The 112,530-nt window shown below is 72.4% G+C and carries 96 protein-coding genes (2 of these 96 running past the window's edge); 33 read left to right on the top strand and 63 right to left on the bottom strand.

Going from position 1 to position 112,530, the window contains the following annotated elements; translation table 11 throughout:
• Nucleotides 1-1,141 carry the 5' portion of a bifunctional phosphopantothenoylcysteine decarboxylase/phosphopantothenate--cysteine ligase CoaBC gene (gene coaBC / locus PSEJ31_RS0100980; RefSeq protein ID WP_051403594.1) on the bottom strand. 104 nt of this gene lie to the left of the window's left edge, so 1,141 of the gene's 1,245 nt are visible here — the first part of the coding sequence; its start codon is at nucleotides 1,139-1,141; its stop codon lies off the left edge, out of view.
• A gap of 95 nt (nucleotides 1,142-1,236) precedes the next feature.
• Here coaBC and radC point away from each other — a divergent pair, with 95 nt between their 5' ends.
• The 4 genes from radC (at nucleotide 1,237) to PSEJ31_RS0100960 (ending at nucleotide 5,452) form a co-directional block, all read left to right on the top strand.
• Entirely contained in the window at nucleotides 1,237-1,911 is a 675-nt protein-coding gene (gene radC / locus PSEJ31_RS0100975; RefSeq protein WP_028914381.1) for a DNA repair protein RadC, read from the top strand.
• A gap of 76 nt (nucleotides 1,912-1,987) precedes the next feature.
• Nucleotides 1,988-3,676, top strand: coding sequence for an arginine--tRNA ligase (gene argS / locus PSEJ31_RS0100970; RefSeq protein WP_028914380.1), 1,689 nt, complete (start codon nucleotides 1,988-1,990; stop codon nucleotides 3,674-3,676).
• A 28-nt stretch (nucleotides 3,677-3,704) separates the two neighbouring features.
• On the top strand, nucleotides 3,705-4,478 hold the full coding sequence (locus PSEJ31_RS0100965) for an SPOR domain-containing protein (protein WP_028914379.1): 774 nt from the start codon (nucleotides 3,705-3,707) through the stop codon (nucleotides 4,476-4,478).
• 224 nt (nucleotides 4,479-4,702) lie between these two features.
• The gene (locus tag PSEJ31_RS0100960; RefSeq protein ID WP_028914378.1) at nucleotides 4,703-5,452 is read left to right on the top strand and encodes an SDR family NAD(P)-dependent oxidoreductase; all 750 of its coding nucleotides are present in this window, start codon (nucleotides 4,703-4,705) and stop codon (nucleotides 5,450-5,452) included.
• Between the two features lie 37 nt (nucleotides 5,453-5,489).
• Here the strand turns inward: PSEJ31_RS0100960 and speA are convergent, their stop codons facing one another.
• On the bottom strand, nucleotides 5,490-7,379 hold the full coding sequence (speA, locus tag PSEJ31_RS0100955; RefSeq protein WP_019397622.1) for an arginine decarboxylase: 1,890 nt from the start codon (nucleotides 7,377-7,379) through the stop codon (nucleotides 5,490-5,492).
• Between the two features lie 153 nt (nucleotides 7,380-7,532).
• Between speA and speE the strand changes: the two genes are divergently transcribed.
• Both speE and PSEJ31_RS0100945 read left to right on the top strand, forming a co-directional pair.
• Entirely contained in the window at nucleotides 7,533-8,384 is an 852-nt protein-coding gene (gene speE / locus PSEJ31_RS0100950) for a polyamine aminopropyltransferase (protein WP_019397621.1), read from the top strand.
• A gap of 231 nt (nucleotides 8,385-8,615) precedes the next feature.
• Entirely contained in the window at nucleotides 8,616-9,284 is a 669-nt protein-coding gene (locus PSEJ31_RS0100945) for an RIO1 family regulatory kinase/ATPase (RefSeq protein ID WP_051403593.1), read from the top strand.
• 26 nt (nucleotides 9,285-9,310) lie between these two features.
• Here the strand turns inward: PSEJ31_RS0100945 and PSEJ31_RS0100940 are convergent, their stop codons facing one another.
• Nucleotides 9,311-9,649, bottom strand: a complete 339-nt coding sequence (locus PSEJ31_RS0100940; protein WP_019397619.1) for a P-II family nitrogen regulator — start codon at nucleotides 9,647-9,649, stop codon at nucleotides 9,311-9,313.
• Nucleotides 9,650-9,840: 191 nt separating this feature from the next.
• On the opposite strand from PSEJ31_RS0100940, the gene PSEJ31_RS0100935 reads away from it, so the two are divergent.
• Both PSEJ31_RS0100935 and PSEJ31_RS0100930 read left to right on the top strand, forming a co-directional pair.
• Complete coding sequence (locus tag PSEJ31_RS0100935) at nucleotides 9,841-10,116, top strand: accessory factor UbiK family protein (RefSeq protein ID WP_019397618.1); 276 nt, start codon at nucleotides 9,841-9,843, stop codon at nucleotides 10,114-10,116.
• 6 nt (nucleotides 10,117-10,122) lie between these two features.
• Nucleotides 10,123-11,643 carry a YifB family Mg chelatase-like AAA ATPase gene (locus PSEJ31_RS0100930; RefSeq protein ID WP_028914376.1) on the top strand — a complete coding sequence of 507 codons (1,521 nt, stop codon included), beginning with the start codon at nucleotides 10,123-10,125 and terminating at the stop codon, nucleotides 11,641-11,643.
• Nucleotides 11,644-11,859: 216 nt separating this feature from the next.
• Here the strand turns inward: PSEJ31_RS0100930 and aceA are convergent, their stop codons facing one another.
• Nucleotides 11,860-13,152 (bottom strand): isocitrate lyase, encoded by a 1,293-nt coding sequence (gene aceA / locus PSEJ31_RS0100925; RefSeq protein ID WP_028914375.1) that lies wholly within the window; start codon nucleotides 13,150-13,152, stop codon nucleotides 11,860-11,862.
• A 135-nt stretch (nucleotides 13,153-13,287) separates the two neighbouring features.
• Nucleotides 13,288-14,973 carry a malate synthase A gene (gene aceB, locus PSEJ31_RS0100920; protein WP_028914374.1) on the bottom strand — a complete coding sequence of 562 codons (1,686 nt, stop codon included), beginning with the start codon at nucleotides 14,971-14,973 and terminating at the stop codon, nucleotides 13,288-13,290.
• Nucleotides 14,974-15,087: 114 nt separating this feature from the next.
• Here aceB and PSEJ31_RS0100915 point away from each other — a divergent pair, with 114 nt between their 5' ends.
• Complete coding sequence (locus tag PSEJ31_RS0100915) at nucleotides 15,088-16,050, top strand: LysR family transcriptional regulator (protein WP_026010694.1); 963 nt, start codon at nucleotides 15,088-15,090, stop codon at nucleotides 16,048-16,050.
• 45 nt (nucleotides 16,051-16,095) lie between these two features.
• On the opposite strand, the gene PSEJ31_RS0100910 is transcribed toward PSEJ31_RS0100915, so the two are convergent.
• The 6 genes from PSEJ31_RS0100910 to PSEJ31_RS0100885 all read right to left on the bottom strand — a co-directional run bounded on the left by PSEJ31_RS0100910 (nucleotide 16,096) and on the right by PSEJ31_RS0100885 (nucleotide 19,978).
• Nucleotides 16,096-16,329: a hypothetical protein gene (locus PSEJ31_RS0100910; RefSeq protein WP_019399432.1), complete on the bottom strand. Its 234-nt coding sequence runs from the start codon at nucleotides 16,327-16,329 to the stop codon at nucleotides 16,096-16,098.
• A 21-nt stretch (nucleotides 16,330-16,350) separates the two neighbouring features.
• Nucleotides 16,351-16,614 (bottom strand): hypothetical protein, encoded by a 264-nt coding sequence (locus tag PSEJ31_RS0100905; RefSeq protein WP_019399431.1) that lies wholly within the window; start codon nucleotides 16,612-16,614, stop codon nucleotides 16,351-16,353.
• A 113-nt stretch (nucleotides 16,615-16,727) separates the two neighbouring features.
• On the bottom strand, nucleotides 16,728-18,158 hold the full coding sequence (locus tag PSEJ31_RS0100900; RefSeq protein ID WP_028914373.1) for a deoxyribodipyrimidine photo-lyase: 1,431 nt from the start codon (nucleotides 18,156-18,158) through the stop codon (nucleotides 16,728-16,730).
• A gap of 9 nt (nucleotides 18,159-18,167) precedes the next feature.
• Nucleotides 18,168-18,779 carry a lysophospholipid acyltransferase family protein gene (locus PSEJ31_RS0100895; RefSeq protein ID WP_019399429.1) on the bottom strand — a complete coding sequence of 204 codons (612 nt, stop codon included), beginning with the start codon at nucleotides 18,777-18,779 and terminating at the stop codon, nucleotides 18,168-18,170.
• 2 nt (nucleotides 18,780-18,781) lie between these two features.
• Nucleotides 18,782-19,213 carry an alternative ribosome rescue aminoacyl-tRNA hydrolase ArfB gene (gene arfB, locus PSEJ31_RS0100890; protein WP_019399428.1) on the bottom strand — a complete coding sequence of 144 codons (432 nt, stop codon included), beginning with the start codon at nucleotides 19,211-19,213 and terminating at the stop codon, nucleotides 18,782-18,784.
• A gap of 36 nt (nucleotides 19,214-19,249) precedes the next feature.
• Complete coding sequence (locus PSEJ31_RS0100885) at nucleotides 19,250-19,978, bottom strand: pseudouridine synthase (protein WP_051403592.1); 729 nt, start codon at nucleotides 19,976-19,978, stop codon at nucleotides 19,250-19,252.
• Nucleotides 19,979-20,155: 177 nt separating this feature from the next.
• Here PSEJ31_RS0100885 and PSEJ31_RS0100880 point away from each other — a divergent pair, with 177 nt between their 5' ends.
• A complete protein-coding gene (locus tag PSEJ31_RS0100880) occupies nucleotides 20,156-22,960 on the top strand; it encodes a pitrilysin family protein (protein ID WP_028914371.1) in 2,805 nt (934 codons plus the stop codon).
• A gap of 91 nt (nucleotides 22,961-23,051) precedes the next feature.
• On the opposite strand, the gene ubiB is transcribed toward PSEJ31_RS0100880, so the two are convergent.
• From ubiB to oleC, 5 genes are all read right to left on the bottom strand, one after another.
• Entirely contained in the window at nucleotides 23,052-24,710 is a 1,659-nt protein-coding gene (ubiB, locus tag PSEJ31_RS0100875) for a ubiquinone biosynthesis regulatory protein kinase UbiB (protein ID WP_028914370.1), read from the bottom strand.
• Nucleotides 24,707-25,339 (bottom strand): SCP2 sterol-binding domain-containing protein, encoded by a 633-nt coding sequence (locus PSEJ31_RS0100870; RefSeq protein WP_028914369.1) that lies wholly within the window; start codon nucleotides 25,337-25,339, stop codon nucleotides 24,707-24,709. Before PSEJ31_RS0100870 ends, ubiB begins: the two co-directional genes overlap by 4 nt.
• 123 nt (nucleotides 25,340-25,462) lie before the next feature.
• The gene (locus PSEJ31_RS16405) at nucleotides 25,463-25,621 is read right to left on the bottom strand and encodes a DUF1328 domain-containing protein (protein WP_019399423.1); all 159 of its coding nucleotides are present in this window, start codon (nucleotides 25,619-25,621) and stop codon (nucleotides 25,463-25,465) included.
• Nucleotides 25,622-25,689: 68 nt separating this feature from the next.
• Nucleotides 25,690-26,697, bottom strand: coding sequence for a 2-alkyl-3-oxoalkanoate reductase (gene oleD / locus PSEJ31_RS0100860; protein WP_028914368.1), 1,008 nt, complete (start codon nucleotides 26,695-26,697; stop codon nucleotides 25,690-25,692).
• Nucleotides 26,694-28,361 carry an olefin beta-lactone synthetase gene (oleC, locus tag PSEJ31_RS0100855; RefSeq protein WP_028914367.1) on the bottom strand — a complete coding sequence of 556 codons (1,668 nt, stop codon included), beginning with the start codon at nucleotides 28,359-28,361 and terminating at the stop codon, nucleotides 26,694-26,696. The genes oleD and oleC overlap by 4 nt, the downstream gene beginning before the upstream one ends.
• Nucleotides 28,362-28,476: 115 nt before the next feature.
• Here oleC and PSEJ31_RS0100850 point away from each other — a divergent pair, with 115 nt between their 5' ends.
• Entirely contained in the window at nucleotides 28,477-28,905 is a 429-nt protein-coding gene (locus PSEJ31_RS0100850; RefSeq protein ID WP_028914366.1) for a YkgJ family cysteine cluster protein, read from the top strand.
• Nucleotides 28,906-29,018: 113 nt separating this feature from the next.
• On the opposite strand, the gene PSEJ31_RS0100845 is transcribed toward PSEJ31_RS0100850, so the two are convergent.
• On the bottom strand, nucleotides 29,019-29,933 hold the full coding sequence (locus PSEJ31_RS0100845; RefSeq protein ID WP_028914365.1) for an alpha/beta fold hydrolase: 915 nt from the start codon (nucleotides 29,931-29,933) through the stop codon (nucleotides 29,019-29,021).
• Nucleotides 29,934-30,051: 118 nt separating this feature from the next.
• On the opposite strand from PSEJ31_RS0100845, the gene PSEJ31_RS0100840 reads away from it, so the two are divergent.
• Nucleotides 30,052-30,771: a UPF0149 family protein gene (locus PSEJ31_RS0100840; RefSeq protein ID WP_232210957.1), complete on the top strand. Its 720-nt coding sequence runs from the start codon at nucleotides 30,052-30,054 to the stop codon at nucleotides 30,769-30,771.
• A 96-nt stretch (nucleotides 30,772-30,867) separates the two neighbouring features.
• On the opposite strand, the gene PSEJ31_RS0100835 is transcribed toward PSEJ31_RS0100840, so the two are convergent.
• The 3 genes from PSEJ31_RS0100835 to PSEJ31_RS0100825 all read right to left on the bottom strand — a co-directional run bounded on the left by PSEJ31_RS0100835 (nucleotide 30,868) and on the right by PSEJ31_RS0100825 (nucleotide 35,251).
• Nucleotides 30,868-31,884 carry a 3-oxoacyl-ACP synthase III gene (locus PSEJ31_RS0100835; protein WP_019399417.1) on the bottom strand — a complete coding sequence of 339 codons (1,017 nt, stop codon included), beginning with the start codon at nucleotides 31,882-31,884 and terminating at the stop codon, nucleotides 30,868-30,870.
• A 93-nt stretch (nucleotides 31,885-31,977) separates the two neighbouring features.
• Nucleotides 31,978-32,292, bottom strand: a complete 315-nt coding sequence (locus PSEJ31_RS0100830) for a DUF4156 domain-containing protein (RefSeq protein ID WP_019399416.1) — start codon at nucleotides 32,290-32,292, stop codon at nucleotides 31,978-31,980.
• Between the two features lie 106 nt (nucleotides 32,293-32,398).
• Complete coding sequence (locus PSEJ31_RS0100825) at nucleotides 32,399-35,251, bottom strand: pitrilysin family protein (RefSeq protein ID WP_028914363.1); 2,853 nt, start codon at nucleotides 35,249-35,251, stop codon at nucleotides 32,399-32,401.
• Nucleotides 35,252-35,350: 99 nt separating this feature from the next.
• Here PSEJ31_RS0100825 and PSEJ31_RS0100820 point away from each other — a divergent pair, with 99 nt between their 5' ends.
• The 8 genes from PSEJ31_RS0100820 to PSEJ31_RS0100785 all read left to right on the top strand — a co-directional run bounded on the left by PSEJ31_RS0100820 (nucleotide 35,351) and on the right by PSEJ31_RS0100785 (nucleotide 45,815).
• A complete protein-coding gene (locus PSEJ31_RS0100820) occupies nucleotides 35,351-36,049 on the top strand; it encodes an SDR family oxidoreductase (RefSeq protein WP_028914362.1) in 699 nt (232 codons plus the stop codon).
• A gap of 590 nt (nucleotides 36,050-36,639) precedes the next feature.
• On the top strand, nucleotides 36,640-37,047 hold the full coding sequence (locus PSEJ31_RS0100815) for a hypothetical protein (RefSeq protein ID WP_028914361.1): 408 nt from the start codon (nucleotides 36,640-36,642) through the stop codon (nucleotides 37,045-37,047).
• Between the two features lie 87 nt (nucleotides 37,048-37,134).
• Nucleotides 37,135-37,611, top strand: a complete 477-nt coding sequence (locus PSEJ31_RS0100810) for a tRNA (cytidine(34)-2'-O)-methyltransferase (protein ID WP_028914360.1) — start codon at nucleotides 37,135-37,137, stop codon at nucleotides 37,609-37,611.
• A gap of 428 nt (nucleotides 37,612-38,039) precedes the next feature.
• Entirely contained in the window at nucleotides 38,040-41,057 is a 3,018-nt protein-coding gene (locus PSEJ31_RS0100805; RefSeq protein WP_028914359.1) for a TonB-dependent receptor, read from the top strand.
• A 215-nt stretch (nucleotides 41,058-41,272) separates the two neighbouring features.
• Nucleotides 41,273-42,253, top strand: coding sequence for a cupin-like domain-containing protein (locus tag PSEJ31_RS0100800; protein WP_051403628.1), 981 nt, complete (start codon nucleotides 41,273-41,275; stop codon nucleotides 42,251-42,253).
• The gene (locus tag PSEJ31_RS0100795; protein ID WP_028914357.1) at nucleotides 42,253-43,791 is read left to right on the top strand and encodes a tryptophan halogenase family protein; all 1,539 of its coding nucleotides are present in this window, start codon (nucleotides 42,253-42,255) and stop codon (nucleotides 43,789-43,791) included. The genes PSEJ31_RS0100800 and PSEJ31_RS0100795 overlap by 1 nt, the downstream gene beginning before the upstream one ends.
• A 244-nt stretch (nucleotides 43,792-44,035) precedes the next feature.
• Nucleotides 44,036-44,593: an Ax21 family protein gene (locus PSEJ31_RS0100790; protein ID WP_019399408.1), complete on the top strand. Its 558-nt coding sequence runs from the start codon at nucleotides 44,036-44,038 to the stop codon at nucleotides 44,591-44,593.
• Nucleotides 44,594-44,828: 235 nt separating this feature from the next.
• A complete protein-coding gene (locus tag PSEJ31_RS0100785; RefSeq protein ID WP_028914356.1) occupies nucleotides 44,829-45,815 on the top strand; it encodes a LysR substrate-binding domain-containing protein in 987 nt (328 codons plus the stop codon).
• Nucleotides 45,816-46,023: 208 nt separating this feature from the next.
• Here the strand turns inward: PSEJ31_RS0100785 and PSEJ31_RS0100780 are convergent, their stop codons facing one another.
• From PSEJ31_RS0100780 to PSEJ31_RS15465, 11 genes are all read right to left on the bottom strand, one after another.
• Nucleotides 46,024-46,602, bottom strand: a complete 579-nt coding sequence (locus tag PSEJ31_RS0100780) for a YceI family protein (RefSeq protein WP_028914355.1) — start codon at nucleotides 46,600-46,602, stop codon at nucleotides 46,024-46,026.
• A 41-nt stretch (nucleotides 46,603-46,643) separates the two neighbouring features.
• On the bottom strand, nucleotides 46,644-47,120 hold the full coding sequence (locus PSEJ31_RS0100775; RefSeq protein ID WP_019399405.1) for a TlpA disulfide reductase family protein: 477 nt from the start codon (nucleotides 47,118-47,120) through the stop codon (nucleotides 46,644-46,646).
• A complete protein-coding gene (locus PSEJ31_RS0100770) occupies nucleotides 47,117-48,913 on the bottom strand; it encodes a protein-disulfide reductase DsbD domain-containing protein (protein ID WP_028914354.1) in 1,797 nt (598 codons plus the stop codon). Before PSEJ31_RS0100770 ends, PSEJ31_RS0100775 begins: the two co-directional genes overlap by 4 nt.
• Nucleotides 48,910-49,947: a cytochrome c peroxidase gene (locus PSEJ31_RS0100765; protein ID WP_028914353.1), complete on the bottom strand. Its 1,038-nt coding sequence runs from the start codon at nucleotides 49,945-49,947 to the stop codon at nucleotides 48,910-48,912. The genes PSEJ31_RS0100770 and PSEJ31_RS0100765 overlap by 4 nt, the downstream gene beginning before the upstream one ends.
• Nucleotides 49,948-49,955: 8 nt before the next feature.
• On the bottom strand, nucleotides 49,956-50,432 hold the full coding sequence (locus PSEJ31_RS0100760; protein WP_028914352.1) for a protein-disulfide reductase DsbD family protein: 477 nt from the start codon (nucleotides 50,430-50,432) through the stop codon (nucleotides 49,956-49,958).
• 51 nt (nucleotides 50,433-50,483) lie between these two features.
• Entirely contained in the window at nucleotides 50,484-51,836 is a 1,353-nt protein-coding gene (locus PSEJ31_RS15470) for a TlpA disulfide reductase family protein (RefSeq protein WP_037034204.1), read from the bottom strand.
• 230 nt (nucleotides 51,837-52,066) lie between these two features.
• Nucleotides 52,067-53,098, bottom strand: a complete 1,032-nt coding sequence (locus tag PSEJ31_RS0100750) for an NAD(P)H-dependent glycerol-3-phosphate dehydrogenase (RefSeq protein WP_028914351.1) — start codon at nucleotides 53,096-53,098, stop codon at nucleotides 52,067-52,069.
• Nucleotides 53,099-53,120: 22 nt separating this feature from the next.
• Nucleotides 53,121-53,657, bottom strand: a complete 537-nt coding sequence (secB, locus tag PSEJ31_RS0100745) for a protein-export chaperone SecB (RefSeq protein WP_028914350.1) — start codon at nucleotides 53,655-53,657, stop codon at nucleotides 53,121-53,123.
• 108 nt (nucleotides 53,658-53,765) lie between these two features.
• Entirely contained in the window at nucleotides 53,766-54,200 is a 435-nt protein-coding gene (locus PSEJ31_RS0100740) for a rhodanese-like domain-containing protein (RefSeq protein ID WP_026010665.1), read from the bottom strand.
• A 67-nt stretch (nucleotides 54,201-54,267) separates the two neighbouring features.
• On the bottom strand, nucleotides 54,268-54,687 hold the full coding sequence (locus tag PSEJ31_RS0100735) for a hypothetical protein (RefSeq protein WP_019399304.1): 420 nt from the start codon (nucleotides 54,685-54,687) through the stop codon (nucleotides 54,268-54,270).
• A gap of 31 nt (nucleotides 54,688-54,718) precedes the next feature.
• Nucleotides 54,719-55,207 (bottom strand): YiiD C-terminal domain-containing protein, encoded by a 489-nt coding sequence (locus PSEJ31_RS15465; protein ID WP_037034202.1) that lies wholly within the window; start codon nucleotides 55,205-55,207, stop codon nucleotides 54,719-54,721.
• Nucleotides 55,208-55,264: 57 nt separating this feature from the next.
• Between PSEJ31_RS15465 and PSEJ31_RS0100725 the strand changes: the two genes are divergently transcribed.
• From PSEJ31_RS0100725 to PSEJ31_RS0100715, 3 genes are all read left to right on the top strand, one after another.
• Nucleotides 55,265-56,017 carry a uroporphyrinogen-III synthase gene (locus PSEJ31_RS0100725; protein ID WP_028914349.1) on the top strand — a complete coding sequence of 251 codons (753 nt, stop codon included), beginning with the start codon at nucleotides 55,265-55,267 and terminating at the stop codon, nucleotides 56,015-56,017.
• Nucleotides 56,018-56,114: 97 nt separating this feature from the next.
• Nucleotides 56,115-57,092, top strand: a complete 978-nt coding sequence (locus PSEJ31_RS0100720) for a uroporphyrinogen-III C-methyltransferase (protein WP_028914348.1) — start codon at nucleotides 56,115-56,117, stop codon at nucleotides 57,090-57,092.
• Nucleotides 57,089-58,345, top strand: a complete 1,257-nt coding sequence (locus PSEJ31_RS0100715; RefSeq protein ID WP_028914347.1) for a heme biosynthesis HemY N-terminal domain-containing protein — start codon at nucleotides 57,089-57,091, stop codon at nucleotides 58,343-58,345. Before PSEJ31_RS0100720 ends, PSEJ31_RS0100715 begins: the two co-directional genes overlap by 4 nt.
• An 82-nt stretch (nucleotides 58,346-58,427) precedes the next feature.
• Here PSEJ31_RS0100715 and PSEJ31_RS0100710 read toward each other — a convergent pair whose 3' ends face one another.
• Complete coding sequence (locus PSEJ31_RS0100710) at nucleotides 58,428-59,705, bottom strand: acetyl-CoA C-acetyltransferase (RefSeq protein WP_019399314.1); 1,278 nt, start codon at nucleotides 59,703-59,705, stop codon at nucleotides 58,428-58,430.
• 168 nt (nucleotides 59,706-59,873) lie between these two features.
• Between PSEJ31_RS0100710 and PSEJ31_RS0100705 the strand changes: the two genes are divergently transcribed.
• Nucleotides 59,874-60,761, top strand: coding sequence for a hypothetical protein (locus PSEJ31_RS0100705; protein ID WP_028914346.1), 888 nt, complete (start codon nucleotides 59,874-59,876; stop codon nucleotides 60,759-60,761).
• Between the two features lie 189 nt (nucleotides 60,762-60,950).
• Here the strand turns inward: PSEJ31_RS0100705 and PSEJ31_RS0100700 are convergent, their stop codons facing one another.
• The 7 genes from PSEJ31_RS0100700 to glnA all read right to left on the bottom strand — a co-directional run bounded on the left by PSEJ31_RS0100700 (nucleotide 60,951) and on the right by glnA (nucleotide 68,668).
• A complete protein-coding gene (locus tag PSEJ31_RS0100700) occupies nucleotides 60,951-61,538 on the bottom strand; it encodes a superoxide dismutase family protein (protein ID WP_028914345.1) in 588 nt (195 codons plus the stop codon).
• A gap of 120 nt (nucleotides 61,539-61,658) precedes the next feature.
• The gene (gene ntrC / locus PSEJ31_RS0100695) at nucleotides 61,659-63,089 is read right to left on the bottom strand and encodes a nitrogen regulation protein NR(I) (RefSeq protein ID WP_028914344.1); all 1,431 of its coding nucleotides are present in this window, start codon (nucleotides 63,087-63,089) and stop codon (nucleotides 61,659-61,661) included.
• A complete protein-coding gene (locus tag PSEJ31_RS0100690) occupies nucleotides 63,086-64,144 on the bottom strand; it encodes an ATP-binding protein (protein ID WP_125076368.1) in 1,059 nt (352 codons plus the stop codon). Before PSEJ31_RS0100690 ends, ntrC begins: the two co-directional genes overlap by 4 nt.
• Nucleotides 64,145-64,198: 54 nt before the next feature.
• Complete coding sequence (locus PSEJ31_RS0100685; RefSeq protein WP_028914343.1) at nucleotides 64,199-64,945, bottom strand: N-acetylmuramoyl-L-alanine amidase; 747 nt, start codon at nucleotides 64,943-64,945, stop codon at nucleotides 64,199-64,201.
• 205 nt (nucleotides 64,946-65,150) lie between these two features.
• Nucleotides 65,151-66,608 carry an ammonium transporter gene (amt, locus tag PSEJ31_RS0100680; RefSeq protein ID WP_026010669.1) on the bottom strand — a complete coding sequence of 486 codons (1,458 nt, stop codon included), beginning with the start codon at nucleotides 66,606-66,608 and terminating at the stop codon, nucleotides 65,151-65,153.
• Between the two features lie 18 nt (nucleotides 66,609-66,626).
• A complete protein-coding gene (locus PSEJ31_RS0100675; protein WP_019399321.1) occupies nucleotides 66,627-66,965 on the bottom strand; it encodes a P-II family nitrogen regulator in 339 nt (112 codons plus the stop codon).
• Between the two features lie 293 nt (nucleotides 66,966-67,258).
• On the bottom strand, nucleotides 67,259-68,668 hold the full coding sequence (gene glnA / locus PSEJ31_RS0100670) for a type I glutamate--ammonia ligase (RefSeq protein ID WP_028914342.1): 1,410 nt from the start codon (nucleotides 68,666-68,668) through the stop codon (nucleotides 67,259-67,261).
• A gap of 228 nt (nucleotides 68,669-68,896) precedes the next feature.
• Between glnA and PSEJ31_RS0100665 the strand changes: the two genes are divergently transcribed.
• On the top strand, nucleotides 68,897-69,688 hold the full coding sequence (locus tag PSEJ31_RS0100665) for an undecaprenyl-diphosphate phosphatase (protein ID WP_028914341.1): 792 nt from the start codon (nucleotides 68,897-68,899) through the stop codon (nucleotides 69,686-69,688).
• Between the two features lie 57 nt (nucleotides 69,689-69,745).
• On the opposite strand, the gene PSEJ31_RS0100660 is transcribed toward PSEJ31_RS0100665, so the two are convergent.
• From PSEJ31_RS0100660 to PSEJ31_RS0100620, 9 genes are all read right to left on the bottom strand, one after another.
• Nucleotides 69,746-70,348 carry a GyrI-like domain-containing protein gene (locus PSEJ31_RS0100660; protein WP_028914340.1) on the bottom strand — a complete coding sequence of 201 codons (603 nt, stop codon included), beginning with the start codon at nucleotides 70,346-70,348 and terminating at the stop codon, nucleotides 69,746-69,748.
• A 19-nt stretch (nucleotides 70,349-70,367) separates the two neighbouring features.
• Entirely contained in the window at nucleotides 70,368-70,979 is a 612-nt protein-coding gene (locus tag PSEJ31_RS0100655) for a YbhB/YbcL family Raf kinase inhibitor-like protein (RefSeq protein ID WP_028914339.1), read from the bottom strand.
• Nucleotides 70,980-71,052: 73 nt separating this feature from the next.
• Complete coding sequence (locus tag PSEJ31_RS0100650; protein ID WP_028914338.1) at nucleotides 71,053-72,045, bottom strand: alpha/beta fold hydrolase; 993 nt, start codon at nucleotides 72,043-72,045, stop codon at nucleotides 71,053-71,055.
• Between the two features lie 81 nt (nucleotides 72,046-72,126).
• Complete coding sequence (locus PSEJ31_RS0100645) at nucleotides 72,127-72,936, bottom strand: lysophospholipid acyltransferase family protein (protein WP_019399327.1); 810 nt, start codon at nucleotides 72,934-72,936, stop codon at nucleotides 72,127-72,129.
• 73 nt (nucleotides 72,937-73,009) lie between these two features.
• On the bottom strand, nucleotides 73,010-73,453 hold the full coding sequence (locus tag PSEJ31_RS0100640; protein ID WP_019399328.1) for a hotdog fold thioesterase: 444 nt from the start codon (nucleotides 73,451-73,453) through the stop codon (nucleotides 73,010-73,012).
• A 45-nt stretch (nucleotides 73,454-73,498) separates the two neighbouring features.
• Entirely contained in the window at nucleotides 73,499-75,463 is a 1,965-nt protein-coding gene (locus PSEJ31_RS0100635; RefSeq protein ID WP_019399329.1) for a phospholipase D family protein, read from the bottom strand.
• The gene (locus PSEJ31_RS0100630; protein ID WP_019399330.1) at nucleotides 75,460-76,059 is read right to left on the bottom strand and encodes a YceI family protein; all 600 of its coding nucleotides are present in this window, start codon (nucleotides 76,057-76,059) and stop codon (nucleotides 75,460-75,462) included. The genes PSEJ31_RS0100635 and PSEJ31_RS0100630 overlap by 4 nt, the downstream gene beginning before the upstream one ends.
• Before the next feature lie 4 nt (nucleotides 76,060-76,063).
• Nucleotides 76,064-76,540: a histidine phosphatase family protein gene (locus tag PSEJ31_RS0100625; protein ID WP_019399331.1), complete on the bottom strand. Its 477-nt coding sequence runs from the start codon at nucleotides 76,538-76,540 to the stop codon at nucleotides 76,064-76,066.
• 25 nt (nucleotides 76,541-76,565) lie between these two features.
• Nucleotides 76,566-77,195, bottom strand: a complete 630-nt coding sequence (locus PSEJ31_RS0100620) for a ParA family protein (RefSeq protein WP_019399332.1) — start codon at nucleotides 77,193-77,195, stop codon at nucleotides 76,566-76,568.
• A gap of 109 nt (nucleotides 77,196-77,304) precedes the next feature.
• Between PSEJ31_RS0100620 and PSEJ31_RS0100615 the strand changes: the two genes are divergently transcribed.
• Together PSEJ31_RS0100615 and PSEJ31_RS0100610 are read left to right on the top strand one after the other, a co-directional pair.
• Nucleotides 77,305-78,789: an AAA family ATPase gene (locus PSEJ31_RS0100615; RefSeq protein ID WP_028914337.1), complete on the top strand. Its 1,485-nt coding sequence runs from the start codon at nucleotides 77,305-77,307 to the stop codon at nucleotides 78,787-78,789.
• Nucleotides 78,790-78,960: 171 nt separating this feature from the next.
• Nucleotides 78,961-81,096: a M48 family metallopeptidase gene (locus tag PSEJ31_RS0100610; protein ID WP_028914336.1), complete on the top strand. Its 2,136-nt coding sequence runs from the start codon at nucleotides 78,961-78,963 to the stop codon at nucleotides 81,094-81,096.
• A 43-nt stretch (nucleotides 81,097-81,139) separates the two neighbouring features.
• On the opposite strand, the gene PSEJ31_RS0100605 is transcribed toward PSEJ31_RS0100610, so the two are convergent.
• A complete protein-coding gene (locus PSEJ31_RS0100605; RefSeq protein WP_026010672.1) occupies nucleotides 81,140-82,057 on the bottom strand; it encodes an AEC family transporter in 918 nt (305 codons plus the stop codon).
• A gap of 232 nt (nucleotides 82,058-82,289) precedes the next feature.
• On the opposite strand from PSEJ31_RS0100605, the gene PSEJ31_RS0100600 reads away from it, so the two are divergent.
• The gene (locus tag PSEJ31_RS0100600) at nucleotides 82,290-86,036 is read left to right on the top strand and encodes an indolepyruvate ferredoxin oxidoreductase family protein (RefSeq protein WP_019399336.1); all 3,747 of its coding nucleotides are present in this window, start codon (nucleotides 82,290-82,292) and stop codon (nucleotides 86,034-86,036) included.
• 16 nt (nucleotides 86,037-86,052) lie between these two features.
• Here PSEJ31_RS0100600 and PSEJ31_RS0100595 read toward each other — a convergent pair whose 3' ends face one another.
• From PSEJ31_RS0100595 to PSEJ31_RS0100585, 3 genes are all read right to left on the bottom strand, one after another.
• Nucleotides 86,053-87,120, bottom strand: a complete 1,068-nt coding sequence (locus tag PSEJ31_RS0100595; protein WP_028914335.1) for a LacI family DNA-binding transcriptional regulator — start codon at nucleotides 87,118-87,120, stop codon at nucleotides 86,053-86,055.
• Nucleotides 87,117-88,682 carry a sodium/sugar symporter gene (locus PSEJ31_RS0100590; RefSeq protein ID WP_028914334.1) on the bottom strand — a complete coding sequence of 522 codons (1,566 nt, stop codon included), beginning with the start codon at nucleotides 88,680-88,682 and terminating at the stop codon, nucleotides 87,117-87,119. The genes PSEJ31_RS0100595 and PSEJ31_RS0100590 overlap by 4 nt, the downstream gene beginning before the upstream one ends.
• Before the next feature lie 383 nt (nucleotides 88,683-89,065).
• Entirely contained in the window at nucleotides 89,066-91,654 is a 2,589-nt protein-coding gene (locus tag PSEJ31_RS0100585; RefSeq protein WP_019399339.1) for a glycoside hydrolase family 3 protein, read from the bottom strand.
• Nucleotides 91,655-92,058: 404 nt separating this feature from the next.
• Between PSEJ31_RS0100585 and PSEJ31_RS0100580 the strand changes: the two genes are divergently transcribed.
• From PSEJ31_RS0100580 to PSEJ31_RS0100570, 3 genes are all read left to right on the top strand, one after another.
• Entirely contained in the window at nucleotides 92,059-92,574 is a 516-nt protein-coding gene (locus PSEJ31_RS0100580) for a c-type cytochrome (protein ID WP_019399340.1), read from the top strand.
• A 76-nt stretch (nucleotides 92,575-92,650) separates the two neighbouring features.
• Nucleotides 92,651-94,381: an ExeM/NucH family extracellular endonuclease gene (locus PSEJ31_RS0100575; protein WP_051403590.1), complete on the top strand. Its 1,731-nt coding sequence runs from the start codon at nucleotides 92,651-92,653 to the stop codon at nucleotides 94,379-94,381.
• A gap of 79 nt (nucleotides 94,382-94,460) precedes the next feature.
• Nucleotides 94,461-95,246, top strand: coding sequence for a TSUP family transporter (locus PSEJ31_RS0100570; RefSeq protein WP_028914332.1), 786 nt, complete (start codon nucleotides 94,461-94,463; stop codon nucleotides 95,244-95,246).
• A 151-nt stretch (nucleotides 95,247-95,397) separates the two neighbouring features.
• On the opposite strand, the gene bktB is transcribed toward PSEJ31_RS0100570, so the two are convergent.
• The 10 genes from bktB to PSEJ31_RS0100520 all read right to left on the bottom strand — a co-directional run bounded on the left by bktB (nucleotide 95,398) and on the right by PSEJ31_RS0100520 (nucleotide 108,447).
• Entirely contained in the window at nucleotides 95,398-96,576 is a 1,179-nt protein-coding gene (gene bktB, locus PSEJ31_RS0100565) for a beta-ketothiolase BktB (protein ID WP_028914331.1), read from the bottom strand.
• 16 nt (nucleotides 96,577-96,592) lie between these two features.
• Nucleotides 96,593-97,480, bottom strand: a complete 888-nt coding sequence (locus tag PSEJ31_RS0100560; protein WP_028914330.1) for an SDR family NAD(P)-dependent oxidoreductase — start codon at nucleotides 97,478-97,480, stop codon at nucleotides 96,593-96,595.
• A 49-nt stretch (nucleotides 97,481-97,529) separates the two neighbouring features.
• Nucleotides 97,530-98,171 carry a TetR/AcrR family transcriptional regulator gene (locus PSEJ31_RS0100555; RefSeq protein WP_037034191.1) on the bottom strand — a complete coding sequence of 214 codons (642 nt, stop codon included), beginning with the start codon at nucleotides 98,169-98,171 and terminating at the stop codon, nucleotides 97,530-97,532.
• A gap of 144 nt (nucleotides 98,172-98,315) precedes the next feature.
• A complete protein-coding gene (locus PSEJ31_RS0100550; protein ID WP_028914328.1) occupies nucleotides 98,316-99,935 on the bottom strand; it encodes an AMP-binding protein in 1,620 nt (539 codons plus the stop codon).
• Nucleotides 99,926-101,578: a carboxylesterase family protein gene (locus PSEJ31_RS0100545; RefSeq protein ID WP_232210956.1), complete on the bottom strand. Its 1,653-nt coding sequence runs from the start codon at nucleotides 101,576-101,578 to the stop codon at nucleotides 99,926-99,928. Before PSEJ31_RS0100545 ends, PSEJ31_RS0100550 begins: the two co-directional genes overlap by 10 nt.
• Nucleotides 101,575-102,897: an MFS transporter gene (locus PSEJ31_RS0100540; protein ID WP_028914326.1), complete on the bottom strand. Its 1,323-nt coding sequence runs from the start codon at nucleotides 102,895-102,897 to the stop codon at nucleotides 101,575-101,577. Before PSEJ31_RS0100540 ends, PSEJ31_RS0100545 begins: the two co-directional genes overlap by 4 nt.
• Nucleotides 102,897-105,185: a TonB-dependent receptor gene (locus tag PSEJ31_RS0100535; RefSeq protein WP_026010675.1), complete on the bottom strand. Its 2,289-nt coding sequence runs from the start codon at nucleotides 105,183-105,185 to the stop codon at nucleotides 102,897-102,899. Before PSEJ31_RS0100535 ends, PSEJ31_RS0100540 begins: the two co-directional genes overlap by 1 nt.
• A gap of 298 nt (nucleotides 105,186-105,483) precedes the next feature.
• Nucleotides 105,484-106,335: a formyltetrahydrofolate deformylase gene (gene purU, locus PSEJ31_RS0100530; protein ID WP_028914325.1), complete on the bottom strand. Its 852-nt coding sequence runs from the start codon at nucleotides 106,333-106,335 to the stop codon at nucleotides 105,484-105,486.
• A 63-nt stretch (nucleotides 106,336-106,398) separates the two neighbouring features.
• Nucleotides 106,399-107,493, bottom strand: coding sequence for an NADH:flavin oxidoreductase/NADH oxidase (locus PSEJ31_RS0100525; RefSeq protein WP_028914324.1), 1,095 nt, complete (start codon nucleotides 107,491-107,493; stop codon nucleotides 106,399-106,401).
• Between the two features lie 99 nt (nucleotides 107,494-107,592).
• Entirely contained in the window at nucleotides 107,593-108,447 is an 855-nt protein-coding gene (locus PSEJ31_RS0100520) for an NAD-dependent protein deacetylase (RefSeq protein ID WP_019399352.1), read from the bottom strand.
• Between the two features lie 174 nt (nucleotides 108,448-108,621).
• Between PSEJ31_RS0100520 and PSEJ31_RS0100515 the strand changes: the two genes are divergently transcribed.
• Both PSEJ31_RS0100515 and pncA read left to right on the top strand, forming a co-directional pair.
• On the top strand, nucleotides 108,622-109,509 hold the full coding sequence (locus PSEJ31_RS0100515) for a fructose bisphosphate aldolase (protein WP_037034327.1): 888 nt from the start codon (nucleotides 108,622-108,624) through the stop codon (nucleotides 109,507-109,509).
• A gap of 87 nt (nucleotides 109,510-109,596) precedes the next feature.
• Nucleotides 109,597-110,217 carry a bifunctional nicotinamidase/pyrazinamidase gene (gene pncA, locus PSEJ31_RS0100510; RefSeq protein ID WP_026010678.1) on the top strand — a complete coding sequence of 207 codons (621 nt, stop codon included), beginning with the start codon at nucleotides 109,597-109,599 and terminating at the stop codon, nucleotides 110,215-110,217.
• Between the two features lie 88 nt (nucleotides 110,218-110,305).
• On the opposite strand, the gene PSEJ31_RS0100505 is transcribed toward pncA, so the two are convergent.
• Nucleotides 110,306-112,530, bottom strand: the 3' portion of a protein-coding gene (locus tag PSEJ31_RS0100505) for a methyl-accepting chemotaxis protein (RefSeq protein ID WP_028914322.1). The gene runs 19 nt beyond the window's last position; the window shows 2,225 of its 2,244 coding nt (coding positions 20-2,244); the start codon falls outside the window, past its right edge — the gene reads right to left on this strand; its stop codon occupies nucleotides 110,306-110,308.

Genomic DNA, 112,530 nt, shown 5'->3' with positions numbered 1-112,530 from the left:
TCGCGTTGGTGTCGCTCTCGAACCCGGCGCCGGGCACGCCCACGCGGTTGGCGATGATCAGGTCCAGGCGCTTGGACGTCAGTTTCTGCCGCGCATAGTCGGCCACGTTGTCGGTTTCGGCAGCGAAACCCACCACCAGCTTGAGCCCGGCGTCCTCGCGCGCGGCCACCTCGGCCAGGATGTCCGGGGTGCGCACCAGGTCCAGGGCCAGCACCTGGCCGGTGCCGGTCTTCTTGATCTTGCTCGGCGAGAACGCGCGCGGGGTGTAGTCGGCCACCGCGGCGGCGCCGATGTAGATGTCCGCCGGCAACGCGGCGAACACCGCCTGGCGCATCTGCTCGGCCGAGCGCACGTCCACCCGCTGCACCCCCGGCGGGGTCGGCAGCTGCACCGGACCGGCGACCAGCACCACCTCCGCGCCGGCGCGGGCGGCGCTGGCGGCCACGGCGAAGCCCATCTTGCCGCTGCTGCGGTTGCCCAGGTAGCGCACCGGATCCAGGTCCTCGTAGGTCGGGCCGGCGGTGACCACCACCTTCAGGCCCTGCAGCAGGCCCGGCGTGGCGGCCGCGGCCGGGGCCGCGGCGGCGCCGCCGGCCAGGGCGGCGACGATCGCCTCCGGCTCGGCCAGGCGGCCGGGGCCGGATTCGCCCTCGGCCAGCGGGCCGTCGTCCGGGCCGATCACCTGCACCCCGCGCGAGCGCAGCAGCTCGACGTTGGCCACGGTGGCCGGGTGCTTCCACATGCGGTGGTTCATCGCCGGGGCCACCGCCAGCGGGGCCTCGGTGGCCAGGCACAGGGTGGTGACCAGGTCGTCGGCCAGGCCGTGGGCCAGGCGCGCCAGCAGGTCGGCGGTGGCCGGGGCCACGACCACACGGTCGGCCCAGCGTGCCAGCTCCAGGTGGCCCATGGCCTGTTCGGCGGCGGTATCCCACAGGGTGGTGCGCGCCGGATGCCCGGACAGGGCCTGGAAGCTCAGCGGGGTGACGAACTGCTGGGCGCCGGCGGTCATCGCCACCTGCACCTGGGCGCCGGCGTCGCGCAGGCGGCGCACCAGTTCCAGCGCCTTGTAGGCGGCGATCCCGCCACCGACGCACAACAGGATCCGCTGTCCCGCCAGGGCGGCGGTGGCCGTTGCAATCACTTGGAAATTCCTACCCGGGAAAGGGCTACAAGCTTACTCCAGGCGGCGCTTCCGCCTGATTCCCGCGAGCCTGCGCGGACGGCACCCTTGGGCATATGCGGATCCGTGACTGGCCAGCCGGTGAACGTCCACGGGAGAAGCTGCTGGCGCACGGCGCGGCGGCGCTCTCCGACGCCGAACTGCTGGCCCTGTTCCTCGGCTCCGGCCTGCGCGGCCGCGACGCGGTGCAGACCGCGCGCGAGCTGCTGGCCGCGCACGGCCCGTTGCGCGCCCTGCTGGACCGGCCGCCGCGGGCGCTGGCGCGCCTGCCAGGGGTGGGTCCGGCCCGCGCCTGCGCCCTGGCCGCGGCCCTGGAACTGGGCAACCGCCACCTGGCCGCCGCCCTGGAGCGCGGCGAGGCCCTGACCGACCCGGCCAGCGCCGGCCGCTACTTCGCCCGCCGCCTGCGGCCGCGCCTGCACGAGGTCTTCGCCGCCCTGTTCCTGGACAACCGCCACCGGGCGCTGGCGTTCGAGGAGCTGTTCACCGGCACCATCGACGGCGCCGAGGTGCACCCGCGCGAGGTTGTGCGCCGGGCCCTGGCGCACAACGCCGCGGCGGTGATCGTCGGCCACAACCATCCCTCCGGCTGCCCCGATCCCTCGGCCGCCGACCGCGCCATCACCGCCCGGCTGCGCCAGGCCCTGTCCCTGGTGGAGGTGCGGCTGCTGGACCACTTCGTGGTCGGCGACGGCGAGCCGGTGTCGATGGCCGCGCGCGGCCTGCTCTAGGCCCCGCCGGCGCGGGCATCGGCCCGGGCCCGCGGACCGGGTAAAATAGGCGGCCAAACCGCAGAACCGGTCCCCCGTGAAGATCCTCCTGAAGGCCCTGGTCAGCCAGGGTATCGAAGCCCTGCGCGTCGCCGGCAAGCTGCCCGCCGACGCCCCCACGCCCGACTTCGTGATCGAGCGCCCCAAGACCCGCGAGCATGGCGACTTCGCCACCAACGCGGCGATGCTGCTGGCCAAGGCCGCGCGCACCAACCCGCGCGCGCTGGCCCAGGCGCTGGTCGAGGCCTTCCCCGCCAGCGACGACATCGCCCGGGTGGAGATCGCCGGGCCGGGCTTCATCAACTTCCACCTGGCCCCGGGCGCGTGGCAGCGCGAGGTCGCCGGCGTGCTGCGCCACGGCGCCGAGTACGGCCGCAACACCTCCGGCCAGGGCCGCACCGCCGGCGTGGAATACGTCTCGGCCAACCCGACCGGCCCGCTGCACGTGGGCCACGGCCGCGCCGCGGCGATCGGCGACTGCATCGCCCGCGTGCTCGACGCCAACGGCTGGAAGGTCAAGCGCGAGTTCTACTACAACGACGCCGGCGTGCAGATCGAGAACCTGGCGCGCTCGGTGCAGGCGCGCCTGCGCGGGCTCAAGCCGGGCGACGCGCAGTGGCCGGCGGAGGCCTACAACGGCGACTACATCCAGGACGTGGCCGACGCCTACCGCCGCGGCGAAACCGTGCAGATCGAGGGCCACGCGGTCACCGGCAGCGGCGACGCCGAGGACATCGAGGCCATCCGCCGCTTCGCCGTGGCCTACCTGCGCAACGAGCAGAACCAGGACCTGGCCGCGTTCGGGGTGGAGTTCGACATCTACTTCCTGGAAAGCTCGCTGTACCGCGACGGCAAGGTCGAGGAGACCGTGCGCGAGCTCACCGCCAAGGGCCACACCTACGAGGAAGGCGGCGCCCTGTGGCTGCGCACCACCACCTTCGGCGACGACAAGGACCGGGTGATGCGCAAGTCCGACGGCACCTACACGTACTTCGTGCCCGACGTGGCCTACCACCTGAGCAAGTGGCAGCGCGGCTACGAACGCGCGATCACCGAGCTGGGCGCCGACCACCACGGCTCGCTGGCGCGCGTGCGCGCCGGCCTGCAGGCGCTGGACGTGGGCATCCCGCAGGGCTGGCCGGAGTACGTGCTGCACCAGATGGTCACGGTGATGCGCGGCGGCGAGGAAGTGAAGCTGTCCAAGCGCGCCGGCTCCTACCTGACCCTGCGCGACCTGATCGACGAGGTCGGCCGCGACGCCACCCGCTGGTTCCTGGTCGCGCGCAAGCCCGACTCGCAGCTGGTGTTCGACATCGACCTGGCGCGCCAGCAGAGCAACGACAACCCGGTGTTCTACGTGCAGTACGCCCACGCCCGCGTGGCCGCGCTGTTCCGCCAGGCCGGGGAGAAGGGCTACGCCTTCGACCAGGACAACGGCCTGGCCAACCTCGCCCGCCTGGACGACGACGGCTCGCTGACGCTGGTCGTGGAACTGTCGCGCTACCCGGAGGTGGTGGAGGCGGCCGGCCAGTCGCTGGAACCGCACCTGGTGGCGCAGTACCTGCGCGACCTGGCCTATGCTTTCCACACTTGGTACGCGAACACGCCGGTGCTGGTGGACGAGGCCCCGCTGCGCGACGCGCGCCTGGCGCTGGCCCGCGCCGTGCAGCAGGTACTGGCCAACGGCCTGGGCCTGCTCGGCGTGGGCGCGCCGGAGCGCATGTAAGGCACCAGGCTACGGAGACCGGAAGACGATGGCGGCAAGACGCGGCAAGAGCCAGGCACGACGCAACGGCAGCAGTGGCCGGCCGGCGTGGGTGTGGCTGGTGGCCGGCCTGGCGCTCGGCGCCCTGGTGGTGCTGGGCGCGCCAGTCCTGCTGAAGCAGGACGGCGACGGCTTCGTCCGCTTCGGCCCGCGCGCCGATCCCGACGCGCAGCCGCCGCCGGTGGCCGACCCGGAGGCCATCGCCGAGACCGCGCCGGCCGAGCCGGCGCGCCCCGCCGCGCCGCCACCGCCGCAGTACGACTTCTACACCGTGCTGCCGGGCAACGAGGTGCGCATGTCCGACGCCGAGCTGGCCGCCAGCGCGCGCGAGGAACAGGCCCGCCGCGAACGCGAGGAGGCGCGCCGCGCCCGCGATGCGCTGGAAGGCCGCGCCCCGGACCCGGTGCCGTTGCGCGAGCCGGACCCGGCCATGGCCGGCGCCTCCACCGCCATGCCGGCCGCCGGCAGCGATGCCGGTGCGCCCACGCCCGCCCCGCCGGCGCCGGCCCAGGCCGCTACCGGCACGGGCGAGGCACGCTACATCCTGCAGGCCGGCGCCTTCGGCGCGCCCGGCGATGCGGAGGAAGTGAAGGCCAAGATCGCCATGCTCGGGCTCAGCGCCCGGGTGGAATCCGGCGAGGCCGGCGGGCGCACCGTGTACCGCGTGCGCATGGGGCCGTATGGCAGCGCCAGCGAGCTGGCCGCGGCCAAGCAGGCGCTGGCCGAAGGCGGCCTGCCGGCGGTGGCGATCAGGGCGCAGTGATTCCGCCCCGGGCGGAATCACCCCAAGGTTTGCCCGGCACAATCCCGGGCCCCGTGCCCGCTGCATCCATACCCCCTGCGCCCGCCGGCGCGCACCCCCTGGCCCAGGGGGTGCTGCCCATGCCCACAGCGCCCAGGGAGGCCGAAGCCCGGCCTCGCATGCGGTGGGCCACCGTCGCGTGATGGTGCGAGAATCGGCGGGTTTCTCCCGCGAGGAAATCCACGATGTCCAAGACCGTGTTCATCACCGGCGCCACCTCCGGCTTCGGCCTGGCGGCGGCGCGCCGTTTCGTCTCCGCCGGCTGGAAGGTCGTGGCCACCGGCCGCCGCGCAGACCGCCTGCAGTCCCTGGTCGCCGAGCTCGGCGCGGACAACGTGCACCCGGCGGTCTTCGACGTGCGCGACGCGGCCGCCATGGATGCCGCCCTGGCCGCGCTGCCGGAGGCCTTCGCCGGGATCGACGTGCTGGTCAACAACGCCGGGCTGGCGCTGGGCACCGCGCCGGCGACCCACGCCTCGCTGGACGACTGGAAGGTGATGATCGACACCAACATCACCGCCCTGGTCACGCTCACCCACCGCCTGCTGCCGAAGCTGGTCGAGCGCCGCGGCGCGGTCATCAACATCAGCTCGGTCGCCGGCGTGTACCCGTACCCGGGCGGCAACGTCTACGGCGGCACCAAGGCCTTCGTCAGCCAGTTCTCGCTGAACCTGCGCAGCGACCTGCACGGCACCGGCGTGCGCGTGACCACGATCGAGCCGGGCATGGCCGAGACCGAGTTCACCCTGGTCCGCACCCACGGCAACCAGGCCGCCTCCGACGCGCTGTACAAGGACGCGCACCCGATGAGCGCCGAGGACATCGCCGAGCAGATCTACTACGTGGCGACCCTCCCGCCGCACCTCAACATCAACCGGCTGGAGATCATGCCGGTGACGCAGAGCTTCGCCGGCTTCCAGGTGCACCGCGGCTGACGGCCGGCGGCGGCCGCGCCGCCGCGCGCCGGCACCGTCACTCGAACGGCGAGTCGGTCAGGTAGGTGTAGCCGGTCAGCCCCGCCTCCAGCGCCGCGGCCATGGCCAGCGCCTCTTCCTGCGGCAGCCCGGCGTCGTGCACCCGCTGCGCGTAAGCCGCGCGCAGGTCGTCCAGGCGGTAGCCCACGTAGTCCAGCATCACGTCGGTGGTGTCGCCGCGGCGCTGTTGCGCCAGCTCGTAGCCGCCGCCCTCGGCCAGTCGCACCTCGACCGCGTCGGTATCGCCGAACAGGTTGTGGATGTCGCCGAGGATCTCCTGGTAGGCACCGACCAGGAAGAAGCCGAGGCGGTAGCGCTCGCCGCGGCGCACCGGGTGCAGCGGCAGCGAGGTGTCCAGGCCGCCGTTCTCGACGTAGGTCTTGACCGTGCCGTCGGAGTCACAGGTCATGTCGGCGACCACGCCGCGGCGGGTCGGCGCCTCGTCCAGGCGCTCGATCGGCACGATCGGGAATACCTGGTCGATCGCCCACACGTCCGGGATCGACTCGAACACGCTGAAGTTGACGAAGTACTTGTCGACCAGGCGGTCGTTGAGCTCGTCCAGCACCGGGCGGTGGCTGCGCTCGTTGCCGTCCAGGCGCGCGCGCACGCCGTTGAGCACGGCGTAGAACAGGTCGTCCACGCGCGCGCGCTGCGGCAGGTCGATCTGGCCCAGGGCGTAGGCAGCCAGGCCTTCGGCATGGAAGTGCTGGGCCTCGTGGAACAGCTCCAGCGGCGGGCGGCGGTCGAGGTCGGCATGCAGCTCGCGCAGGTGGCGGATCGCCGCCGGCTCGTCGTCGTGCGGGTCCGGCACGCGCCCTTCCGGCGCCTGCTCGACCTCGATGGTGTCGGCCACCAGCACCGCGTGGTGCGCGGTCATGGCGCGGCCGCACTCGGTGACGATCCGCGGCGGGGCCAGGCCCTGCGCCGCGCAGGCCTCGGCCAGCGGCTGCACGATGTTGGCCGCGTACTGGTGCAGGCCGTAGTTGATCGAGCACTCGCTGCGCGAGCGGGTGCCTTCGTAGTCGATGCCCAGGCCGCCGCCCACGTCCATGTAGCGGATGCCGGCGCCCAGCCGCGACAGCTCGCTGAAGTAGCGCACCGCCTCGCGCATGCCGTTGGCGATGTCGCGCACGTTGGAGATCTGCGAGCCCATGTGGAAGTGCAGCAGCTGCAGGCAATCGGTCATGCCGCTGTCGCGCAGGTTCTTCCACAGGTCCAGCAGCTGGCGCGGGGACAGGCCGAACTTGGCCTTGTCGCCGCCGCTGTTCTGCCACTTGCCGGCGCCCAGCGAGGCCAGGCGCATGCGCACGCCCAGGCCCGGCTGCACGCCCAGCGCGCGCGCCTCCTCCATCGCCAGCCGCAGCTCGGATGGCTTCTCGATGACGATGAAGGTCTCCAGGCCCAGCTTGCGCCCGATCAGGGCCAGGCGGATGTACTCGCGGTCCTTGTAGCCGTTGCACACCACCAGCCCGCCGGGCCGCGACAGCGCCAGCACCGCCATCAGCTCCGGCTTGCTGCCGGCCTCCAGGCCGAAGCCCTCGCCGTGGTGCGAGGCCAGGGTGCCGGCCACGCCGCGGTGCTGGTTGACCTTGATCGGGTACACCGCGGTGTAGCCGCCGGCGTAGCCGGCGTCGTCCATCGCCAGGGCGAAGGCCGACTGCAGCTGCGCCAGGCGGTCGCCGAGGATGTCCGGGAAGCGCAGCAGCAGCGGCAGCTGCATGCCGCGCGCGCGCGCCGCCTCCACCAGCTCCGGCAGCGGCAGCGCCGGGCCGCCCTCGCCGCGCGGCCGCACCTGGATCGCGCCGTCGGCCACGTCGAAATAGCCCCCGGACCAGTGCGGGATGGACCAGGTGGCGCGGGCGCGGTCGGCGGACCAGTCGCTCATCGGGCAGGACTCGGATGGTGAAAAGGACGCGCATTCTAGCGCCGACGTGCGCCGCGCTCCGTTACAATGCGCGCCCTTCGCCGCCGCCCCCCGGCGGCGCCCCGCCCTCCCGGCCGCCGCCGCGGCACCCCCTGCTCCCCACGAGGACTGCCCATGAGCACCCAGGACAACTGGTACATCGAGCGTTTCGAGCCGACCGGATCGGCCATCGGCTACCGGGTCGAGGCCAAGCTGGACGAGGTGCAGTCCCGCTTCCAGAAGATCGAGGTCTACCGCACGACCGACTGGGGCAACCTGATGCTGATCGACGGCGCGGTGATGCTCACCAGCCGCGACAACTTCCTGTACCACGAGATGATCACGCACCCGGCGCTGTTCACCCACGCCGCGCCGAAGCGCGTGGTGATCATCGGCGGCGGCGACTGCGGCACCCTGCGCGAGGTGCTCAAGCACCCGGGCGTGGAGAGCGCGACCCAGTGCGACATCGACGAGCAGGTCACGCGCATGGCCGAGAAGCACTTCCCGGAGCTGTGCGAATCCAACGCCGACCCGCGCGCCGAGCTGCTGTTCGACGACGGCGTGGCCTACATGGCCAACTGCCCGGCCGGCAGCGTGGACGTGGTGATCGTCGACTCCACCGACCCGGTCGGCCCGGCCGAGGGCCTGTTCAACAAGGACTTCTACGCCAGCTGCTTCCGCGCCCTGAAGGAGGACGGCATCCTGGTGCAGCAGTCCGAATCGCCGCTGGCGCAGCTGGAGCTGATCAAGGCGATGCGCGCGGAGATGGGCAAGGCCGGCTTCTCGACCTTCAAGACCCTGCCGTTCCCGCAGCCGTGCTACCCGACCGGCTGGTGGAGCGTGACCCTGGCGCGCAAGGGCCAGGGCTTCGGCTTCCGCGAGGCCGACGCCGAAGCCAAGGGCTTCGGCACCCGCTACTACACCGCGCACCTGCACCGCGGCGTGCTGGTGGCCCCGCCGTTCGTGGCCCAGGCCCTGGGCGAGTAAGCCGGACCCGGCCCGGCGGCCATGTCCCCGCCGGCGCCGCCACGCGCTGACCCGTTCAGCTGGCGGCAGGGAAACCTGAACTTTTTAAGGCTCCGTTCTGCGAACGGAACATAGCCTTTTCTTAACATTCATAGTTACCAGACGCGCCGGTTTTATATTTGCGCCTGGTGTTACCCCCCACCCCGCGGCTCCCCCTTCCCCTTCCCGCGGGCACGAAGAAGAAGAAGAGCCATGAACACCTTTGCCGATGCCGCAGGCATCGCCGGGCGGCAGTTCGAGACGCCCGTGCTGCTCAAGGAAGGCACCCGCCTGCTGGAGCCAGACGTCTACCGCACCCTGGTCAAGGGCCGCGTGGCCGTGGTCAAGGATTACAGCCGCTACCGCCGCACCCCGCTGGCGCCGCTGGCGCGGCTGCTGGTGCGGCGCGAGGCGCGCGCGCTGGGCCGCCTGCGCGACTGGGCGCACGCGCCGATGCTGCTGGGCATCGTCGGCGGCTTGGCGCTGGCGATGGAGTTCGTGCCGGGCGAACCGCTGGGCGCGCAGCGCCGGGTCAGCGAGGACACCTTCCGCCAGCTGCGCGGCGCGTTGGCGCACCTGCACGCCAACGGCATCACCCACAACGACCTGCACCCGGCCAACGTGATGGTCAGCGGCGACCGCGTGGTCCTGCTGGACTTCGCCTCGGCCCTGCGCGTGCCGCGCTGGATGCGCAACGCCCCGGTGGTGCGCGAGCTGCGCCGCAGCGACCTGGCCAACGCGCTGAAGATCGAGCAGCGCCTGACCGGCCGCGCGCCGGGCGAGTTCGTGTCGCAGGTGCTGGCCGATCCGCGCTGGGTCACCGCCGTGCGCGATGGCTGGAAGCGCTTCTACCGCGGGTTCAAGGCCACCTTCGGCGGCTGAGCCGCCGACCGGATCGCCGGCGCGCCTCAGAGCGCGTCGGCGTCCAGCTCGCCGGTGCGGATGCGCACCACCCGGCCCAGGTCGTACACGAACACCTTGCCGTCGCCGATCTTGCCGGTGGCCGCGGCCTTGACGATCGCCTCCACCACCGCGTCGACGCGGTCGTCGGTCACCGCCACCTCGACCTTCACCTTGGGCAGGAAGTCGACCACGTACTCGGCGCCGCGGTAGAGCTCGGTGTGGCCCTTCTGCCGGCCAAAGCCCTTGACCTCGGTGACGGTGATGCCCGCGATGCCCTGGCTGGCGAGTGCCTCGCGCACGTCGTCCAGCTTGAACGGCTTGATCACGGCCATGATCATCTTCATGCGTTGGTCTCCGGGTCGCCACATGGGATAACGGGGCGCACAGGATACCGCGCCGCGCTGCTTGCCCAGCAGCACCCGCCTCCTGTCCAATGCGCCAGGCTCGGAGTTTTCCCACGCCGCGCCGCGAACCCCGCCGACTGCCGTGCCCCCCGTCGCCGGCGCACACTGCCCATCCCGCCGGAGGAGCACCCATGATCGACCTGAACCACATCGACGACCTTGCCCGCCGCCTGAGCGAGCTGGTCCCGCCGGGCCTGCGCGAATCGCGCGAGGAGCTGCAGGCCAGCTTCCGCGCCGCGCTGCAGGCCGGGCTGTCGCGCCTGGACCTGGTGACCCGCGAGGAGTTCGACGTCCAGCGCGCGGTGCTGCTGCGCACCCGCGAGAAGCTGCACGAGCTGGAGCGGGCGGTGGAGCAGCTGGAAGCCCGGCTGGCCGCCGGCGACGGCGGAAGCGGCACCGCCCACTGATCCACCATGGGCCTGGCCCTGGTGCACAGCCGCGCCCGTGCGGGCGTGGCGGCTCCGGCCGTGCAGGTCGAGGTACACCTCTCCGGCGGCCTGCCCTCCACCCAGATCGTGGGCCTGCCGGCGGCGGCGGTGCGCGAATCCCGCGACCGGGTGCGCGCGGCCATCCTCTGCGCGCAGTTCGAGTACCCGCAGCGGCGCATCACCATCAACCTGGCCCCCGCCGACCTGCCCAAGGACGGCGGCCGCTTCGACCTGCCGATCGCGCTGGGCATCCTCGCCGCCAGCGGCCAGATCGACCGCGACGCGCTGGCTGGCTGCGAGTTCCTCGGCGAGCTGGGCCTGACCGGCGAGCTGCGCGCGGTGGACGGCGTGCTGCCGGCGGTGCTGGCCGCCGCGCGCGACGGCCGCCGCCTGGTGGTGCCGGCCGCCAGCGCGGCCGAAGCGGCGCTGGCACGCCAGGCCGAGGCCTATGTCGCGCGCACCCTGCTGGAAACCTGCGCCGGGCTGGGCGGCCAGGCGCGGCTGCCGCGCGCGACCGAGGCCGGCGCCGCGGCCACGCCCGTTGCGGCAGCTCCCGCCCTGCCCGACCTGGCCGCGGTGCGCGGCCAACTGCAGGCGCGGCGGGCGCTGGAGATCGCCGCCGCCGGCGGCCACCACCTGCTGATGAGCGGCCCGCCTGGCTGCGGCAAGACCCTGCTGGCCTCCTGCCTGCCCGGACTGCTGCCGGAAGCCAGCGAGGCCGAGGCCCTGGAAACCGCCGCGGTGCATTCGATCAGCGGCCATGGCCTGGACCCGGCGCGCTGGCGCCAGCGCCCGCTGCGCGCCCCGCACCACGGCGCCAGCGCGGTTGCCCTGGCCGGCGGCGGCAGTCCGCCGCGCCCGGGCGAGATCTCGCTGGCGCACAACGGCGTGCTGTTCCTGGACGAGCTGCCGGAATGGAGCCGCGCCGCGCTGGAGGTGCTGCGCGAGCCGCTGGAATCCGGCCGCATCACCGTCTCCCGCGCCGGCCGCAGCGCCGAGTTCCCCGCACGCTTCCAGCTGGTGGCGGCGATGAATCCCTGTCCCTGCGGCTATGCCGGCGACCCGTCGGCGCGCTGCCGCTGCACCCCGGACATGGTCGCGCGCTACTGGGGCCGGCTGTCCGGTCCGCTGCTGGATCGCATCGACCTGCACCTGGCCATGGCCCGGCTGCCGCCGGCGCAGCTGCGCGCCGATGCGCCGCCGGGCGAATCCAGCGCCGCGGTGCGGGCGCGGGTGGAAGCGGCGCGCGAACGCCAGCAGGCCCGCGGCACCGGGCCCAACGCGCGCCTGGATCCGGCCGGGCTGGCCGCGTGCTGCCGCCTCGGTGCAGGCGAGCAGGCCCTGCTCGAACAGGCCGCCGAGCGCCTGCAGCTGACCGCGCGCAGCCTGCACCGGGTGCTGCGGGTGGCGCGCACCATCGCCGACCTCGACGCCAGCGAGGGCATCGGCCGCGACCACCTGGCCGAGGCCCTCGGCTTCCGCGCACCGCTGCTGCTGCGCGACTGAGGCCCGATCCGCAGCATTCCTCCAGGCACGCAGTGGCGCTGCGCGGGAGCCGGGGCGTCCGCATCGACCTGCCTGGTGAATTCGTCTTCCGTGGGAACGGGAACTTGCGCGGTACGCACGCATCGCGGGAACAAGAGAAACCCCCGGCTGCACGACCCACCAAACCCGTGCAGCCGGGGGCGGTGCCGGAGCGCCGCCACTCCGGCATCCTGGACGTCAGGCCGCGTTGCGGTCCTGGAACTGCTCTTCCTCGGTCGAACCCTTCAGGGCGGTGGTCGAGGACTGGCCCTGCTGGATCGCCTGGGTGACCGCGTCGAAGTAGCCGGTGCCGACCTCGCGCTGGTGCTTGACCGCGGTGAAGCCCTTGTCCGCGGCGGCGAACTCGGCTTCCTGCAGCTCGACGAAGGCGCTCATCTGGTTGCGGGCGTAGCCGTAGGCCAGGTTGAACATCGAGTAGTTCAGGGCGTGGAAGCCGGCCAGGGTGATGAACTGGAACTTGTAGCCGTAGCTGGCGATTTCCTTCTGGAACTTCGCGATCGTGGCGTCGTCCAGGTTCTTCTTCCAGTTGAAGCTCGGCGAGCAGTTGTAGGCCAGCAGCTTGCCCGGGAACCTGGCGTGGATGGCCTCGGCGAACTTGCGCGCGAACTCCAGGTCCGGCTTGCCGGTCTCGCACCAGATCAGGTCGGCGTACGGGGCGTAGGCCAGGCCGCGGGCGATGGCCTGGTCCAGGCCGTTGCGGGTGCGGAAGAAGCCCTCGACGGTGCGCTCGCCGGTGCAGAACGGCCTGTCGTTCTCGTCGATGTCCGAGGTCAGCAGGTCGGCGGCCTCGGCGTCGGTGCGCGCGATCAGGATGGTCGGCACCCCCATCACGTCGGCGGCCAGGCGCGCGGCGTTGAGCTTCTCCACCGCCTCGCGGGTCGGCACCAGCACCTTGCCGCCCATGTGCCCGCACTTCTTCACCGAGGCCAGCTGGTCCTCGAAGTGCACGCCGGCGGCGCCGGCCTCGATCATCGCCTTCATCAGCTCGAAGGCGTTGAGCACGCCGCCGAAGCCGGCCTCGGCGTCGGCCACGATCGGCTGCAGGAAGTCGATGCTGTCGTTGCCCTCGGCGTGGTGCAGCTGGTCGGCGCGCAGCAGGGTGTTGTTGATGCGCTTGACCACCGCCGGCACCGAGTCGGCCGGGTACAGCGACTGGTCGGGATACATCTGCCCGGCGAGGTTGGCGTCCGCCGCCACCTGCCAGCCGCTCAGGTAGATCGCCTTGAGCCCCGCCTTGACCTGCTGCATGGCCTGGTTGCCGGTCAGCGCGCCCAGCGCGTTGACGAAGTCCATCTCGTGCAGGTAGCGCCACAGCTTCTCGGAAGTGATGCGGGCGATGGAGTGCTCCACCGGGATGGTGCCGCGCAGGCGCACCACGTCCTCGGCGGTGTAGTTGCGGGTGATGCCGGCCCAGCGCGGGTCGGTGTTCCATTCGTGCTGGATCTGCTCGGCGGTCTTCAGCGTGCTCATGGTGCTTCTCCGTGGCGGTGGGCTTCTTGCGCTCGAGGGGTCCTGCCGTCGTTCCGGCGGGCCGGACGCGGTGGCCTCGATGGGTCCGTGGTGGAAGGTCCCGGGTCCCGGCCTGGGCCGGGACGCGGGCGTGGGTCAGTCGATGCGGGCGTAGGCCGGCAGGGTCAGGAACTCGACCAGCTGGCAGGCGCGGGTCAGCTCGTCGAGCAGGGCGGTGGCCTCGGCGATGCGGCGGCCACCCGGCAGGTTGGCGGTGTCCCCCAGGCGCCCGGGCAGCGCGGCCAGGGTGCGTTCGAACAGGGCGAAGTCGATGACGGTGCCGTCGGCCAGGTGCACCGGGCTGCCGTCGGCGTGGCGGCCGCGCGGGTCGGAGTGGTGCAGCCACTGCCACAGCTGGGCGCGGGCGATCTCGGCGGTGGCCGCGTCCTCCATCATCCCGTGGATCGGCACGCAGCCGTTGCCGTCCAGCCAGGCGGCCAGGTAGCGCACGCAGACCTCGATGTTGTTCTCGAAGCCCTCGCGGGTGATCGTGCCCTCGCACGGGCGGATCAGGTCGTCGCGGGTGACCTGCACGTCCTCGCGCAGCACGTGGTGCTGGTTGGGCGTGGGCATGTGCGCGTCGAACACCTCGCGCGCCACCGGGATCAGCGCCGGATGCGCCACCCAGGTGCCGTCGTGGCCGGCGGTGACCTCGCGCAGCTTGTCCGCGCGCACCCGCGCCAGGGCCTGCTCGTTGGCCACCGGGTCGGAGGCGTTGGGGATCTGCGCGGCCATGCCGCCCATGGCGTGCGCGCCGCGGCGGTGGCAGGTGCGGATCAGCAGCTCCGAATACGCCTTGAGGAACGGCTGGGTCATGGTCACCTGGCCGCGCTCGGGCAGGACCTTGTCCGGGTGGGCGCGGAACGTCTTCAGGTAGGAGAAGATGTAGTCCCAGCGCCCGCAGTTCAGGCCGACGATGCGGTCGCGCAGCGCGTGCAGGATCTCGTCCATCTCGAACACCGCCGGCAGGGTCTCGATCAGGACGGTGGCCTTCATCTGCCCGTGCGGCAGGCCCAGGAAGGCCTCCACGTGCGACAGCGCGGCTTCCCACAGCGCCGCCTCCTCCATCGACTGCAGCTTGGGCAGGTAGAAGTACGGGCCGCGGTCGTTGGCCATCAGCGTGCGCGCGTTGTGGAAGGCGAACACGGCCATGTCGAACAGGCCGCCGGCGATCGGCTCGCCGTCCACGCGCACGTGCTTCTCGTCCAGGTGCCAGCCGCGCGGGCGCACGATCAGCACCGCGCGCTCCTCGTACGGGCGCAGGCGGTACTGCTTGCCGTTGCCGGCCTGGAAGCTCAGCGAGCCATCCACCGCCGCGGCCAGGGCGCGCTGGCCAGCCAGCAGGTTGCGCCAGGTCGGCGAGGTGGAGTCCTCGAAGTCGGCCATGTAGCAGTGGGCGCCGGAGTTCAGCGCGTTGATCACCATCTTCGGGTCCACCGGGCCGGTGATCTCCACGCGGCGGTCCTGCAGCGCGGCCGGGATCGGCGCGACCTTCCAGTCGCCCTCGCGGATGTGGCGGGTGTCGGCGCGGAAATCGGGCAGGCCGCCGGCGTCGAAGAACGCCTGGCGCTCGCGGCGGGCGGCCAGCAGGGCGCGGCGTTCCGGCTCGATCGTGCGGTGCAGCGACACCAGCAGCCCCAGCAGCGGCGCCGGCAGCAGCTGTTCCTGCCCGGCGACCCGCTCGGTCAGCGAAAGCCCGGCCGCGCCCTTGGGAACGGTGGCCGGACCCGGGCGCCGGCCCGGATTCGAAGCGGGAATGGCGGATTCAGCGGTCGCGGACATGACGGTGCTCCTGCATCGGTCGGGCGTCCACGCTGCTTGCTTGGCCAGGTATTTGACAAAGCAGTTTTGTCAATGTAGTTCATTAGCCAGGCTTATAGCCACCGTGAGGCTGCCGTGAGTGCCGCTGCAAGTCCTCGTTTTTCCTACAAATCCGACCGTCTCAAGCCGCTGCGCGCGTTCTGCCAGACGGTGCGGCTGGGCTCGGTATCGAGGGCGGCGGAGGCGCTTTTCGTGTCCCAGCCGGCCATCACCCTGCAGCTGCAGGCGCTGGAGCGCGACCTGGGGATGCCGCTGCTGGAGCGTTCCGGGCGCCGCTTGGTGCCCACCCGCGAGGGCGAGCTGCTGTACGAGATGGCCCAGCCCCTGGTCGAGCAGCTGGACGGCCTGGAGAACGCCTTCCGCGAGCGGGTGCGCGGGTTGGATGCCGGCGAGCTGCGGATCGCGGCCAACAGCTCGACCATCCTCTACCTGCTGCCGAAGATCGTCGCCGCCTTCCGCCAGCAGCACCCGGACGTGCACCTGGTGCTGCACAACGTGGTCACCAGCGAGGGCACCGAGCTGCTGCGCGAGGACGCGGTGGACCTGGTGGTCGGCACTTTGCTCGACGTGCCGGCCGACCTCAGCTACGAGGCCGCGCACCGCTTCGAGCAGCGGCTGATCGCGCCGCCCGGGCACCCGCTGCTGCGCAAGCCGCGGCTGGAACTGGCCGACCTGGCCGAATACCCGCTGATCCTGCCGCCGCAGCGCCAGGTCACCTGGCGCCTGGTCGACCTGGTGCTGCAGCAGAACCGGGTGCCGTACACGGTGGCGCTTGAGGTCAGCGGCTGGGACGTGATCAAGCAGTACGTGGCCATGGGCCTGGGCGTGTCGATCATCCCCTCGGTATGCCTGGCCGAGGGCGACGAGGCCCGCCTGGGCTCGCGCTCGCTGGCGGCGTTCTTCCCGGCACGCAGCTATGGGGTGGTGGTGCGCAAGGGCCGGGTGCTGTCGCCGCAGGCGCGTGCGTTCGTGGCCCTGATCCGCCCGGACCTGCTTGCGCCGCGCGAGTACGACCAGAGCGGACATTCCGAACGCTGAGCATCCGCCTACGGGCCGGCAGCCTGGCCAGGAGGAGGGGATGGATCAGGCCGGGTGCGTATGCCGCCAGATGGCCACGGCCGCGGCCATGCACAGGAACCAGAACGCCAGGCCCACCACCGCGCACCACGCACTTTCCGGGTGGGTGCGCACGCCGAGGCCGCGCAGCAGCGCATAGCCCAGGCCCTTCACCAGGATTTCCAGCACCACGTCGACCAGGACGTAGCCGACGACGCGGACGGTCCAGCCCAGCAGGCCCCCGATGGCTTCCTCCGGCATCGTCGCCCCTCCGGACTTGGCTCAGCGGACCTGGGCGGCTTCCACCTGCCGGTCGCGCATCGCCAGGTCCTTGCCGATGCCGTAGCCGGCAACGAACAGCAGGAAGGCCGCCGTGCAGGCCAGCCCGGCGCCGCCGAGGAGGCGGTTGTGCCGCGCCAGGACCAACCCATAGGTCGCCCATGCCCCGGCAAGCAGCAGCGGGGACCAGGCCAGGCCGGCGACCACGAACGCGCATGCGGCGAACGTCTCGGCGGCGGTGATGCGGATGCGGCGGATCGAGTGCATGGATGGCTTCCTGTCCGTTGCATGTGGGTTGTCGCGCCATGGCCGGTCCCGGCCATGTTCCCCCCCCCCCCCCGGCGCGATGCCGATCCTATCGCGCCGGCAAGCGCCGCACATCAGCCTTCCCGGCCGGCCCGCAACGCCACGAACGCCTCCAGCGCCGCCGCCCTGCCCGCGGCCAGGTCCACCTGTGGCCGCCGCGGATAGCGCGGCGCGACCCTGCGCAGCAGCTCCGGGTGCTGCCACGGTGCGAACCGCGCCGGCAGCGGCAGCGGCGCCAGCTCCGGCACCCAGCGCGCGATGTATTCGCCCTGCGGATCGAACTTCTGCGCCTGGCTGACCGGGTTGAACACACGGAAGTACGGCGCTGCGTCGGCGCCGGTGCCGGCCACCCACTGCCAGCCCTGGGTGTTGTTGGCCAGGTCGGCGTCGACCAGGGTGTCCCAGAACCAGCGCGCGCCGTGCCGCCAGTGGATGCGCAGGTGCTTGGCCAGCCAGCTGGCCACGACCATGCGCACCCGGTTGTGCATCCAGCCGGTGTGCCACAGCTGGCGCATGCCGGCATCGACGATGGGCACGCCGGTGCGGCCGCGCTCCCAGGCATCGAGGGTGGCGCGCAACGGCCGCGCCCAGCGGAACCCGGCCATGCGCGGGTCGAGGTCCTGGTCGACCACGTGCGGGTAGTGGTGCATGACGTGGTGGGCGAACTCGCGCCAGCCCAGCTCGGCCAGGAAGCGTTCGCGGTCGGCCTCGGCCACCTCCGCCGCCTGCACCGCCGCGGCCACGCGCTGGACCGAGATCTCGCCGAAGTGCAGGTGCGCCGACAGGCGCGAAGTGCCGTCGGCCGCGACCTGGTCGCGGGCCTGCGCGTAACCGGCCAGGCCCGCGGCCAGGAACCGCTGCAGCCGCGCCTGCGCCCCGGCCTCGCCGGGGGTGGCCTGCTCCCAGAAACCGGCGTCCCAGTCCGGGCGGGTCTCGGGGATGATCGCGTCCAGGTGCCGGCCTTCCGGCGCGCCGGCCAGGTCCGGCGAGGGCAAGCGCTCCGGCGCCTGCCACAACGGGCGCAGGCGCCAGTGCGCACGCGCCGCTTTCCAGAACGGGGTGAACACCCGGTACGGGTCGCCCTGCCTGGTCTCGATCTCCCACGGTTCGAACAGCAGCGAGCCGTTGAAGCTTTCCGCATGCAGCCCGGCCTGGCGCAGCTGCCGCTTGATCCGGGTGTCGCGGGCCTCGATCCGCGGCTCGTAGCGGCGGCACCACAGCACCGCCTCGGCCCCGGTCAGCGCCGCCAGCGCCTGCAGCGTGCCCAGGCTGGGCCCGTGCAGCATCAGCAGGCGCGAGCCGCGGCGCCGCAGTTCGGCCGCCAGCGCCGCCAGCGAGCGCCGGCGCCAGGCGTTGGAAGCGGCGCCCGGCGCCCAGTCGCCCTCCTCGTCCGGGGCGTGGATGTACACCGGCACCGGCACCAGGCCGCGCTCCAGCGCGGCGCGCAGGGCGGGGTGGTCGTCCAGCCTGAGATCGTCACGGAACCAGACCAGCGCCACGCCCATGGGCGACCCTCAGGCAGTGCCGCGGTTGCGGCCCATCCACGGCCGGTACCACTGGCGCACCGCGGCCATGTCGGCCTCCATGTCGCCGGTGGTGTGGAACAGCGGGCCGAAGCCGATGATCCGCTCCGGGTAGTGGAAGTAGGTCATCAGCACCGGCACGCCGGCACCGTGGGCGATCTTCCAGAAGCCGCGCTTCCACTCCTTAACCGGCTTGCGCGTGCCTTCCGGGGCGACCACGAACCACATCCGCTCGCTGGCGCGCACCAGGTCGATGGCCTGGTCGACGATGCCATGCGGGTTGCTGCGGTCCACCGGGATCACGCCCAGCCGGCGCAGCACGATCGACAGCGGCCACCAGAACAGCTGGGCCTTCGCCAGCACCCGGATGTCCACGCCCAGGGCCAGCTTGGCGGCCATGCCCCAGATCCCGTCCCAGTTGGACGAGTGCGGCGCGGCGATCACCACCAGCCGGCCGACCGGCGGGATCTGCCCGACCACGCGCCAGCCGCCCAGGCGCAGCACGCTGCGGCCCAGCCAGCGGGTGAAGCGGCCCATGCCGCGCTCGGGGGTCTGCGGAACCTGCGCCGGCATCGCCGGCAGCAGGGGTGCAGCCTCGGACATTCTCACTCCCAGTCGCGGCGCGAGCGCCCGCGCTTGATCTGGCTGCGCTCGCGCTTGCCCTCCAGGCGCCGCTGCTGCGAGGCGCGGGTGGGGCGGGTCGCGATGCGCCGCTTTGGCACCGCCAGGCCGGCGGCAATGAACGCCGCCAGGCGCTCGCGCGCATCCTGGCGGTTGCGCTCCTGGGTGCGGAAGCGCTGCGCGTCGATCACCAGCACGCCGTCGTCGGTCAGCCGCCGGTCGCGCCGCGCCAGCAGGCGCGCACGCAGCGCCTCGGGCAGCGACGGCGAGCCGGCGACGTCGAACCGCAGCTCGACGGCGCTGGAAACCTTGTTGACGTTCTGCCCGCCGGCGCCGCTGGCGCGCACGAAGCGCTCGACGATCTCCGACTCCGGGATCGCCAGGCCGGGGCTGATGCTGAGCGCGTCGACGGGCATGGCCGGATTGTAAGCGGGCGGCGCACCGCGGCGTGCTCAGCCGGCCGCGCCGGTGTGTTCCGGCAGGCTCCAGCCGAACAGCGCCATCGCCCTGATGAACTCGCCCGAGGGCGGCGCCACCACCTCCACCCGGGCGCCGCCGCGCGGGTGCGGGAAGCCCAGCTTCCACGCATGCAGCAGCATGCGGTGCACCCCGCGCATGCGGAAGATGCGGTTGTGGCGGCCGTCGCCGTGGCTGGTGTCGCCGATGAGGTGGTGCGAGGCGTGCTTGAGGTGGCGCCGGATCTGGCGGAAGCGGCCGGTCACCGGCGCGCATTCCAGCAGGGCGTAGCGCGAGGTCGGGAAGCCGGCCGAGGGCTCGTCCAGCTCGCCGCAGGCCAGCCGCCGGAAGCGGGTCAGCGCCGGTTTCTTCTGCGGCTTGCCGGGCCCGCCGTCCAGCGGATGGTCGATCTCGAACGCCTCCTCCGGCCAGCCGCGGCACACCGCCAGGTAGCGCTTGTCCAGCTGCTGGGCCATCACCGACCGGCCCAGGGCCGAGGCGGTGTCGCGGTCGAAGGCCAGCAGCAGGCAGCCGCTGGTGGCGCGGTCCAGGCGGTGGACCAGGTACACGGGCCGGCCGAACTGGGCGCGCAGGCGGTCGGCGGCGAAGTCGGTCTCGTCCGCCGCCAGCGGGCTGTCGTGCACCATCAGCCCGGCGGGCTTGTCCACCACCGCCAGGCAGTCGTCGGCGTGGAGGACGGCGAGGGATCCGGGAATGTCGTTCACCCGCGCATTATCCGCGGGCGCGGCGGCGATTACGAAGGCGGGCGCGGCAAGGGCGCGCCGGGCCCTGGCGGCCCATGCGGCCGTGCCGGCGCGGCTTCAGGGACGCTTCAAGCCCGCGCCGCCGCATTCTGGGAAACTCGGCGCCGGCCATGAGGCCGCAGCAACTGGAGACCAAGGATGATCCCCGGAAGACATGCACTCGCCCTGACCCTCGCCGTCGCCCTGCTGGCGCCCGCCTGGGGCGCCGGCGCCGCCGCGCCCGCCCTGCCGCGCGGCGTCAGCGCCGGTCCCTCCATCGAGGGCATCAGCGAATACACCCTGGGCAACGGCCTGCGCGTGCTGCTGTTCCCCGACCCGACCAAACCCACGGTCACTGTCAACCTGACCTACGGGGTCGGCTCGGTGCACGAGACCTACGGCCAGACCGGCGCCGCGCACCTGCTCGAGCACCTGCTGTTCAAGGGCACGCCCGCGCACCGCGACATCAGCGGCCAGATGAAGCGCCGCGGCATCCGCTACAACGCCACCACCGGGCAGGACCGCACCAACTACTTCGCCTCCTTCCCCGCCGGCGGCGACAACCTCGACTGGGTGCTGGCGATGGAAGCCGACCGCATGGTCAACGCGCGCCTGGAACGCGCCGACCTGGACAGCGAGATGACGGTGGTGCGCAACGAGCTGGAGGCCGGCGAGAACAACCCCAGCGGCGTGCTGGTGCAGCGCGTGCGCGCGGCCGCCTACCAGTGGCATGGCTATGGCCAGGCCACCGTGGGCGCGCGCTCGGACGTGGAGGCGGCCGACATCGGCCAGCTGCGCGCCTTCTACCGGACCTGGTACCGCCCGGACAACGCCACCCTGGTGGTCGCCGGCCGGATCGACCCGGCGGAAGTGCTGCGCAAGGTGCAGGCCACGTTCGGCAAGCTGCGCGCGCCGGCCACGCCGCTGCCGCGGCGGGCCACGGTGGAGCCGCCGCAGGACGGCGAGCGCGAGGTCACCGTGCGCCGCACCGGCGACTTGCGCATCGCCATGGCCAGCTACCACATCCCGGCCCGCACCCATGCCGACAACGCCGCGCTGGTGGTGCTGGCGCAGGTCCTGGGCCACACCCCCGGCGGGCGCCTGCACAAGGCCCTGGTCGAGCCGCGGATCGCCGCCGGCGTCGGTGCCGGTGCCGACGGCCTGGCCGAGCCGGGCCTGTTCAGCGCGGTGGTGGTACAGCCGCGCGACGGCGACGGCGAGCGCGCCGAGCAGGTGCTGCTGGCGCAGCTGGAGGAACTGGCGCGCAACCCGGTGACCGAGGCCGAGGTCGAGCAGGCCCGGCAGCGGGTGGCCAATGCCTACGACCTGTACTTCACCGACGTCAACGCGGTGGGCATGGGCTTGTCGGAGTTCGTCGCCGCCGGCGACTGGCGCCTGCTGTTCACCAGCCGCGACGCGATCGCCGCGGTGACCGCCGCCGACGTCAACCGCGTCGCCGCCGCCTACCTGCGCCGCGACAACCGCACCCTGGGCCGCTTCGTGCCCACCGACGAACCGCAGCGGGTACAGGTGCCGGCGGCCCCGGCCGCGGCCGAGGTGGTGGCCGGTTACACCGGGCGCCAGGCGCTGGACGCCGGCGAGCACTTCGATCCCACGCCGCAGAACATCGAGGCCCGCACCCAGCGCTTCACCCTCGGCGACGGGCTCCGGGTGGCCCTGCTGCCCAAGCGCACCCGCGGCGGCACCGTGGTGGTCGACGGCTACTTCCGCTTCGGCGACGCGCAGTCGCTGGCCGGGCGCCAGCATGCCGCCGGCCTGGCCGGGGCGATGCTGATGCGTGGCGCACGCGGCCTGGACCGCGAGGCCATCGACCGCAGGCTGGAGGAGCTGCAGGCCCGGGCCCAGGTCGCCGGCGGGCTGCAGGGTGCACAGCTGTCGCTGATCGGCCGCCGCGAGCGGCTCGGCGAGACCCTGGAACTGCTGGCCACCCTGCTGCGCGAGCCGACCTTCCCCGAGGACGAGTTCGAGCAGCTGCGGCTGCAGGCCATCACCGGGCTGGAGGCCTCGCGCGGCGAGCCGGGCGCGGTGGCGCAGCGGGCGCTGGCGCTGCACTTCGATCCGTGGCCGGAAGGGCATCCACTGCACGCGCAGAGCCTGGATGAAACCCTGGCCGCGGTGCGTGCGCTCCGGCGCGAGGAGGTGGTGGCGTTCCACCGCGACTTCTACGGCACCGCGCAGGGCGAGATCGCGATCGTCGGCGACTTCGACCCGGAGGCGGTGCGCGCGCAGCTGGAACGCCTGTTCGCCGGCTGGCGCAGTCCGCATCCGTACCAGCCGATCGCCACCCGGCATGCCGAGGTCGCGCCGCTGCAGCGGCAGCTGCCGACCCCGGACAAGGCCAACGCGGTGCTGCTGGCGCGGCAGAACGTGGCCCTGCGGGTCACCGACCCGGACTACCCGGCGCTGGTGGTGGCCAACCGCATCCTCGGCGGCGGCGCGCTCAAGTCGCGCCTGGGCGACCGCATCCGCCAGAGGGACGGCCTCAGCTACGGGGTCAGCAGCTCGTTGCATGCCGACGACAGCGCCGACGGCGTGGACGATGCCGGCAACCTGCTGATCCAGGCCATCGCCGCGCCGCAGAACCTGGCCCGGGTCGAGGTGGCCATGCGCGAGGAACTGCAGCGGCTGGTGGCCGAGGGCATCACCGAGGCGGAACTGCAGGATGCGGTGTCCGGCCTGCTCACCGAGCGCGCGCAGGCGCGCGCGGACGACCAGAACGTGGCGGGCATGCTCCAGGACCAGCTGTACTTCGGCCGCACCATGGCCTTCACCGCGGAACTGGACGAGGCCTACCGCAGGCTGACCACGGCCCAGGTCAACGCCGCCATCGCCCGCCACCTGGCCCCGGGCAAGCTGAGCGTGGTCGCCGCCGGCGACTTCGACGCGGTGGCCCGCGCCGGCTCCGGCGCCGCCGCCCCGGCCGCGCCGGCCATGGCCGACTAGCCCCGGCAAGCCCGCCGCCAGGCGCGGCGGGCGCAGCGGCGAACGGGCCCGCGCGAGGCGGGCCCGTTCGTTGCTTGCGGCTGCGCGGGGGTCAGCGTCGCGGCAAGGCCGCCAGCACCGCCCACAACCCGCCGATTCCGGCGACCCAGGCCGACAGCGGCACCCCGGCCAGGCGCGGACCGCCGGCCTCCAGCGCGTACAGCACCGCCGCCACCAGCAGCAGGCCCACGCCCAGGATCGCCGCCACCGCCCGCCGCTGCATCACCCGCAGGGTGTGCTCGATCCCGGCCAGGTCGGGCGAGTGGATGCCCGTCCGGTGCCGGCCCTGCACCTGCTGCTCCAGCCACTCGTGCAACAGGCGCGGCATATCCGGCGCGCGGGTCATCAGCTCCGGGGCGCGCTGGCGGAACTCGCGCAGCAACCGGCGCGGGCTGTAGCGCTCGCGCAGGATCTTCCCAAGCACCGGGCTGGCCACCGCCCAGATGTCCAGCTGCGGATCCAGCTGCCGGCCCACGCCCTCGATGTTGAGCAGGGTCTTCTGCAGCAGGATCAACTGCGGCTGCAAGGTCAGTTCGTAGCGCTGCGCGGTGCGGAACAGCTTGGCCAGCACCTCGGCCAGCGAGACCTCGCTCAGTGGCCGGGTGAAGTACGGCTCGCACACCGCGCGCGCCGCCGCCTCCAGTTCCTCGATCCGCACCGTGGCCGGCATCCAGCCCGCCTCCACGTGCAACTCGGCGATGCGGCGGTAGTCCTGGCGGAAGATCGCCATGAAGTTCTCGGCCAGGTAGTACTGGTCGCGCGGCGACAGCTGGCCGACGATGCCGAAGTCCAGGGCGATGAAGCGTGGGTCGTGGCGCCGCGCCGGGTCGGCATCGACCCAGATGTTCCCCGAGTGCGCGTCGGCGTGGAAGAAGTTGTCGCGGAACACCTGGGTGTAGAACACCCGCACGCCCTTGGCCGCCAGCACCTTGCGGTCGATGCCTGCGGCATCCAGCGCGGCGATGTCGTCGGAGGGGATGCCGTGCACCCGCTCCATGGTCAGCGCCCGCTGCGCGCTGTGCGACCAGATCACCTCCGGCACGTACAGGTCCGGCGAGTCCTTCCAGAAGCGGCGCATCACCGAGGCGTTGGCGCCCTCGCGCTGCAGGTCCAGCTCGGCGGCCAGGGTGGACTCGATCTCGGCCACCACCGCCTGCGGGCGGATGCGGTCGGCCCGCGGATGGGCGCGGTCGACCAGCGCCGCCAGCGAGCGCAGCAGGGCGAGGTCGGCGTCGATCTGGCGCTCGATGCCCGGGCGCAGCACCTTGACCACCACCTCGCGGCCGTCGTGCAGGCGCGCAGCGTGCACCTGGGCGATCGAGGCCGAGGCCAGCGGGCGGGTGTCGAAGCCGGCGAACGCGGCCTCCACCGGCCGCCCCAGCGCCTGCTCGACGATGGCCCGCGCCGCCTGGCCGTCGAACGGCGCCACCTGGTCCTGCAGCAGGGACAGCTCCGCCGCGATGTCCGCCGGCAGCAGGTCGCGGCGGGTGGACAGGATCTGCCCGAACTTGACGAAGATCGGTCCCAGTTCCTGCAGCGCCAGGCGCAGGCGCATGCCGCGCGGCTGCGAGGCCACGTCGGCCGCCGCTCGCGGCACGAACGGCTTGGCCAGGCGCAGCCAGCGCTCGGCCGGGGTGCCTTCCAGCAACGCGTCCAGCCGGTAGCGCAGCACCACCCGGGCGATGCGCCAGGCGCGCAGCGCGGCCCTCATGGCGCACCTCCGGGCACGCGCAGGCGGGCGATGCGCGCGGCCAGGCGCTCGACGTCGTCGCGGACCGCATCGACCTCGTCGTTGAACGCGGCCAGCTCGGCGCGGCCGACCACGTCGCGCGATTCCTCCACCAGGTATTCGGCACCGGAACGCGCCAGGCCGCCGGCCAGCCCACGCGCGCCGCGCAGGGCCGCGGCCGCGGCATTGGCCAGCTGCACGCCCAGCACCGGGCCGAACAGCTCCACGAACGGCTGCTGCCAGTCCGGCTCGAAGCCGGAGGCCAGCTTCTGCAGGCGCCGTGCCAGGTCGGCGTCGCCGGACACGTGCAGGCGCCCGGCGGGCTTGCCGCGCGCGGCGGCGGCCAGGAACGGCAGCTGGCCGAGCAGGCCGCCGATGGTGCCGCGCACGGCCAGGTCGGCCTCGCGCAGCGGCGGGCCGACCTGCAGGTAGCGGTCATGCACGCGGATTTCCAGCGCCAGCGCCGGGCGCTCCAGGGTCAGGGAAACGCTGCGACCGTCCAGCTGCGCCAGCGCGGCGAGGGTATCCGGGTCCAGCGCCGCGGCACGGTTGAGCGCCGCTTCCAGGGCGCGTCCGGCCAGCGGCTTGAGGGCATCGAGGGGGCTTGGCATGCGGCCATTCTAGCGGTCGCGGCGGCGCCGCACCGGAAAACCCGGGGTCCGGATACGACACGGGCGCAGCCAGTGGCCACGCCCGTGCTGGGGTTCCGGCGGCGCCAGGGGCGCCGGCGCGGACTAGACCCGCCTGCCGCGCAGCAGCGAGATCGCACCCAGGATCAGGAACACGACGAACAGGATCCAGGCGATGTTGGTGGCGGCGCCGGCGATGCCGCTGAAACCCAGCAGGGCGGCGATCACGGCGATGACGAAAAACACGACGGCGTAATGGAGCATCTGGGCATTCCTCGGGGTGGCGCCGCGGGGGGCGGTCGAGGGGCATGCTGCCCAAGCGCCGGTCGTGATCAGGTGACGGATGCGCCCTGTTGCCAGCTGGCCTTCAGCCTGATGATTCCCTCGTCAAAACCGACCCTTGGCACGTAGCCGAAGTCGCGCCGCGCCGGCTCCATGCTGTACCAGTGCGCGGTGGCCAGCTGCTCGGCGAGGAAGCGTGTCATCGGCGGCTCGCTGCGCAGGCGCAGCAGCGGCCACAGCCGCTCGCACACCGCACCGATGCGGTACGCCGTCTTGAACGAAATGCTGCGCGTGACCGGCGGCGCACCGGCGGCCTGCAGCAGGCGGTTGAGCACCTCGCGGATCGGCAGCGGTTCGCCGTTGGAGATGAAGTACGCCTTGCCGGCGCAGGCCGCATCCGGTGCCAGGCGGTCCAGCGCGTCCAGGTGCGCCTGGGCGGCGTTGTCGATGTAGGTGGTGTCGACCAGGTTGGAGCCGTCGCCGACCAGGCGCAGGCGCCCGGCATGCGCGCGTTCGACCAGGCGCGGCAGGATCTGCGGATCGCCCGGGCCCCAGATCAGGCGCGGGCGCAGCGCGACCACCGCCAGCTCCGGTCCGTTGGCCGCCAGCGCCTCCTGCTCGGCGATGGCCTTGGTCGCCGCGTACGGCGCCTGGAAATCCTCGCCGTAGGGCACTTCGTCCGCGCCCAGGCCTTCCACCGGATGGGTGGCGCGATGGGTGACGCTGGGCGTGGAGGTGTAGACCAGCCGCTGCACGCCATTGGCGCGGCAGGCGGCAATCACGTTGCGGGTGCCGACCACGTTGGCCTGGTAGTAGCTGTCGTAGCTGCCCCAGGCGCCGGCCTTGGCGGCGTTGTGCAGCACCGCGTCCATGCCCGCCACCGCCCGCGCGACCGCGGCCGCGTCGGCCAGGTCGCCAAGGTGCTGGACCACGCCCATCGCCTGCAGCGCGGGCGAATGGCTGCGCTGGAAGCTGTGCACCGCATGGCCGCGCGCCAGCAGCGCGCGGCACAGGGCCTGGCCGAGGAAGCCTCCGCCACCGGTCACCAGCACCTTCATCGGGCCTTCTCCAGTTGCCGGGCCGCCCATGCGGCGAGCTTCTCGCGTCCGATCTTGGCGTTGTGGCGGATGTCGACCGGGAACGCGGGATGGCGCAGGAAGCGGCCGATGCGCGCGGTCTGCGGGGTACGGCTGCCAAGCATGCGCAGTTCCTCGGCGATGCGCTCGAACTCGGTGGCGCGCACGCCCCGGGCCAGTTCCACGCACAGCACCGGAACCTGCGCCCCGGGCGCGCCCACGCCTACCAGCGCGGTGCGGCGCACGCGCGGATGCACGTTGAACACCGGCTCGACCTGCTCGGTGTACAGCGGGCCCTGCTCGGTCTCCACGCGCTGGGTCTTGCGCCCGCAGAACCACAGCCGGCCGTGTTCGTCGAAATAGCCCACGTCGCCCATGCGGTGCACGACGCGGGTGCTGCCGTCGGCCAGGGCCTCGCGGATCTTGGCCGCGCGGGTGGCGGCCTCGCGGTTGAAATAGCTGTCGGTGGCGGTCGGGCCGGCGACGGTGATCTCGCCCACTTCGCCCACGCCCAGCACGCGCGCCTGGCTCCAGCTTTTGATCGGGCCGTCGTCCACGGCGATGATGCGCACCTCGTTGGGCGCCACCGGGCGGCCCACGCAGGTGCCGGCGCCGGCCTCGGTGGCGGCGCGGGTTTCCTGCAGCTCGCGGCCCTCGATCACCGCCACCGGCAGGCACTCGGTGGCGCCGTAGGGCGTCCAGAACTGCGCATCGGCCGGCAGCAGCGCGCGGATCTTCTCCACCACCTCCGGCGGCACCGGCGCGCCGGCGGAAGTGGCGCGGCGCACGGTGGGCAACGGCGCACCATGGTCGGCCAGCACCCGCATCAGCGCCGGCGAACCGAACAGCTGGGTCACGCCGAAGCGCGCGATCGCATCGTGCAGGCGGCGCGGGTCGGCCTCGGCCGGGCGGGTCGGATCCATGTCCGGGATCACCGAGGTCAGGCCCAGGGCCGGATCGAACAGGGCGAACGGCGGGAAGGTCGGCAGGTCCACGCCACCGGGCTCGATGCCGAAGGCCTCGCGCATCAGCGCGATCTGGGCGACGAAGTGGCGGTGGCGGTAGACCACGCCCTTGGGCACGCCGGTGGAGCCGCTGGTGAACAGGATCGCGGCGACCTCGTCCGGAGCGGTGTCGGCCAGCTGCGGGCCGGCACCCTGGCCGGCGCGCTCGACTGCGGCCAGGGTGGTCCCGCCCCAGCCCATGCGGGTGCCCACCGTGACCAGCTTCCTCGCCGACGGCGCCCAGCCCAGCAGGCGCCGGGCCACGTGCGCCAGCGGGATGCCGATGAAGGCCTCGGCGCGGGCCTCGTCCAGGCACTGCTTCAGCGCGCGGCGGTCGATGCCCGGGTCCACCAGCACCGGCACCGCCCCGGCCTTGAACAGGGCGAACATCACCAGGAAGAACTCCGGCGAGGGCCGCACCATCACCACCGTGCGCACGCCGCGGCCGATGCCGTGCGCGGCCAGGCCGGCGGCGAGCGCATCGCTGCGGGTGTCCAGGGTGCGGTAGTCGAGGACCACGTCGTAGCGGGCCAGGCCGCGGCCGGAGGCGCGCTTGCCGGGGCAGCGGATCGCGGGCTGGTCGGGACGCTCGGCGGCCAGCCGCGGCAGCGCCGCGGCGATGTTGCAGGGGCTGGAAGTCATGCGGGGATTATCCCACGCGCGTGCCCACCGCCCGGCGCCACTTCGCCGCCGCCACCGGATGCGGCAGAATCGCGCCTCCCGCAACTGCAGCCGCGCAAGGCCCGGCCCGCCCCCCATGCATCCCTGCCTCACCTGTGGCGCCTGCTGCACCCAGTACCGGGTCGCCTTCCACTGGATGGAATCGGATGAAGTGACCGAAGGGGGCGTACCCGCCGCACTGACCCAGCGCCTGGACGCGCACCGCCTGTGCATGCGCGGCACCTACGGCCCGCCGGTGCGCTGCGTGGCGCTGGACGCGGACATCGGGGTGTACTCGCGCTGCACCATCCACCCCAACCGGCCCTCGGTATGCCGCGAGGTGGATGCGTCCTGGGAATTCGGCGCCGCCAGCTCGCAATGCGACCGCGCCCGCATCGCCCACGGCCTGCCACCGCTGACCCCGGCCGACTGGACCTGGCGCGAAGCCGCCAGCAACGACGACGGCGAACCGGACGACAGCGGCAACAGCCCGTCCTCGCCGCCGGTCACGCCAATCGCGGCCTAGGCGGCTGCATCGCAACGGGCGCCATCCCGCATTGCGGGAAGGCAGGGATTCGCCGCATGGATTTTCCTGCGGCGCGGGCTAGCCCGCGCAGGGAAAGCCGGCCCGTGGTCCGCTCAGGCCAGCGGATTGGCGTCGAGGAAGGCGCGGATCGCCGGCACCAGCACTTCGTGCCTGTCTTCCAGCACGTAGTGGCCGGCGTCCTCGAACGCATGCACCTGCGCGCGCGGCAGGTCGGCGCGGAAGCGCTCGAGGAAGTGGTGGTCGAACACGAAATCCTTCAGGCCCCAGCCGATGAAGGCCGGGCGGTCGGCGAAGGACGGCAGCGCCTTGCCGGCCGCTTCCAGCAGCGGCCAGGCCTTGTCGCCGGGGCGCAGCGGGATGTCCTGCATGAAGCGGATGGTGGAGATGCGGTTCTTCCACGAGTCGTAGGGAGCCACGTAGGCACGGCGCACGTCGGCCGGCATCTTCCGCTCCACGCCGAAGTACGAGGCGCCGGCGGAGAAGGCGTTGAACGCGCGGATGATGACTTCGCCGACGAAGTAGTCGCGGCCCAGCGCGATCTGCCAGGGCATCTGCTTGGCCGCCGGCATCGGGAACGCGGCGGTATTGAGGACCACCAGGCGCTTGACCTGGGCCGCATGCGACAGCGCCCAGCCGAAGCCGATCATCCCGCCCCAGTCGTGCACGGCCAGGGTCACCGGGGTGGCGTCGTCGACCCCGGCATGGCGCAGCAGCGCCTCCAGGTCGTCCACCCGCGACTGCAGGGTGTAGTCGTAGCGCGGCGAGGCGGTGGGGCGGTCGTCCGGCTTGTCCGACAGGCCCATGCCGACGTGGTCGGGGACGATGCAGCGGTAGCGGCCGACCAGCGCGGCCACCAGGGTGCGCCAGTAGTAGCTCCACGACGGGTTGCCATGCAGCATCACCACGACTTCGCCGTCGCGCGGGCCCTCGTCCAGGTAGGACATGTGGATGCCGGGCCGGACTTCGAAGCGGCGGGGGTGCTCGGGGTAGCCGGGGAACTGGGACACGGGCAGCAGGTTCGCGCGGAAACCGCGCATTGTAGGCCAGCGCGGACCCGCCACGGCCCCGCCGCGGCCCGCCAGGGACTACCATGCACGCCCCTCCACCGTTCCAGCCGCCATGGCCATGCCCCCGCCCTATCTCGACGACGCGCAGATCGAACGCCTCTCCACCCTGCTTGAACAGCGCGCCGTGCCCTTCCGCGGCTTCAACCTGGAGGCGCTGGACGGCTTCCTGTCGGCCCTGGCGGTGGCACCTGCGCCGGTGCCGCCGGAGGAATGGCAGCCGGTGGTCTGGGGCGGCAAGCTGCCCAGCTGGGGCAGCCCGGAGGAGGCCGAAGAGGTCCAGGCCCTGCTGCAGGGCCACTGGAACATGTGCGTGGCCCGCGCCCGCCAGGGCGAGGACCTGCCGGAACACCTGCTGCCGCTGATGTGGCTGCCCGAGGACCCGGAAAGCGCGGACGAGGCCCTGGCCGAGGACGAACTGGACGTGGGCCGGGAATGGGCGCTGGGCTTCTTCGAGGGCGCGGCCCTGCGCGAGGAGGCCTGGGACCGCTGGCTGGACGAGCACGAGTGGATCGAGGAGATCTTCGACCTGCTCGAGCGCCTGGCCTCCGGCGAGGTGGTCGATCCGGAACACCCGGAGAAGGAGCCGGTGCCGCTGGCCTACCGCGAGCGCCTGGACATCGTCATGGACCTGCCGGGCATGCTGGCCGACCTCAACCACCAGCACATCGCCGAACAGACTCCGCGCACCCCGATCCGCCGCGAGGACGGCCCCGGCCGCAACGATCCCTGCCCCTGCGGCAGCGGCAAGAAGCACAAGAAGTGCTGCGGCGCCGGCTGAGGCCGCGCCGCCACCCCGGCCCCGGCAGCGATGCCGGACGCCGGAAAAGCAAAGGGCCGGCAGAGCCGGCCCTTTGTCATGCGGGGCAGGAGTGGGTTACCACACCACCTCGGCCATCGAGCAGTTCAGGCCCGAGCCGATGCCCAGCAGGGCGATCCGGTCGCCCTTCTTCAGGCGCCCCAGTTCCTTGAGCTTGCTCAGCACGATCGGCACCGAGGCCGGGCCGATGTTGCCGTGTTCGCCGAAGATGGTCATGACCTTCTTCGGATCCACGCCCAGCGACTTGATGAAGGCCTTGGTGTGCGGGCGGCTGACCTGGTGGATCACGAACTGGTCCAGCTCGTCCACCGCCCAGCCCAGCGCCTGCTTGGCCGCGGCGAAGGTCTTGGTGGCCAGTTTGATGCCCTCGATCAGCAGCAGGCGGGTGTCGGTGACCATGCGGTCGAGGTTGCCGCGGCACAGCTGGTTGAACTCGGTGGCCGAACGGGTCACGCCGCCCTTGTAGCGCGGGGCATCCGGGGCCAGTTCGCGGCGGCACAGGACCATGGCCGCGGCGCCGCAGCCCAGGGTCAGGGCCGCCATCTCGTCGCGGAATTCCTGCTCGGTCACGTCCGGGGCGCTCATGCGCTCCAGGGTCTTCTCGTACACCAGGTTGGCGGTCTCGCCGTCCACCACCAGGGCGTAGTCGATCTCGCCGCGCTCGAGCATGCGCGCGGCGATGTCCATGCCGTTGATGAAGGCCAGGCAGGCGTTGGCGACGTCGAAGGTCATGCACTCCTCGGACACGCCCAGGTTGCCGGAGACGATGGAGGCAGTGGACGGCTCCAGGTAGTCGCGGCTGACCGAGGTGTTGACCAGCAAGCCGATCTTCTCCACGCCGATGCCGGCGTCCTCGAGCGCCTTGCGCGCAGCCATGGTCGCCACGTCGGAGGCCGTCATGCCGTCATCCCACAGGCGGCGGGCATGGATGCCGGCGATGTCGCCCAGCACGTCCACCCGGATGCCGAGGCGGTCCAGGGTCGGCTTCAGGCGCGCGTTGATTTCCTCCGAGGTCAGGGTATGCGGCGCATCGATATGCGCCAGCCCCGCGATCGAGACGTTCTTGAAAAGCATGGCTAGACCACGCCGGTAAGGCGAAAGGGGCGTCGATTCTACCGGTTGCCCGCCTTCACCGCACCTTTACGTACGGGGCGGGGCGTGCCCCGTTCAGGGACACTGCCAGGCGGCGAAGCGCTGGGTCCCGCCGGCCGGCTCGCCCAGCGGCTGGACCACGTTGGCCCCGACCCCCGGGGCCTCGTTGCGGGCCAGGCTCTCCAGCTCGTCGCGGACCTTGACCTGGTCGCGCTGGTAGAAGCCCACGCTGTGCTTGACCGAGACCTCGACCTCGCCCTGGCGGGTGCAGCCGGCCGGGGCCGCCCCGGCGGCGATCACGCGCACGGCCTTGCCCTGGGGCTGCAAGGGCACCCAGGTGCAGGCGGCCAGCGGGAGGACGAGCAGGAGGGAGGCGGCGGCAAGGCGCATGCGGGTCTTCCGGGAAGGTGAAGGCAGGCCGGAAAGCCTGCCATGGTTCGGTGCAACAGGGGGACAACCGCCGGCGCCGCCCGTCGGGACGGCGCCGGCGCACGGGTCAGCGCGCGACCGGGCGACCGTCGGCGTCGATCACGTGGACCGGGCCGAGCTTGAGCGCGCGCACCGGCTGCTCGACCTGCTTGAGGTCGCCCACCACAACCCAGACCAGCTTGTCCGGATCCAGGGTGGCGGCCGCCTGCTGCACCTGCTCCACGGTCAGCGCCTCGATCCGGGCCTTGCGCCGGAACACCCAGTCGTCCGGGCGGTCGTAGCGGACGATGCCACCGATGGTGCCCAGCACCGCGCGCGCGGTTTCGTAGGCACCGGGCAGGCTGCGGATCTCGGTGGCCTGGATCTTGGCCACCTCGGCCGGGGTCGGCGGCTTGCGCCCGCCGACGTACTCGCGCACCTCGCGGTCCAGCTCGGCCAGGGCCTCGGCGGTCTTGTCGATCTGCACCGGGGCAAAGGCCATCCACGGCCGCTGGCCCAGGGCCTGGGTGGTGAAGCTGTAGGCGCCGTAGGCCCAGTGCTTGTCCTCGCGCAGGTTCATGTTCAGGCGCGAGGAGAACTCGCCGCCCAGCACCGAGTTGGCGAAGTCGAACACGATGGTCGACGGGTCCTTGGTCGAGGGCACGACCTGGCCCGCGAGGATGGTGGCCTGCACCGCGCCGGGCTGGTCGATCAGGTACACCGCCGCCGCCTGCGGACGCTCCACCTCCGGGATGGCCTCGACCGCGGCCGGGGCCGGGGCGGCCGCCTTCCAGTCGCCGAAGTGGCGCTCCAGCAGCGGCACGATCTCCTCCAGGGTGGTATCGCCGACCACGATCAGGGTGGCGCCGTCCGGGCGCACCCACTGCGCGTGGAAGGACTGCAGGTCCTCGCGGGTCAGCGAGGCGATGGATTCCTCGGTGCCGGTGCCGCTGAACGGGATCGCGTAGGGGTGGCCCTGGCCGTACAACAGCGGCGGCAGCACGCGCATGGCCGCGCCGTTGGGGCGCGCCTTCTCCTGGGCGATGCCGGCCAGCCAGGTGGCGCGCACGCGTTCGATCTCCTTCTGCTCGAAGCGCGGGCGGCGGACCATGTCGGCGAACAGCTGCAACGACGCGTCCAGGTTTTCCTTCAGCGCCGACAGGTAGGCGTTGCCGCCGTCCAGGGTGGCGCCGGCGCCGAGCACCGCGCCCAGCGACTCGGCGCGGTTGGCGAAGCCCAGCGCGTCCAGCTCGCCGGCGCCCTCGTCGAGCATGGCCATGGTGAAGCTGGAGGTGCCCAGCTTGCGGCCCAGGTCGGCGGCGAAGCCGCCCTTGAACTCGTAGCTCAGCTGCACCACCGGCACCGCGTCGCGGCGGGCCAGGATCACCTGGGTGCCGTTGCTGAGCGTGGCCCGCTCCAGCGCCGGGAATTTCAGGTCCGGGAAGCGGTCGGGCATGGGCACGCCCTTGCTGCGGTCCACCTGCGGCTTCAGCGCGCGGTACTTGCGGTCCGGCGGCGGCAGCTTGAACGGTTCCGGGGTCGGCGACGGTTCCTCGGCCAGCGCCTGGCGCTCGCCCGGCAGCACCACCAGGGTGTGCGAACCCTCGCCCAGCCAGGTGCGGCCGGCCTCGCGCACTTCCTCGACGGTGGCGTTGGCGACCACCTCCAGGGCGTCGCGGAAGCAGCCGGGGTTGCCGGTGTACACCGCGCACTCGGCCAGGGCGTCGGCCTTGCCGCCGAAGCCGCCGATGCGCTCGATCCCGCGCACCACCGAGGCCTTGGTCATGATCTTGGCCTGGCCCAGCTCCTCGGCGGTCGGCCCCTCGGCCAGCAGGCGCGCGATTTCCTCGTCCAGCGCCTTCTCCACCTGCGCCGGGTCCACGCCCTGGCGCACGTCGGCGGTGACGTAGAAGGTGGAGGCCAGCTCGAACGGCAGCACGTAGGCGCTGACCTTGTCGGCCAGCTTGTCCTCGAATACCAGGCGGCGGTCCAGGCGCGAGCCGCGGCTGCCGCCCAGCACCTGGGCCAGCAGCTGCAGCCGCTCCAGGTCCGGCTTGCCGTATTGTTCCACGCTCCAGGCGCGGTAGATGCGCGCCTGCGGGACCTTGTCCTCCATCGTCTCGCGCGTGGTCGCGCGCTTCACCGGGCCGGCCTGGATCCGCTCCAGGGTCGGGCCGGCGGGGATGTGGCCGAAGTAGCGGGTGACCTTCTCGCGCGCGGTCTTCACGTCGATGTCGCCGGCCAGCACCAGCACCGCGTTGTTCGGGCCGTACCAGGCACGGAACCACTGCTTCACGTCCTCCAGCGAGGCCGCGTTGAGGTCGTTCATCGAGCCGATCGTGCTGTGGTGGTACGGGTGGTCCTTGGGGTACAGCGCGCGGTAGATCAGGTCGTCGGCCTGGCCGTAGGGCTGGTTCTCGCCCTGGCGCTTCTCGTTCTGGACCACGCCGCGCTGCTCGTCCAGCACCTTCTGGTCGATCGCGCCGAGCAGGTGGCCCATGCGGTCGGACTCCATCCACAGCGCCAGGTCCAGCGCGGTGGTGGGCACGTTCTGGAAGTAGTTGGTGCGGTCCAGCCAGGTGGTGCCGTTCATGTCGGTGGCGCCGACCAGCTCGAACGGCTCGAAGTACTCGCCGCGGTGGTTCTCCGAGCCGTTGAACATCAGGTGCTCGAACAGGTGGGCGAAGCCGCTGCGGCCGGCCGGTTCGTCCTTGCTGCCGACGTGGTACCAGATGTTCACCGCCACGATCGGCGCCTTGCGGTCGGTGTGCACCACCACGCGCAGGCCATTGGGCAGGGTGAACTCCTCGTACGGGATCAGCACCTCGCTGCCGGCCGCGGGACGGGTGGCGGCATCCGCCGGGGCCAGTCCGGCGACCCCGAAGGTGGCGGTGATGGCCATGGCCAGGGCCGCGGCGAGCGGCCTGCGCGTGATCCTCATCGTGACGCTCCCTGTGCTGTGATTGGTGCGCCGATGCTAGTCGCCACGGGCGGCCTTTACACTAGGCCACAAGCCATCCCGGCCGGAGCGGACACGGACATGCGCCACTGCCTGGTCACCGGGGCCAACCGCGGCCTCGGCCTGGAGTTCACCCGCCAGCTGCTGGCGCGCGGCGCGCGCGTGGTCGCCACCGCCCGCCATCCCGGCCGCGCCGCCGCGCTCAATGCCCTGGCCGGGGATTACCCCGGGCGCCTGCACGTGCTGCCGCTGGACGTGGCCGCTGCGCGCAGCCGCGGGGAACTGGCGCGCGAACTGGCGCTGGTGCTGGACGGCCAACCGCTGGACCTGCTGCTCAACAACGCCGGCGTGCTGCACGGCGGCGAGCGCTTCGGCCAGGTGGCCGAGGCCGACCTGGAAACCAGCCTGCGCACCAACGCCATCGGCCCGTTCCTGCTGGTGCAGGCGCTGGCGGACCTGCTGGCCGACGGCGGCATCGTCGCCAACCTGTCCTCGGAGATCGGCTCGCTGGCGCTGCGCCGCGAGTTCCGCACCCCCAGCTACGCCGTCGGCAAGGCCGCGCAGAACATGGGCACGGTGCTGCTGTCCCGGGCGCTGCAGCCGCGCGGCATCCGTGTGGTGGCCCTGCATCCGGGCTGGGTGCGCACCGACATGGGCGGCGAGCGCGCCCCGGCCCTGCCGGCGGAGGCCGCCGCCGCGCTGCTGGCGGTGCTGGACCGCCTGGGCCCGGACGACAGCGGCCTGTTCCTCGGCCCCGACGGCGCGGTCTTGCCCTGGTGAGAACGGTTGCCCGGGCCCGGCCGGCCGCTACGAAGGCGGCGGCCGCAACCGGAAGCACGCATCCGGCCTGAGGCTGCAATCCGCTCCGGCGCCCGACCCCGGCCCTCCCGGTTCCTGCCGTGCCTCCGCTTTCCCCGGCCAGGCCGCGCGGCCTGGCGACGGGCGCACGACCACCCCGTCGGCTGGCGCTCCACGCCCTGCGCCGGCAGCTGCACGGGGCCAGCGCTGCGGCCGGCCCTGGCGGCGACACGCCACCGGCTTCCAGGCCGTTCCGGTCCCGGATTTCGGCCCTGCTGCGGCCTGCGGACCGGTGACCACGACCCTCGTCCGCATCCCTGTCCGGCGCGGTGTCCGCCCCGTGCGGACGTCCGCGCCGTCCCGCGGACACCGGGTCAGAAATCCAACCAATTGATCTGGAAGAAGAAATTCTTGGCACGCGACGTGCTTTGTACAGCTTTCCCCGGAAGCACTCCGAGGGTTACTGAATAAATGCTGAAGCAGCGTGCCGGAACCCCACCTTCTCCTTGCACCCTCTGCTTAGGTGTACTACATTACTACAACACCACTGATCAACGACACCGGAGCACACGATGAACGCCAAGACCCTTGCCGCCTCGTTGGCCCTTGCCCTCGCCGCGACGCCTGCCTTTGCCGCCGAGACCCCGCGCGTCGACCACATCGTCGACCTGCCGGCGGTCGAGGTCCGCCCGGATCCGGCCCTGCGCGCCGAGCTGGCCGCCAACCGCATCGTCGACCTGCCCGCCGTCGTGGTCCGCCCGACCACCGCGCAGAAGGCCGAATACCTGGCGGTGCAGGCCATGCAGGGCCGCATCGTCGACCTGGCCACGGTCTACGTCCGCCCCACCGCCGAGCAGCTGGCCGAGCGCGCCGCGATCGTCGCCCGCGAGCAGGCCGAGGCCCTGGCCGTGCAGGTCGGCAACACCCTGGCCGGGCAGGCCCAGGCCCACGTCGGCGGCCTGGCCGCGATGGGTAACTGAGTGCGGGCCGCGGAAGACACCGGCGGACGCGGCGCAGGCCGCAAGGCGCTCCAGCGCCCCGTCCGCCGGCACGTCTAGAATCCGCGGATGCCAGCCCCCGTTTTCGACGTCCTGCTCTACCAGCCCGAGATCCCGCCCAACACGGGCAACGTGATCCGCCTCTGCGCCAACACCGGCGCCCGCCTGCACCTGATCGAGCCGCTCGGCTTCAGCATGGAAGACCGGCAGCTGCGCCGCGCAGGCCTGGACTACCACGAATACGCCAGCGTGCAGGTCCATCCCGACCTCGCCACCGCGCTGGAACGCATCTCCCCCCGACGCCTCTTCGCCCTGAGCACCCGCGGCCAGGTCCGCCACGACCAGCCGGCCTATGCCGACGGCGACGCCTTCCTGTTCGGCTGCGAGACCCGCGGCCTGCCCGACGCGGTCCTGGAAGCGGTGCCGGAAGCACAGCGCCTGCGCCTGCCGATGCGCCCGGGCAACCGCAGCCTCAACCTGTCCAACGCCGTGGCCGTGCTCGTGTTCGAGGCCTGGCGCCAGCACGGGTTCGCCGGCGGCAACTGATTCCGCCGCAGCCCCGGGTCCAGCGCGATCCGCCCCGCGATCCCCCCGCGCCGGAGCCGGCATCGCATCCGCTGGCGGTGACAACCATGTCAACGTTGTCAGCATATCGCCAAGGCCAGGACAGAAGCTGTCCTGGCCGATGCCTCGCCGGGACATCCACCGGCCATTCCCGGTCCACCCGGGAAACGCCCGGACAACCCCCCGGACATATCGCGAATCCTGCTGATTTTCCAGCAGTTGTGGCGCGCATGCGGAAATCCATGTTGCACGGCAACAGCCAGGAAGGGTGTTAGCGCTACATCCTTTCTGGATTGACCGATTTTGCGTTTTTCGCTTGACAACGCTGTCACCTGACATCCAAATCCGGCCCCGTCGGGCGCATGGCGCCTGTCCACCCAACACAACGCCGAGAGAGAGGGGAAGGATCCATGAAGCGTTCCCGTGTAGCCGCGCCGCCGCGCCGCCGCCTGCTGAGCACCGCCCTGCTGGTGGCGCTGGCGCCGCCCGCCACCCAGGCCCTGGCCCAGGAGGCCCCCGCCACCGACCAGGTGAGCGAACTGGATACGGTCGTGGTGACCGGCATCCGCGCCAGCCTGGCGTCCTCGATGAACCTCAAGCGCGACGCCCAGGGCGTGGTCGACGGCATCGTCGCCGAGGACATCGGCAAGTTCCCCGACACCAACCTGGCCGAGGCCCTGCAGCGCATCAGCGGCGTGTCCATCGACCGCACCAGCAGCGGCGAGGGCTCCAAGGTCACCGTGCGCGGCATCAGCCCGGACTACAACCTGGTGTTGCTCAACGGCCGGCAGATGCCGGCGTCCAACCTCGGCCCGGGCGGCGGCGGCACCTCCAACTCGCGCTCGTTCGACTTCGCCAACCTGGCGGCCGAGGCGATCTCGGCGATCGAGGTCCACAAGACCGGGCGGGCCGAACTCCCCACCGGCGGCATTGGCGCCACCCTCAACGTGAAGACCGCCCGCCCGCTGGACATCGGCCAGTTCCTCGGCAGCGTGGGGCTCAAGGCGGTGCACGACACCTCGGTCGACAACCTGCCGCGCAGCTTCGCCGGCAGCAAGTTCACCGGCGAGCTGTCCGGCATCTTCAGCCAGACCTTCGCCGACAACACCTTCGGCGTCATGGTCAGCGGCAGCTACCAGGAACGCGACTCCGGCTTCTCGCAGGCCTCGGTGGCCGACGGCTGGCTGACCTTCCCCGGCGACGATGCCACCAGCGGCACCCGCCTGCCGCTGCCGGGCGAGCCCGGCTACGAACGCATCCAGAACCGTCCCGGCCCCGACGACATCTATGCGCGGCCGCAGAACACCGGCTACAGCGTCAACGGCGTCCAGCGCCAGCGCACCAACGGCAACATCACCCTGCAGTGGGCGCCCAGCGACGCGGTCACCGCGACGCTGGACTACAACTACATGGAGAACAAGGTCCAGCAGCAGCGCAGCGAGCTGTCGGTGTGGTTCAACTACCAGCCCGGCGACAGCTCCTGGACCGACGGCCCGGTGGCCGCGCCGACCTGGTACTCGGAGGACATCCCGGCCGGCAACAGCGACCTCTCCATGGGCGGCATGCGCCTGGCCACGAAGAACAGCGGCGATTCGCTGGGCTTCAACGTGGAATGGGAAGTCAACGACGCCCTGGGCCTGGAGTTCGACTACCACAAGGCCAAGGCCGAATCGCGCCCCGACGGTCCGTATGGCTCGGCCGGCGTGCTCGGCGTGGCCGCGTTCGTGCGCGGCACCACCTCGGTGGACTACACCGGCGAGATCCCGATCGTGAACGTGGTCCTGCCGCCGGGCATGGACGAAGTCGGTCCGGCCGACGCGGTGGTCACCGGCTCGGTGTTCCAGAACAGCTACAACCGCTCGGAGGTCGAGCAGTTCCAGGTACGCGGACGGTTCGAGTTCGGCGACTACTCCGGGCTGGATTTCGGCGTGTCCGCCACCGAGGTCGACAACCGCACCGCGGCCTCGGTGATGCAGGCCGACAACTGGGGCGGCCTCGGCAGCCCGGGCGACTACGACGATGGCATCTGGTACCTGGACCACATGTCGCGCTACTTCGACGCCTTCGGCAACTCCGGCGACCCGCGCTGGAGCGACGGCTTCCTGGTGTTCGACTTCGAACGCCTGCGCCAGCGCGCGGCGCAGATCCCGCAGCCGGACGGCCAGCCCTGCCCGTCCTGCTACCAGATGCGCCCGGACTACACCGACGACCTGCGCACCACCGAGAAGACCCGCAGCGCCTACCTGCAATGGACCAACACCTTCGACTGGTCCATGCCCCTGGACGTGGCGGTGGGGGTGCGCTACGAGAAGACCGAGGTGGAGTCGTCGGCGCTGGTGCGCATCCCCACCGGCATCAGCTGGGTGGCGGCCAACGAGATGTACGTGCAGTACGCCGACGAGCAGGGCTTCACCACGCTGGACGGCGAGTACGACTACTTCCTGCCCAACCTCGACCTGGCCCTGCACATCCGCGACGACCTGGTGCTGCGCGGCAGCTTCAGCGAGACCATCGGCCGCCCGGGCTGGCAGGACATCCAGGGCGGCCAGCGCCTGGACAACATCGTGCGTACCATCGGCGGCAACGGCAGCCGCGGCAACCCCGCGCTGGAACCGCTGGAATCGCGCAACTTCGACCTGTCGCTGGAGTGGTACTACGGCGAGGCCAGCTACGTGTCCGCCGGCTATTTCCGCAAGAACGTGCGCAACTTCATCAGCAGCACGGTGCTGCGCGAGTCGCCGTTCGAGCTGCACACGCCGGTGGGCGGCGCCTACTGGAACGAGGCCACCTCCACCGGCGGTTGCGGCCAGACCGACCTGCCCTGCATCCGCGACTACATCTTCGCCAACTTCGACGGCCAGCCCGGCGTGGCCTACACCGGCCTCAACTCGGCCGGGCAGATGACCGGCAGCATCGAAGGCCTGCCCGGCGATCCGGTGGCGCAGTTCGACATCACCGTGCCGGTGAACCAGCGCCGCGACCACGTCGACGGCTTCGAGCTGAGCATCCAGCACGTGTTCGGCGAAACCGGCTTCGGCCTGGCCGCCAACTACACCAAGGTGGATTCGGGGCTGACCTTCGACAACGCCAGCCTGGAGACCCAGTACCCGATGGTGGGCCTGAGCGATACCGCCAACCTGGTCGCGTTCTACGACAAGGACCGGTGGCAGGTGCGCGCGGCGTACAACTGGCGCGACAAGTTCTTCAACGGCATCGGCGGCCAGGGCCCGAATCCGAACTGGACCGAGGAATACGGCCAGCTGGATGCGATCGTCAGTTATTCGGTCACCGACAACCTGGTGCTGAGCCTGGAGGGCATCAACCTGACCGACGAAACCCAGCGCATCCACGCCCGCCACCGCAACATGGTGCGCTACGCCACCCAGACCGGCCCGCGCTACATGTTCGGCCTGCGCTACCGCTTCTGACCGTGCAGCAACCCGCCGCGCCCTCCCTCCCGGGCGCGGCGGTTTCCGGGTCGCCGGAAGGACCTGGCGACCTTTCTTTCCACCCCCGCGCTGCGGCACGATGCCGCCACGCCCTTCCTGGACCTGGCGCCGTGGACGAACAGGCCATCCATCGCCGACACCCCGCCGGCCCGGCGGGCGGGACGATCCCGGAACTGGAGGTCGCCGCGCCCGGCATGGTGCCCGAGGCGGTGCTGCAGGGATCGCGCCCGCTGGTCCTGCGCGGCCTGGTCGCGCACTGGCCGGCGGTGGCCGCGGCGCGGGAATCGCCCGAAGCCGCCATCGCCTACCTGCGCGGGTGCGAACGCGCGGATGCGCCGCCGGCGGTCGCGACCGTCGGGCCGCCCGATATCGAGGGCCGCTTCTTCTACGACGAGGACCTGGCCGGATTCAATTTCCGCCGCGAGGAGGTGCCGCTGGGCGTGGTCCTGGCCACCCTGCGCAAGTACCTGGCGCACGAGCGGCCCCCGGCAATCTACGTCGCCTCCACCACGCTCGACACCTGGCTGCCGCGGTTCCGCGCGGCCAACGACCTGGCCCTGCCCGGCGCCGAACCGCTGGCCAGCATCTGGATCGGCAACCGCAGCCGCATCGCCGCGCACCAGGACCTGCCGGAGAACATCGCCTGCGTGGTCGCCGGGCGCAGGCGCGTGACCCTGTTCCCGCCGCAGCAGCTGCGCAACCTCTACGTCGGTCCGCTGGAATTCACCCCGGCCGGGCAGCCGGTGAGCCTGGTCGATCCGGCCGCCCCGGACCTGCAGCGCTTCCCGCGCTTCGCCGAGGCGCTGCGCCACGCCATGTCCGCCGAACTGGGCCCGGGCGACGCGGTGTTCATCCCTTCGATGTGGTGGCACCACATGGAAGGCCTGGAGGGCTTCAACGTCCTGGTGAACTACTGGTGGCGGCGCGCGCCGGCGTGGATGGACAACCCGGTGGACGCCCTGATGCTGGCCATCGCCAGCCTGCGCGGCCTGCCGCCGGAGCAGCGCGCGCTGTGGCGCGACGCCTTCGAGCACTACGTGTTCGGCTACGACGAGGGGCAGGTGGCCGGCCACCTGCCGCCGGCCGCGCGTGGGGTGCTTGGTCCGCTGGACGAGGCGCGTGCGCGGCGCATCCGGGCCAAGCTGGTGCAACGGCTGCAGCAACGGGGGACCTGATGGACGACGCACGCCTGCCTTCCACCCCCATCCGCCGCGTGGTCATCGCCGGCGGCGGCACCGCCGGGTGGATGGCCGCCGCCGCGCTGGCGCGCACGCTGGGCCGGGTGCTGGACATCACCCTGGTCGAGTCGGAGCAGATCGGCACGGTCGGCGTGGGCGAGGCCACCATCCCGCCGCTACGCACCTTCCACCGCCTGCTGGGCATCGGCGAGCAGGACTACCTGGCCGCGACCCAGGGCACGATCAAGCTGGGCATCTCTTTCGAGAACTGGAGGGCGCAGGGCCACCGCTACATCCACTCCTTCGGCAGCAGCGGCCGCGACCACTGGTCGGCCGGCTTCCAGCACTTCTGGCTGCGCGGCAGGCAGGAGGGCCTGGCCGGCGATTACGCCGACTACTGCATCGAGCTGCAGGCCGCGCACCAGGACCGCTTCTCCCACCTGCCCGACTACCACGTCAACTACGCCTACCACATGGATGCGGCGCTGTACGCGCGCTTCCTGCGCGCACTGGCGCAGCGCCATGGCTGCCGGCGCGTGGAGGGAAAGATCGCCGAGGTGGAAACCGACCCGGGCAGCGGCTGCATCGGCGCGCTGAAGCTGGAAAGCGGGGACGTGCTCGAAGGCGACTTCTTCATCGACTGCACCGGCTTCCGCGCGCTGCTGATCGGGCAGGCCCTGGGCGTGGGCTTCAGCGACTGGTCGCAGTGGCTGTTGAACGACCGCGCCCTCGCCGCCCAGACCACCGCGGTGCGCGACGCGGTGCCGTATACCCGCGCCATCGCCGGGACGGCGGGCTGGCAGTGGCGCATCCCGCTGCAGCACCGCGTGGGCAACGGCATCGTCTATTCCAGCCGCTTCATGGACGATGACCAGGCGCGCGAGGCCTTCCTCTCCAGCCTGGAGGGCGAGGTGATCCGCGCGCCGTGGCCGGTACGCTTCCGCCCCGGCCAGCGCCAGCGCTGCTGGGAGAAGAACTGCGTGGCCCTGGGCCTGGCCGGCAGCTTCATCGAACCCCTGGAATCGACCACGATCCACCTGATCCAGCGCGGCATCGTGCGCCTGCTGCAGTCGTTCCCCGGGGTGCTCAGCCAGGCCGCCATCGACGATTACAACGCGCAGCTGGACGCCGAACTGCAGCACGTGCGCGACTTCGTGGTGCTGCACTACCACGCCACCGAGCGCCGCGACTCGCCGTACTGGGAGGAGGTGGCCTCGATGCGGCTGCCGCCGAGCCTGCAGCACCGCATCGACCTGTTCCGCGAGACCGGCCTGGTGTTCCACCAGCCGGGCGAGCTGTTCGCCGAGAATTCCTGGGTCCAGGTGATGATGGGCCAGGGCATCGTCCCGGCGCGCCACCATCCGGCCGCGGCGGTGCTCGGCCGCGGGGACCTGCAGCGCTTCCTCGGCGACGCCCGGCGCCAGGTGCTGGAAACGGTGGCACGCATGCCCGCGCACATGGATTACCTGCGCCGCTACGCGCCGGCCCCGCCGCCGGGGCTGCAGCAGGCCGGCACTGCCGCGCAGGACGCCTGAGCGCTCCGTCCGGCGCGTTCCCGCGCGGCGATCGGCCGGATTCCGCCAAGCGTTTCACACAAATCGCGTGCGCGTCGGCGCGGGTCGGCGGCGCCGCGGAAAAGTTCCCCCGGCGCGCGGGTAATTCATGTACTGGTCAGTTCTGAATTCAGGCCATGTTGCAGGTGGCGGCGAATAATGCGCCTGCCGTGAACGCGAACGCTTCGCTCACTGGCCCATAACAACGAGACAAGAGAGTCCGTACATGAAGAAGAATTCCCTGCTTGCCCTGGCCCTGGTCGCCACCCTCCCGTTTGCTGCCAGCGCCGCCGATGGTGTGTCGTACAACTACGTCCAGGGCGGCTACGCCGCGACCAATACCGATGGCGCGGATGCCGACGGCTTCGGCGTGGACGCCTCGGTCGCCATCGCCCCCAACTTCCACCTGTTCGGCGGCTACAGCAACCAGGAGATCGACCACAGCTCGGTCGACTTCGACCAGTACCGCTTCGGCGTCGGCTACAACCGCGAAGTCGCCCCGGCGGTCGACCTGGTCACCAAGGTCGCCTACGAGAAGTTCGATGCCGGCCGCGGCTTCGACTACGACGGCTGGAGCGCCGAGGTCGGCGTGCGCGGCTCGCTGCATCCGAACCTGGAAGGCTACGTGATGGCCGGCTACGAGGACGGCGACGAGTACGACGGCGAGTTCTACGGCCGCATCGGCGCGCTCGCCAAGTTCAACCAGAACTGGGGCATCAGCGGCGACGTGAAGTTCGTCGATGGCGACACCCAGTGGTTCGTGGGCCCGCGCTTCACCTGGTAACCCGCGTCCTCCGCGCAGGGCGGGAGGTCTCTCTCCCCCGCCCGCCCTGCGGGGACAGTGCTGGCGTGTCCCCTCTCCCTCGCGCCAGCCACCCGGAGCCCGGCCTCGTGCCGGGCTCTTTTTTTGCGCATAGGCCGCCTGCTCATGTCGTCATGAGCATCGCGCATGGCCGCGGGCGGTCCACGGGCCGGACGCCATGACAGACTCGCGCAGCGACCACGCTCCGTGTCCCGCGATGACCCTGACCCAGCTGCGCTACTTCGCCGCCATCGTCGATGCCGGGCTCAACATCACGCTTGCGGCCCGCAAGGTCCACGCCACCCAGTCGGGACTGTCCAAACAGATCAAGCAGCTGGAGGAGGAACTGGGATTCCTGCTGTTCACCCGCCGTGCGCGCAGCCTCACCGCGCTGACCCCGGCGGCCGAACGCGTGCTCGAGCACGCGCGCCCGCTGCTGGCGCATGCGGCCAACATCCGCGCGCTGAGCGAGAACCTGCGCCGCGAGAGCGGCGGCGAACTGCACATCGCCACCACCCACACCCAGGCTCGCCACGTGCTGCCCCCGGTGCTGGCCGCGCTCAAGCGCAGCTACCCGCAGGTGGCCATGCACCTGGCGCCGGGCGGGGACGGCGAATCGCTGGCCCGCCTGGCGCGCGGCGAGGCCGACCTGGCCATCGTCAGCAGCAGCGGTGATCCGCCGCCGGGCGACATCCGGCTGCCGCTGTACCACTGGGAGCGGGTGGTGGTGGTGCCGGCGCGGCACCGCCTCACCCGCCTGGGCCGGCCGTTGCAGCTGGACGACCTGGTGCACTACCCGCTGGTCAGCTACGAATCCAGCCGCGAGCCCGGTTCCTCGCTGCTGCGCGCGTTCCGCGCCGCCGCACTGGAACCGCAGGTGGCGGTCACCGCGCGCGATGCCGACCTGATCGCGACCTACGTGCGCAGCGGCCTGGGCGTGGGCATCGTCGCGGAGATGGCGGTGGAGTCGATCCAGGGCGAGGACCTGGTCGCGCTGCCGGCCGACCACCTGCTGCCCACCTGCACCACCTGGCTGCTGCTGCGCCGCGACCGCCTGCTGCGCGACTACACCGCCGAGCTGGTCGCGCGCATGGTCGGGGCCGACGTGCGCGACGTGCGCCGTGTCGCCGGCGGCGAGGCCACGCCGGAATGGCCGGTGCCGCACTGGCGCGAGACCGGCACCCTGCTGCGCCGCCGGCGCTGAGCGCCGCGCAGTAGCCAAGGCCATGCGGGCGGGCGCACCAGGCGTGCCGCGCCTGCGTGCGCCATCGAAGACTGGCGCGATCCGGGCCGCTGCCACGGCCGGTGCCATTGGAGTGCGGCGCCCCGGCCTACGCAGCCTAAGCCGCATCCGGATGCCAGCGCCGCGCGTGCCAGGCGCGTGCATCCCGGATGCGGTGGTGGCGCCAGGCCTACTGCACGCCGCCGGCCAGGGCCAGGAGCTGGATCCGGATCTCCAGTTCGTCGCCGATGTGCGGCAGCTGCTGCACCAGGCCGAACTCGCTGCGGCGGATGCGGGTGCTGGCGGACACGCCCAGCGCCGGCGCGTCCTTGGCCGGGTGCTGCGCGGCGCGGGTCACCACGGCTTCCAGCTCGACCGGCCTGGTCACCCCGCGCAGGGTCAGGTCGCCGGCCACCTGCAGGCGCTGGCCGTCCACGCGCACCGAGCGGCTGGTGAAGCGCGCCTCGGGGAAGCGCCCGGAATCGAAATAGTCCTCGCGCTGCACGCGCTGGTTGAGGCGCTCCACGTGGCCGTCGAAGCTCGCCAGCGGCAGCACCACGTCCACCCGCGAGGTGGCGGGGCTGGCGGGGTCGTAGACCACGGTGCCGGTGGCCTCCAGCCGCGCGGTGGGGCGGGCGAAGCCGAGGTAGTCCCAGCTCACCAGCACATCGGTATGGGTCGGGTCGATGGTGTAGCTCAGCGGTGCGGCGGTGGCGCCGGCGGTGGCGGCCAGCAGCAGGGCGGCAAGGGTCGGGCGCAGCGCTTTCATGGCGGGACTCCGGGGTCGTGGAAGGAATGCACGGCGGCGGCTCAGCGCGCCGCCGCCGTCCAGGCCGCCAGTTCGGCGGCGGTGAGCGGGCCGGCCTTGCTGCGCAGCACCCTGCCCTGCGCGTCGAGCAGGACCGAGTACGGCAGCACACCCAGGCGGTTGCCATAGCGCGCGGAACTGCCGGCCTGGCCGTAGTCCACGGCCTCGACCAACACCGGGTAGCGCACCGGCCGCCGCGCGAGGTAGGCCTGCACGCTGGCCGGCTCGTCCAGGGCGATGCCCACCACCTGCACCGCGCGCTTGCCGGCCTGCGCGGCGGCGAAGGCATCCAGCTCCGGCATCTCGCGCAGGCACGGCGCGCACCAGGTCGCCCAGTAGTTCAGCAGCACCGGCTGGCCGCGCCACTGCTCCAGCGGCGGCGCGTGCGCGGGCGCAGCGGCCTGGGCGATGGCGGCGCACAGCACCAGGGGCAGCCAGGCGAAGCGGCGGTGGCGCGCGCGGGCGGACGTGCGTTTCATGAGGCATCTCCCTGCAGCGCGGCCTCGACCTGGGCCTCGGTGGGAACGGTGGACAGCACCCGGCCGGCGCCCCCGGGGCGGAACACCACGTACAGCGGCACCCCGACCGCGCCGTGCTCGCGCAGGAACGCGGTGATCTCCGGATCCATCCGGGTCCAGTCGCCCTTGAGGTAGACCGCACCGCTGCGATGCAGGGCGGTCCGGAACGGCGCGCGCGCGAACACCCGGCGCTCGTTGGCCTTGCAGGTCACGCACCAGTCGGCGGTCATGTTCACGAACACGGTGCGGCCGTCGGCGCGCAGCCGCGCCAGCGCCTGCGCCGAGTACGGCAGGCTGCCGTCGGCCGCTTGCCGCGCCGGCTCCGGTGCCGCCGTCGGCAGGGCGTGGATCCGGTACAGCGGCCAGGCCGCGACCAGCGCCAGCAGCAAGGCCGCAAGCCGCGGTCCGCCGTTGCCGACGTGGCGCAGGCGCTCGCTGGCCCACAGCGCCAGTGCCAGCCACAGCATCCCGGCCAGCAGCCAGCCCAGGGCCTCGCTGCCGTGCTGGCGCACCAGCACCCAGGCCAGCCACGCGGAGGTGGCGTACAGCGGGAAGGCCAGCGCCTGCTTGAGGGTTTCCATCCACGGCCCCGGGCGCGGCAGGCGCGTGGCCAGCGCCGGGACGAAGCCCGCCAGCAGGAACGGCAGCGCCAGCCCGAGCCCCAGCGCCAGGAACACACCCAGCGCGGCCGCGACCGGGAGCGCAAAGGCCGCGGCCAGGGCCACGCCCATGAACGGCGCGGTGCAGGGGCTGGCTACCACCACCGCCAGCACGCCGGTGGAGAAATCGCCCCCCAACCCGTCGCGGCCTGCCAGGGCCTGGCCGGCGCCGCCCAGGCGGGTGCCGATCAGGACCACGCCCGACAGCGACAGGCCCAATGCCAGCATCACCCATGCCAGGAACGCGACCACCACCGGCTGCTGCAGCTGGAAGCCCCAGCCCACGGCCAGGCCGGCGCCGCGCAGGGCCAGCACGATGGCGCCAAGCGCGGCGAAGGCCAGCAGCACGCCGGCGGTATAGGCCAGCGCGCGGTGGCGCGCATGGCGCGGCGAGCCGCCGGATCCGGCCAGCGACAATACCTTCAGCGACAGCACCGGCAGCACGCAGGGCATCAGGTTGAGCAGCAGGCCGCCAAGCACGGCCGACAGCAGCAGCGCGGCCACGGCCGGAGCGCCGGTGGCGGCGGCTGCGGCGGTTCCGGATCCCGTCGCGCCGGCTACCCCGGCATCCACGGCTACGGTGGCGGTGGCGCCCGCGTCCGGCGCGCCTTCCACCCGCACGAGGCCGCCGTCGATCCGCAGCACCGTGGCGTGCGGCGGATAGCAGACCAGCGGCTCGACCTCGTGGCAGCCCTGCACCACCACGCGCAGGCGGGTGGCCGTGGCCGGCGCCGCGGGCGCCGCCAGCACGACCTCGGCGCTTGCCTCGCCGCGGTAGACCTCGACCGGCCCGAGGTACGGGTCGTCCTTGGCCACGCCCGGCGGCAACCGCAGTTCCGGCGCCGGCGCATCGTCCAGCGCGCGTACGTGGATGCGTTCGCGGTAGAGGTAGTAGTCGTCGGCCACGCGCCAGTGCAGGCGCAGCCGGGTCGGCGACTGCAGCCGCGCGTCCAGGGCGAACGCCTGCTCCACCGGCAGCAGGCCCGGCGGTCCTGTGTCCTTCGCATGCAGCGACGGGACCACGGCGCCGGCAAGCAATGCGCCAAGCAACGGCCAGCGCGCGCGCAGGGTACGGGGCATGGCGACCGCGCTCATCGCCGCGCCTCCAGCAGCGGCGCGTAACGCGCGTCGGTCAGCGACACCAGGAAGGCCTCCAAGTCGTCCAGCTCCTGCGCGTCCAGGCCCAGCGGGCCGGCCATCGAGGCATCGCGGCCGTGGGCGCCGGGTACCACGCGGTCCGGGTCGTTGTAGTACTCCAGCACCTCGCGCAGGGTGGCGAACATGCCGTTGTGCATGTACGGCGCGGTCACCGCCACGTTGCGCAGCGAGGGCACCTTGAACTGGCCGTCATCGGCCGGGTTGCCGGTGACTTCGCCGCGGCCACGGTCGGCGAGCCCGGCGCCGTCGTACAGGCCGATGTTGCGGAAGCGGTCGGAGGTGAAGTCCTCGCCGGAATGGCAGTCCGCGCACTTGCCCTTGCCGATGAACAGCAGGCGGCCGCGGCGCGCCGCCTCGCTGATGGCGCCGTCGTCGCCGCGCGCGTAGCGGTCGTAGGGCGAATCGCCGGACTCGAGGGTCTTCTGGTACGCAGCCAGGGCCCGGCCAAGGCTGCGCGCGGTGGCCGGACCGCCGTAGGCGGCCTCGAACGCGGCGCGGTAGGACGGGTCGGCGTTGAGCCGCGCCAGCGCCTGCTCCAGTGGCAGGTCCATCTCCAGCGGGTTCTCGATCGGGAAGATCGCCTGCTCCTCCAGGGTCTCGGCGCGGCCGTCCCAGAACATCGAGGTGCGCGCGGCGACATTGAGCACCGAGGGCGTGTTGCGCCGGCCCAGGCGTCCGCCCACGCCGGCGCTTACCGGCACGTCGTCGGCGAAGGCGCGCTCGGGGCGGTGGCAGGACGCGCAGCTGGTGCTGCGGTCGGAGGACAGCAGCGGGTCGAAGAACAGGCGCCGGCCCAGCTCCACCCGCAGCGCGGGCAGGTCGGCGGCGGCCGGTGCGCCGGTGGCGGTGGCGGCCGCGCCGGCCAGCCACGGCAGCGCGGCCAGGCCCGCGGCGGCCAGGGCCAGGCCCAGCAGCAGGCGCGGCCCGTGGCCACGACGGCGGCGGCGCGTGCGCAAAGCGGCAGCGTCCACGGCATTCCTCACGGCACGACGGCGAACGGTGCCTTGAACAGGGTGCACAGCCCGCTGCCCTCGTGGCAGCTCTGCCCGGCCAGGGTGCCGCTGACCTCGCGCGCGCCCGGCTCCAGGCGCACGCGCTGGCGGAAGGTGGCCTGCCCGGCGAAGTAGGCATAGCGGTACTCGCCGGCGAAGTTGCTGCCGCTGCGTTCCTGCGCGCCTTCCGCGCGCAGCGGCTGCAGCGCCTGGCCGCCGGACTCCACCGCCAGCCGCGCCGGGCGCGGCCCGAAGTCCCCGGCGTCGAAGCCGGCGGCGTACACGATCCAGCCCGGGCGCACCGGCACGCTGGCCACCAGCTCGACCTCGCCCGGCGCGCCGGGCACCGCTTCGGCGCGCCAGCGCCAGTCCAGTTCCACTTCTTCCTGCGCCGGCGCCGGCGCCGCGGCGAGGGCGAGCGCGCCCAGCAGCAGGCCGCGGGCGGCCTGTTTCCAGTCCCTCATGGTGCTTCCTCGTTGCGATGGCGCCTGCCGCCGCCGCGGCAGGCGCCGGGTTCAGGGTGCGGCGGCCAGCGTGGCCGGCGGCGCAGTGCCGGCATCGGCGCTGGCGTACGGGTCCGGCTCGGCCAGCAGTTCGTCAAGCAGCGCGTTGAAGCGGGCCACGTACTGCTCGTAGTACTCGCCGGTCACGGTGCCGGTGTAGCCGGTGTAGATCTCGCGCACCTCGCCCTTGCGGTCGATGATGAAGGTGGTCGGGAACGCGGCCAGGTAGTTCACGCCCTGCAGCTTCTCGGTCGCCACCTTCTTGTCGGCGATGCCGCCGAACACGATGTCGTACTGGATGTCGAAGTACTGCTTGAACTTGCCCAGCACTTTCTGGAAGTACTCGAAGCTGTCCTCCTGCTCGAACGCGACCGCCACCGCCTCGACCCCGCGGTGCCTGTTCTGCCTGAACCACGGCGCCAGGAAGTAGGTCTGGTCGGTGCAGTTCGGGCACCAGGTGCCGATCACCTCGACGATCACCACCTTGCCCTTGTACTTGTCGTCGCGCAGGGAGACGGTGCGGCCCTGCAGGTCGGGGAAGCTGAAGTCGATGCGCTTCTGCCCGTCCTTGAGGAAGGTCAGCTGGTAGGGGTCGGGCAGCTCGGCCGCCGGGTCCTTGCGGCCCTCGAAGCGCACCACGTTGTAGATGCCCGAGCCGGACACGCCCTGCAGGTTGCCATCCTCGTCGATCGTGCCCTTGATCAGGCGCGGGCTGGGGCCGCTGAAGTGCGACAGCCAGAAGCGGTTGCCCTGGACCACGCCCTCCAGCTCACGCGAGTCGCCCACCGCGGTCATGATCACGCCGGTCAGGCGGTTGCCCTGCTGCTGGAACAGGCCGACCTGGTTGCGGCGGTTGCGGCGCTCGTCGGGGTTGTCGTCGCGCAGGCGCGCCTGGTCGGACTGCTGCAACGCCCACTTGCCGCTGAGGTCGACCCCGGCCGGCTGCTCGCGGCCGGGTTCGACGAAGCGCCAGGCCTTGCCGTGCTCGGCGGTGAACGGGATGTTGCGCGCGCCGTTGCGGCTGGGCACCAGGTCGCGGTACTCGCCGGCGAGGGTGCCGTCGTCGCGCACGGTGAACACCAGGGCGGCGTCGTAGGTGTTCATCGGCACGGACAGGGTGTCGTCGGACACGCGCTCGACCACGAAGCGATCGCGGCGCGAACCGTTGATCAGCTCGAAGCTGGCGTCGGCCGCGTCGCGGCCCCGGACCTCGAAGTTGAACGGGATCGGGTCGCCGTCCACCGTGAACTCGCCGCGCCAGATGCCTTCCTTCGGGAAGCGCGCGGCGGCCTCGGCGGCGGCGGCCGGCAGGAGCGTGGCCAGCAATGCGGTGCCTGACCACAGCAGCGCTGCAACTGCCTTCATTGCCTCACCTCGTCGTTGGGGATGCCTCCGGGGCAACGAATGTAGGAAGCGGCACGCGGCGGCGTCCACGCGAAAACCCACGCCATGCATGGCATGTGCTCATGTGCTGATGAGGGCAGGTGCTGAGGCGGCTTCCGCGGCGGCGGCTACGCCGGGCCGCCGCCTGCGATGGCGGCTCCGGTCGATCCGTCATCACGGGGACCCGCGCCGCGAGCCGGCGCGGGCAGCCCTCAGCGGAACAGGGTTTCCGGGTATTCCGGCTTCTGTTCGCGGGCCAGCAGCTGCTCCAGGCCCTGGCGCGGGGTCAGTTCGCCGTGCAGCACGGCGTGCACGCCGGCGGAGATCGGCAGTTCCACGCCGTGGCGGTTAGCCAGGCGCATGACCTCGTTGGCGGTCTGCACCGATTCGACCACCTGGCCGATCTCGCGCACCGCCTCGTGCAGCTCCTTGCCACGGCCCAGGGCCAGGCCCAGGCGGCGGTTGCGCGACAGGTCGCCGGTGCAGGTCAGCACCAGGTCGCCGAGGCCGGCCAGGCCCATCAGGGTCTCCGGGCGCGCGCCGATCGCCGCGGCCAGGCGCAGCATCTCGTTGAGGCCGCGGGTGATCAGGCCGGCACGGGCATTGAGGCCCAGCTCCATGCCGTCGGCCACGCCGGTGGCCACCGCCAGCACGTTCTTCATCGCCCCGCCCAGCTCGGCGCCGACCATGTCGTCGCCGGTGTAGGCGCGGAACGCGGGGCCGTGCAAGGCCGCGGCGACCTTGCGGGTAAACGCCGGGTCCTCGCCGTGCACGGTCACCGCGGTGGGCAGGCCCAGGGTGACTTCCTTGGCGAACGAGGGGCCGGTGACCACGGCCAGCGGCACGCCCGGGCCGAGCACGTCGGCGGCAACCTCGTGCAGGAAGCGGCCGGAGCCGGGCTCGAAGCCCTTGGTCGCCCAGGCCACGCCGGCACCGGCCGGCAGCAGCGGCTTGAGCGCGTGCAGGGTCTCGGTGAAGGCATGCGAGGGCACCACCACCAGCACCCAGTCGCAGCCGGCGACGGCCGCGGCCAGGTCGGTGGTGGCACGCAGGTTCCCGGGCAGCGGGATGCCCGGGAGGTAGCGCGGGTTCTCGTGGCGCTGGTCGATGGCCTCGACCACCACCGCGTCCCGGCCCCACAGGGTGGTGGCCAGGCCGTTGCGGGCGGTCAGGGTCGCCAGGGCGGTGCCCCACGACCCGGCCCCGAGGACCGCCAGCCTGCTGCTGCCGGTTGCGGCAGTCATCGGATGCGCGTTTGCCGCCGGATCAGGCGTTGCCGGCCGGCTCGGCCGAGGCCGCGTCGCCCTCGGCGGCCTGCTGCTGCGCGGCCTGGGCCTGGCGCTGGCGCAGGGTCTCGGCGTACAGCGCGTCGAAGTTGATCGGCTGCAGCAGGAACGGCGGGAAGCCGCCGGCCTGGACCAGGTCGCTGACCAGCTGGCGCACGTACGGGAACAGGATGTTCGGGCACTGGGTGCCCAGCAGCACGTCCACGCCCTGCGGCGGCAGGCCGGCGATGCCGAACACGCCGGCCTGGTCGACCTCGACCACGTAGGCGGTCTTCTCGCCGACCTTGCAGGTCAGGGTGACGCGCAGGGAGACCTCGAACGCGGTCTCGTTCAGGCGCTGCACGCGCTGGTTGAGGTTCAGCTGCAGGTCCGGCTGGCCCTGCTCGTTGAAGATCGCCGGCGAATTGGGCGACTCGAAGGAAACGTCCTTGACGTAGATCTTCTCGACGCTGAAGGCCGCGCCGGCGGCTTCCTGCGGGGCGGGGGCGGCAGCGCCGTTGGTGGTTTCGTCGGACATTTCGGACTCCGGAATCGCTGGTTGGATGGCCGGCTGAACCGGCCGGGAACGGAACGCGGGATTATGGCACGTGCGCCGGACGCGGGTAGCCCCGGGGCGCGGCCGGGCTCAGCGGCCCTTGACCAGGGGCAGGCCCGCGGCCTGCCAGGCGACCAGCCCGCCGTCGAGCCAGTACACCTGCTCGAAGCCGGCCTTCTTCAGCTTGCGCGCGGCGCCGGCCGAGGCCATGCCGGTGCGGCACACCACCACCACCGGCGACTGCTTCGCGCCGGCCAGCAGCTTGCCGGCCGGGTCGAACTGGCTGGGGATGATGTTGCGGCTGCCGGCGATGTGGCCCTTCTCGAAATCGGCGATCGCCGACAGGTCCACCACCAGGGCGCCGGGCTGGTTGGCCACCAGCGCCAGCTCCGACGGCTTGAGCGCCTTGTAGCCGCGCAGCAGGCGCATGATCTCGGTGTAGATGATCGCCACGGTCAGACCGGCCAGCGCCAGCGACAGCATCGGGTGGCGGCCGGCGAAGGCCATCAGGGTCTCAAGATTCACGGCGCGCGTTCTTCATGCGGATGGGACGGGGCGGCGATTGTCGCACATGCCCCGCGCCGCGCCGCCGCTAGTGCCCGTCCCAGAAGTCCGGCAGCCCGGAGACCTGCCACCAGCGCCGCGCCTGCGCGTCCCAGCGCCACAGCTCGCGCCAGCGCACGGTGCGCTCGGCCTGGGTGTGGCGGTTGACCGCGCCGACCTCGATCTCGCGCGCGACGGTGCCGTCGGCCAGCACCGAGCTGGTGCCCTCGCGGTAGCGGGTCACCTGCAGCTGGCGGTAGCGCTCCAGTTCCAGCCCGCTGACCGGGTGGGCGGCCAGCCATTCCGGATCGACCAGCTGCAGCGCGGCCTCGTAGTCGCTCCAGCGCACCGCCGCGGCGAACGCCTCCTGCGCCTGGCCCAGGGCCTGCGCCTGGCGCTTGCCCATGGCATGCGCCGGCAGCACCAGCGCGCACAGCGCCAGCAGCAGCAGGATCCCTGGAATGCGCATCGTCGTCCTCCGGCGGGCCATGGCCGGCATGCTAGCAGCTGGCCCCGGCGGCGCGGCCGCCGGCCATGGCCACGTAGCGGCCGCTGAACACGGTCGCATCGCCGCCGCCGGGCAGGGCGATGCGCGCGGCGATCCGGCAGCGCGCGCGGCCACGCTGGCGGAAAGTGGCGAGGAAATCCTCCCACTGCCCTTCCTCCAGCCAGGCCTCCGCCTCCAGCGCGTCGTACAGCGGCGCCAGGTAGCGCACGTGGCTGTCGGCCACGTACACGTCGGCCGGGTGCCCGGCGCGGGCCAGGTGCCAGGTGGCCAGGCCCCAGCCGGCCAGGGTCATCAGCGAGGCCAGGCTGCCGCCGAAGGCCGAGCCCTTGTCGTTGATGTTGGGCGCCAGCGGCGCGCGCAGGCGCAGGCGGCCGTCGCCGGCATGGACGATCTCGATCTGCATCTGGCGCGCCAGCGGGATCGCGCACAGCTGCGCGCGCACGGCGGCCAGGGCGGGGTCATGCGGCTCGTTCGTGGTCATCGGCAAAGGGTAGCGGAAGCCCGGCCCGGGCCGGTCCGCGGCCCGCATAATGCGCGGATGCCTGCACCCCCTCCGCCCTGGACCCTGGTCTCGCTGCGCCCCGCCGGCGGCCACGACGCCATGCGCCGCGCCGCCGCGCGGCATGGCGCGCGCCTGCTGGCGCTGTCGCCGTGGGCGTTGCGCCCCTGCGACGACGACGATGCCCGCCGCGCGCTCGACGCGGCCCTGGCCTGCGAGGCGGTGCTGTTCACCAGCCCGGCGGCGGTGCGCGCCGCCGCGGCCCTGCGCCCGCTGCGGCCGGGTCCCGGCCAGGCCTGGCTGGCGGTGGGCGCCGGCAGCGCCGCCGCCCTGCGCCGCGCCGGCGTGGCCCGGGCGCAGGCCCCGGCGCGGATGGACAGCGAGGGCGTGCTGGCGCTGCCCGCGCTGGCCGCGCCCGCCAGCGTCGGCCTGGTCACCGCCCCGGGCGGACGCGGGATGATCGCGCCGACGCTGGAAGGCCGCGGCGCGCGGGTGCTGCGCGCCGACGTCTACCGCAGGGAGCCGCTGCCGCCGGCGCCGCGCGCGCTGGCCGCGCTGCGCGCGCTGCAGGGCCCGGCCTGCGTGGCGGTCAGCAGCGGCGAGGCGCTGGAACGGGTGCTGGACGGCTGGCCGGAGGACGCGGTCGCGGTCCTGCGCCGCTGCGCCGTGGCCGCCGCCAGCGAACGCCTGGCGGAACTGGCGCGCGCGCGCGGCTTCGCCCGCGTCGCCTCCGCCGCCAGCCCGCGCCCGGCGGCACTGGCGGCGCTGGCGCAACAGCTGGTTGCCGGGTGAGTCCTTGCGGGCGCGGCGGCGGCCAAGCGATGCTTGCCGCTGGCCGGATGGCCGCCTGGAGCGCGGCACCCCCCGCCCGGCCGAACAGGATGCAGCCGTGAACGAGACTCCCCCTTCCCGCCGGCCATCCACGCGCGCGCTCGCGTGGCTGCTGGTCCCGCTCGTACTGGTGCTGGCCGGCGCCTTCGCCTGGCATGCCTGGCGCCAGCAACAGGCGCGCCTGCACGACCGCAACGCCGACCAGGCGCGCCAGCTGGAAACCCTGATCGCGCGCATGGACAACCTGCGCAGCGACCTGGCCACCCAGTCGCGCCTGATCCGTGATGCGTCCAATGCCAACCGCGTGCTGCGCGACGAGGTACTGGGCCTGGGCCAGCGCAACGCGCTGCTGGAGGACAACGTCGCGCGGCTGGCCGCCAGCAGCCGCGACGGCAGCCGCAGCGCGCGCCTGGACGAGGCCGAGCTGCTGCTGGTGATGGGTGCACAGCGCCTGCGCATCGCCGGCGACGTGGAAGGCGCGCGCCGCGCCTACGCGCTGGCCGCCAGCCTGCTCGAGGGCCTGCACGACCCCGGCCTGCTCAACCTGCGCCAGACCCTGGCCGAGGAGCGCGCCGCGCTGGACCGGCTCGGCCCCGGCCCGCGCGCGGCCATCGCCGCGCGCCTGGACGCGGTGGCCGCGCGCCTGGCCGACCTGCCGCTGGAAGCCCCGGCGGCCGACGAAGGCCGCCCGCAACCGTGGTGGCAGCGCGCGCTGGCGCCGCTGGTGCAGGTGCGCCCGGCCGGCAGCCACGAACTGCTGACCGGCAGCGAGCGCATCGCCGCCGAAACCACCCTGCAGCTGGAGCTGACCCTGGCCCGCGCCGCGCTCGAGCGCGGCGACGCGCCGGCGTTCGGTTCGGCGCTGCAGCGCGCGCAGGCGGCGATCCGCCGGTTGTGGCCGGATTCACCCGCCCTGCGCGAGGTTCAGGGTCAACTGCAGGCCTTGCGCGGCCAGCCGCTGGAACTGCAGGAACCGGTGCTGGAAGCCACCCTGCTGCAGCTGCGGGCCGCGCGCGAAGCGAGGAGTGTGCAATGAAGCCGTATCGATGGCTGGTGGCGTTGCTGGTCGCGGCGGTGCTGGGCGTGCTGGCCGCGCAATGGATCGCGCAGCAGGACCCGGCCGCGCTGGGCCGGGTGATCGTGCGCACCGGCGGTTACGACTACAGCACCAGCCTGCCGGTGGCCATCGCCCTGGCGGCGCTGGCGCTGGTGGTGCTGGGCGCGGCCTGGCACCTGCTGCGGCTGCCGTTCCGCGCCTGGGGCCGCTACCGCAAGCGCCAGGGCCGCGGGCGCCTGATCGAGGGCATGCGCGCGGTCTACGGCGGTCGCTGGAGCCAGGGCGAACGCCTGCTCGGCAATGCCGCCGACGATGCCGAGGCCGGCACCCTGGCCCTGGCCGGCGCGGTGCGCGCGGCCGATGCGCGCGGCGACGAGGCCGCGGCCGCGCAGTGGCTGGCGCAGCTGGCGCAGCGCGACCCGGTGCTGCACGCGGTGCTGCAGGGCGAGCGCATGCTGGCGCGCGGCCGTCCGGTGGACGCGATCAACGCGCTGGACGTGGCCGAGGCGCAGCCGCTGCCGCCGCGCGGCCTGCTGTTGCGCGCCCGCGCCCTGGCCGCGGTGCACCGCGCCGGCGAGGCCTACGGCCTGCTCGGCGCGCTGCGCCAGCAGGCAGTGCTGCCGGCCGACGAGCTGGCCACCCTGGAGCTCGACCTGGCGGCCGCCTCGCTGGAGGAGACCGACGACGCCAACCTGCTGGCCGAGCGCTGGGAAGCCATGCCCAAGACCCTGCGCACCGAGCCGGCGGTGGTCGGGGCCTATGCCCGCCGCGCCGCCGCGCTGGGCTGGCACGAGGCGGCCATGCGCCACCTGGAGCAGGCGCTGGACGCGCACTGGGACGAGGAGCTGGTGGACCTGTACGCGCGGCTGCCGGTCGGCCACGTGGATTCGCGCCGGGCCAGCGCCCAGCGCTGGCTGCAGCAGCACCCGGGCAGCCCGGCGCTGCTGGTGGCGCTGGCGCGCCTGGCAAGGCAGCAGGAGCAGTGGCCGCAGGCGCGCGACTTCCTGCAGCGGGCGCTGGAACAGGGCGCCGGCGCCGAGGCCTGGGAACTGCTGGGCGACGGCCTGGCCGAGGCCGGCGACCACGCCCTGGCCGCGCAGGCCTACGCCAACGCGCTGCTGGCAGGACGCGGCGAACCGGTGCAACCGCTGCCGGCGCGCCTGCTCCAGCCGCCGGCCGACGCCGCCCCGGAGGAACGCGACGCCAACGGCCTGCCGCGGCTGGTGGAGTGATCCGCCGCGGCGCGGATCCCGGCGACCCGGAAAAGGAAAGGCGGCCCCAGGGCCGCCTTTCTTCGTTGCGCCGGCGCCGGGATCAGCGCTCGACGATCGCCACCACGCCCATGCCGCCGGCGGTGCAGATCGAGACCAGGGCGCGGCCGCCGCCGCGCTCGGCCAGCTGCTTGGCCGCGGTGGCGATGATGCGCGCGCCGGTGGCGGCGAACGGATGGCCGGTGGCCAGCGAGGAACCGACCGGGTTGATCTTCTCCGGGTCGATCCGGCCCAGCGGCGCGTCCAGGCCCAGGCGGGTGCGGCAGTAGTCCTCGCTCTCCCAGGCGCGCAGGGTGCACAGCACCTGCGCGGCGAAGGCCTCGTGGATCTCGTAGATGTCGAAGTCCTGCAGGGTCAGGTTGTTGCGGCGGAGCATCTCGGCCACCGCCACGGTCGGCGCCATCAGCAGGCCCTCGCCGTGGACGAAGTCCACCGCCGACACGTGCGCGTCGCGCAGGTAGGCCAGCGGCTCGTGGCCGTGGGCGCGGGCCCACTCCTCGGTGGACAGCAGCACCGCCGCGGCGCCGTCGGTCAGCGGGGTCGAGTTGGCGGCGGTCAGGGTGCCGCGGCCGGAGGTCTTGTCGAACGCCGGCTTGAGCGTGGCCAGCTTCTCCAGCGAGGTGTCCGGACGCAGGATGTTGTCGCGCTCCACGCCGCGGAACGGCGCGATCAGGTCGGAGAAGAAGCCGCGCTCGTAGGCGGCGGCCAGCTTCCTGTGCGAGGACACCGCCCACTCGTCCTGCGAGTCACGCGAGATGTTCCACTGCTTGGCCATGTCCTCGCAGTGGTCGCCCATGCTCTTGCCGGTGCGCGGCTCGGCCACGCCCGGGAACTCGGGCTTGAGTTCGGACAGGCGGAAACCCTTGAATGCGGCCAGCTTGTCCTTGAAGGTCTTGCCGCGGTTGGCGGCCAGCAGGCGCGCGCGCAGCTTCTTGCCGTAGACGATCGGCACGTCGGAGGTGGTGTCCGAGCCGCCGCCGATGCCCGAGTCGATCTGCCCGACCGCGATCTTGTTGGCGATGGTGATGATCGAATCCAGGCTGGTGCCGCAGGCGCGCTGCAGGGTGATGCCCGGGGTCAGCGGCGACAGGCCCGACGACAGCGCCGCCTCGCGGCCCAGGTTCCAGTCCGAGGAGTGCTTGATGACCGCGCCCATGGCCACCTCGCCCAGCTGCTGCCCGTGCAGGCCGAAGCGCTCGACCAGCGCCCCCAGGGTGCGCACCGACATGCCGAGGTTGCCCACGTCGGAGTAGGCGGTGTTCTGGCGGCAGAACGGGATGCGGACGCCGCCGAGGATGGCGACGGGGCGGGTGGATGGCATGGGATGACCTCGGGTGGATTCCATCGGGATTACGGTCTGCATACGCGACCGAATGCATAATGGCCGAAGTGTATCCCCCAGCCGTCAGGCGGCCAACGATGCAGACCCATTTCGCGATGAACGGCGGCCCGCGCCGCCAGTCCCACCCTTCCCGGCGGAGGACTACGCGTGGCTGACACCGTGTTCCGTGGCGTGTTCGCGCTGGAGCTGGCCGGGGGGCAGGCGCCCGGCCGCGCCGCGCTGTCCCAGGAAGAGGCCGGCACCCTGGCGGTGGCCGTGGGCCGCGACCTGGCGCGGCTGGTGCCGGACGTCGCCTCGCTGGACCTGGTCCTGGCCGCCGCCCACTTCGACCCGGCCGAGGCCCTGCGCCCGGGCTGGTCGCTGCACCGCCGGCTGGAGGAGCTGCACATGCGTGCCCCGGGCCGCAAACAGGGCCCGCGCGTGGTCGCCTTCGGCACCGATGCGGACGGCGACGTCCCGCTGCCGCTGCAGGCCGACCCGGCCCTGACCGGCGGCGGCCTGCGCGTGCTGCCCTTCATCCTCGCCGGCGAGCCGCAGACCCTGGCGGTGGTCGCCGGCGCGCTGGAGGAAAGCCTGCTGCCGCAGGGCATGGCCGGTGCCGACACCGCGCTGCTGGCGCAGGACGGCTTCCGCGCCCGGATCGAGCATGCGCGCTACCTCAGCGCCCACGACCTCGCGGCGATGATGGCCATGCAGTACGACAACCAGGGCCTGTCGGCGCTGTGGAACCTGATCGAGGCGGCGCTGCTGGCGCCGGGCTCGGAGGAATGGCTGGACGCCGGCCCCGAACCGCTGCTGCGGCTGGCCGACGGCGAGGCGCGCATGGCCCTGTTCGACCCGGCCGGCTGGTGCGCGCACTACCACGGCGGCACCCCGGGCGAAGGCGAGTGCGAGCGCCTGCAGCGGCTGTACGAGCTGTTCCTGGCGCGCCAGCGGCAGCTGGCCGCGGTGCTGGAGGCACACGGCATCCCGGTGCTGTACGTGCACGCCAACGGCCAGCAGGACGCGCGCGCCCTGCTTTCGCAAGCGGCCTGATCCGCAGGCTGCATCCCGCAGCCGTTGCGGCGTCTTCCCGCCCGCGTGCGGCGGATGCGTCCACGCCCCTGCACACCGGAGCGCGGCCCGGACCGTGGCCCCGGCCGCGCCGCCTTGCAGCGCGGGTTTTCGCGCGCGGCCCGGGACCCGGCCCCCTCCGTCCGCCGGAGGGGAGGGCCCTGGTGCCGCTCAGCGCACGACCTTGATCACCCCGCAGGCCACGCGCGCGCCGGCGTTGCCGGTGGGCTGGCTCTGGTAGTCGTCCGGGTCGGCATGCACGATCACCGCGCGCCCGGCGATGTCGTTGGCCGCGCCGCCGCCCAGGGTCACCCCTAGCAGGTGCGCATCGACCGTGGCCACGCCCTCGGCGTCGCTGCTGATGTTGTCCATGTCCCCGCCATGGTGGGCGCCGCTGCCGGCGCGGCCGTGCGGGGCACCGGCCGGGTTGAAGTGGCTGCCGGTGCTGGTGGCGTCGGCCGCGCTGCAATCGCCCTTTTCGTGCACGTGGAAACCGAACTGGCCGTTGGCCGGCAGCCCGCCGACCTGGCCGCGCACGTGCACGCCGCCGTCCATCGGCACCAGGACCAGGGTGCCGCTGACCCGGCTGCCGGAGGCCGAGGCCAGCGCCACGCGCGCTTCCTGCGCGGTGCTGGTGGCGACCGGCTCGGCCGGCGCCGGCGGTGCCGGGGCCACCGGCTCGGTGGTGCTGCAGCCGGCCAGCAGGGCCAGGGCCGCCAGGGCGGGCAATGCGATTCGCGGATGGGCGGGAGTCTTCATGCACGTGCACCGGTCAGTGGAACGGACCGCCATGGTGTCCGCTGGCGCGTTGCCGGGCAATCAAGGGCAGCGGCCCCCCATCCGCGACGGCGCGCCCGCACCGCAGCGGGGCCACGCCGCTCAGCGCTCGCGGCGGCGCCCCGGGCCCAGCTTGCGGGTGACGGTGTTGCGGCCCACGCCCAGCAGCGCCGCCGCTTCCACCCGGCGGCCGCCGGTGTGTTCCAGGGCGGCGTTGAGCAGGGCCCGGTCGAAGCGTTCGCGCGCCTCGGCGTGCAGGTCGCGGGCGCCGGCGCGCAGGCAGTCCAGCGCCCATTGCCGCAGCTGCATGTCCCACTGCGCGGCGCTGGCCGGCGCCGCCGGCGGCGCCGCCACCGGTGCTTGCAGCACCTGCAGGTCCTCCAGGGTGATGGTTTCGCCCGGGGCCAGCGCGGCCAGGCGCCAGCACAGGTTCTGCAGCTCGCGTACGTTGCCCGGCCAGTCCATCGCCTGCAGCGCGGCCAGCGCCGCCGGCTCGAAGCGCTTGGCGCCGCCGCCGAGCTTGCGCGAGGCGCGGTGCAGGAAGGTGGTGGCCAGCAGCGGGATGTCGCCGCGGCGCTCGCGCAGGGCCGGGATCTGCAGCCGCACCACGTTGAGCCGGTGCAGCAGGTCGGCGCGGAAGCGGCCCTGCTGCACCAGCGCCTCCAGGTCCTGGTGGGTGGCGGCGATCACCCGCACGTCCACCCGGATCAGCTCGCGGCCGCCCACGCGGAAGAACTCGCCCTCGGCCAGCACGCGCAGCAGGCGGGTCTGCAGCGAGGCCGGCATGTCGCCGATCTCGTCCAGGAACAGGGTGCCGCCGTTGGCCTGCTCGAAGCGGCCCACGTGCCGCTTCTGCGCGCCGGTGAAGGCGCCGGCCTCGTGCCCGAACAGTTCGCTCTCCAGCAGCTCGGCCGGGATCGCGGCGGTGTTGAGCGCCACGAACGGGCCATCGGCGCGCGGCGACTCGCGGTGCAGGGCGCTGGCGACCAGTTCCTTGCCGGTGCCGGTCTCGCCGGTGATCAGCACCGACAGCGGCGCCTGGGCCAGGCGGCCGATCGCGCGGAACAGCGCGCGCATGGCCGGGGTGTCGCCGATCAGCTCCTGGCTGGCGGCCTCCTCGGCGGCGGCGGCCGGCACCGGCGGCGGTGGCGGCGCGCCCTCGGCCGGCAGCGCGCGTGCGGCCAGCGCCACCGCGTCGTCCAGGTCGAACGGCTTGGACAGGAACTCGTGGGCGCCGCCGCGGAAGGCCGAGGCGGTGCTGGCCACGTCGGTGTAGGCGCTCATCACGATCACCGGCAGCTGCGGGTGCGCGGACTTGAGCCGGTCCAGCAGCTTGAGGCCGTCGTCGCCGGGCATGCGCACGTCGGTGAACAGCAGGTCCGGGGCGCCACGCACGCGCAGTGCCGCCAGCGCGCTGGCGGCGTTCTCGAAGCCGTCCACCTCGTAGCCGGCGTCGCGCAGCGCGGTCGCCAGCACGAAGCGCACCGAGCGGTCGTCGTCCACCACCCAGACGCGGCGGCTCTCGGAATTCATGCGGCGGTCTCTCCTTCAGGCTCGGTCTGCGGCAGCAGCAGGGTGAAAACGGTATGGCCGGGGCGGGAACGGAAGGTCAGGGTGCCGCGGTGCTCGCGCGCCACCTGGTGGGCCAGGGCCAGCCCCAGGCCGGTGCCCTCGGCGCGGCCGCTGACCAGCGGCAGGAACAGGTGCTCGGCCAGCTCCTCCGGCACCCCGCGGCCGTCGTCCACGATCTCCACCCGCAGCGCGCGTGCGTGCAGGTGGTCGCGGATGTTGAGGCCATGCTCGAAGCGGGTGCGCAGGATGATGGTCGAGGCTCCCGCCTGCAAAGCGTTGTTGACCAGGTTCCACACCGCCTGGGCGAGGCGGTCGGCGTCGCCGGGGAATTCCGGGATCGAGGGGTCGTAGTCGCGCTGCATGCGCACCGGGCGGCGGCCCTCGGCCTCGGCCTCGGCCAGGCGCAGCACGCGCTCGAGCACGGCATGGATGTTCAACGGCGCGTGCGGCCGCTGCGGCGCCGGCGACAGCAACTGGTCGACCAGGCTGCTCAGGCGCTCGATCTCCGAGCCGATCAGCTCGATCAGCTCGCGCTCGCCGGCATCGTCCTGGCGGCTGGCGGCACGCCGCGACAGCAGCTGGGCCGCGCCCTTGAGCCCGGCCAGCGGGTTGCGCAACTCGTGGGCCAGGCCCTTGAGCGCGGCCTGCAACGCCCCGGGCAGGGCCTGGGCCGCGTCCGGCAGGGTCAGGTCGTCGCAGGGATGGGCCTCCAGCAGCCAGCCGCCCTCGACCCGGGTGACCCAGCCATCGGCCAGACGCGGGGCCTCGCCGGGCAGGCCCAGGGCGATGCGGTGCAGGCGCAGGATCTCGCGCTCGTCCTGCTCCAGGAACCGGGCCAGGGCGTCGCCCTCCTGCTCCAGCGCCGCCAGCGGCTGCCCGACCAGGCGCCGCGGGCCGATCCCCAGCCAGCGCGGGAAGGCGGCATTGACCCCGGCGATCCGCGCCTGGGCATCGGCCCAGACCACGGGCGTGGCCAGGTGTTCGAGGGTGGGTGCGGCTACGGCGCTCATCGACATTGCACCAATCTAGTGCATGGCGCCGATGGCGGCGATGGCCGCCGCGGGTGGCGGTCAGCGCCGGCGCCGCGCCTGCAGGACCAGCGAATGCAGGATGCGGAGGTCCTCCGCGTCCAGGGTGTCGGCCTCGTCGCCGCGGTAGTGGCGGCGGTAGGCGCGCACCGCCGCGACCGGGTCGTGCAGCGGCCAGCCGATGGCCTGCAGCGCCAGCCACGGATCGAAACCGGGAGGCGGTTCGCCATCGGCCGGATCCGGCCACAGGCCAAAGCCGGCCTCGGCCAGGCGCTGCCACGGGAACCGCGGGCCGGGATCGCGCTTGCGCGTGGGCGCCAGGTCGGCGTGGGCGATGACCGCGTGGCGCGGGATGCCCAGGCGCGTGGCCAGGTCCTCGAGCAGGCGCAGCAGGGCCTCGATCTGCGCGGGCGGGAACGGTGCGGCGCCATCATTGTCCAGCTCGATGCCGATGGACGCAGAGTTCAGCTCGGTGAGCGCGCCCCAGCTGCCACCGCCGGCATGCCAGGCACGGCGCCGGTCGTCGACCAGCTGGTGCACGCTGCCGTCGGCGCCGACCAGGTAGTGCGCGCTTACCGGCCCGCCGCTGTTGCGGGTGCGCAGCGTGTGCAGGCTCTCCGCCACCGAGCCCTGTTCGGTGGCGTGCAGCACGACCAGCGAGGGCCGCCGGGCGTCGTGGTTGGGCGAAGGCGTCCATTGCGCCAGCGGGCTGCGCTGCGGCGCGTGCGCGCAGGCGGCCAGCAGCAGGCAGAGGACGGCGGGAAAGAGCGTGCGCAGGTCCGGGCTCATGCCCCATTGCACCGCCCCGCGGCGGCGGCGGCAAGCACTGCCTCCGGCGCGCATGGGTGACGGGAAGGCGGAACACGGTTCACCTCGGCGCATTGCAGGCGCGGCCGCTCGGGCAGCGCGCGGGGATCGGGCGGTGGCGCCGGGCGGCGCCACCTCGGTTGTTGCAGGAAGCGCGCCGCGGCCTGTGCCCGCGGCGCGATGCCACTCAGACCTCGTAGGCGGACTCGCCGTGCGAGCTGATGTCCAGGCCGATGCGCTCGGCCTCCTCGTTGACGCGCAGGCCGAACACCAGCTTGGCCACCAGCAGGGCCAGCACGGTGACCACGGCGCACCAGACGATGGTGAAGCCGATGCTGACCACCTGGATCCAGACCTGGCTGCCGATCGAGAAGTCGGCGTCGCCGGTGCCGCCCAGCGAGGGCGCGGTGAACACGCCGGTCAGGACCGCGCCGACGATGCCGCCGACGCCGTGCACGCCGAACACGTCGGCGGTGTCGTCCACGTTCAGCAGCTTCTTCAGGCCGGTGACGCCCCACACGCAGATCGCGCCGGCGGCCAGGCCGATCACGATCGCGCCCAGCGGACCGACCGTGCCGCAGGCCGGGGTGATGCCGACCAGGCCGGCGACCGCGCCGGAGGCGGCGCCCAGCGCCGACGGCTTGCCCTTGCTGATGGCCTCGACCAGGGTCCAGCCGACCACCGCCGCCGAGGTGGCGAGGATGGTGTTGATGAAGGCCAGGGCGGCGGTGCCGTCGGCGGCGGCGGCCGAGCCGGCGTTGAAGCCGAACCAGCCGATCCACAGCAGGGCGGCGCCGATGAAGGTGAACGGCACGTTGTGCGGCTTCAGCGCGGTCTGGCCGAAGCCCAGGCGCTTGCCGACGAAGTAGGCGCCGACCAGGCCGGCCACGCCGGCGTTGATGTGCACCACGGTGCCGCCGGCGAAGTCGATCGCGCCCAGCTCGCCCAGGTAGCCGCCGCCCCACACGATGTGCGCCATCGGCAGGTAGCTGAAGGTGAACCACAGCACCGAGAACAGCAGCACCGCCTTGAACTTGATGCGCTCGGCGAAGGCGCCGACGATCAGCGCGGTGGTGATGGCGGCGAAGGTGGACTGGAAGGCCACGAACAGCAGCTCCGGGATGGTGCCGCTGAGGGTGTCGACGCCGATGCCCTTGAGGAACGACTTCTCGGTGAACGAGCCGAAGAAGGCGTTGCCCTCGGTGAACACCGCGCTGTAGCCGTAGAAGGCCCACAGCACGATCACGATCGAGGCCACCACCAGCACCTGGCTGAGCACCGACAGCACGTTCTTGCTGCGCACCAGGCCGCCGTAGAACAGGGCCAGGCCGGGCACGATCATCAGCAGCACCAGCAGGGTCGAGGTCAGCATCCAGGCGGTATCGCCCGAATCCAGGCTCGCCTCCTCCTCGGCCGGCGCCTCCTCGGCGGCGGCGGGCTCGGCGGCCGCTTCCCCGACCGCGGCAGCGGCGTCGGCCGTGGCATCGGCGGCGGCGGCGACCGCCGCGGCGGCTTCCTCGGCCGGCGGCGCGGCGGTTTCCTGCGCTTGGGCGGCGAAGGCGGTGGTCGCCAGCGCCGAAACCAGCATCATCAGGCACACGGAATAGAACCGGGTCTTCCACCCGGCCAGGAATCGCGTCTTCATGGTTCTCTCCGGGGTGGGTTAGAGCGCGTCCGCGCCGATCTCGCCGGTGCGGATGCGGATGACCTGCTCGACGGCGGTGACGAAGATCTTGCCGTCGCCGATCTTGGCGGTGCCCGCCGACTGCTGGATGGCTTCCAGCACGGCGTCGACGCGGTCGTCGGTCACGACCGTCTCGATCTTGATCTTGGGCAGGAAGTCGACGACGTACTCGGCGCCCCGGTACAGCTCGGTGTGCCCCTTCTGGCGACCGAAGCCCTTGACCTCGGTCACGGTGATGCCGGACACGCCAGCCTGGGCGAGGGCTTCGCGCACCTCGTCAAGCTTGAACGGCCGGATGATTGCGGTGATCAGTTTCATGTTCGCATCCCGATGGTGGAGGTTCCGGCCATTGCGGCCGGCGTTCGGAACTCCGGGAGCGGCCGGGCCGGGTGGCCCGGCCGTTCCCTTTCGACATGGCCGCTCCGTGACGGCGGCGGCGCACCGATTCGCAGGCTGCATCCGACTTCTTGGGGGAGGTCATGCAGGCCCGGGAATCCCCTTTGCTTGCTTCGCTTCTCTCTCTCCTTCCACTGCCGCCCGGCCCCCTGGCGGACGGCGGTATCGCGCACGGATGCGGAAGCGGCGCGGGGTCGCCCCCGCGCCGCAGCCGGTCAGTTGCCGTAGTACAGCTGGTATTCCAGCGGGTGCGTGGCCGCGCGGAACTTGGTGACTTCCTGCATCTTCAGCGCGATGTAGCCGTCGATGAAGTCGTCGCTCATGACGCCGCCGGCCTTGAGGAACTCGCGGTCCGCGTCCAGCGCCTCCAGCGCCTGGTCGAGGCTGGAGCAGACCTTCGGGATGTTCTTCTCTTCCTCCGGCGGCAGGTCGTACAGGTCCTTGTCGCTCGGCGCACCCGGGTCGATCTGGTTCTTGATGCCGTCCAGGCCGGCCATCATCAGCGCGGTGAAGGTCAGGTAGCCGGACTGCAGCGGGTCGGGGAAGCGGATCTCGATGCGGCGGGCCTTCGGGCTGGACACCCACGGGATGCGGCAGGAGGCCGAGCGGTTGCGCGCCGAGTAGGCCAGCATCACCGGCGCCTCGAAGCCCGGGACCAGGCGCTTGTAGCTGTTGGTGCCGGCGTTGGCGAAGGCGTTGATCGCGCGGGCGTGCTTGAAGATGCCGCCGATGTACCACAGCGCCAGCTGCGACAGGCCGCCGTAGCCGTCGCCGGAGAACAGGTTCTTGCCGTCCTTGGACAGCGACTGGTGCACGTGCATGCCGCTGCCGTTGTCGCCGACGATCGGCTTGGGCATGAAGGTGGCGGTCTTGCCGTTGCGGTGGGCGACGTTCTTGACGATGTACTTCAGGGTCAGCAGCTCGTCGGCCTTGCGCACCAGGGTGTTGAAGCGGGTGCCGATCTCGCACTGGCCGGCGGTGGCCACCTCGTGGTGGTGGACCTCGACCGGGATGCCGGCCTCCTCCAGCACCTTGCACATCTCCGCGCGCAGGTCGTGCAGCGAGTCGTGCGGGGCGACCGGGAAGTAGCCGCCCTTCACGCCCGGGCGGTAGCCGGTGTTGCCGGTCTCGTACTTGGTGCCGCTGTTCCAGGCCGCCTCCTCGGACTCGATCTCGAAGAAGGTGTGGCCCATGTCGTTGGCGAAGCGCACCGCGTCGAAGATGAAGAACTCCGGCTCCGGGCCGAAGAACGCGACGTCGGCGATGCCCGAGGACTTCAGGTAGGCCTCGGCGCGCTTGGCCACGCCGCGCGGGCAGCGCGCGTAGGCCTGCATGGTCGCCGGATCGAGCACGTCGCAGGTCAGGACCAGGGTCGGGTCGGCGGCGAACGGATCCAGCAGCGCGGTCTCCGGATCCGGCATCAGCAGCATGTCCGACTCGTTGATGCCCTTCCAGCCTGCGATCGAGGAGCCGTCGAACATCTTGCCGTCCTCGAACAGCGAGTCCTCGACGATGCTGGCCGGGAAGGTGACGTGCTGCTGCATGCCGCGCATGTCGACGAATCGCAGGTCGACGAACTCGACCTTGTTGTCCTTGATCAGCTTCTCAACGTTTTCCACGGACATCGCTGTGCAACCTCGGGTTGATGGGTACCCGTTCCGTAGCAGGGTCCGTGCCAACCATCACACTCGTCACAAGCCGTTGATTTGACTGAACTTCCGATCCGGGAAGGGGAACGAGGCACCAAACAGGTGCATTATTTTGGTGCGAGCAATGCACCTTTTTGGGGATGTGCCAGTGCAGCATTTGCTCGCGTATGCTGGGGCCGCCCTCCCAACCGACGACGCCGCCACGTGTCCGAACTGCTCTCCGCCCTGCTGCTGGGCATCCTCGAAGGACTGACGGAATTCCTGCCCATCTCCAGCACCGGGCACCTGCTGATCGCCCAGCACTGGCTGGGCGCGCGTTCGGACTTCTTCAACATCGTGATCCAGGCCGGCGCGATCCTCGCCGTGACCCTGGTGTTCCGGCGCCGGCTGTGGGAGCTGGCGACCAGCCTCGGCGACCCGGCCACCCGCGACTACGTGGCCAAGCTGGCGGTCGCGTTCCTGGTTACCGCGCTGGTCGGCCTGCCGGTGCGCCTGGCCGGCTGGGAACTGCCGGAGACGGTGACTCCGATCGCCTGGGCGCTGGTGCTGGGCGGCATCTGGATGCTGGTGGCCGAGCACTACGCGGGAAAGCGCGGCGACGTGGCCACGATCAGCTGGAAGGTCGCGATCCTGGTCGGCCTGGCCCAGGTGGTGGCCGGCGTGTTCCCCGGCACCTCGCGCTCGGCCGCGGCGATCTTCATGGCCATGCTGGCCGGCACCAGCCGGCGCGCCTCCGCCGCCGAGTTCGTGTTCCTGGTCGGCATCCCGACCATGTTCGCGGCCAGCGCCTACGCCTTCCTGGAACTGGCCATGGAAGGCGGGCTCGGCGGCGAGGACTGGGCCGGCGTGGCCCTGGCCTTCGCCGCCGCCGCCGCGACCGGTTTCGGCGTGGTGCGCTGGCTGATGGGCTACATCAAGGCCCACCGCTTCACCGGCTTCGCCGTCTACCGGATCCTGCTGGGCATCGGCCTGCTGGCGTTGATGCCGGCGCAGTAACCGCGCCGCGCGGCAGCCGCCCGCGGCCGGACACGCCGCCGCGGCCGGCATGGCGGCTCATGCCATCGGCTGGCGCAGCAGGGTCTTCAGCTTCTCCGGCCGGCTGCGGCGCGGATCGCCGAGGTAGATCTCGTGGTGGCGCCCGCGCAGCGCCGAACGCTCGCGGATCCAGGCGTGCAGGCGGGCGATGGCCAGCCCCTCGTCCCGGTACGGACCGACGTGCAGCAGCTGCGCGCAACGCCCTTCGGCGAAGCTCTCCAGGCGCAGCCGCCGCAGCGCCGGCAGCGCCTTCTTCGCGCGCACGCCGGCCACCGCTTCGGCGACCAGGTCCGCGTCCGCCTCCGGCGGCTGCATGATCATCGCGGTCCATTGCCAGGCAGCGCGGTCGCCGCGGACGAAGCTGGACAGGTCGTCCGACCACCACAGCGCCTCCAGCGGCATCACCACGTAGTCCAGCGCGCGCCGCCGCTTCAGCGCGAACTTCACCGCGTAGGCCACGGCGTACAGCGCCTCCACGGCCTCGCGCCAGGCCGGCGCGGTGTCCGGGTCGCCGCGGCCGTCGACCATCAGGAAGCCGGACGCGGGCACGTCCAGCTCGACGATGCCCGGGGCCGGCCGGTACAGCGGCCCCAGGCTGCGCTTGAGGTCGATCTTCTCCACCCCGGCGCCGCGCGCAGGCTCAGCCCAGGCGGCTGTTGAGGGTGTAGGTGCCGTGCACCGCGGCCTCGCCCAGCACGTGGCCCTGCATGGCGCGCAGCGCGTCGGCGGCGGTGAAGCGGTCGGGCACGTCCAGCCGCGGCACGTCCAGGGCGAACAGGCGGAAGAAATAGCGGTGCACGCGGGCGTCGTTGAATGGCGGGTACGGGCCGTCGTAGCCGTAGTAGTCGCCGCCCATGTGCGCGTCGCCGGCGAACCAGCCGGTGTAGTCGTTCAGCCCCTGGCGCGCGCCTTCCGGGCCCGGCGGCTGGCGCTTGCCGCCGCGGGTCGGGCGGTCGCTGCAGCTGCCGGCCTCGATCGCCACCACCGCCGGGGCGATGTCGACCATGGCCCAGTGCACGAACTCGGTGCGCGGCTGCTCCACCGGGATCTCCATGTCCTCGCGACCCACGGTCTCCGGCACGGTCGGCGCGTCCGGGTCGATGCACAGCAGCACCAGCGAGCGGGTGCCCTCCGGCACCCCGTCCCAGGCCAGGTGCGGGTTGCGGTTGCCGCCAAAGCCGTCGATCGCGCCCAGCGCGAATTCGGCGGCGATCGGGCCGCCGGCGGGGAAACTGTCGCTCCAGATGCGCATGTGTCTGCCTCCCTGTGGTGGTGGGCCACAGCGTAGCCGAGGCCGCGCCGGCGCGGACCGGAAGGCGCGGGGCTCAGCCGGCCGGCAGTGCCGCGCACAGGCGTTCGGCCACCCAGCGCTCGGCGAAACCGTCTCCGTTGAGGCTCTCCAGGAACGCGCAGTGGCCGCCCCAGGACGCCACCTCCAGCCGCGCGCAGGCCGGCAGCTGCCAGTCCTGGAAATGGTCGATCGGGATCACCGGGTCGTCGCGCGACATCAGGATGTCGGCCGGCACGTCCAGCGCGGCCAGGCGCCGGCCGGCGATCGAATAGCTGTCGAAGTAGGCCTCGACCGAGCCGAAGCCGGCGTGGCGCTGGGCCAGCCAGCCCATCAGCCCGCGCATGTCCAGGCGCAGGGTGGCGTCGTCGTAGCCGTAGCGGTCCGGGAACAGTTCGCGCTTGCGCAGCAGCGAACTGCGCCACTTGCGCCGGAAGTACCAGTCGTAGATCTGCGGCGCGCGTTCCATGTGGTCCATGGTCCTGGCCGGGTCCACCAGCGGGCAGACCGCGGCGATGTGGCGCAGCGGCAGCCCCGCCACCGCCGCGCGCAGGCCCAGGCGCAGGGCGAAGTTGCCGCCCAGCGAGTAGCCGGCCACCACCAGGTCGCGCACCCGCAGCCGCGCCACCATGTCGGCGGCCGCGTGCACCACCTCGTCCAGGCGGTTGGAGTGGAACAGGTCCTCGTTGAGGTGGTGGGTGCCGCCGTGGTCGCGGAAGTTCAGGCGGAACACTTCCAGCCCGCAGCCGAGCAGGCGCGCGGCGGCCATGCGCATGTACCCGGACTCGGCGCTGCCTTCCCAGCCATGCAGCAGCAGGGCCATGCCGCGCGGTTGCACGCCCGGCACCCGGCTGTGCCAGCCCTGCAGGCGCACGCCGTTGCCGCCGTCCAGGATCAGTTCGCGGGTCTGGGCGCCGCTGGCGGCCAGCGCGCGCAGGCCGCGGTGGCGGCGCAGGGCGCTGGAGCCCAGCACCGACTGCACGTGCGGATTGCGCAGCAGGCGCGGCGGCTGGAAGTCGGCGGCGGTCAGCATCCGGGGGAGCGGGACTTGCAGTTTCACCGGCAATCATTCGCCGGACGACGCGGACGGCGCAAGTGCCCGGCGCCCGGATCAGCGTTCCATCACCGCCACGATGCGTTCGCGCGACAACTCGGCCAGGCGGCGGCGCCCCTCGACCTGGCCCGGCGCAATCGGCTCGAGGAAATGCACCTCGGCGCGCCGCGCCGGTTCGCCCAGCAGGCGCAGGAAGTTGGCCACGAAGCTCTCGCGCGGACCGAACGCCACCACCGTCTGCGCGTCACCGCGCTCGCCGTAGCGCAGCGCCACCGGCTGCACCGGCACGCCGGCCTCGACCGCGGCCTGGAAGATGCGCGCGTGGAACGGGCCGACCGCGCTGCCGTCGCGGGTGCGCCCTTCCGGGAACACGCCGACCGCGCGGCCCTGGCGCAGGCGCTCGAGCATCACCGCGATCACCCCGGCCAGCGAGTCGGTGTTGCCGCGCTGGTGGTAGATGGTCTGGCCCAGGGTGGCCAGCCAGCCGACCACCGGCCAGCCGGCGATCTCGCGCTTGGCGACGAAGCCCATCATGCGCTGGCTGTGCAGCATCTCGATGTCGACCCAGCTGACGTGGTTGGCCACGAACAGCACCGGCCCCGGCAGCGGCTGGCCGATCCGCACCAGGCGGAAGCCGAACACCCACATCAGCCCGCCCGACCAGGCGCGCACCGCGCGGTCGCCCAGGGTCTCGCCGCCCCAGCGCAGGCGCGCCAGCGGCGTGACCTGGCACAGCACGGTCAGCGGCAGCGGCAGCAGCAGGTGCAGCAGCAGCAGCGGGACGCGGTAGAGGTAGCGGAACAGGCGGGCAACGCCGGATCCGGGCCGGGCACGGCGCCGGGCGGCTCGTGGGGGAGCGTGGTCCATAGGACGCGCACGATACCGGATGCGGCGCCCGGTTGGGGATGGGCGCCGGCTTTGCCGCGGCGACGGCGCCGGATCAGGCCGCGCCGGCCTGCGGCGCGGCCACCGCGACCACCGCCAGGGTCAGGCGCGAGACGCAGGCCGGGCGCCCGCGTCCGTCCTCGATGCGGATGTCCCAGACCTGGGTGCTGCGGCCCACGTGCACCGCCTTCGCGGTGCCGGTGACCACGCCCTCGCGCACCGCGCGCAGGTGGTTGGCGTTGATCTCCAGGCCCACCGCCTGCTGCACGCGGGTGTCCAGGCACAGGTTGCCGGCGCTGCTGCCCAGGGTCTCGGCCAGCACCACCGAGGCGCCGCCGTGGAGCAGGCCGTACGGCTGGCGGGTGAAGCCCGCCACCGGCATGGTCGCCTGCAGCCAGTCGTCGCCGGCGGCGGTGAACACGATGCCCAGGTGCTCGATCAGGGTGCCGCGGCTGAGGCGGTTGAGTTCGTCCAGGTCGACCGGACCACGGAACACCATCGGTGCTGCTCCTGCGCGGAAGGGGCGGCGATTATCGCCGCCGGCTCAGAGGATCGGCACCAGGCCGGCACCGAAGGCGGTCAGCATGCGGGTCAGGATCGAGCGCGGGCCGAGGCTGACCTCGGGGAAGTCGCCGACCGCCACGTAGCACTGGTGGAAGCGCGGGTCGCGCCGCGGCAGCGGCCGCGGGCACTCCGGGCCGGGCTGGAACACGTAGTTGGTGGCGTAGCGCCACGGCCACAGGTCCAGTACCGGCGACTTCTCCAGCACCTTGTTCATGCTGTAGTTGAGCCCGGACAGCACCGGCGGCCGCGCGCGCGGGGCCACGGTCCAGGAGTTCCCGGGGGCGATGTCGCGCTCGATGCTGGCGGCCAGGGCGCCGGCGAAGGCCGGGTCCTCGATCACCACCACGCCCTCGGTGTTGTAGGTCTCGCTGCGCGGGTCGAAGTTGTGGGTGCCGATCACCGCGATGCGGCGGTCGATCACCATCGACTTGGCGTGCAGGCCCATGCGCGGGCGCTTGCCCTGGGCGCGCACCGGCACCGGGCGGTTGGCCGGGTGGCTGGTGCTCAGCAGCGAGGGCCGGCTCTCGGTGCGCAGCTTGTCGCGCACCTGCCGGCGGTCGTCGTCGGCGCGGCCGCGCCCGCCGCCGGAGCCGGAGACCGCGCCGGGCAGTTCGCTGCGCGGCACCGAAGGATCCTGCGTCTCGGCGTCGCCCGGCTGCCAGGCGCCCAGCGCCGGGTCCACCGGCGGGTCCTCGGGGAACGGCCGGTACTCGTAGATGTCGAAGCCCAGCTCGCGCACGTTGCGGCGCTTGTACTTGTAGCTGAGCGCGTAGACGATCGCGTTGTCGGTGGCCGCCAGGCTGTTGGTCGAGGCCACCACCCGCGGTGGCCGCTCGCGCTGGCGCAGCTGGCGGAAGATCTCCACCGCGCTGTCGGACAGCACCAGGTACGGGGTCTGCAGCAGCACTTCCTCGCGTGCCTGCGCCAGCAGCCCGGCCAGCCCGGAGGCGCCGCTGACCCGGCTCTCGCCCTCGCGGTGCTTCTTCGGCACGTCGGCCAGGTACTCCACCGGGCCCACCGCCATCGCGCGCCGGGCCAGGCGCTCCTCCACCAGCCCGGCGTCGGCCGCCGCCTGGCGCATCCGCTCCACCCGTTCCGGGCGCGCCGGCGTGGCCGGCGGCATCTCCGGCACGCCGGAGGACAGCAGCAGCCGGGCCACGTCGTCCAGCCGCTCCACCGGCACGCTGCGGCGGTCGTTCCAGTAGGCGGCGAAGTTGCGCTGCATCTCGCGCACCACCGGCCCGGCCACCAGCACGTCGCGGTCGCGGAAGTTGTACTGGCTGTCCCAGTCGTAGTAGTCGTCCTGGTAGTTGCGCCCGCCGGAGATGCCGACCGCGTCGTCGATCACCAGCAGCTTGTTGTGCATGCGCTGGTTGAAGCGGCGGAAGCAGCAGATCACGCTGGCCGCGTAGTGCAGGTAGTTGGGCTTGGCGCGGCCGAAGGTCGGGTTGTAGATGCGCAGCTCCAGGTTCTGGTGGGCGCCGGCCAGGGCGGCCAGGATGCGGAGGTCGGCGATCGCCGAGAGCTGGTCGATCAGCACCCGCACCTTGACCCCGCGGCGGGCCGCGGCCAGCAGTTCGTCCAGCACCAGGCGCGCGCTGTCGTCCTTGTCGAAGATGTAGGTCTGCAGGTCGATGCGGCGGGTGGCGCTGCGCATCAGGTTGATCCGCGCCAGCAGCGCCTCGCCGCCCTCGTCCAGGATCAGCGCGCGGTGCCGGGTGCGGCCGTCGGGCGCGCTGGCGGTCTCGGCGAAGGCCTCGCCGGCCAGTTCGCGCAGCGGCGAGGGGGCGGCGCAGCGGTCGGCGCGCTCGCAGTCCAGCTGCGCGTCGCGCCCGGCCACCGCCACCGCCGCGGCCTGCTCGCGCAGCTGCGGGCTCAGGGTGCTGCAGGCGCTGGCCGCCAGCGCCAGCAACGCGGCCAGCAGTGGCCGGGTCCAGGCCCTCACCGCGGCCCCGCCTCGCGCAGGCGCACCTGCATGGTGAAGCGCACCCGCTCGGACAGCACCAGCTGCCAGTCGCCCATGCCGTAGTCGCTGCGCACGATGTCGCCCTCCACCTGCACCGCGCAGTCCAGGCCGGGACGGGCGCAGGGCGCCGGCTGCACCTCCAGCACCTCGCCGCGGGTCGCGCCGCGCAGGGTCAGGCGCCCGTGCAGGCGGCCGCCGCGGGCCAGCGCGTCCGGCGGGAAGGGGTCGGAGACGAATTCCATCCAAGGGTACCGCAGGGTGTCGAAGAAGGCCTCGCCGCGCATCCAGCCGGTGTAGCGCGGCTTGCCCGGGATCTCGGCGGAGGCGGTGGAAATCCGCAAGCGTACCCGGTGGCGGCCGTCGGGCAAGAGGTCGACCAGGCCCTCGTAGCGCGGGAACTGGCCGCGCAGGCGCTGGCCGACGCGGGTGCGCACCTCGAATTCCAGCCGGCTGTGGACGGTATCCAGCTCGTACAGCGTCACCGCCGGCGCGGCGACGGCGGCCGGCTCCTGCACCGCCGCCGCGGCGAGCGCGGGCCACAACGCCAGGGCCAGCAACCAGCGCGGGTACCGCATCCGCTCAAGGCCACCAGAATGCGGTCAGGCGGCCCACGCCCGGTTCCACTGGCTGCGCGGTCGGCAGCGACAGCACCGCCAGCCCGGCCGGGGGCATGCCGCGGTATTCGTCCGAACGGCCGCTGTCGAGCAGGGCCACCAGCCGCTCCAGGCCCGGGTTGTGGCCGACCAGCATCAGCCGCTCCACCTCCTGCTGCTCGTCCAGCAGGCCGATCAGGGTGCCGGGGGTGGCCTCGTAGATCGATCCTTCCAGGCGCTGCTCGGCGTAGCCGGTGACCGCCAGCACCGCTTCCAGGGTTTCGCGCGCGCGCCGCGCCGGCGAGCACAGCACGCGGTCCGGCAGCAGGCCGTGCGCCAGCAGCCAGCGCCCGGCGGCCTCGGCCTCGGCCAGGCCGTGGGCCGACAGCGGGCGGTCGATGTCGGCCTGGCCGGGGGCCCCGGGTTCGGCATGGGCATGGCGCAGCAGGATCAGTTCACGCACGGGATGTCCTCGCAGAGGCGGGAGGTCAGGCCTGGTCCAGCCACTGCAGCAGTGGCTCCCAGTCGCCCTGGTGGTCGCGCACCTGCGCGGAGTGGTAGTCGAACAGGCTGCGGCCCAGGCCCACCAGCACGGTGTAGGCCTGGGTGTCGCGCAGCTGCGCCACCAGCGGATAGGGCCAATCGGACAGCATCTGCACCGCCTGCTGGCTGGTGTTGGTCCACGGCTTGCTGCGGTTGAGCACCAGCCCCACCGGAAGGCGCCGGGCGTGGACCCGCGGCACCTTGGCCAGGGTGTTGAGGAAGGCCACGGTGGCCTCGATGTCCAGCGCCGAGGGCTGCAGCGGCACCACCACCGCGTCGGCGCGTTCCAGGAAGCGCTCCAGGTCGGCGGCCAGGGCGCCGGCGGCGGCGTCGACCACCACCAGGTCGGCGTCGGCCGGCAGCCGCTCCCAGCCGCGGCGGGTGCTGGCGTCCACCGGCAGCACGGCGCTGTCCAGGGCGGCGCGGCGCTGCGCCCAGCGGGTGGCCGATCCCTGCGGGTCGGCGTCGGCCAGGACCGTCCGCCGGCCCTGCAGTGCCGCGTGCGCCGCCAGATGGGTGGCGATCGTGGTCTTGCCCACGCCGCCCTTGGACCCGGCCACCAGGATCGTCTTCATCCGCCGCTTGCTCCCATTGGGCTGGCCGCAGGTTACACCGCCCCCGGTGGAGGCGGTAGGAAGCCCGGCGGGTTGCTATCTTTCCCCGCCTCCCCGACACGGACGTGCCATGAGCCAGCTGCAGGACCTGACCGCCCTGATCCGCGCCAACACGCCGCTGGTGGTGGTCGAGACCCGCGACGAGGACCGGGTGGTGGAGCTGTTCCGGCAGTCGCTGCTGCACGTGTGGCGGGCCCTGCACCGCTGGACCATCACCGAGGGCCTGCGCCGCCTGGACCTGGACCGCGAGGATCCGCCGCAGGGCCCGCCGGACGCCTCCTCGGTGCTGCGCGCGATCCAGGGGGCCGACCAGCGCGGCATCTACCTGCTGCTCGACTTCCACCCCTACCTGGGCTACGCCAGCCACCAGCGCCTGCTGCGCGACATCCTCCAGCGCCGCCACTGCCAGCCGCACGTGATCGTGCTGGTCGGGGCGAAGGTGGAACTGCCGCCGGAGCTGGAAGCCATGGCGGTGCGCTTCACCCCGCGCCTGCCGGACGCGGCGGCGCTGCTGAAGCTGGTGCGCGAGGAGGCGGAGGCCTACGCCCGCGAGAACGGCGGGCGCCGGGTGGAGGTCGAGGCCGAGGCGGTGCAGCAGATCGTGCGCCACCTGCAGGGGCTGGACCTGCACGACGCCCGCCGCATCGCCCGCCAGCTGATCCACGCCGACGGTGCGCTCACCGCCTCGGACCTGCCGCAGCTGGCCAGGCTGAAGTTCGAACTGCTCAACCGCAGCGGCCACCTGCACTACGAATACGACGCGGCGGCCATGGACGAAGTCGCCGGCGCGCGCCGGCTCAAGCGCTGGGTGCAGCTGCGCCAGGCCGCGTTCGCCGGCAGCCCGCCGCCGGGGCTGGAGCCGCCGCGCGGGATCCTGTTGCTGGGCGTGCAGGGCTGCGGCAAGTCGCTGCTGGCCAAGGCCATCGCCGGCGGCTTCGGGGTGCCGCTGCTGCGCCTGGACTTCGGCACCCTGTACGCCAAGTACCACGGCGAGACCGAACAGAACCTGCGCACGGCGCTGGCCTCGGCCGACCAGCTGGCGCCGTGCGTGCTATGGATCGACGAGATCGAGAAGGGCGTGGCCGCCGACTCCGGCGATGGCGACGGCGGCGTCTCGCGCCGGGTACTGGGCTACCTGCTGACCTGGATGGCCGAGCGCAAGGCGCCGGTGTTCCTGGTGGCCACCGCCAACCAGGTCCAGCACCTGCCGGCCGAGCTGCTGCGCAAGGGCCGCTTCGACGAGATCTTCTTCGTCGACCTGCCCGACCCCTCCACCCGGGTGGAACTGCTGCGCATCCACCTGGCCGCGCGCGGGCTGCAGCCGCAGGGCTTCAACCTGTCGGCGCTGGCGGCCGCGGCCGAGGGCTTCTCCGGCGCAGAGCTCGAGCAGGCCATCGTCTCCGGCCTGTATGCCGCTCACGCCGAGCAGCGTCCGCTGGACACCACCCTGCTGATGGACGAGATCCGCGCCACCCGCCCGCTGTCGGTGCTGATGGCCGAGCAGGTCCGCGCGCTGCGCGAATGGGCCCTCCCGCGCACCGTGCCGGCGGACTGAGCCGCGCCGCCGGTTCGCGCCGCGCCGCGCGCTTGGCTATGCTCGGGCGCGGCGGCCAGGGGGCCAGGCCGCCGCAGCCGAACCATGGAACAGGTCCGCGGGCAAGGGAAGACGCCCGTGGCGGCGCGGCTGGCATGCATGCGCCCTGCCATCGCAAGGAGGCCTGGCACGATGTCCTCGATTCCCGCCGGCAACGCCGTAGCGCCCACCACGCAGCTGCGCCAGCTGCGTCCCGGTTCGATCCCGCGCCCGCCGCGCAAGCCGCTGTACGACCTGCTGCTGTGGCTGGTGGCGGTGCTGTCCTGCCTGATACCCCTGGCCTACCTGGGCCTGGTCGCCGGGCTGGCCTGGCTGGGCGTGCACTACTACCTGGAGTGGGCCCCGCGCAGCGGCCACGGCATGCTGCGCCTGGTCGGCTGGACCGCGCCGGGCTTCATCATCGGCGTGCTGGTGGTGTTCCTGCTCAAGCCGTTCTTCGCCCCGCGCACCCGCGCCCCGGAACCGGTACGCCTGGAACCGGAACAGGACCCCGGCTTCACCGCCGCGGTGCACGCGCTGTGCGCGGCCATCGGCATCCGTCCGCCGCGCGCGATCCACCTCACCCACCAGGTCAACGCCTGGGTGCAGTTCGTGCCCGGCCCGGCCGGCCTGCTCGGCGGCGCGCGCACCCTCACCATCGGCCTGCCGCTGGTGGCGGGCATGAGCGCGCGCGAGCTGGTCGGGGTGCTGGCCCACGAGTTCGGCCACTTCGCCCAGCGCGGCGGCATGCGCGCGGCGCACCTGATCAACCGGGTGAACTACTGGCTGGAGTCGCGCGCCTACCAGGACGATGCCTGGGATGGGCGCCTGCGGCGCTGGCTGGAGGACGAGGAAATGGGCGGCATCGTCCACCTCACCTGCCTGGCGACCCTGGCCTGCCTGTGGGCCACGCGCCTGCTGCTGCGCGGGATGTTCCAGCTCAGCTTCCGCATGAGCCGGCGGCTGTCCCAGGAAATGGAGTTCGATGCCGACCGCTACGAGGCCACGGTCGCCGGCAGCGAGGCCTTCGCCGCGACCGCGCTGCGCATGCGCGCGCTGGAACATGCCTGGCACGAGGTCGACCGGCTCAACCGCAAGGCCTGGGGCGAAGGCCGCCTGGTCGACGACCTGCCCGGCGCCACCGCCCAGCGCCTGCAGCAGTGGGGCAGGCAGGACTGGGAATCGGTCGAGGCCCAGTTGCAGTCCGACGACACCACGCGCTACTGGGATTCGCATCCGGCCGACCAGGCCCGGATCGCGAACGCGCAGGCGCTGCAGGCGCCGGGCATCTTCCGCGACGACCGTCCCGCCGCCGCGCTGTTCGCCGACTTCCCCGCGCTGTGCCGCCAGGTCACCGCCCACTACTACGCCGGCATGGAGCTGGACTACGGCCCGCGCCAGCTGATCGGCGCGGCCGAGCTGCTCGGCCGCGGCCGCCTGGCCGACGCCACCGCCGCGGCCTGGCAGCGCTACACCAACGGCATGCTCGGCAGCGTGCCGCTGCTGGACCCGGCCGAAGCCGGCCTGCTGCCGGCGGCGGCCTTCGACTGGCAGGGCAGCGTGGACGAACTGCGCCGCCTCGGCCCGGAAGCGACCGGCCTGTGGCAGCGCCTGGACCGCCTGCGCGAGCGCGCCGACGCCCTGGCGCTGTGGATCGCCCTGCTCGACCAGGAAGAAGACTTCGTGATGCCCGACGGCAGCCCGCCCGACCCCGGCGCGCTGCGCGCCGAATACGGCGCCTGCGTGGCCGCGGATACCCCGGACCTGCGCCTGGCCCGGCGCATCCTGGCGGTGTTCGCGCGGCGCCTGCGGCACGCGGTGGACACCCTGGAAGGCGCGGCCCGCGACGAGGCCGAGGCGCGCCTGGCGCTGCTGGCCAGGATGCACGCGCACTGGCCGGAGCTGGCGCGCACCCTGCAGGAGGCGCGGGTGTGCATGCGCATGCACGCCGGCATGGGCAGCGGCGACGAAGTGCTGCGGCCGCGCGTGCATGCGCGCACCGAGCGCTGCCGCGAGCAGGTGGGCGCCCTGCTCGGCAGGCTCGACGACGCCGTCCCCGGCAGCGGGCAGCCGCTGGGCCAGCTGCTGCTCAAGCGCTGCGGCCACTACTCCAGCGCCGGCGCCGACCCGTTCGCGTTTGCGCGCGCCGTGCTGCCACTGGAGGACGCGTTCCTGGACCTGTACCGGCAGCAGCTGGCGGCGCTGGTGGAAACCGCCGATTTGGCCGAACGCACCCACGGCATCCACCCGATCCGGCTGTTCGCGGCGCCGGCGGCGGTCGAAGCCTGAGCCCGGCGCGCGCGGCGCGGCGGCGATGCCCCGCCGCGCCGCCTCAGCCGTGGAACCGGCCCAGCAGCCAGACCCAGGCCGGCAACGTGGCCAGGCACACGACGATGCCGTAGCCGACCAGGGCCGCGCACAGCCGCGGTGCCAGGCCATGGGCCATGGCCAGCGCCGCGGCCGAGACCATGGTCGGCATCGCCGATTCGAGCACGTTGGCACGCAGCATCAGCGGCGGCATGCCGAACAGCAGCGACAGCGGCAGGGCGATGGCCGGCATCACCAGCAGCTTCAGTGACAGCCCCGCAAGCAGCGGGCCCAGTTCCTCGCGCGGCAGGCGCAGGCGGATCGACAGGCCCACCGCCAGCATCACCAGCGGCAGCATGGCGTCGGCCAGCCGCTGGAGCCCGGCGCCGATCCAGTGCGGCGGCTCGGCCGGCATCAGGGTCAGGCCCAGCAGCAGCGCCCAGGCCGGGGGGAAGCGCGCGATCCGCAGCGCCACCTGGCGCGGGCCCGGCGGCGCGTCGCCGCTGTAGCGCGCGCACACGTACAGGCCCAGGGTGGACAGCATCACGAAGGTGCCGAACTGGTCGTACACCACCGCGTACTGCACCGCGCTCTCGCCCAGCAGCGCGCGCACCATCGGATAGCCGAGGAAGCTGGTGTTGCCCAGGCCCACGCACAGCAGCAGCACCGCGTACTGCTCGCGGCCGAACTTCCACAGGCGCGCGGCCAGGCCCACCAGCAGCCAGGTCGCGCCCATCAGCAGCCAGGGCGTGAGCGCCATGCCCAGCAGCGACCATTGCAGGTGCAGGCGCGGCACGTACAGCAGCACCGCGGCGGGCAGGCAGACGTAGAGCACCACCAGGTTGAGCACCTCGGACGCATTGTCCGGCAGCAGGGTGGTGCGGCCCATGGCCATGCCGAGGGCGAGCATGGCCAGGATCAGTGCGAATGCGTCCAATGCCATGGCGTGCCTCAGCGGCTCCCGGCATCGGCAGGTTGGCAATCCGGATCGGTTCCGGCTTGCGCATGCATGCGGTTCATCGGGGAAAGCGGGATGTGGGGGGCGCCTATTGTCCCACTTCGTGGCCGCCGCGGCACGGGTTCGCGCCGCAGTGTGTCATGCCCGTCCATGCGCGCTTGTTTATGATGTTGCGCTACAGCCGGGCGCCCGGCCCAGCCCACGCTCCAGGCCTGTCATGACCAGCACCGCCGAACTGACTTCGCCCGCGTCCGCCGACCAGCCCGGGCTCGCCACCTTCGACGCCGACTACACCCTGGAACACCGCTACACGCGCCGCGACGGCCGCGTCTACCTCAGCGGCGTGCAGGCGCTGGTACGCCTGCCGCTGATGCAGCAGCTGCGCGACGCGGCGGCCGGGCTCGACACCGCCGGCTTCATCAGCGGCTACCGCGGCAGCCCGCTGGGCGGCTTCGACCTGGAACTGTGGCGCGCGCGCAAGCACCTGGAAGCGGCCAAGGTGCGCTTCCAGCCGGGCCTCAACGAGGACCTGGGCGCGACCATGGTCTGGGGCACGCAGCAGACCAACCTGTTCCCCGGGGCGAAGGTCGATGGCGTGTACGCCATGTGGTACGGCAAGGGCCCGGGCGTGGACCGCTGCGGCGACGTGTTCAAGCACGGCAACGCCGCCGGCACCTCCAGGCATGGCGGCGTGCTGGCGCTGGCCGCCGACGACCATGCCTGCCGCAGCTCGACCCTGCCGCACGGCAGCGAGGACGAGTTCGTCAGCGCGATGATGCCGGTGCTCAACCCGGCCGGGGTGCAGGACATCCTCGACCTGGGCCTGGTCGGCTGGGCGATGAGCCGCTACACGGGGCGCTGGATCGGCTTCAAGACCATCGCCGAGACGGTGGAATCCTCCGCCTCGGTGGACGTGGACCCGTTCGCGCGCCGGATCGTGCTGCCGGAGGATTTCGAGCTGCCGCCGGGCGGACTCAACATCCGCTGGCCCGATCCGCCGCTGGACCAGGAGATGCGCCTGCACCGCTACGCGGTGCGCGCGGCGCAGGCCTTCGCCCGCGCCAACCGGGTCGACCGCATCGTGCTGGACTCGCCGCGCGCGCGGCTGGGCATCGTCACCACCGGCAAGAGCTACCTGGACGTGCTGCAGGCGCTGGAATACCTGGGCCTGGACGAGGAAGCCTGCCGCGACATCGGCATCCGCGTGTACAAGGTCGGCATGACCTGGCCGCTGGAGCCGCAGGGCATCGCCGCCTTCGCCCGCGGGCTGGAGGACATCGTCGTGGTGGAGGAAAAGCGGGCCTTCATCGAGCGGCAGATGAAGGAGCAGTTCTACAACTGGCCGGAGGCCTGGGGCCGGCGCCCGAGCATCGTCGGCAAGTACGACGAGGCCGGGGAGTGGATCCTGCCGTCCACCGGCGAGCTGACCCCGGCCACCATCGCCGGGGTGATCGGCCGCCGCATCCAGCGCTTTTTCACGACCGAATCCATCGAGCAGCGCCTGCGCTGGATGGAGGAGAAGGAGGCGGAGATGGCGCTGCCGCGCGCGCAGTTCCCGCGCGTGCCGCACTACTGTTCCGGCTGCCCGCACAACACCAGCACACGCGTGCCGGAAGGCTCGCGCGCGCTGGCGGGCATCGGCTGCCATTACATGGTCACCTGGATGGACCGCTCCACCGACACCTTCACCCACATGGGTGGCGAAGGCGTCACCTGGGCGGGCCAGGCGCCGTTCACCGAGACCGAGCACGTGTTCCAGAACCTCGGCGACGGTACCTACTTCCACAGCGGCTCGCTGGCGATCCGCCAGGCCGTCGCCGCGAAGGTGAACATCACCTACAAGATCCTCTACAACGACGCGGTGGCCATGACCGGCGGCCAGCCGGTGGACGGCACCCTGACGGTGCCGGACATCGCCTGGCAGATGCGCGCCGAGGGCATCGACACCATCGTGGTGGTCAGCGACGACATCTCGCGCTGGCACAGGCGCGAACTGTTCCCGCCGGGCGTGGAGTTCCACGACCGCAAGGAACTGGACGAAGTGCAGCGGCGCCTGCGCCAGGTCAAGGGCGTGTCGATCTTGATCTACGACCAGACCTGCGCCACCGAGAAGCGCCGCCGGCGCAAGCGCGGCAAGCTCGAGGACCCGCCGAAGCGGGTGATGGTCAACACCCTGGTGTGCGAGGGCTGCGGCGACTGCGGGCAGAAGAGCTTCTGCGTGTCGGTGCTGCCGCAGGAGACCGAGTTCGGGCGCAAGCGCCAGATCGACCAGTCCAACTGCAACAAGGACTACAGCTGCGTCGAGGGCTTCTGCCCCAGCTTCGTCACCGTGCATGGCGGCCGCCCGCGCAAGGGCCCGCGCGCGGAGGCCGCGGCCCTGCTCGACAACCTGCCCGCGCCGCAGCCGCGTACCGACCTGGAGCGGCCCTGGAACATCCTGATCACCGGCGTCGGCGGCACCGGCGTGGTGACCATCGGCGCGCTGCTGGGCATGGCCGGCCACCTGGAAGGCAAGGGCGCGACCGTGCTCGACCAGACCGGCCTGGCGCAGAAGGGCGGCGCGGTCACCACCCACGTGCGCCTGGCGCGCCGGCCGGCCGACATCCATGCCGTGCGCATCGCCGCCGGCGAGGCCGACCTGGTGCTGGGCTGCGACATGGTCGTGGTCAACGACTACTGGGCGCTGTCCAAGGTCCGCGCCGAGCGCTCGGAAGTGGTGCTCAACACCTACGAGGCCATGCCCGGCAGCTTCACCACCCAGCCTGACCTGCACTTCCCCGCGGCCGAGATCATCGCCGGAGTGAGGCTGGCCCTGGGCGGGCGCGAGCCGCGCCTGCTCGACGCCACCCAGCTGGCCACCGCGCTGCTGGGCGACGCCATCGCCACCAACCTGTTCATGCTCGGCCATGCCTGGCAGCTGGGCCTGGTGCCGCTGTCCGAGGGTGCGCTGATGCGCGCGATCGAGCTCAACGGCGCGGCGGTGGAGATGAACAAGCAGGCCTTCGCCTGGGGCCGCCTGGCCGCGGTCGACCCGGATGCGGTGGCGCGCGCCGCCGGCCTGGTGTCCAACCCGGTGACCGCCAGCGAGGGCATCGCCGACGACCTGCAGGTGCTGCCGCCGGGCGACTGGGAAGGCAGCGAATGGGGCAGCACCAGCGCGCCGCGCCCGGCCAGCGGCGGGCGCGAATGGCGCGGCCTGCCGGCCTCGGCGGCCGATGCCGCCGGCAGCGGCCAGGCTTGGCCGCTGGATGCGGCCTCCGGCAACGTCGCGCCGCTGCCCCTGGACGACCTGCGCCTGTCGCGCAGCCTGGAGGAACTGGTCGAGCGCCGCCGCGTGTTCCTCACCGCCTACCAGGACCGCGCCTATGCCGCGCGCTACACCGCGCTGGTGGAGAAGGTGCGCGCGGTCGAGCAGGAACGCGTGCCCGGCTCCACCGCGCTGACCGAGGCGGTGGCGCGCTACGCGTTCAAGCTGATGGCCTACAAGGACGAGTACGAGGTCGCGCGCCTGTACACCGGCGGCCACTTCCAGCGCCGCCTGCAGCAGCAGTTCGAGGGCGACTACCGCCTGCATTTCCACCTCGCCCCGCCGCTGCTGGCGAAGAAGGACGAGCACGGCCGCCTGGTCAAGCGCGAGTACGGGCCGTGGGTGTTCACCGCGTTCCGCTGGCTGGCGAAGCTGAAGTTCCTGCGCGGCACCGCGTTCGATCCGTTCGGCCGCACCGCCGAGCGGCGCAAGGAGCGGCAGCTGGTGGAGGACTACTTCGCCACCATCGAGCGCCTGCTGCCGAAGCTGGACGCCGGCAACGTCGGCCTGGCCGCGCAGATCGCCTCCATTCCGGACCAGATCCGCGGCTACGGCCACGTCAAGGAAGCGCACCTGCACGCGGCCAAGGCCCGCGAAGCCGAGCTGCTGCGGCAGTGGGACGATCCGCTGCGGATCGTGGTGCGCGAGGCCGCCTGAGCGCGGCGGACCGGCCTCAGTCGGGCGGGGCCGGCCCGGTGGAATCGCGCAGCTGCAGCGCGTAGGGCATGTGCACCATGCTGCCGGCGCCGCGGTCGCGGATCGCCGCCAGCAGCTGCATGGTCGCCACCTGGGCCATGTCCCGGGTCGGCTGCTGCACCGTGGTCAGCTGCGGGAAGATGTGCTTGGCGATGGGCGTGTTGTCGAAGCCGCAGACCGAGACTTCGGCCGGCACCCGCAGGCCCATCTCGCTGGCCGCGCGCATCACGCCGGCGGCCATGTCGTCGTTGGCGGCGAAGATCGCGGTGGGCCGCGGCTGCAGCGACAGCAGGCGGCGTCCCGATTCCAGCCCGGAATCGAACGAGAACTCGCCCGGCACCACCAGTTCCGGGTCGTAGCGCAGGCCGGCGCGGCGCAGCGCGGTGCGGTAGCCGGCCAGGCGCCACTCGCTGGCGCCGTGGTCCGGATGCCCGCGCACGTGGCCGATGCGGCGGTGGCCCAGCGCCACCAGGTGCGCCACCAGCTCGCACACCGCGTCGTGCTCGTCCAGGGTCACGCCGATGCGGCCCTCGCGCTTGTACGGGGAAATGCAGGCGAACGGGATGCCGCGCTGGTCCAGGCGGTCCAGCAGGGCGTCGCTGTCGGTCAGTGGCGGGGTCAGGATCAGCCCGTCCAGGCGCGCGCCGGACAGCAGCGCGTCCACCGCCTCCACGCAGCCCGGCGCCCGGTGCGCCACCGGCTGCATGACCATGCCGTAGTGGTGCGCCTCGCAGGCATCGACCACGCCGGTGACCACCTCCATCAGGTAGTTCGGCGAGGGATTGTCGTAAAGCAGCGCCACCAGGTAGGAGCGGTTGCCGGCCAGGCTGCGCGCGGACGGGTCCGGTCGGTAGTTGAGCGCCGCCACCGCCTCGCGCACGCGCAGCCGGGTGGCCTCGCGCACGCCCGGCTCGTTGTTGAGCACGCGCGAGACGGTCTTCATCGAGACGCCGGCCGCGGCGGCCACGTCCTCGATCCGGGCCCGCGCCGGGACCGGTCCCGGGCGCGGGTCCTGCTGCCGTCCGTCGTGCGCTCCCGCGTTCACCAGAAGGTCGCGTACAGCGCCACCAGGATGGCGACCACGCCGAGGGCGCCGATGTTGAACCCGGCGGTGGTCGAATAGTCCACGTCGTCGGTGCGGATCAGGTCGCTGCCCTCGCGCTGCGCCGCGGTGGCAAGCGATACGCCCACCGCCAGCGCCAGCGCCAGCAGGAACACCAGGCCGACGCGGTCGATGAACGGCAGCCCCGGCCAGGCCAGCTTGAGCACGATCGACAGCACGAACGAGCCGATCGCCGCGGCCAGCGCGCCGGCCTGGTTGGCGCGCTTCCAGAACAGGCCCAGCACGAAGATCACCACGATGCCCGGGGTGAAGAAGCCGGTGTATTCCTGGATGTACTGGAAGGCCTGGTCGAAGCTGCCCAGCAGCGGCTTGGCGGTGAGGATGCCGATGAGCACCGAAAGCGCGGCGGCGATGCGCCCCACCCGCACCAGCTTCGGCTGGCCGGCGTCCGGGCGCATCTTGGCGTAGAAGTCCAGGGTGAAGATGGTCGCCACCGAATTGATCTTCGACGCCAGCGAGGCCACGATCGCCGCCACCAGCGCGGCGAACACCAGGCCGAGGATGCCGCTGGGCAGCAGTCGCATCATCGTCGGATAGGCCTGGTCGGGCCGGTCCAGGGACGGCGCCAGCACCACCGCGGCGATGCCCGGCAGCACCACGATCACCGGCATCAGCAGCTTCAGGAACGCGGCGAACAGCACGCCCTTCTGCGCTTCCTTCAGGTCCTTGGCCGCCAGCGCGCGCTGGATGATGTACTGGTTGAAGCCCCAGTAGCTGACGTTCATGATCCACATGCCGCCGACCAGCACGCTGATGCCGGGCAGGTCCTTGTAGAACGGGTTGTCCGGACCGAGGATCATCTCGAAGTGGCCCGGGTGCGCGTCCCACAGGCGCTGGAAGCCGGCGAGGATGCCCTCGCCGCCGCCGATCTGCGACAGGGTCAGGCCGGTCACCATCAGGCCGCCGAGCACCAGCAGGGTGACCTGCACGATGTCGGTCAGCGCCACCGCCTTCAGCCCGCCGTACAGCTGGTACACCAGCGCGAACACGCCGATCAGCACCACCGCGGTCATCTGGTCGATGCCGGTGACCTGGTTCACCGCGATCGCGCCCAGCCACAGGATCGAGGTGATGTTCACGAACACGTACAGGCCCAGCCAGAACACGGCCATGAGCGTGCGGATGCGGGTGCCGTACCGTTCCTCGAGGAACTGCGGCATGGTGTAGATCCTGTTGCGCAGGAACACCGGCAGGAAGAACTTGCCGACGACCAGCAGCGTGGCGGCGGCCATCCATTCGTAGGAGGCGATCGCCAGGCCCAGCGCGTAGCCGGAGCCGGACATGCCGATGATCTGTTCGGCGGAGATGTTGGCCGCGATCAGCGAAGCGCCGATGGCCCACCATGGCAGGGACTTGCTGGCCAGGAAGTAGTCGGAGGCCGACTTCTGGTGGCCGGCTTTCTCGCGCGAAACCAGCTGCGCGAGGATGAAGATGCCGGCCAGGTAGGCGAGCACGATGGCGATGTCCAGCGTCGCGAGTTCCACTCCGGTTCCTCCAGATCCATTGGGCTGGCGGCGGCTGGCCGCCGTATTGCGCAGCTCCGGCGCGGAAGGTGGAACCGGGGCCACCGGCGGATCGCCGGCATCCTCCGGGCCGCGTACGCCCTGGTGCGCGGACCGGCCCTCCCCTCGACGCCTGACAGCGCTGTCTTATCGGTGGCCGCGGCAGCGCTGTCAAACGCGCCCCCGTGCGGGCCTGGCGGCTGCCCGCGGCCGCCGCGGCGGGGCGCATGGTTGCTTGGGCCAGGCCATGCGCAGGGCGCCGCGGCCACTGCGTTGCAGCAAAGTTTTGCGCGAAACATCGGCCCCGGCTGCCCGCCGGTGGCCGCGTGCGGGGCCGGTGCCAGGCACCGGCCCCGGGTGTCGCCTTACTCGCCGCGCGGGCAGTCGACGATGTGCTCGGCCTCGCTGACCGCGCCGATCGCCACGCGCGAGATCGACAGCGTGGTCGCCGCGTCACTGTGCAGGCGCGCCAGCACGTCCAGCGCGGACACGTCGGCGCCGGCGTGGGCCAGGCACTTCAGCGGCACGCCCAGCGTGGTCCACTGCCCGGCCGGCAGCTTCGCCAGCGCCTCACGCAACGCCACCGGCCGGCCCTGGCCGGCGCTGAGGCCGACGTTGCCGGCAGCCGGCACCTGGTCCGGACGCAGGGTCAGCACCAGCAGCAGGTCGCCGTTGGTCTCGCGCGACAGGTCCACGGCCGGCTCGGCGTAGACCGAGACCGTGGCCGGGGTCGTGCCGGACCAGGCGAGGCGGCGCGAGTCCTCCTGGCGCTCGTGGTCGACCGCGGTGACGCGGATGCTGTCGTCGTGCAGGCCGGCCGGCACCGTGGTGATCTGGGCGGTGTGGTTCTGCGCGTTCTCCACGCGCATGGCCAGGCCCGGGGCCAGCATGGCGTTGGCGAAGTACACGCCCGGGGCGGCGTGCAGGCCGTCGATGCCGGAGTCCTCCGGCAGCGGGTCCAGGTCGCCCTTGTCGGCGTAGGTCAGGCCGTGGCCGAACGGGAACAGCGCCTTGTAGTCCGGCGAGCGCACGTTGCCCTCGGCCGCCTGCGCCGGCCAGGAGAAGCTCAGCTTGCCCTTGAAGTCGTGGTTGACGCTGCCGTCGGGCTTGCGCAGCAGCACGTCGGCCACGCCCGCGCCTTCCGAACCCGGCAGCCAGGCGACCACGAAGGCGTCGGCGGCGTTGATCTCGCGGTTCATCCACAGCGGGCGGCCGGTGAGGAACACCGCCACCACCGGGATGCCGTCGGCCTTCAGGCGCTTGATCAGCTCCAGGTCGGCGTCGTTGCCCGGCTTGTACAGCAGGTTGGCGATGTCGCCCTGGAACTCGGCGTACGGCTCTTCGCCGAACACCACCACGGCCACGTCGGGCTTGGCCTTGTACTTGCCGTCCACCGCCAGCTCGGCGCTGCCGCCGGCGGCCTTGACCGCGCGCTGCAGGCCGTCCCAGATGGTGTCGGCGTTGGGGAAGTCGGCGCGGGTGGTGCCGGAGCCCTGCCAGGTGAGGGTCCAGCCGCCGGCCTGCTTGGCCATGTTGTCGGCGCCGTCGCCAGCCACCAGGATGCGCTGCTTCGGCGACAGCGGCAGCAGGCCGCCCTGGTTCTTCAGCAGCACCAGCGACTCGCGCACCGCCTGGCGCGCGACCTCGCGGTGCTCGGCCGCGCCCAGCAGCTCGAACTTGCCGCCCAGCGCGCGCTGCGAGGGCTTGGGCTTGTCGAACAGGCCCATCAGGAACTTCACCCGCAGGATCCGGCGCACGGCGTCGTCCAGCCGCTCCATCGGCAGGATGCCGTCCTTGACCGCGGCCAGGGTGGATTCGTACATGCCCTTCCAGCTGTCCGGGGCCATGGCCATGTCCAGGCCGGCGGCGAAGGTGGCCGGGCAGTTGTCGTTGCTGCAGCCCTTGACCTGGCCGTGGCCGTTCCAGTCGCCGACCACGAAGCCGTTGAAGTTGAAGCGGCCCTTGAGCACGTCGGTCAGCAGCGGCTTGTGCCCGTGCAGCTTGGTGCCGTGGTAGCTGTTGAACGAGGCCATCACCGCCTGCGCGCCGGCGTTGATCGCGGTGACGTAGCCGGCGGCGTGGATGTCGCGCAGCTCGGCCTCGCTGGCCAGGTTGTCGCCCTGGTCGCGGCCCTTGCTGGTGCCGCCATCGCCGAGGAAGTGCTTGACCGAGACCATCACGTGGCGGTCGTCCAGGAAGTCCGGCGCGCCGGCCTTGCCCTGCAGGCCTTCCACCATGGCGCGGGCGAACTGCGCCACCAGCTCCGGGTTCTCCGAGTAGCCCTCGTAGGCGCGGCCCCAGCGCACGTCCTGCGGCACCGCCACGGTCGGGGCGAAGGTCCACTCCATGCCGGTGGTGCGGGTCTCGATCGCGGTGATCTCGCCGATCCGGCGCTGCAGCTCGACGTTGCGGGTCGCGCCCAGGCCGACGTTGTGCGGGAACAGGGTGGCGCCGACCACGTTGCTCTGGCCGTGCATGGCGTCGATGCCCCAGATGACCGGGATCGCCTTGCCACCGCCGGAGGTATCCATCGACGCCTCCCAGAAAGCGTCGGCCAGCTTCAGCCACTCCTCCGGCCTGGCGTTGTACTTGCCGCCCGGGTCGGAGCTGCCGCCGGCGAGGATCGAGCCGAGGCGGTACTTGCGCACGTCGTCCGGGGTGATCGAGGCGATGTCGCCCTGGATGATCTGGCCGACCTTCTCCTCCACGGTCATGCTGGCCATCAGCGCGTCGATCTTCTGCTCGACCTCCGCGTCGGCCTGCAGCGGCCACTCGACCTGCGGCCAGTTCTCCGGGTTGATGCTGCCGTCGGCGGCGGCCGCGGTGGCGGCCGGAGCGCCGGCGTCGGCCTCGCTCTTGCCGCAGCCAGCCAGCAGGGCCAGGGCCAGCGCCGTGGCCAGTGTGGTACCGATGCGGACGCCCGGCGCGCGCGCGCCGGCAAGCTTGCTACTCAAGGTGCTTCCTCCCTGGTGACGTTATCTGGGCCCCGGACGGCAACCGCCCTCCGGAAGGGCTGGACCGGTCGGCGCAGAGGCTCCGGCCAAACTGTCAGCGCTGTCAATTCGCGCGGCAGCAAGCCGCGACGGGCGCGGCGGCGGCGGCGGCCCGGCCCCGGCGCGCATCCGCGCCGGGGCTGCGCAACCCCGCGTCCGCAGGGCGATTCGCGCCGGGCCGGCGGTGTCCGGGGGCAGTTGCCGGGGTTACCGCTTCCTGCTGCGGCGCAGCAGGAAATTGCGACACAGGGCCGCCTGCGGGCCATCCGGCGGCCCCCTGCGGGGCGCCGCGCTTCCGAAGCCGGCGCGTCCGTCCCTATAATCGGCCAGCTGCGGCCCCGGGCCGCTCGCCAATAGGACGCGAAGTGCGCAACTACGACCTGGAATTCCTGAAGCGTTTCTCGATGGTGCTGGGCATGCTGGCCCTGATCACCCTCGGCCTGATCCTGCTGGCTTCCCACCTGCACGGCCGCATCCCGCCGGAGGTTTCGCCCTCGGCCGCCGCCCGCACCCAGGAGCGCATCGCGCCGGTCGGCGCGGTCTACGCCGGCGACACCGGCGCCGCCGCCCAGGCCGCCGCCGCCGCGGCTGCCGCGGCCGCCGCCGCCTCGCAGGTCGCCTACGGCGGCACCACCGACGGTTCGGTGATCTTCCAGAACCTGTGCGGTGCCTGCCACAGCGGCGGCGTCGGCGGTGCCCCGACCCTGTCCCAGGGCGCGTGGGCCTCGCGCATCGCCCAGGGCAAGGACACGCTGTACAAGCACGCCATCGAGGGCTTCACCGGCAGCGCCGGCGTGATGCCCCCCAAGGGCGGCAACCCCGCGCTGACCGACGAGCAGGTCCAGGCCACGGTCGACTGGATGCTCGACAACCTCAAGTAAGCGCAGCACGCGAACCACCAAGGACGCCGCCCCCGGGCGGCGTCCTCGTTTGCGGCCCCCGCGGCCAAGGATCCCCATGCAGTACCGCCGTTCCATGCCGGGCCGCCACGCCCGCTTCCTGCTCGCCCCGCTGCTGCTGGCCGCGCCCGCGCTGGCGCTGGCCGAGGCGCCGGCCACGGTCGCCATCAGCAGCCTGCACCGCGGCGGGGCCGAGGCGGCCCCGGTGCAGGTCGAGGGCGTGGTCAGCGCCGATTTCCGCGCCGGGCTGGGTGGCTTCTACCTGCAGGACGCCGGCGACGGCGACCCGGACACCCCCGACGCGCTGCTGGTCCAGGCCGACGCCGACGCGGAGGTGCCGCCGGGCTTCGGCCCGGGCATGCATTGCCAGGTCAGCGGCGAACTGGTGGAGCTGCGCGCCGGTGCCGACCGCCTGCGCGCGCTGGCGCCGGCGCGGATCGGCCCCTGCCGCGCCGCCATCCCGGTGGAGCCGGTGCGCCTGGCCGCGCTGCCGCAACGCTGGGAACCGCTGCAGGGCATGCGCGTGCGCATCGAGGCGCCGCTGACGGTGACCGGTACCCACGCCCTGGAGCGCTACGGCGAACTGACCGTGAGTTTCGCCGGACGCCAGTGGCAGCCCAGCGAGCTGGCCCTGCCTGGCACCCCCGAGCACGCCCGCCTGGCCGCGGCCAACGCCCGCCAGCGGCTGCTGCTGGACGATGGCAGCAGCCAGCGCAACCCGGCCACGATCGCGTACCTCGGCGGTGCCACCACCCCGCGCGTGGGCAGCGTGGTGCACGGCGTGGAAGGCATCCTCGAGCGCCGCCACGGCAGCTGGCGGATCCAGGTCGAGCGTCCGCTGCAGCTGCAGGCGGCGCCGCGCCCGCAGCCGCCGCGCGTGCCCGGCACGCTCAAGGTGGCGGCGTTCAACCTGGAGAACCTGTTCAACGGCGACGGCCGCGGCGGCGGCTTCCCCACCCCGCGCGGGGCGAAGACCCACGCGGCGATGCAGGCGCAGCTGGCCAAGCTGGTGGCCACCGTGCACGGCCTGGACCCGGACATCGCCGCGCTGATGGAACTGGAGAACGACGGCTACGGGCCGGACTCGAGCATCGCCCAGCTGGTGGACGCGCTCAACGCCGGTGGCGCGCAGTGGCGCTTCGTCGACCCCGGCCGCGGCCCCGGCAGCGACAGCATCCGCGTCGGCCTGATCTACCGCGCCGACCGGGTCGAGCCGCGCGGCGCCCCGGCGGTGCTGGAAGGCGGCCCGTTCGGCGCGCGCAGCCGGGTGCCGCTGGCCCAGGCCTTCGTGCGCAAGGGCGGCAAGCGCGACCTGGTCGTGGTCGCCAACCACTTCAAGTCCAAGGGCTGCAGCGAAGCGACCGGCGCCGACGCCGACCAGGGCGACGGCCAGGGCTGCTGGAACGCGCTGCGCACCGAATCGGCGCGGCGCCTGCATGCCTGGCTGCAAACCGTGCCGGCCGGCAGCCGCGCCCGGCGCATCGTGCTTCTGGGCGATTTCAACGCCTATGCCATGGAAGATCCGCTGCACTGGCTGCATGGCGAGGGCTGGGTGGACGCGTTCGCCGCGGCCAGGGTCGAAAGGCCGTACAGCTACGTGTACGACGGCCTCAGCGGGCGCCTCGACCACGCCCTGCTGAGCCCGGCGCTGGCGCCGGCGCTGCGCGGGGCGGCCGAGTGGCACGTCAACGCCGACGAGCCGGACGACGCCGGCTACGCCGGGCGCAACGAGCCCGGCCCGTGGCGCAGCTCGGACCACGACCCACTGCTGCTGGGCTTCGACCTGTAACCATCGGCCGCGGGCACCCTCCAGGCAGCGCCTACAATGCCCGCCCTGCCGGCCCATCCGCGCCGAGGCCCCGCGTCCCATGCCCGAGCTTGCCCTGCAGCTGTTGCTGCTGCTGTTCCTCGCCGGCCTGCTGGCCGGCTTCATCGATTCCATCGCCGGCGGCGGCGGCATGGTCACCATCCCGGCGATGCTGCTGGCGGGCATCCCGCCGCTGCAGGCGCTGGGTACCAACAAGCTGCAGTCGCTGTTCGGCGCCGGCACGGCCAGCTGGAGCTATGCCCGCCATGGCCACGTCGACCTGCGCGCGCAGCTGCCGATGGCGCTCACCGCGGCCGCAGGCGCAGTCGCCGGGGCGCTGCTTGCGACGGTGGTCCCCGGGAGCTGGCTGCGCGCGGTGCTGCCGCTGCTGCTGTTCGGCATCGCCCTGTACTTCTGGCTCAAGCCGGACGTCGGCGCGGTGGAGCGGCATCGACGCATCAGCGAGAAGGCCTTCGCCCTCACCTTCGTGCCGGTGATCGGCTTCTACGACGGGGTGTTCGGCCCGGGCACCGGTTCGTTCCTGATGCTGGGCTTCGTCGGCCTGGCCGGGTTCGGCATCCTCAAGGCCACCGCGCACACCAAGTTCCTCAACTTCGGCTCCAACCTGGGCGCGTTCGCGGTGTTCGTTGGGTCCGGCGCGGTGCTGTGGAAGGTCGGCCTGGTGATGGGCGCCGGCCAGGTGCTGGGCGCACGCCTGGGCTCGCGCTTCGCCATGCGCCAGGGTGCGAAGGTGATCAAGCCGCTGCTGGTGACGGTGTCGCTGCTGCTGGCGTTGCGGCTGCTGGCGGATCCGACCAATCCGTTGCGGGAGTGGGTGGGGTTCTGAAGCCCCCTCTCCCCGGGATGGGAGAGGAAAGGAACGAAGCCACGCCCCGAACGCACGCCACGGGCCGCGGTCGCGCGCGGGTATTGCTGCCGCTGTTTGCGGCCTTGCCCCGCATGCCGTCGCGTGGCGACGGCATGTGGCCTCCCCTCGCCTAGACCCGCTCGAAGATCGCAGCGATGCCCTGGCCGCCGCCGATGCACATCGTCGCCAGGCCGTAACGGCCGCCGGTGCGGTGCAGCTCGTGCACCAGCTTCACCGTGATGATCGCGCCGGTCGCACCGACCGGGTGACCGAGCGAGATGCCGCTGCCGTTGGGATTGGTCTTCTCCGGATCGAGGCCCAGCGCATCGGCGACCGCGCAGGCCTGCGCGGCAAAGGCCTCGTTGGACTCGACCACGTCGAGGTCCCCGACCTGCAGCCCTGCACGCGCCAGCGCGGCGCGGGTCGCCGGCACCGGGCCCATGCCCATGTACATGGGCTCCACGCCCGCGTGCGCGTAGGCGACCAACCGGGCCAGCGGTTTCAGCCCGTGCCGCTGCACCGCCTCGCCCGTGGCCAGCACCACCGAGGCCGCGCCATCGTTGATGCCCGAGGCATTGCCAGCCGTCACCGTGCCGTCGGCCTTGAACACCGGCCGCAGGCCGGCCAGGTCGCCGGCGGTGACGCCAGCGCGCACATGCTCGTCCACGCGGAACTCCGTCTCCCTGCCTCGACGTCCCACCTCCACCGGCACGATCTGGCCCTCGAAGCGTCCCTCCGCGATCGCCCGCGCCGCGCGCCGGTGGCTCTCCAGCGCCAGCGCGTCCTGCCTCCCGCGGTCGATGCCGTGGCGCTCGGCCACGTTCTCCGCGGTGATGCCCATCAGCACCTTGTCGAATGGGTCCTTCAGGCCCTCGTTGAGCGCGTCCACCATCACCGCGTCGCCGAGCTTGCGCCCCCAGCGCTGGCTGGGCACGTGGAACGGCACCCGGCTCATCGACTCCGCGCCGCCGGCCAACGCCACCTCGCAGTCGCCGAGCAGCAGCGACTGGGCCGCCGACACGATTGCCTGCAGGCCCGAGCCGCACAACCGGTTCACCGTGAACGCCGGCGCCGCCACCGGCACGCCCGCGTTCACCGCGACCACCCGCGCCAGGTAGGCATCGGCCGGCTCGCTGGGCAGCACCTGCCCGTATACCGCGTGGCCGATCGCGGACGGATCGATACCCGCGCGGGCGATCGCCTCGCGCGCGGTCACCGCGCCCAGCACGGACGGCGGCGCGTCGCGCAGGCTGCCGCCGAACGCGCCGATGGCCGTGCGCACGGCCGAGACAAGGAACACATCGGTCATGGCGATCCCCCCGGGTTCAGGCGGGCACGCCGGACCTGGCGCGCAGCGCGCTGGCGACCTCGCGCTCGGCCTGGGTGAAGCCGTAGTCGGGCACGACCTGGCCGCCGGGATCGGACACCGCGTCCCACGACGCCATCAGCCGCTCGCCGGCGTCGTCGCCACCACCGAGATGGCGGCCCTCGGTCAGGGTCACGTAGGCGCGGGCGAAATGCCCGGCACCGGCGCAGACGATCGCGCGGGTCGGCGCGTCGTCGACCACCAGCGGCAGCAGCGCCGGGCTGACCAGCGCCGGATCCAGCACGTCCAGCTGCTCCTGCGGCAGGATGCCTTCCATCATCCGCGTGTACGCGGTCGGCGCCAGGCAGTTGGCCTTGATCCCGTACTTGGCGCCCTCGATGGCGAGCGTCTGCATCAGCCCGACCAGCGCCATCTTCGCCGCGCCGTAGTTGGCCTGGCCGAAGTTGCCGTACAGGCCGCTGGACGAGGTGGTCAGGACGATGCGGCCGAATTTCTGCCCGCGCATCACCTCCCACACCGCCTTGCAGCAGATCGCCGCGCCCATCAGGTGCACGTCCACCACCAGGCGGAAGTCGTCCAGGTCCATCTTGGCGAAGCTCTTGTCGCGCAGGATGCCGGCGTTGCTGATGAGGATGTCGATGCGGCCCCATGCGTCATGCGCGCGCTGCACCATCGCCGCGACCGCGGCTTCGTCGGTCACCGAAGCTGCCACCGCCATCGCCTCGCCGCCGGCCGCGCGGATCTCCGCGGCGACCGCCTCGGCGGCCTCCAGGCCCAGGTCGTTGACCAGGACCTTCGCGCCCTTGCGCGCCAGGTAGAGCGCATGCTGGCGACCCAGGCCGCCGCCGGCACCGGTGACGATCGCTGTCCTTCCCTTCAGTGGCATCATCGAACTCCCGTTTGTCGTGAGGCACGGAACGGGAGCGCACCGGCGCTCAGCCGGGTTTCGAACGCGTTCCGTTCCGCGGTTTGCAGATGGTCTTGAAGCCGGCGGCCATGAACTTCGCCATGCGCGCCTTCACCGCTTCGTAGTCGTCCGAGCGGCACAGGCCGCCGGAGAGGCGGTCGATGCGCCCCGTGCGCGCCAGGGTGAGCATCAGCGCGCCAGTGACGAAGTGGTAACCCCAGAAGATGTCCTCCTCGGCCGCTTCCGGCAGCGCGCGCTTGAGCAGGCCGATCAGGCGCAGCACCACCGGGTCGAAGTGCTGGTCCATCAGCTCGCCGCCGTGGCGGGTGTTGGACATCAGCGCGCCGAGCGCACCGTAGTTCTTCCACGCCTCGCCGCCCTGGCTGTACAGGTCCAGGTCGGTGTCCAGGAACGCGCGCAACGCGCCTTCCACCGTGGGCTTGCCCTTGCAGGCTTCCTCGTAGGCGTCCAGCGCCTGCATGCGCGCGCTGCTGGTGACGCCGGCGCGACGCGCGATCACCGCGTCGAACAGCGTCTGCTTGTCCTTGAAGTAATAGTTGACCAGGGTGTGGTGCACGCCCACGCGCTCGGCCACGTCCTTCAGCGTGACGCCGTACAGCCCGTCGCGGGAGAACAGGTGTTCGGCCGCGTCGAGGATCTGTTCGGTCATCTCCGCGCGCTGGGCCGCCTTGGTGGTGCGCGCGGTCCGGGTGGTGCCGGTCTTCTTCGCACCACCCCGCCGGGATCCGGACGTCGTCGCCTTTGGCACCCTGCAGCCTCCAATGCCGCCCGGCATATGCGCTGGCCGGAGACATCACGCCTCCCGTCGCCATTGTGCGCCGCCGAATTCGGCCCTCAGCCGCATTTTGTCAATTTTGCCGGTCGCTGCCAAAGGCATCCGTTCCACCCGGATGATCTCATCCGGCATCCACCACGAGGGCACCGCGCCGCGCAGCGCGTCCAGCAGCTCGTTGTCGGTGGTGTCCGCGTCGGCGCGCATCTCCACCAGCAGCACCGGGCGCTCGCCCCACTTCGGGTGCGCCCGCCCGATCACCGCGGCCAACGACACGCCCGGGAGCCGGCCGACGATCTCCTCGATCTCGGCCGGGTTGATCCACTCCCCGCCGGACTTGATCAGGTCCTTGGCGCGACCGGTGATGACCAGGTTGCCATGCTCGTCGATGCGCGCCAGGTCGCCGGTGGGGAACCAGCCATCGGCGTCCACTGCCGGTTCGAGCTGGCCGAAATACCGGTAGACCACGCTGGCCCCGCGCACGCGCAGGTGGCCCTCGCAGCCGCGCTGCTGCGGCAGCGGTACGCCGTCGGCGTCGGTCAGCAGCAGGTCGATGCCCAGCGCCGGGCGCCCGGACAGGTGCGGGGCGCGCCCGGGATCGTCGGGCAGGGCGACGGTGCCGGTGGGCGACAGCTCGGTCATGCCCCAGCTGGTCTGCACCACCGCCCCCAGGCGCTGCTCGATGCGCTGCATCAGCGCCGGTGCCATCGGCGCGCCGCCGACGAGGATCCGCTTCAGCGAGGGCACCTCGCCGCCGTGCGCATCGAGATGGTCGACCAGGCCCAGCCACACGGTGGCCACGCCGATCGCCACGGTGACGTCCTCGTCGCGGATCAGCCTGGCGAGGCGGGCGCCATCGAGATGGCGACCCGGGAGCACCAGCTTCGCGCCCACCGCCGGCGCCGCGAACGGCACGCCCCAGGCGTTTGCATGGAACATAGGAACGGCCAGCAGCACGCTGTCGCGCTGCGACAGCGCCATGGTGTCGGCCTGCAGTGCACGAAGCGTATGCAGGAACACGCCGCGATGGGTGTAGGTCACGCCCTTCGGCACGCCGGTGGTGCCGGAGGTGAAACACAGGCCGCAAGGCAGGCGTTCGTCGAAGCCGCCCCATCCGGCCGGCTTGCGCGGCGCACCGGATCCCGCGTCGAGCAGGCGCTCCAGTGGTTCGATCGCCGGCGCAGCATCGTCCGCCACGGCCGTGCCATCGATCGACAGGATCCGTTCGACCGACCCGGCGCGCGTGGCGATGGCCCGCGCCAGCGGCGCCAGGTCGGCGGCGGCGACCAGCACGCGCGCGCCGGACTGTTCCAGCATCGTCGCCAGGTGTGCCTCGGACACGCGCGGGTTGAGCGTCTGGCAGACCGCGCCCATGCCCATCACCGCGTACCAGGTCTCCATGTGCGACTGGGTGTTCCAGGCCAGGGTGGCGACCACGTCGCCGCGACCGACGCCCATCCCGGCCAGCAGTTCCGAGACTTCGCGGCTGCGACGCTGCAGGTCCGCGTAGCCGACGCGCGCCGTGCTTCCATCCTCGCCCGCGGTGACCACCTCGACCCCGGCGTGCCACTTGGCACCATGCTCCAGGAACCTGTCGATGGTCAGCGGCCAGTCCTGCATCTGGCCATGGATCACGGACATCCAGGCACTCCGGCGGGCAGCGGCGGCGCGGCGATGCCGACGTTCCAGTGCCAGGGCTGGCCGCCCTGCGCGCGGCGGCGGCACACCACCTGCTCCACGAGTTCGTACATGCCCGGCATCAGCTTTTCGCCCGGCACCGGCGCGCCGTCGAAGGCCATGTAGGCGCGCGCCTGGCCATAGGGCTGCCACGCCGGCTGGCCGGCGACGACCGGCTGCCCGCTGCGCGCGAACGAGGCCCAGTAGCCCGACATCGCCGCGGTCAGCGCCCGCTCGCCGTCGGAGTCCGGTGCCTTCGGCCACTGCGGCGGGGTGCGGTCGTGCCTGGCGAACACGTACGGCAGCTCGGCGGCGTGGAATGCGTGCAGGCCGGCTTCGTCGGCGGCCGGGTAGCCGTGGTTGAAGTAGTACAGGTACGACGGCAGGCCCAGCTCGGCCTGCTTGCGCACCAGCCGCTCGGCGGTCCAGCCGTACATCGCGTCGCGGGTGGTGGCGAGCATCGCCGCGTCGAGATCGGTCGCCGGATAACGGTCGAGCATCGCCTCGGCCAGGTCGCCGTAGGCGGCGCGGATCGCCGCCTCGTAGGCCGCGGCATCGGCCGGCTTCGGCGGCAGCAGGAAGCGCAGCGAGCGGATCTCGCCCTCGTTGAAGCCGGCCAGGATCGGCACCGGCGCCTGCTCGCCGCGGTCGAACACCTCCACCAGCTGCGCCGGCAGGACCTTGCCGTCGACGTTGCCGAACGGCAGGAAACCGGACATCGCCGCCTTCACCGTCAGCTCCTGCGGGTCCATGGCACGGAGCCGCGGCAGGCCGCGCACGCCGAGCTTGCGGCCCAGCTCCAGGCCCGACTCCTCGGCCGCGGGCATGCCATGCGCGGCCTCGCGCAGCGCCGGCGTGGTGATCATGTACGCACTCTGGGCGATGGCCTTGTGGAACAGCCCGCGCGCCGGCGGTGCGGCCATCAGGTACATCACGCTCAGCGCGCCGGCCGACTCGCCGGCGATGGTGACGTTGCCCGGATCGCCGCCGAACGCGGCAATGTTGCGCTGGACCCAGCGCAGCGCCTCGATCTGGTCGAGCAGGCCGTAGTTGCCGGACACGCCGTCTGCCGACTCGGCGCTCAGGTCCGGATGGGCCAGGTAGCCAAGCACGCCGAGGCGGTAGTTGATGCTCACCACCACCATGCCCTGCGCGGCCAGGCGCGCGCCATCGTACATCGGCTCGCGGCTGGAGCCGGCGACCAGCGAACCGCCGTGGATCCACACGAACACCGGCGCGTCCTTCGCCTCGGCCGGCGTCCAGATGTTGAGCGACAGGCAGTCCTCGCTGGTCGGCAGGGCCTCGCCTGGCGAGTAGATGCTGCCGGGGCGCGGCGGCGGCTGCACGCAGGCCGGGCCGAAGCGGGTGGCCTCGCGGGTGCCCTTCCAGGGTTTGGCTGGCACCGGCGCGCGCCAGCGCAGCTGCTTCACCGGCGGCTCGGCGTAGGGAATGCCAAGGAAGGCATGGATGCCGCCGTCGAGCGCCTCGCCCCGGAGCGCGCCGACGGGGGCGTGGACGACCGGCCCCTGGGACCACGCCGCACCCGGAAGCGCGGCACAGCCCAGGACCGCGGACACGACCAGAGAGCGGAAGGTGGATCGGGTCACGGGGTGGTCTCCTGCGAAGCCTGGAGTCGGATGGTGCGCGCCAGCCGCAGGAACATGCCCACCGCCAGCAGGTAGAACGGGATCAGGGTGTAGAACGCCATCTGCAGCGAGTTGTCCGGGTGGCTGGCACGGAAGAAGTCGCTGGCCATGCCCAGGTAGGCCGGGCCGAGGCCCAGGCCGATCAGGTTCATCACCAGCAGCAGCAGCGCGCCGGAGAGCACGCGCTGGTTCGGTCGCACTTCCTCCTGCACCAGGGTCACCGCCGGCGACAGGTAGAAGTAGTTCAGTCCGGTCGGCAGCAACAGGAAGGCCAGCGCCAGCGGCCAGCGGTCGGCCCACACGAACAGGGCGAACAGCGGCATCGCAAGGGCGAGGCCGGCGGCCGGCAGGTAGGCGTAGGCGGTCTTCGACTTCCGTGACAGACGGTCGATCAGGCGGCCCGAGGCGAACATGCCGGCGCAGATGCCGGTGCCGATCACCAGCGCGTACCACACCGCCACCTGCTCCAGCGCCATGCCCTTCTCGCGCATCAGGAACAGCACGGTGAAGTTGAGCACGGCGTAGGTGATGAACTGGGTCGCGCCGCAGGCCAGGGCCATGCCGCGCAGCACCGGGTTGGCGAAGTACTCGCGGCAGGTGCGCCAGAACGGCGGAGCCGGCTCGGCGGCGGCAGCCACCGCTCCGGGCGCGGCATCCAGCCCGCCCTTGCGCGGCTCGCGCACCACCAGCCACACCACCAGCGCGGTCACCACCCCGACCACGCCGACCCAGATGAACGCCAGGCGCCAGGAGTAGGCCGCGGCGATCGAGGCGCCGAAGGCCACGCCCAAGGCCTGGCCTATCGGCGGGCCGAGGTTGAACAGGCTCAGCGCGGTGCCGCGCATGCCCGGCGGGAAATAGTCGGAAATGATCGCGTACGACGGCGGCACGCCGCCGGCCTCGCCGACGCCGACGGTCATCCGCGCCAGCGCCAGCTGCGGATACGAGGAGGCCATGCCGCAGGCGGCGGTGGCCGCGCTCCACAACGCGCAGGAGAACGCCAGCACCCGCACCCGGTTGGTGCGGTCGGCCAGCCAGCCGACCGGGATCGCCAGGATGCAGTAGAACATCGCGAAGTACAGGCCGCCGATCAGGCCGAGCTGGGAGTCGGTGACCCCCAGTTCGTCCTGGATGGGCTTGGCCAGGATCGACAGCAGCTGCCTGTCGAGGAAGTTCAGCACGTAGACCAGGCACAGGATCGCCAGCACGATCCATGCCCGCGCGCCCGGTCGCGCGGGCTGCGCGCCGGGCATCGCCTGGCTGGCCGGAAGCGCGGCCATCAGAACCGGTACCCCACGCGCACGCCGACGGTGCGCGGCCGCACCAGCGCGTAGCGGCCGTCAAGGAACGCCTCCGGATGCACGTAGGTCACCGAACGGTCGTCGAACAGGTTCTCCACGTACAGGCCCACCGTGTACTTGTCGAACGCGGCGGCGACATTGGCGTTCACCACGGTGTACGCGTCGGTGTAGTCGAAGGTCGGGCTGACCACGCCCGGCTGGCCGGGCACGTACTGGAACTGTCCGGGGAAGTCGCCGACGTGGACGATCGCCAGCGAGGCATTGCCCTCCGAGCCGCGGATGAAGTCGAAGCGGTAGCTGGTGACCAGCGAGGCGCTGAACTCCGGCGCGGCCAGGCGCGCGCCGAGGACAGTGCCGGAAATCGCGGCCTCCTGCGGGGTCAGTTCATCGACCCGGGCGCGGTTGAACGAGCCGTTCAGTGCGATCGTCCAGTCCATGTTCGGCATGGCCATCAGCTCGAACTCCAGGCCACGGCTGTAGGCCCCGCCGATGTTGGTGGCGAACTGGACCTGGTCGGAGACGCGGTTGGCCTGCACCTGGATGTCGTTCCAGTCGACGTAGTACAGCGCCAGGTTGGCGGCCAGGCGGCCGTCGAGCCAGCTGCCCTTCATGCCCAGCTCGTAGTTGATGAGCTTGTCCGAGTCGGCGCCGTAGGGGATGACCAGGTCGTCCGGGTCGATGGTGCTGACCGATCCGGCGCGGGCATTGACCACCGGCGCGCGGAAGCCGGTGGCGACCGCAGCGTAGGTGGTGACCGACGGCACCGGGCGCCAGGAAGCGCTGAGCCGGTACGACGGGCCGGTTTCCTTGGCCTTCGCGCCGGTGGCGGCCTCGACCGGGGTGATCGTGACCGGGCCGCCGGGGATGCCGAAGAAGGCGTACAGGTAGGCCTGGGTGAGGTAGTCGCTGTTGTAGCCGCCGGCGGCGGTGAAGGCCTGGGCCTGGGTGCTGCCGTAGCGCAGGCCCAGGGTGGCCCAGAAGTCGTCGTTGAAGTGGTAGGTCAGCTGGCCGAACAGCGCCTGCTCCTTTGACACGTCGGTGCTGAGGAAGCGCAGGTAGTACTCGTCCGGCAGGCCGGTGATGCCGCTGCGCTGCAGGAATTCCTCGTTGGAGCGGTAGCCGAAGTAGACGTCGCGGTCGCGCTTGAAGTGGAAGCCGCCGAGCACCCACTCGAACCGGCCACCGGTGTCGGACACCAGGCGCACTTCCTGGACGAAGGTCTTGCTGTTGAACGGCGCGTCCAGGGCGAACGCGAAGGCCTGGCCGTAGGTGCCGGCCAGGTCCACGTTGAACGCCGCGTCGTAGTCCGACCAGGTCGAGGAGCTGGTCAGGTGGGCGCCGTCGAACTGGTAGTCCAGGGTCAGGTTGTAGTTGTCCATCGTCCCGTTGAACATGTCGGGACGGTCGGAGTAGCGCTTGTCCCGGCCGAGGTCGGGGTTGGTCAGCGAGGAATCCTCCGGCGTGCTCTCCTCGCGCGACAGGCGCACCTGCGCGGAGAAGCGGTCGGTCGGCTCCCACAGCAGGGTGGCGCGGCCGCCCCAGGCCTTGAGCACGTTGGCGTCCTTGACGCCGGTGCCGAGGTTGTCGATGTAGCCGTCCTCGTTGCGCGAGAAGCCGACCACGCGCAGGGCCATGGTGTCCTGCGCCAGCGGGATGTTGACCATCGCGTTGTAGCGCTGGCGCAGCGAGCTGGAACCGGTGACGCCGACGTCGGCCAGGAACGAGGCGTCGAAGGCGTTGGGGTCGGGCGCGTGGGTCAGGATGCGCAGCGCGCCGGCCAGCGAGCCGGAGCCGAACAGCGTGCCCTGCGGGCCGCGCAGGAACTCGATGCGCTCGACGTCGTACAGGCTCGGGTCGAGCACGGTCGAGTTGCCATTGGCCGAGATCGGCAGTTCGTCGATGTAGATCGCCACCGTGCTCTGCAGGTTGGCGTTGTAGCCGTTGGTGGCGATGCCGCGCGCGGTGAAGTTGTTGAAGTTCGCACTGGGGCGGTTGAGCACCACGCCCGGGGTTTCATGGGCCAGGCCCTCGTAGCCGACGATGCCCTTGGCATCGAGCTGTTCCTGGCCGAGCACGGTCACGCTCAGCGGCACGTCCTGCAGCTTCTCGCTGCGGCGGGTCGCGGTGACCACGATGGCGTCCAGTTCCTGGGCGCCGCCAGGCTGGGACCGCGATTCCAGCGCCTGGCCGGTGGCCTGCGCCAGGGCGGAAACAGGTAAAGCGAGCAACGTTGCCACGTATGCGGACGCGACCAGACGACTTGCCATGCGGATCCCCTCCCAAGGATTGCCGGTTAAGCACGAAAGCGTGCCCGGATACTGCAAGGCGGAAACGGCGCTGTCAACACTCACTCACGGCTGTGTGAATATTTTTTCTGGTCCGGAAACCGCTTTTGGATCAGGAGCTTGCTGCTGCACTGCGACAATCCGCAGGCGTCCGGTGGCGCCCGCGCAGGCGCGCCCGGTACGCACGCATGCGTACGGGATGGCCCACGGAATAGCTGCGGTGCATGCCGGCGACGCCCGCACGGAACGGCGCCCCTGCCGGCGCCATGAAGGCTGCGCTTCAGCGGAAGACGACGGTCTTGTGGCCGTTGAGCAGGATGCGGTGCTCGACGTGGCGGCGCACCGCACGTGCCAGCACCTGCGATTCGATGTCGCTGCCGACGCGGATCAGGTCGCGCGGGGTCATGGCGTGGTCCACCCGGGCCACGTCCTGCTCGATGATCGGGCCCTCGTCCAGGTCCGGGGTCACGTAGTGCGCGGTGGCGCCGATGATCTTGACCCCGCGCGCGTGCGCCTGGTGGTAGGGCTGGGCGCCCTTGAAGCTGGGCAGGAAGCTGTGGTGGATGTTGATCGCGCGCCCGGCCAGCGCCTCGCACATGCGCGGCGAGAGGATCTGCATGTAGCGCGCCAGCACCACCAGGTCGACCCGTTCGCGCTCGACCAGGTCCAGGATCGCCTGCTCCTGCCGCGGGCGGTTCCCGTTGTCCACCGGCAGGTGGTGGAACGGCACCCCGTAGGAGGCCGACAACGCGGCGAAGTCGGGGTGGTTGGAGACCACCGCGGCGATGTCCACGTTGAGCTGGCCGCTGTGGGCGCGGAACAGCAGGTCGTTGAGGCAGTGGCCCTGCTTGCTGACCAGCACCAGCAACCGCGCGCGGCGGCGCGCGTCGTGCACCTGCCAGTCCATGCCGAATTCCGCCGCCAGGTGGCCGAAGCGCTCGATCAGCGCCGGGTACGCCTCCGGCGCGGGCAGGTCGAAGTGCACGCGCAGGAAGAAGCGGCCGGTCTCCTCGTCGCCGAACTGCTGGGCGTCGAGGATGTTGCAGCCCTGGCCGAACAGCAGGCCGGAAACGCGGTAGACGATGCCGGTACGGTCCGGGCAGGAGAGGGCGAGGATGTAGTCGTGGCGCATAGGCCGGCCATGGTATGCGAGCCACGGCCGGCGCGCGCGGCGGTTGCAGCTGTTACCGCCGCCTCAGCCGAACAGGCCGCGCGCCCCGTGCGGCTCGCAGCGCAGGTACTGCGGCGGTGCGTGCACCTTCGCCCCCAGCTCGGCGGCGGCATGCCAGGGCCAGCGCGGGTCGTAGAGCATGCCGCGGGCCAGGGCCACGGCATCGGCCTGGCCGCCGGCGACGATGGCCTCGGCCTGGCGCGCTTCGGTGATCAGGCCCACCGCGATCACCGGCATGCGCACCTGGCCGCGGATCGCCGCGGCGAACGGCACCTGGTAGCCCGGTCCCACGGCGATCTGCTGGCGCGGATCCAGGCCGCCGCTGGAGACGTGGATGAAGTGGCAGCGGCGCGCGTCCAGTTCCCGCGCCAGGACGATGCTCTGCTCCAGGTCCCAGCCGCCCTCGACCCAGTCGCTGGCGGAGATGCGCATGCCCAGCGCCACCTGCTCCGGCAGTGCCGCGCGCACTGCATCGAACACCCGCAGCGGAAGGCGCATGCGGTTCTCCAGGCTGCCGCCGTAGGCGTCGTCGCGGTGGTTGCTCAGCGGCGACAGGAACTGGTGCAGCAGGTAGCCGTGCGCGGCGTGCAGCTCGACCAAGTCCAGGCCGAGGCGCGCGGCGCGGCACGCCGAGGCCACGAAGGCCTCGACCAGGGCATCGATGCCGGCCGCGTCCAGCGCCTGCGGCAGGGGGTGGTCTCCGGCATACGGCAGGGCGGAAGGGGCCACCGTGGTCCAGCCGCCCGGCTCGCCGGCGGCGATCGGGCCGCCGCCCTCCCACGGCCGCGCGGTGGAGGCCTTGCGTCCGGCATGCGCCAGCTGGATGCCCAGCGGCATCGGCGACCAGCGCCGCAGCGAGGCCAGCAGCGCGGCCAGCGCCGCCTCCTGGTCGTCGTTCCACAGGCCCAGGTCGGCATGGGTGATGCGGCCGTTGGCCTGCACCGCGGTCGCTTCCAGGATCAGCAGGCCGGCGCCAGACAGGGCCAGGTTGCCGAGGTGGATGTGGTGCCAGTCCGAGGCCACGCCGTCGTGCGCCGAGTACTGGCACATGGGCGCGACCACGATGCGGTTGCGCAGTTGCAGGGGACCGAGGTGGAGCGGGGTGAACAGCTGGCTCATGGCGAGGCGGTTACCGGTGGGCCCCGCATTGCAGCCCCACCGCGGTGGCGCTGCAAGGCCGTGGCCGGATCGCAGCGTCGCGCGATCCGCACCGCCGCCTCACAACGCGGCGACCAGCTCCGGCAGGACCCGGGCGCAGTCGGCTTCCAGCCTGGCCGCCTCCAGCCCGTCGGCGCGGGTGCGGCCGCGGTTGAGGATGGCCAGGGGGATGCCGGCCTCGGCCGCCATCCGCGCGAAGCGGAAGCCGGACCAGACCATCAGCGAGGAGCCGACCACCAGCAGCGCGTCGCTGTCGTGCAAGGCGGCGGTGGCCTCCTCGACCCGGGCGCGGGGCACGCTCTCGCCGAAGAACACCACGTCCGGCTTGAGCATGCCGCCGCAGGCCGGGCAGTCCGGCACCTGGAAGGCGGCGAAGTCCACGCCTTCCAGGTCGGCGTCGCCGTCCGGCGCCACCGCGGCCAGGTGCGCGTCCCAGCCGGGATTGCACGCCAGCAGCTGCTGCTGGAAGCCGGCGCGCGGCAGGCGCAGGCCGCAACCCAGGCACGCCACGTGGTCCAGGCGCCCGTGCAGGTCGATCACCCCGGTGCTGCCGGCGCGCTGGTGCAGGCCGTCCACGTTCTGGGTCAGCAGCCGGGCGACCCGGCCCTTGCGCTGCAGTTCCGCCAGGGCGTGGTGGGCGGCATTGGGCCGGGCCGCGGCGAACGGCGCCCAGCCGGCCAGGCTACGAGCCCAGTAACGGCGGCGGGTGTGGCCGTCGCCGGTGAAGGCCTGCAGGGTGATCGGCGGCGTGCGCTTCCAGGCGCCGTCGGCGTCGCGGTAGTCGGGGATGCCGGAACCGGTGCTGATCCCGGCGCCGGTGAGCACGAACAGGCGGCGGTGGCGGGCGAGGAACGCGGCCAGCGCGGCCTGTGCCGCGGCGGCGGGGGGTGGGGCGGTGGCGGCCTGGACGGACATCGGGGACGGCGGCGGAAGGCTTGGCGCGGGCGGACATGTTGCACGAGATCGCCCACATGTCGGTGTGCAGGCGCCGCGCTGACAGCGTTGTCTGGCGCCGGCGGCACGTCGCGCTTACGGGCCGGCGGCTAAGATCGTCGGCCCCCGAACCTAGCCAAGGGAACAGCCGTGACCATCAACCGCGAACAGCGTGACCGCATTGCTTCAGGCCAGGGTTTCATCGCCGCGCTCGACCAGAGCGGCGGCAGTACGCCCAAGGCGTTGAAGCTGTACGGCATCGACGAGTCGGCCTACGCCAACGAAGCCGAGATGTTCGCCCTGGTGCACCGCATGCGCGAGCGCATCGTCACCAGCCCGGCCTTCGACGGCAGGCGCATCCTCGGTGCCATCCTGTTCGAGCGCACCCTGGACGACCGCTTCGCCGGCGAGGAGGCGGCGCGCTTCCTGTGGGAGCGCAAGCAGGTGGTGCCGTTCCTGAAGATCGACAAGGGCCTGGAGGCCGAGGACGGCGGCGTGCAGCTGATGAAGCCGATCCCCGGGCTTGAAGAGCTGCTGGCGCGGGCCAAGGCCAAGGGCGTGTTCGGCACCAAGGAGCGCTCCGTGATCAAGGCCAACAACCCCGCCGGCATCGCCGCGGTGCTGGACCAGCAGTTCGAGCTGGCGCGCAAGGTACTGGCCGCCGGGCTGGTGCCGATCGTCGAGCCGGAGGTGGACATCAAGGCCGCCGACAAGGAGGCGATCGAGGCCGAGCTCAAGCGCGGCCTGCTGCAGCGCCTGGACACGATCGACGCCGCCACCCCGGTGATGCTCAAGCTGACCCTGCCCAGCATCGACGGCTATTTCGCCGAGCTGGTCGCGCATCCGTCGGTGCTGAAGGTCGTGGCCCTGTCCGGCGGCTACAGCCGCGAGGAGGCCAACGCCAGGCTCGCCCGCAACCCGGGCGTGATCGCCAGCTTCAGCCGCGCCCTGACCGAGGGCCTGGGCGCGCAGCAGTGCGACGAGGAGTTCAACCAGGCCCTCGATGCCTCGATCGAGTCGATCTACCGCGCCTCGATCGCCTGAGGCCGCGCGCGGGCGGATGCCCCGCGCGGGGCATCCGCGGCATCATTGCAGGCCCGCCGCATGCCGCGGCAGGCCCGGTTCCCCGTGATGCATCCCGACACCACCGCCCTGATCGTCGTCGACCTGCAGCCGGACTTCATGCCCGGCGGCGCCCTGCCCTGCCACGAGGGCGATGCCATCGTCCCGGCCATCGATGCGCTGCTGCGCTCGCGCAGCTACCGCACCGTGGTCGCCACCCAGGACTGGCACCCGCGCGGGCACGCTTCCTTCGCCAGCGCCCATCCCGGTCGCCAAGCGTTCGAGCAGGTCGAACTGCACGGCCAGCCACAGACCCTGTGGCCGGACCACTGCGTGCAGGGCACGCCCGGCGCCGCGCTGGACCCGCGGGTGGACTGGAGCGCGGCCGACCTGGTGCTGCGCAAGGGCACCCGGCCGCAGGTGGATTCCTACAGTGCGTTCCGCGAGAACCATGGCCCCGGCGGCAGCCGCCCGGCCACCGGCCTGGCCGGCTGGCTGCGCGAACGCGGCATCGACGAGGTGCACGTATGCGGCCTGGCGCGCGACTACTGCGTGCTGTGGACCGCGCAGGACGCGGCAGCCGCCGGCTTCCGCGTCCGCTTCCTGTGGGAGCTGACCCGGCCGGTGGCCCCGGACGGCGACGCGCCGACCCGCAGCGCGCTGGAAGCGGCCGGGATCGCCCTCGGCTGAGGCCGCGCCACAAAGGAAAACGCCGGCGCGAAGCCGGCGTCTTCCTGCCTGGAAGGCCGCGGGGGACGGCCTTCCGGAACGCGGGGGATCAGAACTCCTGCCACTCGCCGTCGTCGGCGGTCGCCGCCGCCACCGGCGCCGCCGCGGCCGCGCGCGGGCGCGCCGCAGGCGCTGGCCGGGCCGCTGCCACCGCCGGGCGCCTGTGCGCCGGCGCGCGCAGCGCGGACTGGCCCAGGCCATCGGCCAGACGGAACACCGCCACGGCCTCCACCAGCTGCCCGGCCTGCTCGGCCATCGAGCGCGCCGCGGCGGAAGCCTCCTCCACCAGCGCGGCGTTCTGCTGGGTGGTCTCGTCCATCTGCACCACGGTCTGGCTGACCTGCTCGATGCCCGCGGTCTGCTCCTGCGAGGCGGCCGAGATCTCGGACATGATGTCGGTCACCCGGTGCACGCTGGCCACGATCTCGCCCATGGTGGTGCCGGCCTTCTGCACCAGCGCCGAACCATTGGCGACCTTGCCCACCGAATCGTCGATCAGCTGCTTGATCTCCTTGGCCGCGCCGGCCGAACGCTGGGCCAGGGTGCGCACCTCGGAGGCGACCACGGCGAAGCCGCGGCCCTGCTCGCCGGCGCGCGCCGCTTCCACCGCGGCATTGAGCGCCAGGATGTTGGTCTGGAAGGCGATGCCGTCGATCACCGAGATGATGTCGGCGATCTTCTTCGAGGAATCCTCGATGGCGGTCATGGTCTGCACCACCTCGCCGACCACCGCGCCGCCCTGCGAGGCGACGTCGGCCGCGCCGATCGCCAGCTGGTTGGCCTGGCGCGCATGCTCGGCGTTCTGCTTGACGGTGGAGGTCAGCTCCTCCATCGAGGCGGCGGTTTCCTCCAGGTTGGCGGCCTGCTGCTCGGTGCGGCGCGCCAGGTCGGCGTTGCCCTGGGAGATCTCGGCGGCGGCGGTGTTGATGCTGCCGGAAGCCTCCTGGATGCGGCCGACGATGCTGGTCAGGTTCTGCACCGTGGTGTTGGCCGCATCGCGCATCTGCGCGAACACGCCCTCGTAGTCGCCGTCCATGCGCACGGTCAGGTCGCCGTCGGCCACCGCCTGCAGCACCTGGGCCAGCGACTGCAGGCTGGTGTCGGAGGTGTGCATCAGCCGGTTGAGGTTGGCGACCATGTCGCGGAAGCCGAACTCGAAGCGGGATTCGTCGCCGCGCTGGCTGAAGTCGCCATGCACGGCGGCGGTGCTGAGGTTGCCGATCTCCTCGCTGAGCGCCAGCAGGTTGGCCTTCACCCCGTCCATCGCCTCCATCAGCACGGCCTTCTCGCCCGGCACGCGCGGGAAGTCGTCGTGCAGGTCGCCGCGGGCGTAGGCGCCGGCCAGGCGCCCGGCCGTGAGCGCGGCCTGGACGTGCTCGTTGACGACCGCGTTCACGACCTCCATCAGGCTGCTGTAGTCGCCCTGGACCACGCTGGGATCCAGGCGCGCGGAGATCGCGCCGAGGTCGTGCTGGCGGCCCATCTCCTTCGTCGCTTCGATCACGGTCTGGACCGACTCGCGGGTGGCCTGCACGGCGCGCAGGACGTCGCCGACCTCATCGGCACCGCCGACCAGGCGGGCGCCATCCATCCTGCCTGCAGCCAGGTCGCGGGCGGCCGCGGCGGCCAGGCCCAGCGGGCCGGTCAGGCTGCGGGTGAACACCACCGCCAGAAACACCCCGAAGACGATTGCGATGCCCAGGACCGCGAACAGCGTGGTGCGCGCGCGGCTGGTGGCCACCACGGCCTCCTCGTGCGCCGCCTTCATCTGGCGGGCTTCGCGCTCGACATAGGCGTTGACCGCCTCGCGCCAGGTCTTCAGGCCGGCGCCTGCCTCGCCGTTGAGATAGGTGGTGGCCTCGGCGATGTTGCCTTCCAGCGCCAGTTTGGCGACATGGTCGTTCAGCGGCGCCGCGTCCACGCGGGCCTTGTTGATGGCCGCCAGGAGACGCTTGCCTTCCTCGCGCGCCGGCATCGCTTCCAGCTTCTGGTAGGTGGCGACGAAGTTCGCGCGCGTTTCCTGGATCCGCTGCTGCGCAGCCAGGCGCTCCTCCTCGCTCTCGGCCAGGATCATGGCCTGCATGTTGATGTTGAGCAGGTTGGCGCTGTCGTACAGCGTGTTCGCCAGCGCGGTCTTGGTAACCCGTTCGACGGCGATGGTTTCCAGGTGCTTTTCCAGCGTGGACAGCGAGGTCGCCGAAACCACGGCGATCGCGGCCATCAGCACCAGCAGGAAGCCAAAGCCGGCGAACATTCGCTTGCCGACGGTAAAGC

The organism is Pseudoxanthomonas sp. J31 (assembly GCF_000510725.1).
GTDB lineage: Bacteria > Pseudomonadota > Gammaproteobacteria > Xanthomonadales > Xanthomonadaceae > Pseudoxanthomonas.
This window is presented reverse-complemented; position numbering and strand designations above follow the sequence as displayed.

Excerpts from the sequence above, each read along its gene's own strand:
- radC (WP_028914381.1), top strand. The coding sequence starts at position 1,237 with ATGCGGATCCGTGACTGGCCAGCCGGTGAACGTCCACGGGAGAAGCTG.
- PSEJ31_RS0100965 (WP_028914379.1), top strand. The coding sequence starts at position 3,705 with ATGGCGGCAAGACGCGGCAAGAGCCAGGCACGACGCAACGGCAGCAGT.
- PSEJ31_RS0100960 (WP_028914378.1), top strand. The coding sequence starts at position 4,703 with ATGTCCAAGACCGTGTTCATCACCGGCGCCACCTCCGGCTTCGGCCTG.
- speA (WP_019397622.1), bottom strand. The coding sequence starts at position 7,379 with ATGAGCGACTGGTCCGCCGACCGCGCCCGCGCCACCTGGTCCATCCCG.
- speE (WP_019397621.1), top strand. The coding sequence starts at position 7,533 with ATGAGCACCCAGGACAACTGGTACATCGAGCGTTTCGAGCCGACCGGA.
- PSEJ31_RS0100945 (WP_051403593.1), top strand. The coding sequence starts at position 8,616 with ATGAACACCTTTGCCGATGCCGCAGGCATCGCCGGGCGGCAGTTCGAG.
- PSEJ31_RS0100940 (WP_019397619.1), bottom strand. The coding sequence starts at position 9,649 with ATGAAGATGATCATGGCCGTGATCAAGCCGTTCAAGCTGGACGACGTG.
- PSEJ31_RS0100935 (WP_019397618.1), top strand. The coding sequence starts at position 9,841 with ATGATCGACCTGAACCACATCGACGACCTTGCCCGCCGCCTGAGCGAG.
- PSEJ31_RS0100930 (WP_028914376.1), top strand. The coding sequence starts at position 10,123 with ATGGGCCTGGCCCTGGTGCACAGCCGCGCCCGTGCGGGCGTGGCGGCT.
- aceA (WP_028914375.1), bottom strand. The coding sequence starts at position 13,152 with ATGAGCACGCTGAAGACCGCCGAGCAGATCCAGCACGAATGGAACACC.
- aceB (WP_028914374.1), bottom strand. The coding sequence starts at position 14,973 with ATGTCCGCGACCGCTGAATCCGCCATTCCCGCTTCGAATCCGGGCCGG.
- PSEJ31_RS0100910 (WP_019399432.1), bottom strand. The coding sequence starts at position 16,329 with ATGCCGGAGGAAGCCATCGGGGGCCTGCTGGGCTGGACCGTCCGCGTC.
- PSEJ31_RS0100905 (WP_019399431.1), bottom strand. The coding sequence starts at position 16,614 with ATGCACTCGATCCGCCGCATCCGCATCACCGCCGCCGAGACGTTCGCC.
- PSEJ31_RS0100900 (WP_028914373.1), bottom strand. The coding sequence starts at position 18,158 with ATGGGCGTGGCGCTGGTCTGGTTCCGTGACGATCTCAGGCTGGACGAC.
- PSEJ31_RS0100895 (WP_019399429.1), bottom strand. The coding sequence starts at position 18,779 with ATGTCCGAGGCTGCACCCCTGCTGCCGGCGATGCCGGCGCAGGTTCCG.
- arfB (WP_019399428.1), bottom strand. The coding sequence starts at position 19,213 with ATGCCCGTCGACGCGCTCAGCATCAGCCCCGGCCTGGCGATCCCGGAG.
- PSEJ31_RS0100880 (WP_028914371.1), top strand. The coding sequence starts at position 20,156 with ATGATCCCCGGAAGACATGCACTCGCCCTGACCCTCGCCGTCGCCCTG.
- ubiB (WP_028914370.1), bottom strand. The coding sequence starts at position 24,710 with ATGAGGGCCGCGCTGCGCGCCTGGCGCATCGCCCGGGTGGTGCTGCGC.
- PSEJ31_RS0100870 (WP_028914369.1), bottom strand. The coding sequence starts at position 25,339 with ATGCCAAGCCCCCTCGATGCCCTCAAGCCGCTGGCCGGACGCGCCCTG.
- PSEJ31_RS16405 (WP_019399423.1), bottom strand. The coding sequence starts at position 25,621 with ATGCTCCATTACGCCGTCGTGTTTTTCGTCATCGCCGTGATCGCCGCC.
- oleD (WP_028914368.1), bottom strand. The coding sequence starts at position 26,697 with ATGAAGGTGCTGGTGACCGGTGGCGGAGGCTTCCTCGGCCAGGCCCTG.
- oleC (WP_028914367.1), bottom strand. The coding sequence starts at position 28,361 with ATGACTTCCAGCCCCTGCAACATCGCCGCGGCGCTGCCGCGGCTGGCC.
- PSEJ31_RS0100850 (WP_028914366.1), top strand. The coding sequence starts at position 28,477 with ATGCATCCCTGCCTCACCTGTGGCGCCTGCTGCACCCAGTACCGGGTC.
- PSEJ31_RS0100840 (WP_232210957.1), top strand. The coding sequence starts at position 30,052 with ATGCCCCCGCCCTATCTCGACGACGCGCAGATCGAACGCCTCTCCACC.
- PSEJ31_RS0100835 (WP_019399417.1), bottom strand. The coding sequence starts at position 31,884 with ATGCTTTTCAAGAACGTCTCGATCGCGGGGCTGGCGCATATCGATGCG.
- PSEJ31_RS0100830 (WP_019399416.1), bottom strand. The coding sequence starts at position 32,292 with ATGCGCCTTGCCGCCGCCTCCCTCCTGCTCGTCCTCCCGCTGGCCGCC.
- PSEJ31_RS0100825 (WP_028914363.1), bottom strand. The coding sequence starts at position 35,251 with ATGAGGATCACGCGCAGGCCGCTCGCCGCGGCCCTGGCCATGGCCATC.
- PSEJ31_RS0100820 (WP_028914362.1), top strand. The coding sequence starts at position 35,351 with ATGCGCCACTGCCTGGTCACCGGGGCCAACCGCGGCCTCGGCCTGGAG.
- PSEJ31_RS0100815 (WP_028914361.1), top strand. The coding sequence starts at position 36,640 with ATGAACGCCAAGACCCTTGCCGCCTCGTTGGCCCTTGCCCTCGCCGCG.
- PSEJ31_RS0100810 (WP_028914360.1), top strand. The coding sequence starts at position 37,135 with ATGCCAGCCCCCGTTTTCGACGTCCTGCTCTACCAGCCCGAGATCCCG.
- PSEJ31_RS0100805 (WP_028914359.1), top strand. The coding sequence starts at position 38,040 with ATGAAGCGTTCCCGTGTAGCCGCGCCGCCGCGCCGCCGCCTGCTGAGC.
- PSEJ31_RS0100800 (WP_051403628.1), top strand. The coding sequence starts at position 41,273 with ATGGTGCCCGAGGCGGTGCTGCAGGGATCGCGCCCGCTGGTCCTGCGC.
- PSEJ31_RS0100795 (WP_028914357.1), top strand. The coding sequence starts at position 42,253 with ATGGACGACGCACGCCTGCCTTCCACCCCCATCCGCCGCGTGGTCATC.
- PSEJ31_RS0100790 (WP_019399408.1), top strand. The coding sequence starts at position 44,036 with ATGAAGAAGAATTCCCTGCTTGCCCTGGCCCTGGTCGCCACCCTCCCG.
- PSEJ31_RS0100785 (WP_028914356.1), top strand. The coding sequence starts at position 44,829 with ATGACCCTGACCCAGCTGCGCTACTTCGCCGCCATCGTCGATGCCGGG.
- PSEJ31_RS0100780 (WP_028914355.1), bottom strand. The coding sequence starts at position 46,602 with ATGAAAGCGCTGCGCCCGACCCTTGCCGCCCTGCTGCTGGCCGCCACC.
- PSEJ31_RS0100775 (WP_019399405.1), bottom strand. The coding sequence starts at position 47,120 with ATGAAACGCACGTCCGCCCGCGCGCGCCACCGCCGCTTCGCCTGGCTG.
- PSEJ31_RS0100770 (WP_028914354.1), bottom strand. The coding sequence starts at position 48,913 with ATGAGCGCGGTCGCCATGCCCCGTACCCTGCGCGCGCGCTGGCCGTTG.
- PSEJ31_RS0100760 (WP_028914352.1), bottom strand. The coding sequence starts at position 50,432 with ATGAGGGACTGGAAACAGGCCGCCCGCGGCCTGCTGCTGGGCGCGCTC.
- PSEJ31_RS15470 (WP_037034204.1), bottom strand. The coding sequence starts at position 51,836 with ATGAAGGCAGTTGCAGCGCTGCTGTGGTCAGGCACCGCATTGCTGGCC.
- PSEJ31_RS0100750 (WP_028914351.1), bottom strand. The coding sequence starts at position 53,098 with ATGACTGCCGCAACCGGCAGCAGCAGGCTGGCGGTCCTCGGGGCCGGG.
- secB (WP_028914350.1), bottom strand. The coding sequence starts at position 53,657 with ATGTCCGACGAAACCACCAACGGCGCTGCCGCCCCCGCCCCGCAGGAA.
- PSEJ31_RS0100735 (WP_019399304.1), bottom strand. The coding sequence starts at position 54,687 with ATGCGCATTCCAGGGATCCTGCTGCTGCTGGCGCTGTGCGCGCTGGTG.
- PSEJ31_RS15465 (WP_037034202.1), bottom strand. The coding sequence starts at position 55,207 with ATGACCACGAACGAGCCGCATGACCCCGCCCTGGCCGCCGTGCGCGCG.
- PSEJ31_RS0100725 (WP_028914349.1), top strand. The coding sequence starts at position 55,265 with ATGCCTGCACCCCCTCCGCCCTGGACCCTGGTCTCGCTGCGCCCCGCC.
- PSEJ31_RS0100715 (WP_028914347.1), top strand. The coding sequence starts at position 57,089 with ATGAAGCCGTATCGATGGCTGGTGGCGTTGCTGGTCGCGGCGGTGCTG.
- PSEJ31_RS0100710 (WP_019399314.1), bottom strand. The coding sequence starts at position 59,705 with ATGCCATCCACCCGCCCCGTCGCCATCCTCGGCGGCGTCCGCATCCCG.
- PSEJ31_RS0100700 (WP_028914345.1), bottom strand. The coding sequence starts at position 61,538 with ATGAAGACTCCCGCCCATCCGCGAATCGCATTGCCCGCCCTGGCGGCC.
- ntrC (WP_028914344.1), bottom strand. The coding sequence starts at position 63,089 with ATGAATTCCGAGAGCCGCCGCGTCTGGGTGGTGGACGACGACCGCTCG.
- PSEJ31_RS0100690 (WP_125076368.1), bottom strand. The coding sequence starts at position 64,144 with ATGTCGATGAGCGCCGTAGCCGCACCCACCCTCGAACACCTGGCCACG.
- PSEJ31_RS0100685 (WP_028914343.1), bottom strand. The coding sequence starts at position 64,945 with ATGAGCCCGGACCTGCGCACGCTCTTTCCCGCCGTCCTCTGCCTGCTG.
- amt (WP_026010669.1), bottom strand. The coding sequence starts at position 66,608 with ATGAAGACGCGATTCCTGGCCGGGTGGAAGACCCGGTTCTATTCCGTG.
- PSEJ31_RS0100675 (WP_019399321.1), bottom strand. The coding sequence starts at position 66,965 with ATGAAACTGATCACCGCAATCATCCGGCCGTTCAAGCTTGACGAGGTG.
- glnA (WP_028914342.1), bottom strand. The coding sequence starts at position 68,668 with ATGTCCGTGGAAAACGTTGAGAAGCTGATCAAGGACAACAAGGTCGAG.
- PSEJ31_RS0100655 (WP_028914339.1), bottom strand. The coding sequence starts at position 70,979 with ATGCGCATCTGGAGCGACAGTTTCCCCGCCGGCGGCCCGATCGCCGCC.
- PSEJ31_RS0100645 (WP_019399327.1), bottom strand. The coding sequence starts at position 72,936 with ATGGACCACGCTCCCCCACGAGCCGCCCGGCGCCGTGCCCGGCCCGGA.
- PSEJ31_RS0100640 (WP_019399328.1), bottom strand. The coding sequence starts at position 73,453 with ATGGTGTTCCGTGGTCCGGTCGACCTGGACGAACTCAACCGCCTCAGC.
- PSEJ31_RS0100630 (WP_019399330.1), bottom strand. The coding sequence starts at position 76,059 with ATGCGGTACCCGCGCTGGTTGCTGGCCCTGGCGTTGTGGCCCGCGCTC.
- PSEJ31_RS0100620 (WP_019399332.1), bottom strand. The coding sequence starts at position 77,195 with ATGAAGACGATCCTGGTGGCCGGGTCCAAGGGCGGCGTGGGCAAGACC.
- PSEJ31_RS0100615 (WP_028914337.1), top strand. The coding sequence starts at position 77,305 with ATGAGCCAGCTGCAGGACCTGACCGCCCTGATCCGCGCCAACACGCCG.
- PSEJ31_RS0100610 (WP_028914336.1), top strand. The coding sequence starts at position 78,961 with ATGTCCTCGATTCCCGCCGGCAACGCCGTAGCGCCCACCACGCAGCTG.
- PSEJ31_RS0100605 (WP_026010672.1), bottom strand. The coding sequence starts at position 82,057 with ATGGCATTGGACGCATTCGCACTGATCCTGGCCATGCTCGCCCTCGGC.
- PSEJ31_RS0100600 (WP_019399336.1), top strand. The coding sequence starts at position 82,290 with ATGACCAGCACCGCCGAACTGACTTCGCCCGCGTCCGCCGACCAGCCC.
- PSEJ31_RS0100575 (WP_051403590.1), top strand. The coding sequence starts at position 92,651 with ATGCAGTACCGCCGTTCCATGCCGGGCCGCCACGCCCGCTTCCTGCTC.
- PSEJ31_RS0100570 (WP_028914332.1), top strand. The coding sequence starts at position 94,461 with ATGCCCGAGCTTGCCCTGCAGCTGTTGCTGCTGCTGTTCCTCGCCGGC.
- bktB (WP_028914331.1), bottom strand. The coding sequence starts at position 96,576 with ATGACCGATGTGTTCCTTGTCTCGGCCGTGCGCACGGCCATCGGCGCG.
- PSEJ31_RS0100560 (WP_028914330.1), bottom strand. The coding sequence starts at position 97,480 with ATGCCACTGAAGGGAAGGACAGCGATCGTCACCGGTGCCGGCGGCGGC.
- PSEJ31_RS0100555 (WP_037034191.1), bottom strand. The coding sequence starts at position 98,171 with ATGACCGAACAGATCCTCGACGCGGCCGAACACCTGTTCTCCCGCGAC.
- PSEJ31_RS0100550 (WP_028914328.1), bottom strand. The coding sequence starts at position 99,935 with ATGTCCGTGATCCATGGCCAGATGCAGGACTGGCCGCTGACCATCGAC.
- PSEJ31_RS0100540 (WP_028914326.1), bottom strand. The coding sequence starts at position 102,897 with ATGGCCGCGCTTCCGGCCAGCCAGGCGATGCCCGGCGCGCAGCCCGCG.
- PSEJ31_RS0100535 (WP_026010675.1), bottom strand. The coding sequence starts at position 105,185 with ATGGCAAGTCGTCTGGTCGCGTCCGCATACGTGGCAACGTTGCTCGCT.
- purU (WP_028914325.1), bottom strand. The coding sequence starts at position 106,335 with ATGCGCCACGACTACATCCTCGCCCTCTCCTGCCCGGACCGTACCGGC.
- PSEJ31_RS0100525 (WP_028914324.1), bottom strand. The coding sequence starts at position 107,493 with ATGAGCCAGCTGTTCACCCCGCTCCACCTCGGTCCCCTGCAACTGCGC.
- PSEJ31_RS0100520 (WP_019399352.1), bottom strand. The coding sequence starts at position 108,447 with ATGTCCGTCCAGGCCGCCACCGCCCCACCCCCCGCCGCCGCGGCACAG.
- pncA (WP_026010678.1), top strand. The coding sequence starts at position 109,597 with ATGCATCCCGACACCACCGCCCTGATCGTCGTCGACCTGCAGCCGGAC.